Below are 110448 nucleotides of genomic sequence, written 5' to 3'. Positions count from 1 at the left end.
AGTGTGGCCGGTCAGCTTGCGGCGGATCGCGGCGACGGCGGTGGCGCAGGCGCCGGTGCCACAGGCGAGGGTGAGGCCCGCACCGCGCTCCCACACGCGCAGCGCCAGATGATCGGGTCCGACGAGACTGGCGACGTTGACGTTGATCCGATCGGGGAACAGCGGGTCGTTCTCGATCAGCGGGCCGAGACGCTCGAGATCGACTGCGTCGCAATCGGGCACGAAGAAGATCACGTGGGGGTTGCCGACATTGACGCCGACCGGGTTTTCGAGGTCCTCCCAGCCGACCGGCATGTCGAGCGTGTCCATCGCATAGGCCACCGGGATCTCGTCCCAGCGCAGGCGAGGTGCGCCCATGTCGACTGCGATACCCTGTGCCGTGGCTTCGGCACGGATCACCCCACCGAGGGTTTCGATCGACTGCGAACCGCCGAGTAGCAGTCCGACCGCGCGGCTGGCGTTGCCGCAAGCTTCGACTTCGCTTCCGTCGTTATTGAAGATGCGCATGCGCACATCGGCGACCTTGGAGGGTTCAAGCACGATGAGCTGGTCGCAGCCCACGCCGGTGCGGCGGTCGGCCAGCGCCGCCGCGCGGCGCGGCGACATCGCCACCGGCGTCTCGCGGGCGTCTATGACCACGAAATCGTTGCCGAGGCCGTGCATCTTGCGGAACGGTATGCGCATGGCGCGCGACATAGGCACTTGCACGCGGCAAGGCAATGCGAGCGGACGTTAACGCTCAGGCAGTAGCGCTGCGCGGGCCGGTTGTCGCTTCGTCAGCGGGCTGGGCGGCTGCGGGCTGGGCAGGTTCGGGTGCGGCGACGAGCAGCTGGTTGCTCTGTGCCAGCATCTCGCGGACGCTTTGCGCATCGGTGGGTTGGCCATAGAGGAAGCCCTGACCCTTGAACGAGCCGTATTTGCGCAACTCGTCGAGCACTTCGGACGATTCGATGCCCTCGGCGGTGATCGGCAGGTCCATGCCGCGGCCGAGCGTCGTGATCGCCTCGACGATCATCGCGCTGTCCTTGTTCTCGCCAAGGTTCGAGACGAAGTATCGGTCGATCTTGATGCGGTCGAACGGCAGGCTGCGCAGCTGTGCGAGGCTCGAGTAGCCGGTGCCGAAATCGTCGAGGCTGATGCCGATGCCCTGGTTCTTGAGGCTGGTGATCAACGTGCGGACCACACCGATGTTCTCGTGCAGGCAGGACTCGGTGATTTCGATATCGAGACGGCTGGGCGGGAAGTTGGCTTCGACCAGCAGTTTGAGCAGCTTCTGCGCAAACCACGCATCGCGCAGCTGGATCGGCGAGATGTTGACCGACAATGTAAGCGCGGGGTCCCATTCGCGGGCATCGCGCAGAGCCTGACGGATCAGGCTTTCCGACAGGTCGGAGATCAGGCCGATCTCTTCGGCGACCGGGATGAAGATCTCGGGCGAGAGCAGGCCGTGGCGTGGGCTGCGCCAGCGGGCGAGCATTTCGAAGCCGGTCAGCTTGCCGGTGTCGAGATCGATCTGCTTTTCGTAGAACGGGACGAATTCGCCGGCGGGGATGCCCTCGCGGATGCCGCGTTCAAGTTCGCTGCGATAGCGCAACTCGCTCGCCATGTTCTGTTCGAACCAGCAGTAGCGGTTACGGCCTGCTTTCTTGGCCTGATACATCGCAAGGTCGGCGCGGTGGAGCAGGATTGCAGCAAGATCCGACGGCTCGCTCGTCTCGGCAACGCTGGTTGACGCAAGCCCGATCGAGGCAGTCACTTCGAGCGCCAGTCCGTCGATCTCGACCGGATTTGCCACGGCTTCGTTGATGCGCTGGACCAGCCGATCGATCGCCTCGGCATGATCGGGGTCGTAGATCGCGGCACAGGCGAATTCGTCGCCGCCGAGGCGTGCGATTATCGAGTTTTCGGGAAGGGCGCTACGGATGCGCCGCGCTGCTTCGCAGAGCACCGCATCGCCCGCCTGATGACCGTGCGCGTCGTTTGAACGCTTGAAGTTGTCAAGATCGATCATCATCGCGACCACCTCGTGCCCGGTCGAGCGGGCGGTGGCGATAATTTCCTGCAGCGCCTCGCTGACGCTGCGGCGGTTGAGGCAGCCGGTCAGCGGATCGGTGCGCGCAAGCTTGTGCGCCTCCTGCTCGGCCTGGCGGCGCTGGCCGACCTCGTTCGTGAGGTCTGCGTACCGGCGCCATCCGAACAGCAGTAGCGCGATGTTGAGAAGCAGGGCCGTACTGAGCAACTGGTCGCGGGGATGCGCGCCTTTGACGATGCCCCTGACGAAATCGGTCATGACCGAAGAGCCGTTGGCGACGAACAGCAGGATCGTGCCGACGACAACACACAGACCAATTATGTCCCGGTCCGCTTTCGCTTTGGAGCCTTGCCCCTTCGCGTATTCAGTCGGCCTGATTGCCATATGTCCGCCTTCGCAATGCCCCCTGCGATTGCCCTGGGGCAGATCGCCAATGCAAAAACCCTTAGGGCATTGCTCCTGAAATTTTGGTTAAGATCACCTTGCGATCCCGTGGTGAAGTCCCGCAAACGTCGGGCTTCACGGGAGATCCGCGCACGGGCCTTGCCAATTTCGGCACCTGCGGCTATGGGCAGCGTCCTGCAGCCGGTTTTGCGACCAGTCCTGCGGATTCGACAACGGCCCCTGTTCAGGATGCCACACGCTGGTCGGCGAGGTTTCGCCCACCGGCGTTTTTCGCGTTATCGCGAAATGTGGCCGGCGGGCAAGGGCATGCTGATGGGAAGTTTCGCGTGTTCGACAGTCTTTCAGACCGGCTTGGAGGCGTCTTCGATCGCCTGCGTGGCCGCGGCGCGCTGAGCGAGGACGACGTCCGTGGTGCCATGCGCGAAGTGCGCATCGCGCTGCTCGAAGCCGACGTCGCGCTTCCGGTCGTTCGCCGGTTTGTCGATAATGTAACCGAACTTGCCATTGGCCAGTCGGTGCTGCGCTCGGTCACGCCGGGCCAGCAGGTCGTCAAGATCGTCAACGATGCGCTGGTCGAGATGCTCGGCGGCGGGACCGCCGAACTCGATCTGGTGGCCACGCCGCCGGTCGTGATCATGATGGTCGGCCTGCAGGGGTCGGGCAAGACCACCAGCACCGCCAAGATTGCCAAGCTGCTGAAAGAGAAGCACGGCAAGAAGGTCATGATGGCCTCGCTGGACGTCAATCGTCCGGCCGCGCAGGAACAGTTGAAGGTGCTGGGTGAGCAGGTGGGCGTTGCCACCTTGCCAATCATTGTCGGCCAGTTGCCGGTCGAGATTGCCACGCGCGCCCTGAATGCGGCAAAGCTGCAGGCAGTCGACGTGCTGATGCTCGACACGGCGGGCCGCCTGCACGTCGATCAGGCGCTGATGGACGAGATGAAGGCGGTTTCGGCCATCTCGGTCCCGAAGGAAACGCTGCTCGTCGTCGATGCGCTGACGGGCCAGGACGCGGTCAACGTCGCGCAGTCGTTTTCGGGCGAGGTCGATCTGACCGGCATCGTGCTGACCCGCATGGACGGTGATGCGCGCGGCGGTGCGGCGCTGTCGATGCGCGCGGTCACCGGCAAGCCGATCAAGTTTGCGGGCACCGGCGAAAAGCTCGACGCGATCGAGCCGTTCCATCCCGAACGCGTGGCCGGCCGCATCCTCGGCATGGGCGACATCGTCTCGATGGTCGAGAAGGCCGCCGCGACGATCCAGGTCGAAGACGCCGAGAAGCTTGCCGCGCGGATGTCCAAGGGTCAGTTCGATATGAACGACCTGCGCACGCAGTTGCGGCAGATGCAGAACATGGGCGGGCTCGGCGCGCTGGCGGGCATGATGCCCGGCATGAAGAAGGCCAAGGCGGCAATGGCGCAGTCCGGCATGGACGATCGCGTGCTGCTGCGCATGGACGCGATCATCGGTTCGATGACCGTGAAAGAGCGTGAAAAGCCCGAACTGCTCAACGCCAAGCGCAAGATCCGCGTCGCCAAGGGTTCCGGCACGCAAGTGCAGGACGTCAACAAGCTTCTGAAGATGCATCAGGAAATGGCCAAGGCCATGAAGCAGATCAAGAAGATGGGTGGCCTCAAGGGTCTGGGCGCGCTGTTCGGCAAGGGCGGCATGGGTGCCGCTATGCCGGGCCTCGACCAGCAGATGGGGCCGGGCGGTCTTGGTGGAATGGGTGGCGGCGGCTTGCCGGGTCTGGGTTCGGGCGGTCTGCCGTCGAACCTGGGTGACCTGCTCAAGAAACGTTAAATTATCTGAATTTTCGTAAAGTTAGAATTTCGCTGAAAGGTTGATCAAATGTCTGTTTCTCTTCGTCTTTCGCGTGGTGGCTCGAAGAAGCGCCCGTATTACAAGGTCGTCGTCTCCAACAGCCGCGCCCCGCGCGACGGTAAGTACCTGGAGCAGGTCGGCACCTACAATCCGCTGCTCGCCAAGGACGACGAAAACCGCGTCCGTCTGGTCGAAGACCGCGTGAACTACTGGCTTGGCGTTGGCGCCCAGCCGACCGATCGCGTCGCGCGCATGCTCGACAAGGCCGGGATCAAGGAGCGCAAGGCTACCAACAACCCGACTGCTGGCGAACCCGGCAAGAAGGCCAAGGCCCGCGCTGAAGACCGCGCCAAGAAGGAAGCCGAAGCCGCTGAAGCTGCTGCTGCTGCTGCCGCTGCACCGGTTGCCGAAGAAGCTGCCGCTGAAGAAGCGCTTGCTGCTGAAGCCGCTGCTGAAGAGCAGACGGAAGCCTGATCTTGTCGGACAAGCCCGTCACGCTCGCCGCCATCACTGGCGCGCACGGGGTGACGGGGGACGTCCGCCTCAAGCTGTTCGGAGAAGGCGTGGCGTCGCTCAAGCGATACCGCGCCTTCTGCGATTCCACGCTGACCGTGATGAACATGCGCGATGACGGCAAGGGCGGCGCAATCGCGCGCTTTGCCGAAGTCACCGATCGCACTGCGGCCGAAAAGCTGCGCGGGACGGCGCTGACCGTACCGCGTTCGACCCTGCCGCCTTTGGGCGAGGGCGAGTATTATCACGCCGACATCCTTGGGCTTCCTGCTGTCTCGACAACGGGAGAGCCGCTGGGCGAATGCATCGCCATCGACAATTTCGGTGCGGGCGACGTGCTCGAGATCCGCAAGCCCGATGGCAAGCGCTTCATGGTGCCGATGAAGGTGGATGCGGTGCCTGAATGGGATGATGCGCGGCTCGTCATTGAAGCCGCCTACGCCGAGGATTGACGCCTTTAATCCGGAACGCGCGTAGTCTTCGTTGCGCGACTGGCTGCTTACGTCCATGTCTCTGATCGGGACGGATACGGGGGCAACATGGCGGCACGGCTTTCAATCGACAAGGTAACGGTGGCAGGCATCGCTCTGTTGTTGATGCCGCTGCTGACGATGGTTCACGAAATTGGCGGGCATGCCGCGACCTGTCTCGCGACGGGCGGCAAGCTGACCGATCTTGGCGCGTTCTATGTCGAATGCCAAAGCAATGGTGATACGGCGCGGCGGCTGGTGGCTGTGGCAGGCATGGCGGTCGATGCGGTGCTGGGTGGCGTCGCGTTCATGGTCTGGCGCTACATGCTGCGAAGCGACCTTGCCCGGCTGGTCGCTTGGTACGTGTGGATCAGCCTGCTGTTTAGCGCGGCGGGGTATTTCCTGTTTTCGGGCGTGTCGGGAATCGGCGATCTTGGACCGGATGCGGATGGCGGGCTGGGGCCATTGCCCAATCCGCTGGCGTGGCGTGCGGGTTTCGCGCTGTTCGGGCTGGTCGCCTATGTCCACCTGGTGCGGACCGGGATCAAGACGCTCAACAGCATGATCGGGCAGGGGCCGGGCTCTCGCGCCGCGCGCCAGACGATCGCTCACGGCTTTTACATCGTGCTGTGTCTGGCGGCGGTTCTGGCGAGCCTGCCCAATCCGGTCGGCCTGTTCATCACGCTGGCGTCGGCTACCGCGGCAAGCTTCGGCGGCAAGGCCGGCCTGATCTCGATCGGCTTTGCAACGCGCGACGATGGGCGGGCTGGCATGTTCCTGGTGGAGCGCAGTTGGGTGGTGTTTGTAATCGGCTTGGCGGTGAGCTTGGCGTTTGCAGCGGTGCTGGGGCCGACGATCCGGTTTGGATAGGTTGCTGGTTGCGGGTAGGCGCCAAGGAGGTATATACATGACGTATATACGGAGGCCGCGATGGGCGTTGAGCATACTGCCAAGAGCTTCAAGTCAGGAAACTCGGTCGCGATCCGCGTTCCGGCGGCGCTTGGCGTTGAGCCTGATCGCGAATGGGTCATTGAAGAGAAGGACGGCGATCTCATTCTTCGTCCGAAGACTAAGGCGAAGCGAAAGTTCAACATCGATAAGGTTTGGGGTTGTGCAGCCGGTTCGGGTTTGCAGTTCATCAAGCCGGAAGATCGAGTCTTTGAAGAGCGGCCGCTGCTATGGGACGATCCTGAGTGGCGTGCGAAGCACATGCCTGAAGAATGAAATTTATGCTCGACAGCAATGTCGTCATCGCTGTTGCTTTAGCAGCCGGCGAATCTGTGCGTCAGCGCATGGCGGAGCATGACGAGGGTGATTTCGTCATTTCGTCCATCGCTTTTGCAGAGGTCATGCGTGGCTCTGTGCAAGGCAAGCCGCCGACCATCGATAGGCTGCAGGCTTTGATCGAAGAGGTGCCAGTCCTGGCTTTCGATGAGAACGCGGCGCAAGCCTATGCCAAGATCCCGTTCAAGCGCGCAAGCTATGACCGCCTTATCGCGGCTCACGCCTTATCGCTAGGGCTGACGGTGATCACCGGTAACACAAAGGACTTTGCTGATGTGCCGGGGCTGGTGGTTGAGAACTGGACGGTTTGATGTCCCCGGCGCTGGACCGTATAATGGAAATCGTCGCGGAGCAGAGTGGGGTTCGCCGGGGTCAGCTTACAGCGACTTCTGCGATTGATCAGGACATTCGGATTTCTGGTGGTGATGTCCAAGACCTTGTCCAGGCGCTAGCCGATGAGTTCGGCGACCAAGTGTGGCAATGGCCTTGGCAGCGATTTGCTTTGCTTGATGAAGGTCTGTCCCTGCTTTTTCCGTTTCAACTCGTCTGGCAACTTTTGACGTGGCCACTACGAGGCAGTTTTTCCTATCCCAGCCCCTACGAGCGGCTTGAGCTGGCACACATTGCGAAAGTGATCGAAGCGGGCCATTGGCTGGATCCATGACCTTCGCCGCCACCGTTCTCACGCTCTATCCCGAGATGTTCCCTGGCCCTTTGGGTGTCAGCCTTGCGGGGCGGGCGCTGGCTGAGGGCAAGTGGTCGATGGACGCAGTGCAGATTCGGGATTTTGCTGCGGACAAGCACCGGACTGTCGATGATACGCCTGCCGGTGGCGGTGCCGGGATGGTCCTGCGGGTGGACGTGCTGGCGAAGGCTGTGGATTTTGCGCGGGGTACTTCCCCCCTCTCCTTCAGGGGAGGGGCTGGGGTTGGGGGCTCTCCGGATCGTGCCACCGCGCTTCGGGATAGCCCCCACCCCAACCCCTCCCCTGAAGGGGAGGGGCTAGCAACGCCACTCCCCGTCATCGCGCTTACCCCTCGCGGCAAGCCCCTCACACAGGAACGCGTGCGCCAACTCGCCGCAGGCCCCGGCGTCATCCTGCTGTGCGGGCGGTTCGAGGGGTTTGACGAGCGGATCTTCGATGGGCGCGATGTCGAGGAAGTGTCGGTCGGCGACATCGTCCTGTCGGGCGGGGAATGTGCGGCGCTGATGCTGCTGGACGCTTGCATTCGGCTGCTTCCCGGCGTAATGGGCGCGGCCTTGAGTGGGCATGAGGAGTCGTTCGAGAACGGCCTTCTTGAGTACCCTCATTATACCCGACCTGCTGAGTGGGAAGGGCGAGTGATCCCTGAAGTGTTGCGATCGGGGGATCACGCGAAAATCGCAGAGTGGCGGAAACGCCGTTCGGAAGACGATACCCGGCTACGCAGGCCGGACCTTTGGGAGCGTCACATCGGCGCTCGGGTCCAGCCTGCCTCTGGTGCGCAACGTGAAGTGCAGGATTTGAAAAATGAACCTGATTCAGCAGCTTGAAGCTGAAGCCATCGCCGAATACAAGGCGAAGAAGGAAATTCCGGCGTTCCGTGCAGGCGATACCGTGCGTATCGGCGTACGCGTCGTCGAAGGTGAACGCACCCGCGTCCAGGCTTACGAAGGCGTGTGCATCGCGCGTTCGAACCGTGGCCTCGGCTCGAACTTCACCGTTCGCAAGATCTCGTTCGGCGAAGGCGTGGAGCGCGTGTTCCCGCTCTACTCGCCCAACATCGATTCGATTACCGTGGTTCGCCGTGGTGTCGTTCGTCGTGCGAAGCTCTACTATCTTCGCGGCCGGACCGGCAAATCGGCACGTATTGCCGAGCGCAAGGTCACCAAGGTCAGCGCGGACTGAGCAGGGCGGGTTCAAACCCAACGCCACGACACGACAAGTGTTTGAAAAAGGCGTCCTGGCTCACCGGCCAGGGCGCCTTTTCTGCTTTCAAACGCAACCAAATCCGGCCACGAAGGCGTATCGAAACTTGCCCGATCAAACCGGGTCAGAGGATACCGAACTCCATGCGTCATTTCCGCCTGCTTGCCGCCTGCGCGCTTTGTGCCATCTCGTTCGCGCCGCTTGCCCACGCACAACAAGGTCAAGCCATGACCAAGACAACTAATTCTGCCGTCAAGGACCTGACCTTCGAACGCGTGTTCGCCAGCCCGGGCCTAAACGGTCCGGCGCCGCGCGCGGTCAAGCTGTCGCCCGATGGCCGTTACCTGACTTTGCTGCGCAACCGCGCCGACGATCGCGAACGCTACGATCTGTGGGGCTTCGACCGCACGACTTCGAAGTGGACGATGCTGGTGGATTCACTCAAGCTGTCGTCGGGTCGGACTCTGTCGGAAGCCGAGAAGATGCAACGCGAGCGCCAGCGCATCGGCGATCTCAAGGGCATCGTTGCGTACGAATGGGCAGCGGACAGCAAGTCGGTTCTCGTACCCGTCGATGGCGACTTGCTGATCGCGGGCCTCGACGGATCGGTGCGCAAGGTCGAAGGCACGAAGGGTGGCGAACTGACGCCGAAGCTTGGCCCCAAGGGCAAGCATATCGCATTCGTGCGCGACCGGCAGTTGTGGGCCGGGCCTGTGACCGGCGCTGCGGCCGTCGCGATTTCGCCTGCCGAGACGAACGAGAACGTCCACTGGGGCGAGGCCGAATTCGTCGCGCAGGAAGAAATGAACCGCTTCAACGGCTTCTGGTGGTCGCCCGATGAAAGCCGCATCGCGGTCGAACGCTTCGATGAGAGCATGGTCGGCGTGGTCACCCGCGCGGCAATCGGCGCGGAGGGGACCAAGACGTTCGATCAGCGCTATCCGGCAGCGGGCACGCCCAACGCCGAGGTTTCGCTTCACGTCATGGCGCCGGACGGCTCTGGCCGGGTGCAGGTCGATCTTGGCAAGGACAAGGACATCTATCTCGCGCGGGTCGATTGGGCACCCGACGGCAAGACGCTCTACGTGCAGCGGATGGACCGCGAGCAGACACAGCTCGACATGCTCAAGGTCGATCCGATGACCGGCAAGTCGAGCGTGCTGTTCTCGGAAAAGGCAGCGGCGAAGCACTGGATCGATCTGTCGGATAGTTATCGTTTTCTGGACGATGGCAGCTTGGTGTGGTGGTCGCAGCGCGACGGCTTCGGGCACCTGTACCACTATAAGGGTGGCAAGTGGACTCAGCTGACCAAGGGCGAATGGACCGTCACCGGCATGGTCGGCGTCGATGAGAAGCGCGGCAAGGTCTACTTCACCGGCAATCGTGACGACGTGCTGGCGCAACAGGTCTACGCGCTCGATCTGAAGGCTCCTGCCAACTTCACGCGGCTGACCGAGCTGAACTGGGTCAACGGCGCATCAATGGACAAGAGCGGGCAGACGCTGATGATCACGCGCTCGTCGGACACGCAGCCATCGCAGTCGTTTATCGCTGATACCAGCGGCAAGCGGCTGGCGTGGATCGAGGAGAATAAGGTTGGGGGCACGCATCCTTACGCGCCGTACCTTGCCAGCCATCGCCCGGCACAGTTCGGCACGATCCCGGCGGCTGACGGCACGCCGCTGCACTACATGATGATCACGCCGCCGCTGGAGCCCGGCAAGACCTATCCGGTCTTCACCTATCACTATGGCGGCCCGACGGCGCAGGTGGTCACCAAGGGCTTTCAGGGGGCGCTGGCACAGGCGATCGTCGACAAGGGCTACATCTACTTCGCGATCGACAACCGCGGGTCGGAAAATCGTGGCGTGAAGTTCGCCTCGGCGCTGTACCACGCGATGGGCACGGTCGAGGTCGAGGACCAACTGGCGGGCGCGAACTGGCTCAAGAAGCAGCCGTTCGTGGCCGCCGACAAGATCAGCACGTTCGGCTGGTCCTACGGCGGGTACATGTCGATCAAGATGCTTCAGGCTGATCCGGGTGCTTATGCGGCCGGGATCGCGGTGGCTCCGGTGACCAAGTGGCAGATGTACGATACGACTTATACCGAGCGGTATCTGGGCGATCCGAACAAGCTGCCCAAGGTCTATGAGAAGTCGAATGCGCTGGCCGATACGAGCAAGATCAAGGACCCGCTGTTGATCATTCACGGCATGGCCGATGACAACGTGGTGTTCGAAAACGCATCCGCGATCATTGCCAAGATGCAGGGCGAGGCGGTGCCGTTCGAGATGATGCTGTACCCCGGCTACACGCACCGCATCAGCGGGCCGAAGGTCAGCCAGCACTTGTACGAGACGATCTTCCGGTTCCTTGACCGCAACGGAGCGGGCAGCGGGAAGTAGCTTCACCCCCTTCGTCATTGCGAGCGACCGAAGGGAACGCGGCAATCCAGAGTTCACGCGTGACGCTCTGGATTGCTTCGTCGGCTTCGCCTCCTCGCAATGACGAGCGGGCCAAGGTGAAGTGGGGCGCGCAAAAGCGTTTTTAACTTGGCTGGTCGGTACCAGCCGCTAGGGAACGGCCAAGCCGCGCTGAGGGGCGGGCCGCTTGAAGGGAATGCAGATGGGTTACCGGGTTGTAGTTGTCGGCGCGACGGGGAACGTGGGCCGCGAAATGCTCAACATTCTGGCCGAGCGCGAGTTTCCGATCGACGAGATCGCAGCTGTCGCATCGCCGCGCTCGCAGGGGACCGAGATCGATTTCGGCGAGACCGGGCGCAGGCTCAAGGTCAAGAACATCGAGAACTTCGACTTTACCGGATGGGACATCGCGCTGTTTGCCGCAGGATCGGGCCCGACCGCGATCCATGCACCGCGCGCGGCGGCTTCGGGCTGCGTGGTGATCGACAATTCGTCGCTCTACCGCATGGACCCGGACGTGCCGCTGGTCGTGCCCGAGGTGAACCCCGATGCGATCGACGGCTACAAGAACAAAATGATCATCGCCAACCCCAACTGCTCGACCGCGCAGATGGTCGTGGCATTGAAGCCGCTGCACGATGCAGCGCGGATCAAGCGCGTGGTCGTGGCGACGTATCAATCGGTTTCTGGCGCGGGCAAGGACGGCATGGACGAGCTGTTCGAGCAGACGCGTGCGATCTACATGCCGTCGGGCGAGATGTCCGACCCCAAGAAGTTCACCAAGCAGATCGCATTCAATGTGATCCCGCACATCGACGTGTTCCTCGATGATGGTTCCACCAAGGAAGAGTGGAAGATGATCGCGGAGACCAAGAAGATTCTCGATCCCAAGATCAAAATCAGCGCCACGTGCGTGCGCGTGCCGGTGTTCGTCGGCCATTCCGAAGCGCTCAACATCGAGTTCGAGGACGAGATCAGCGCCGAAGAAGCACAGAACATCCTGCGCGAAGCGCCGGGTGTGATGCTGATCGACAAGCGCGAGGACGGTGGATACATCACCCCGATCGAGTGCGTGGGCGACGACGCGACTTACGTCAGCCGCGTGCGCGAAGACCCGACCGTGGACAGCGGCCTGTCGCTGTGGTGCGTCTCTGACAACCTTCGCAAGGGTGCCGCGCTCAACGCCGTCCAGATCGCCGAGCTGCTGGGCCGTCGCCACCTCAAGAAGGGGTGAGCGGTTCCATGACGGATGCAACGACCGAGTTTTTCTCCGGCTTCGGCGGAGCGCAACTCGCGTTGCACCGGATGGGCGCGGGCCGACCGGTAGTTCTGCTGCACGGTCTGTTTTCGTCAGCACACGTCAACTGGATCAAGTTCGGGACTGCTGCCAAGCTGGCCGAGGCGGGCTTCGAATGCCTGATGCCGGACTTGCGCGTGCATGGGCAAAGCGCAGCGCCGCATGATCCGGCGGCTTACCCGCAGGACGTGCTGGTCCGCGACCTTGAGGCGCTGGTGGCGCATCTGAGGCTGGTGGACTTCGATCTGGTCGGGTTCTCGCTCGGTTCGCGCACGTCGGCGCGCGCGGTACTGGCGGGGTTGCGGCCACGGCGCCTGGTGCTATCGGGTATGGGGCTTGAGGGCCTTGCCGGATGGGCGCGACGGCAGGACTTTTTCGTGGACGTGATCGACCGGTTCGGGACGATCGAGCGCGGCGATCCGGCGTTTATGGCGCAGGCATTCCTGAAAACGATGGGCGTGGATCGCGTTGCGGCGCGACTGTTGCTGGGCACGATGGCCGATACCGATCCCGCCGAGCCTGCCGCGATCACCATGCCGACGCTGGTGCTGTGCGGCGAGAACGACGATGATAACGGTTCGGCCGCGCGGCTGGCGCAGGTCCTGCCGGATGCCGAACTCGTGCTGATCCCCGGCACGCACATGAGCAGCGTGACGATGCCCGAACTGGGTGACGAACTGGTGGCGTTCCTGTCGCGATAAAAGGCGCAACTGCCCCCTTGCAGGGCGGCGGGGATCGTGTCAGCTTCCTGTCAATAAATGCGAACGGCCGCCAAGAGCCATCGTGACGGGATTGAGATTGCATGAAAGTTCTTTGGGCAATGGCTGCGCTGGCAGCCAGTTCGATGGCCCCCGGCGCCGCACTGGCTGCCGCGTCGAGCACGACAACGGTGACGGCGGTACGGCCCGACAGCGTGGCGCAGGCGCTTAACAATCTGGGCTATACGGCTGAAATGGCCAAGGATGCCAATGGCGATCCGCTGATCAACGCCGACATCGGCGGCTGGCAGGCAGCGCTGATGTTCTACGAATGCAACGACAAGACGCACGATGGCTGCCAGTCGTTGCAGTTCGTCGCCAACTTCACGCCCGAAAAGACGTTCTCTGCCGAGGACGCGGTCAAGTTCATGCGCAACACGCGCTTTGCCTCGGTCTCGCTCGACAAGGATCAGGCGGTGACGATGACCTGGGACGTGGTGACCGGTAAGGGCATCGATCTGGAAGTGTTCTCGAACTCTGTCGACATGTTCCGCAGCGCGATGGATTCGCTGGGGACCGCGGTGTTCAAGTAGAGTTTCGTCGGCTGCCTGCGGATCGCGGGCGGCATGCAACCTTGGGCAATCCGGAGCGGGGCTAGCCGCGATGGATTGCCTTTTTCTTTGCAGTGTGGAGTGACAAGAGAGGTTGGAGTGACGGGGAATAGCGGGGACATCCGGGGAGATCGGTGAAAATCGGCGGATTTGCGGGGTTTTGTTGGGGCACATTGTGGCTCCGATACGCGAATTGACTGTCTAGCGTGATGGACCATTTAGACACCGGATTGCCAAGACAGGTTGGAGTGGGGGCATTTTGCCTCTCATCTTCTTAAGCCCCGCAAAATGGGCGTTCAGAGGGCAATGAGGGGCTTCTGAGCGTACCTCGAACTGGGCGGAAGTGGGGTTCTAGTTGTCCCAGTTTCTCATTCAGTGCCCCAAATCGCCAAAGCGCCCGGAAAATGGGGCTCTTAGCGCGATGATCTTCCCCGCGAGACGAACGTCTGGAAAAACGGAAGTGGGACACTTTTTTCGTGCTGCGCGCGTAGGTGCGGATCACTTAACAAACGCTTCAGGCATCTTGCCCGTGGCCTTGACCGCCGCATCCGCTCCGCACTGTTCACCGATGGCATCAAGCGAGGCTTTGGCAGCGATCAGATTAAGTTCGCGCAACTCTTCGACTGTTTTTGTGGTCTCTTTGTCATCGAGATAAGCAGCTGCCAAAGCTGTACTTTTCATGCCATCGACCCGATTTAGGAAATCCTCTTCGAGGCCTTGGCAAGTGATGGCATGGTTCATCTGATAACCGGCAGCGCCAAACGCAGCGATGCCCGCCACTGCCAGGACGGTCTTTGCTGGCGTCCACTGCATCAAAGCCTCCTGACGACCGCGATCACGCGGCCAAAGATGTTGAGTTCACCATCATAGGCAGTTTCAGGCGGCACATTAGGATTGTCGGGCATCATTTTGACGCCGCCGTCGGGCATAGGGCGCAAGCGCTTTATGGTGGCGGCATCGCCATAGCTGACGGCCCATATCAGATCGCTATCTAGCAAGCTGCGCTGCCCGCGATCAATCAGGATTACGTCCCCGTCGCCTATCGTTGGATACATCGAGTTACCCCGGCCACTCGCCCAGCAAAGCTGGTTTGGTGGACTGGCCGTAATCAGGCGTAACCATGACTTGGGGAAGTCTAGCGTCTCTGCTTGATCCTCAAAAATCTCGGTGTCCATAATCGCCGAACCCAGCCCAAAGCTTAAATCGATATGGTGGACTGGCACCATCTCGGCGGAGTCGCCAGGACGTGTGTTCACGGCATCCATCGGCAAGGGCTTTGTCCAGCCTGGGAAATCGGGAAAAGCAGCTTGCAGCTTTTGCAGCACTGACCGTCCAAGTCGCGTGGTTGCGGTGCCATTAAAAGGTCGGCTCACTGTCGAGGGAGCAACCCCGGCTCGCTTCGCAAGGGTCGCCGGTGCAAGCCCACTATACTCAACGAGTTCCCGAATGAGCCGCGAATCTTCGGTCAATTCATCCATACGCCAAGCCTTAGCATAATTGCTAATACCCCTTACCTTTGCATTTATGCACATTTGCCATTGCGTGTTTGCATAAATGCACTATGCTTTTTGGCATGGACCAAGAAGCAGTCATCGCAGACATCGAGAACAAGGCGTGGCAAGCGGGTGTTTCCATCCGTCGCGTCTGTGCGCTTGCGGGCGTGCATCCCACAACCTTCAGCCGTTGGAAGAAGTCTGAGCGGAACCCTGATCCCATCGGGGCAAACCTGAAGACAATCCAGCAGCTGTATTCAGCGCTCGACAGCCTGACGACGCCGAAGCGCCGCGCGTCTCGAAAAGCGGTGTCGGCGTGAGTGAGCCGGCATTCTTGTCGCCAGAGAAGGCACGCGAAACCGCGCGGCGTGTTGCCAGTTATCGCGCCTCAATCCGGCTGCAGTCGCAACGCGCCGACCAGATCCCGCAAATGCTGACCAGCGGCGGGCATTCCATCCTCAACAAGCTGATCGGCATGGCCGAGGGCCTGATTGCAGGTTTCCTCGCCCGCAATGGGATTGCGCCGCGCGACAGCGTGCAGGTGCGCAATGACGAGCAGCTCAAGTGCTTCGATCCGGTCGGTGAGGGAAGCGGACATTCGGTGTCTCCTGATCTTGTTTCCTCCCTGAATCCTATCGACGCGGCTGAGGCCGCGCACCGTCTAAGTGAGACTTCCAAATGAACACTCTGCTTTCCAATGCCACGTTGTTTGAGCTTGATCCGCTGCTGGTTGATGAGGGCAAGCGGATCGGCTTTCTGCACGAGGACAAGGCCGCTGCAATCGGTCGCCTTATGAAGATTGACGGGCAGAGAGACCCGATCAAGGTTGTAAAGCAGCCGAAGAATGATGCGCAGCCTTGGCGGCTGGTGACGGGCATGCACCGCCTGATCGGTGCGCGGATGGAAGTGATTCCTGTTTGGGCGATTGAGGTTTCGGGCAAGCCTGAAGACCTTGCCGATCTGGAAGCGTCGGAGAACCTGCACCGTCGTCCGCTTGGGCCGCTGGAGCGTGCCAAGTTTACCGCTGCATTGGTGCAAGCCGCGCGCGACCGGATTGCACGAGTTCATGGCGACATCTCCCATCAACGCCTTGGCATAAAACTGCGCTGGGAGCGCGTGAAGGCGCACGAAATGCGCCCTGACGAGGCATTGACCGAAGAGGTCAACGATACTTGTGCAAAGATTGCACAAGTATACGGCTGGGAGGAATCGGTCGGCGAAGCGCTGGGCATGTCACGCCGTGCGATCCACAATGACCTGAACCTCTTTCGGCTGATAATTGAGCCGTTTCCTGCGATGATTGAGCCGCTGGCCAATCACCCTGTTGTGGGCGGGAATGCCAGCCAGTTGAGGTTGATCGCGCAAGTCCGCGAGGAGGCTGATCGCCGCCGCGTGATTGAGGCGCTGCTGGCCGACACAGAGCTGAGCGCGGACGATGCTCTGATACAGGCGGACCTTGCCAATGCGAAGGGGCGCAAGCCGGACGGGCACGAAAAGGCTCTGGCCGCTGTTGTGGGCAATCTTGGGCGATTGAACGCGACTGAACAAAAGCGGCTCGTGCCGCAGATCGTCGGCCACTTCAAATCTGACGAAGTGAAGCGCCAGTTGCGCGACTTGTTGAACCGCGAATTGAAGGAAGAGGTTGCAGGTTCGGCAACGGCTGCGCTCCAGACAGCCTTCCGCGTGATCACTGCGCTGATCGACGGAGATGAGCAGGTTGATGACGACACCCTGGCTGACACTGCAGGCGCATTACAATCAGCACTGTTCGGCCTTGAACCCAAGGGCAGCAACTGATGCGCGGCGAGGTTTCAACAGGCCGGAAGGCCAAGCGCCACCCTTACGACTGGTATGTCGAATGGGGTTGGGAATGGGAGCAGATCGTAGGCGCGATTGGCCTTGAAGAGGCTGTAACAGGCGCGACGATATGGGACCCTGCAGCAGGCGAAGGGCATAGCGCGGAATGGCTGGAAAGCGCAGGCTTCAAAGGCCAATTCATCCTTTCCGATATCGTCAATCGGATCACGCCTGAGCGGTGGGCGGTTTTCGAACGTCCTGATAACATCAGCTTCGAGAACATCTGCTTCATTGAAGATGACCTAAAACAGCGTGACCGGCATGAGCGCATCTCGATCTGGTCAAACCCGCCGTTCAGCTATCGCAAATACTGGTTGGATGGGCGGCAGGTGATTGTGAGCGAGGCGTTCGTGCGCCGCGCGCTTAGCCTGGCCACAGACCGCGTTGTGATGATCCTCCCTGCCAAGTGGCTGGCGATGGGCAAGCGGCGTTCGCGGCTTGTCCGGATCGACCATCCGCCGCAATTCGTCCTGCACTTCTGTGAGCGTCCTTCGATGCCTCCAGGTGACATGATCGCAGCCATGGGCGGACGCGCATTCCGTGGCGGCATGGTGGATTACTGCGCTGTCGTTTGGGATGTGCGCAAGCCGACTTTGCCAGGTGAAACTCGCACGATCTGGCTGCCGCCCTTGGGCCTGATTGAGGAGGCAAACTGATGTCTCATCTGACACCCAAGGAAGCCGCGATCATGCGCCTGTGGGATACGGGATCGCTACTGGAGGCCATCGCCTGCGCAATGGGCATGCCCAAAGCGAACGTCGAGAAGGTGGTTTTCACCTTCCATGACGGCGGCGACCAACGTCGGCAATCGGCAGTAATGCGCCGTGGGTCAGCCTTTCTGCTGCGCGCAATACAGATTTCAGGAAAGCGCCATCGGAGCGTTCGCTCATGATCGGCCTTACCGCCCGCCAGCTTGAATTGCTCCGCTTTATCCGTGGCTACCAGATCGCCAACGGTGGTGTTTCGCCGACGCTTGTCGAATGCGCGGCGGGCATTGGCATTCAATCCAAAAGCATGATCCACACCATGCTTGCCAGCATGGAAGAGCGCGGTGCGGTGCGCACATTGCGCGGCAAGGTTCGCGCCATCGAAATCATTGAGACGCCTTCAATCCCGTCGATCAGCGGTGTGCCGCTTTACGCCGTGCCGCTGGTTGCAACCCGTTTCGCCACGTTCAGTCAGGAGCGTTTGTGATGGTAGCACTTAGCTTCAAGGGGCAGTTTGCCGCGCCAATTCTGGCGGGCACCAAGCGCCAGACGGTGCGTGTGCAGCGGAAGCGTCCGCCGCGCGCGGGAGAGCCCATCCAGCTTTATGTTGGCATGCGCACGAAGCACTGCCGCAAAATCATGCCCGATCCGATCTGCACCGAAGTGTGCCTGATCATGATCACGGTGGACGCCGATCACCCAGAGCTGATCGCGGGCATCACGTTTGATAACCGGACGCACCTTGGCAACGTAGCAATCGAGCGATTTGCCGTGGCCGATGGCTTTGCCGCCAGTGAAGGGACCAGCGCGCGCCGCGCGATGGGCAATTTCTGGATGCGCCACCATGGTGCCGGTCAATTCATTGGCCATGTTATCCGTTGGGAGCCAAACTGATGGCGCAGTCATTGGCAGAGCGATTCCGCAAAGCACGAGAAGCGTTTGAGGCGGGCCTAGAGATGGGCTGCAGCCCGCGCGATGCCATGGCGCGCAAGCGCTGGCAGGAAAGCGACCGCCGCCTGAAAGCGCGCATGGCGCAAATGGACTGCAGCCCGCGCGAAACTGTGACCCGTGAGGTCGAGCAGCCCGCATTCTGGTTTAAGCAGGGGGACATGGCGTGATGGCTGAATTCTGCCCATCCCAATCACTTTGGCGGGAAGCCAAGGCTATCGTCGACAGTCCTGAAGTGCAGGGAGTTTTCGCCTCCTGCGCGTTCGATGAGCTTAACGGAGACGGAAAGGTCTGGATTTGCGCTATCGTAAATCTGGCAATGGAGCGCGCCCGCAATGCGCCTGCCGATGTCATCAACTTGCCGATTATGCCGGTCAAGTTGGTGAACATGCCACGCCGGTCTGAAGACCCGCGTTTGGCGCGCGGCAATGACAACGGGCCTGACCCTTTGGGGGCACCGCGTGGTTAAGGCTCGCGCCCATCCTGATCAGCTTGGCTTCACCTTTGCAGAGCCGGTGGCCCGTTCTGGTGCTGCCGGATTGGCGGGGCTTGAGGCGCAAATTTGCAGCACGGTTGGCATGATTTTGAACAGCGATTCCCGCCCGCGCGAAATCATCGCGGCGGAAATGAGCATCCTTCTGGGCGACGAAGTGAGCCCGCGCATGCTGGATGCCTATTCCAGCCCTGCGCGCGCCGAACACAAGGTGCCGATGAGCCGGTTCTTTGCCTTGGTACTGGTGACGAAGCGTCATGATCTGTTGGACCCGCTGATGCGCGAGATCGGCGCGGCGCTTCTGATCGGTGCCGAGGTGAAGACCGCGCGGCTGGGCCAGATCGACCGCGAAATGCAGCGCCTAAAAGAAGAACGTCAAAAAGTGGCGATGGATGCGCCGTTAATCCGTGGGGGTCAATTTCAGTGAGCCAAGCAGCGCATCAAATACCAGTGCAGGAAGACGCAAACCGTGAATGGTTTACCGCTGCCGAGCTTGCAGAATTCCGTCTGCCCGGCCTGCCGCACGACAAGCGCGCGATGAACCGCCATGCACGTGACAGCCGCTGGTTGATCAAGTGCGATGCTGCCGGTCTGCCTTTGTCACGGCCGCGCGCCGGTCGCGGCGGTGGCGTAGAATTTCATGTGACCCTGTTGCCGGGTGCCGCACGGATCGAGCTGGGCCGCAAATTGGGCGTGACCACTTTGCTAGAAGCTGAAGACCCTACGGCGGAAGGCTGGCGCTGGTATGATTTGCAGAGCGACAAGGCAAAGTCCGAAGCGCACCGTCGTGTGGCAATCATTGCCGAGATCGAGCTGCTGGAACAATCGGGCCTGACATCGACCATGGCGGTCAATGCAGCTTCAATCGAGCATCAGGTTAGCGCCGCCACGATCTGGGGCTGGCGAGACAAGGTGCGCGGCGTTGCCCGCCAAAATCGGCTGGTTGCCTTGGCACCGCGCCGCAAGGGTGGCGGGCGTGAGGCTGATATTGATGATCAGCTGTGGACGATCTTCCTCTCGGACTATCTGCGCCTCGAGCAGCCCACTCTGACCAGCTGCTATGATCGCACGAAAGATATTGCCGCATCGCGCGGATTGTCGCTGCCGTCGGAACGATCCGTGCGCCGCAAGCTGGAGCGTGAAGTGGACCCGCGCGTTCTGAAGTTGCGCCGTGAGGGTGAGGAATCGCTCCGCCGGTCAATTCCTGCGCAGCGCCGCACCGTTGCCCACCTTCACGCCATGGAGATCGTGAACATCGACGGACATAAGTTCGACGTGTTCGTGAAGACGGGCGAAGGGCAGATCATCCGCCCGATCATGGTGACCATTCAGGACATTTACAGCCGCAAGGTTCTTGCGTGGCGGATCGGCGGCGAGGAAAGCGCAGTGCAAACGCGGCTGTGCTTTGCCGACCTTTTCCAGAACTGGGGTGTGCCCAAAGAATGCGTGCTGGATAACGGGCGCGCATTTGCCAGCAAGTGGATCACAGGCGGCGCTGGCAGCCGTTTCCGGTTCAAGATCAAGCCAGAGGAACCGACCGGCCTGCTGACCGGCCTTGGCATTCAAATCCACTGGGCCACGCCATATCGCGGCCAGTCAAAACCCATTGAACGCGCCTTCCGCGATATGTGCGACCGCATTGCCAAGCACCCTGCGTTTGCCGGTGCCTATGTCGGCAACAACCCGATGGCCAAGCCGGAAAACTATGGCAGCCGCGCGGTGGAATGGGATGCGTTCGTTGCCCAGGTGAACAAAGGTATCGCCGATCATAACGCCCGCCTGAACCGCAGGACCGAGACGGCCAAAGGCCGCAGCTTTGATCAGGCGTTTGCCGATTCCTATGCCGTCGCGCCGATTGGCAAAGCATCGCCCGAAATCATGCGGCTGGCGCTGCTGGCGGGTGAGCAAAAGCGGATCAACAAGGAAACCGGCGAGATCACATTGTTCGGCAATCGGTATTGGTCATCAGAATGCGGGCGTTTGCATGGGCAGACTGTGACGGTTCGGTTCGATCCCGACAACTTGCTCCGCGACATCCATCTTTACGACCAGGCCGGTGCCTATTTGTGCGCAGCCCAGCTGTTCGGTGATGTGCAATTCCTTGACGCTGCAGCGGCCAAAGCCACGGCCAAGATGGTGGCGGAATACCGCAAGCGGATTCGCGATGGTGTTGCCGCTGAAGGGCTTCTTACGGCGGCGCAAGTCGCGGCACTGCAGATCGATGCACCTGAACCTGAAATCACCGAACCGCAGGTTTATCGGCCTGTGCGCCATCGCGGCCAGACAGCAGCAGCATTGAAAGTGGCTGCGCAGGCCGCGCCGCAGATTGCCGAACCGGCACGATCAGAAAACCGAGCTTTTGCCGCGCTGAAACTTGTGAAGCGCGACGATTGAAGTGGTGCGCGGGACCGCCTGAGAAACTTTCCCGCGCACCTGTCCCACCTAAGAGACAGGAGTTCTCTACATGAATGACCCGACAAACGCACCCATCGACATCGAAGAGATGCGCCAATGGCTGATCGACCATCGCGCCAGCTCTCAGCAGAGCTGGTCGGAGATGGCCAAGCGCATTGATATTCCGTCAGGCACGTTGAGCCAGTTCGGCAGCATCAAAGGTTATGCCGGGGATGAGCGCAAACTGGCCGAGAAGGTTTACCGCTATCGCCAGCTACTGAGCGAACAGGCAAAAATTGATATCGAAGCGCCGGAACTGCCCGAATACTTTGCCACCCCGACGAGCGACCAGATCACAAGCCTGCTGACATGGGCACAGCGTGGCCGGATTGTGGTTATCGCCACCGGTGCCGGCCTTGGTAAAACCAAAACCGCTGAGGCGTACAAGGCCTGCTTCCCCAACGTGTTCATGGCGACAATGAGCCCATCGACGGCTGGCGTGAACAACATGCAGATCGAAGTTCTGGAGGCCATGGGCGAGCGCGATGCGGTGGGAACGCCGCAGAAGCTTTCGCGCCGAATCCGCGACCGCGTGAAGAACATGTCAAAGCCGCTGATCGTGATCGATGAAGCGCAGCACGTTTCGGAAAAGGCAATTGAAGAAATCCGCAGCTGGCACGACGCCACCGGCGTGGGCATTGCGTTGCTGGGCAACATCAAGGTGATGCAGCAGCTTGAAGGCGGCAGCCGCAGCGCGGCCTTTGCCCAGCTTTACAGCCGCGTTTCCATGCGCCTGATCCGCCCGTTGCCATTGCAGGCAGATGCCGATGCGTTGGCCGAAGCATGGAAAGTGGAAGACGATGCCGCGCAGGCCTATCTGCGCAAGATCGTGATGATGCCAGGAGGCCTTCGCGGCGGCACGATGGCGCTGGAACTGGCGTGGATGATCGCCGCGTCCGAGCGGCAGCCATTGGCAAAAGAACACTTGCAGGATGCATGGGCGCAATTGTCCCAGCGGGCGGTGGCAGCATGATCAAGGAAATGAAGAAGGCCGCTGAAATTGCGGCAGCCGCTGGCGACATGTTCAACCAGGTCCAGATCAGCGTTTGGCCCGGTGGGTTCGTGGTGTCGGCACATCTGCAGGCGCATCACGGGAACACCACATTGACCGAGACGGTGTTCTGGCATGACATCGTGACGGATCCGGAAGCCTTGATCGCCAAGGTGACGCATGTCGCTGGAGTGGTGAACCGTTGGTGTGCTGAGAAGCGCGTTATCAGGCCCGAAGTGGTTAGGGAGAAGCCACGGCTGGCTTTGATCGAGCGGGCTGATCTGCCGGTTATCAGCATGGCGCTTGTAGTGCTGGCGTTTTGTGTGCCGCTTGCTGGCGGGTGGTTCCTATGATCGGCGGGCAACCCTTCTGGCGCGACATCGATGTCGCGCCCGTGCCTCGTGCGCCGGTGCGGGAAGAGCCTGTCGATCCTGATTATGTGGCCGCTGCGACTGCGATCTGGTTTGTGTGCGCACTTTGGGATGTAGACCAAAACGCCCTGTTCTCACGCAGGCGGGCGGACCGCCTCGTGCAAGCACGGGCCTTGGTGACATGGATTCTGCGCACCGATCCGGCAGGCGCGATCAGCTATCCCAAAATCGGCCGAGCGCTGGGTGGGCGCGACCATACCGCCATCATGAATCTTCACCGCATGGCGATCCGGCTCCGGCTGGAAGACGGTGAATTTGCCCGCACCTGTACCGCAATCAACATGGAACGTGGTTCTTCAAAGGAGACGCATCATGGCAACTAATGCAGCGCTTGCGCGGCCTGCGCAGTTCGACCGCGCATCACAGCATCGCCGCGCGATGATCGCCAAAGTGCAGATCGCCCGTCAGCAGCTAGGAATGGTGGAAGACGACTATCGTCAAATCCTTATGGATCAGACTGGCAAGCTGAGCCTGAAGGATTGCAGTGATCCGCAAATTGCGCGGGTGCTCGACGTGATGAAGTCCAAAGGCTTCAAAGCCCTGCCTGGCAAAAAGGTAGCAAGCCATCCTATGGCGCTTAAGGCGCGCGCGCTTTGGATTTCGCTTTACCATTTGGGCGCAGTCCACAACTCCAGCGAGCATGCCTTGGAAGCTTTCGCCAAACGCCAGCTTGGCTGCGACAAACTACAATGGGCGCGGCAGTCTGATGCCTTCCGGTTGATCGAGGCGCTGAAGAGCATGGCCACACGTGGCGGGTGGCAGCAACATTGCCGCGTGACTGGCAAGCCGTTCAACCCAACTGAACTGCAGGCCTCGCTTTGCGCGGCAATCCTGATCAAGCTGAAGGACGCCCATGTGGTGCCTTCCGATTGGGCGCTGCACGATGCCGCATGGAAGTTGTGCGGGATCGAGAACGTGAAGACGTCGCCATGGACTGCCAGCGACTACGAACTGCTGGCCAAGGCGCTGGGCGACAAGTTGCGCGCTCATGGCAAAGATAATGGAGGGCGCAATGGCTAAGGCTGTTCCAGCGTACATCGACAATCAGGGCGCATTGCATTCCTCACCTGAACAAGCTGCGCTTGCTGACCTTACAAGGGTGCTGGGTCGGATTGGTGCCGAAGGCGGGATCACATGGGTTCTTGCCAAGTGCATCATTGAAAAGCGGTCCGAGATTGAGGCGATATTCACAGATATGGATGCCATGGCAAAATCTCATGGGACTGGCGCCAACCGTCATGGGTAAGCGCAAGCAACGGTCTGTTCACAAGCCTGTTGAGGTATCGAACCACGCCTTGTTCCGCTGGCTAGAGCGGACGGGCGTGGTCGATGTTGAGGCACTGCGGGCAGCGCTTTCGTTGGCGCTGGACCGCGCCGTTGCAGCCAGTGCTGCAATGGGAGCAGAAGAATTCCTGATCTTGTCCAATGGGCTTGCCTATGTGGTCAAGAATGGTGTGGTGGTGACCGTTCTGGAGCAGGACGGTCGCTATAAACATGTGCGGCCCATGCTGGACCGCGATAACCAAAGCGATGATCGCACCAACCCTGACTTTTACGGCAGCGATGCCTGATGAACGAAGGCCATCTCACCATTCAACTGCAAGCAATTCTGGGCGTCGAAGGATGCGTCCGGTTCTGTCAGGCGCTGGGCGGTACGCGGGTTTATGTCTCGCACCGCTTCAGCGATGACCATGCAGCAGTTGAGGCAGTGGGACGTGATCTGGCTGACAAGTTAAGCCGTGCGTGGGCACCGGCGACAATCCGCGTTCCACTTGCCCGCCGCGAGCGGGCGCTGTTCTATCGGCAGCAGGGCCTATCAGACGCCAAGATTGCGCTGCTGTTAGGCATCACGGAAAATGGTGTCGGCAAGCTCTTCAAACGAGAGGCAGACTTGCCAGATCGGCCCGGATCGGCCAAGAGCGGTGCGCAGCTAAATCTGTTTTGACTGCCTCATAGATTTCCAGCCCGCTTCGGCGGGCATTCTTTTGCCCAGCATAAACCCGCAAAACCAAGCCTGCAGCAGCGGGCAAATGCATCGACGTGATCGGTGTTTGCCCGCCAGAATTTTAGGCAGGGTCGACGGTCATGACTGCGAAAGTCTCACAATTGATTGACCGCGTGATCGGGGTGGAAGGCGGATACGTCAACCACCCCGCTGATCGTGGTGGGGAAACCATCTGGGGCGTTACCGTGCAGGTCGCCCGCGCCTATGGCTACACCGGCCCGATGCGCACCATGCCGCGCCCCATCGCGGTCGAGATTTATCGCAAACGCTATTGGGAAGAGCCGGGCCTTGCCCGCATTGCCGACCTTGCGCCCACCCTTGCTGCAGAGCTGTTCGACACCGGCGTGAACATGGGCACCAGCGTACCAGGGCAATTCCTGCAGCGCGTGCTGAACGTGATGAACCGGCAGGCCCGTGATTATCCCGACGTCGCTGTTGATGGTCGCATTGGCACAATGACAATTGCGTCCCTGCGCGCCTTTTTGAGTGTGCGTGGAAAGCCCGGTGAGGAAGTTCTCATCAAGGCCTGTGAAGCGCTGCAAGGCGCGCGTTACATCGGCATCGCCGAAGACCGGCCCAGCCAGGAGGCCTTTGTTTACGGCTGGGTCGCGCACCGTGTGGGCAATACCATGGCAGGTGCAAAATGAGCTTCTGGGATTGGCTCTATAAAGCAGGCCCCGGCTGGCCTTCGCAGCGCGGCTGGTACGCCTTGGCGCTGTGCCTGCAAACGACCGGCATTTTTGCGCTGCTGATCTTGTGGCCGCATTTGACCAACGACGAATTCTTCAAGGTGCTGGCCAACGCTGTCGTCATTACGGGCTGGGTCGGCTTTGCCGTCGCGGGCCGCGATAGCACCGTCGACCGCGAACAGGTGGGCAAGGCGCAGGATATTACCCAGCAAGTCCTGCGGCAGGCATCGCGCCGGGATGGCGGAGTCGAGCAATGATCGCCCGTCTGTTAGGTCTCTCGCCGGGGGCAACGCTGCGTTGGTGGCCAGTGGCGCTGGCAATTGCTGCGCAGGCTCTGGCAATCTGGATCATCACCGGCCAGCGCAATGATCTGCGCGATTGGCAGGCAGACGTTGTGCAAGCCACCCGCTTTGCCGCTGATCACCCCAAATTGGCGACCCGCGCTGTACCGCAGCAAATCCGAAATCTTGGCACTGGCATGGACCGCATTCGCACAGCCATGGCGCAAGCCAAGGCCAACGCACTGGCAGCAAAGATCAAGGCGGAAGCCGCCGACGAAAGCCGCAGAAAGGACGCCGACAATGAAATGGCTCCCACGTTGGGGAAGGCTCTTGCTTCCACCGACGCTTATGCTCGCGATCAGCGGCTGCAATGCCGGATCGAAAGAACGCCCGCCTATCGAAGTGGCGACGCCCGCGCCGATCTGCCCGGCACCACCGCGCCCGCCCCGGTCATTGACCGATCCGGTGCCGGACCTGCCATGGTACTCATCCCCCGCGCGGCTCTTGACGCCTGCACCACGCTGAAAGTGCGCCTCGACAATGCCCATGGCTGGGCTGTGGGAGGCGAGCGGTGAGGGGCGCGCGATACACCCACAACATTGGCAACGATCCTTTTGGCAATACGCTGTTCTTCGTTCGCCAAGATAGCCGCTGGATGCTGCAAAAAGCGGGCGGCGAGCCCATCCACCTGAGCGACGAACAAATCCGTATGATGGCTGACCTTGCTGGCGTTGCGAAGGCATCGGGCAAATGAGGGTCAGCGAACGCATGATCGAGGCTGCGGCTGAGATGGTGGAGAAGGAGCGCGATGACGAGGTCGCGCGCATCCAAGCGGCGCTTGCCGAAGAAGGCGAAGATTACTGCATCGAATGTGACGATCCGATCAGTGCAGCCCGCAAGGCTGCGCTGCCATCGGCAGAGCGGTGCATCCACTGCCAAGAGCAATATGAAAGGAATGCGCGTGCAGCTCACAGCGCTTAGTCAATGGGTTTCGATTGTGGCGCTGCTGCTGAGCGTTGCCAACCTGCTTTGGGCATGGATCAGCCGCCCGGCGCGCGATGTGGGCGCGCGGGTAGACGATGTGAACGACCGGATCGATGAAGCAATGGACGGCCTGAAAGGCCACGACCGGCGCATCCAGAGAGTTGAGGACGACATGCGCCACCTGCCCACCAAAAAAGACCTGCACGAGGTCGAGATCAAGATCACGTCGATCAAAACCGAGCTTGATGTGGTGGCCAAAGTGGTGAGCCGGATTGACGATTTTTTGCGGAGCAACAAGCCGTGAGCAGCTATGAACAGCGGTGCCAGGAAGACGCGCGTCTGGCGATATTGGCCGAGCTTGCGCAGCAGCGCGATGCCACGTTGAACAGCCGGTCATTGACCACGCTGATCGAACAAGTTGTGCCGCGCCGCACCCGCGAATGGATCGAGACGCAACTCGACTGGCTCGACACCATGGGCGCTATTCGGGTGACCAGATCAGAGCTGCCGGGCCTTGGCCCGGTGTCATTGGCGACGATCACGCGCGCTGGCCGTGATCATGTGGAGCGGCGCATTGTGATCCACGGGATCACTTTGCCTGCTGACGCGGAGTGACCATGGGCCAGCCAGAATCAGCAGCCGAACGGGAAAGCCGCCGCGAGGGACGCGGACGGCTTTCTTCTATCGAAATGCTGCCCGAGGAATGCGACGAGGACATTGCCTGGGCGAATGCCGAGCTGCGTGAAAAGAAAATGCCGCAGACCGAAATCTTGCGGCAGTTCAACGGGCGGCTGGCAGATCGTGGTCTGAAGGGCATCAGCAAGGGCGCATTCAGCCGTTGGTCTGTGCGGGTGGCGATTGAAGTGCGCAAGCTCGACGCCAGTCGCAAGCTGATGAACGAGGTGCTTGCGCAGCTTCAGCCGGGTGAACGCAGCGACAGCATGATCGCGGCAACCGAACTGCTGAAATACCGCATTCTTGAGCAGGTCATGTCCGAGGATGAACCGGACCCCAAGCTGCTGCTGAACGCCACGCTGGCGCTGCAGCGTCTGTCCAGCACCGCCGCGCGTGAATCTGCCGTGCAGCGCCGTGACAAGCTTGACCAGGCTGCGGATGCAACACGCGCCGCTGAACAGCAAAAGCAGGCGCAAGCCGAAGCCGACGCCGCCGCGCGTGTCGAGAAGATCGCCGGGGAGGCTGGCCTCAATGCCGACCGCATCGCCGCGATCCGTAAGGGCGTACTGGGGCTGGCAGCGTGAGACGGCCATCGCGAAAATTGACACGGGTAGTCTTAGATTGCGCGGCGCTTGCCCCGCTGTTTGCACAACTCGTACCTTTGGAACCGGATGCGGAACTGATCGAATGCACCGGCTGGCGGGACCGCACCGGCATACTGCGCCGTGCCCGCGCTCTTTATGCCGACGGCCTGCAAGTTGATGTGTTTCTCACGCTGGCCACCGGCAAGGCACAAATCAGCAGCTACAAAATGACGTGGCGCGGTACCATTTCAGGGAAATCGACATGATCGAATTATTGGGAAGCGTTTATCTTCTGGGCCTGGTTGTCTGCCTCGTGACCGCAGGGCGAATGGCTGCACATGAACCGACCTCGCATGGGCAGAGCATCATCATTCCGTTGGGCTGCGCGTTCGCATTCTTTTGGCCGATAGCGTTGGTCTACTTTGCATTGGTGGGGTTGGTGTTGGGTATAAGGAAGCTGTTCCGATGAGTGCGGAACCTTCTGATGCTCACATCATTGCTGACGCACCCAGCTGCTCCGACTGCGCGCATTGTTCCAACGGATGGTGCAGGCGTTCGGTGGGCAAGCACTTTGACGTTGGCAGCAACGGATATCGCAGCCGGTTGGATGTAAGCTGCGCGAATGAACGCGGCAGTGACCGCACGTTGACCAGGCGTTGGCGTTGCGGACCGGTGGGCCGTTACTTTGAGCCAAAGGAAATGGCGCTGCCGATGGTTGCGCCACGCGACACGGTGGCGGACAGCGACGGAGATGATGGCGCATGACCGGCGCTTTCAAAAAGGCCGTAGCGGCAGGCGCAGCGATGGCCACGGTGCTGGCGTCCAGCGCGCAGGGCGTGGAGCCGGTGCTGGCGCGCAACCCGGCTGCGTTGCCGCTGGAATTGCCACGCGGCGCAGAGATACCGCAGGACCTCGACCCTCTGGCCGACGGCGTGCTGATGAAACATCAGCGCGAGTGGCTGGATGATCACAGCGACCTGAAGATTGCCAAGAAGGGCCGCCGCACTGGCGTGACCTTCGCCGAGGCGCTGGACGATACGCTGATTGCCGCCGCAGCGCGGTCTGCCGGTGGCGACAATGTTTTTTACATCGGCGACACCAAGGACAAAGGCCGGGAGTTCATCGGCTATGTCGCGCACTTTGCCAAAACGGTGGCGCGCGAACTGGCCGAGGTCGAAGAGTTCGTCTTTGCCGATGAGCGAGAAGACGGCACCACCAAGGATATTTCTGCGTTCCGCGTCCGCTTTGCCAGCGGGTTCCGCGTAGAGGCGCTCTCAAGTCGGCCGGAAAACATCCGTGGTCTGCAAGGCGTTGTCGTGATCGACGAGGCCGCGTTCCACAACGATGTTCGCGCCGTGATCGACGCAGTGAACGCACTGCTGATCTGGGGCGGCAAGATCCGCGTGATCAGTTCGCCCAACGGCCAGCTAAACCCGTTCGAAGAACTGTGCAGCGAAGCGCTGGCAGGCAAGAACGGCTTCAAGGTCCACTTCATCCCCTTCTCAGCGGCGGTTGAGAACGGTCTTTATCGCCGCGTATGCCTGATGAAAGGCTGGACGTGGACGCCTGAAGCCGAGGCCGCGTGGGAAGGCAAGATACGCGGCGCTTACGGCACACGCACCGCGCAGATGCATCAGGAACTGGATGCCATCCCGTCTGATGCCGTGGGCGCAGCCATGCCCCGCGTCGTGATTGAACGCGCGGCAAAGGCCGGGCCAATCGTCTTGCGGTACTTCCTGCCCGATAGCTTCAAGATGGCAGAGAAGGCCCAGCGCAAGGCGTTGGTGGAAGAGTGGCTGAAGGCCGAAGTTGCCCCGCGCCTTGCCGCCCTGGACAAGCGCCGCCGCCATGACTTCGGGCTGGACTTTGCGCGCAGTGGTGACGGTTCCGACCTGATCATCCAGGAGCTTGGGCAAGATCTGACCCGGCGCTGGAAACTGGTTTTCGAAATGCGCAACGTGCCGTTCGAGACCCAAAAGCAAATCCTGTTCTTTGTCGTCTCACGCCTGCCGCGCTTCGGGCATGGCGCGCTCGATGCCACCGGCAACGGCGCGTATCTGGCAGAAGTGGCGGCGCAGAAGTTTGGCGCACGGATCAGCGAGATCAAACTTAGCCAGGAATGGTACCGCGAAAACGGCACACCGTATGTCGACGCGTTTGGCGACGAGACTATCGAGATTGCGACCGATGACGATGTGATCCGCGATCAGCAGGCGCTGCAGTACGTCAATGGCGTGATCAAGGTTCCCGATGATCTACGCTATCCGGGCAGCGACGGGCACATGCGCCACGGTGATACCGGCATTGCCGGAATGCTCGCGTGGTTCGCATCGCGGCAGGGCGCGGTCATTTATGGCTACGAGCCGGTCGGCAGGCGCGAGAACGACGCTTTCAACGAACCCGACGACGACGATGAAAACCGGCGCGATCCATGGCGGCAGCCGCTTGGCGTTCGCATGAGTGGCCAGGGGCTTGTTTGATGAGCGGTTTGATAAGGATTAAGACATGACGGGCCTGGTCGATCAATATGGGCAACCCCTTCGCCGGGAGCTGCTGACCCGCGAGATCGGCGGCGCGACGGTAGGCGGTGTGCGTTCGCCCATCGCGGGCTATCCCGCCAACGGGCTTAACCCAACGCGGCTGGCCGAGCTGCTGCGCGCCGCCGATTACGGCGAGCCGCTGGAATACTTCGAGCTGGCCGAACTGATCGAAGAGCGCGACCTGCACTATGCGGGCGTATTGGGCACCCGCAAACGCAGCGTCAGCCAGATCGACATCACGGTGGAAGCCGCCAGCGACGATGCTGAAGACGTGCGCCGTGCCGACATGGTGCGCGAATGGCTCAAGCGTGACGAGCTGGCCGACGAGTTGTTCGACATCCTTGACGCCATCGGCAAAGGCGTGAGCTTTACCGAAATCGTCTGGGATACTTCCGAAGGGCAGCTATGGCCCAAGCGCCTTGAATGGCGCGACTCACGCTGGTTTACGTTTGACCGCACGACAATGCGCCAGCCGATGTTGCGCGGCGGGATTGACGGTAACTCGGTGGCCGAGCCGCTGCCTGCGTTCCGGTTCATCTATACGCAGATCAAAGCCAAGTCTGGCCTGCCCGTCCGTTCAGGCATTGCGCGCATTGCGGCTTGGGCGTGGATGTTCAAGGCGTTCACCCAGCGCGACTGGGCAATCTTTGTGCAGACCTATGGCCAGCCCGTCCGCATCGGCAAATTCCACGAAGGCGCGACAAAGGAAGACAAGTCGACGCTATTTCGTGCGGTTGCCAACATCGCTGGCGATTGTGCGGCGATCATCCCGGAATCGATGTCGATCGACTTCATCGAATCGAAGAACGTCACTGCAGGATCAGACCTGTATGAGCGGCGGGCCGACTGGCTTGACCGGCAAATCTCGAAAGCGGTTGTCGGCCAGACCGGCACGACGGACAGCAAGCAAGGCGGGCTTGGGGACGGCGGCAACCAAGTGCACGAAGGCGTGCGCGAGGATATCGAGACAGCCGATTGCAAAACGCTTTCAGCCGTTCTCAACCGTGACCTGATCCGGCCATGGATGGATATCGAGTTCGGTCCATCCAAGAAATACCCGCGACTGGTCATTGCCCGCCCGAAGGCGGAAGACATCAAGCAGCTGACCGAGAGCCTGAAGGTATTCGTACCAATGGGCCTGCGCGTGCAGTCATCGGAGATCCGTGACAAGCTGGGCCTGTCTGATCCGGACAAAGGTTCGGAAGTGCTGCGCGCGCCTTCGGAAAGCGTTGTGCCGGCATCAATGGCAGGCGTTGATCCGGCTTTGCAAAAGCCGCCCGTTGCCCAACCACCGCTTCCAGCGCCCGCGCTGCAAAGCCAGCAAGAGGCCGCGCCAGCGCATAGTGCGGTACAGATAGCCGATGCGATTGCAGGCCGTGGCGATAGCGCCGTTGCAGGACTGGTCGACACGATTGAAACGATGTTGACCAAGGCAACCGACCTTGGCGAATTCCGGCTGATGCTGGCCAGTGCGTTCCCGCAGCTTGATGCGTCGAACCTTGCCGAAACGCTGGCGCAGGGCATCGCCACCGCGCACCTTGCAGGGCGTTCTGATCTGGTTGAGGAAAGCCAGTGAAGCAACCTCCCGATTTTTGCCCTGTAAGGCCTGTGGGGCGCACAAGCGCGGCGCTTCCCCGCAAAATCGTCGCAACCGCCTTCTTAGACCTTCTTAAACCCGTTTATGGGGCCATTGGGGGCCTGCTGTGAGCAGCCCGTCGGCAATATCCGGTGTGTTCGGAAAGCCGTTTGCCGAACAGGTTGCGTTCTTCAGGAACAAGCTGGGCAACCTTGTGCCCACGACAGCCTGGGACGACATCGAAGGCGCGGCGCATGATACCGGCTTCATGGTGGCAGGGGCCGTCAAGGCGGATTTGCTGAGTGATCTTGCGGCTGCCACCGATAAGGCAATCACCGAAGGCCGGGGGATCGAAGAGTTCCGCCGCGACTTCAAGTCGATTGTGGCCAAGAACGGATGGACTGGGTGGACGGGCGAAGGATCAGTCAAAGGCGAGGCTTGGCGCGTTGGCGTGATTTATCGCACCAACATGTACACCAGCTATTCCGCAGGGCGCTTTGCCCAACTGACGGCAGGCAACTTTGCCTATTGGGTTTATCGCCACGGCGGCAGTCGCGATCCGCGCCCGGAGCATCTGTCATGGAACGGCATGGCGCTGGAACCCGCACATGTGTTCTGGTCAACGCATTACCCGCCAAGCGACTGGGGCTGTTCTTGCTATGTGGTTGGAGCGCGGACAGCGGCGGCGGTGGGTCGCCTTGGTGGCGATCTGGCGAAAAAGCTGCCCGCCAACTGGCAAGCGCGTGATCCGAAGACAGGCGCACCTGTCGGCATTGGCAAAGGCTGGGGCTATGCGCCGGGGGCAAGCGTTGCTGACATTATCCAGAAGCTCGCGCCAAAGATTGGGAACTGGGATCATCAGATTGCCAAGGCATTTCTGAATTCCCTGCCCGATGAAAGCGCCGACGCCATTTCTAGAGCTTATCGCGCGTTGCCGTCCACGCAGGACGACGCCCGTCGATATGCCCAGCGGGTTTTCGCCGGGACGGAAGGTGGCACGGCAGATATGCGACCGCTACCACCTGTGCGCACGATGGGTTTGGTACCGTCTGATGACGCGCCCCGCATCCAAGAGCTTACCAAAACTGAAGTAGCTGGCTTTGACTACGTGTTCGACACCGATGGTGTGAAGCACGTGTTGCGACGGCATACCGATCAAGCGGTTGAAGCTGCAAGCGGACAGCGGGCCGTTACAGCGTCAGACTTTGTGCTGCTGCCGCGCGTCCTGTCCGATCCCGACGCCATCACGCGTTCATCCGATACGGGTTCTGCTGAAGCAGCCGTTGTTTATGAAAAAGTGATCAGTGGCGAAAAGTACGTCGTCGTGATGGCTGCGCGCGGCCAGAAGCGAAAGCAGCTCGCGCTAAAGACGATGTATATCAAGGCTCGGTGGAAGTGACGCGCCCCCATGCGGAACGTCCAGAACGTTCCCGGTTATTGGCCGGGCGCCATGATGCGCGCGTCTGGGAGGCCGTGTAATGCCATCTTCAGTAGAATTCAATGCCAGCAAAGCCCAAGCCGCAGTACGCGAAGCGATGCAGCGGCTGGAGGATGCAACACCACTGTTCCAGGACATCGTGGAATACATGCTCCAGGCCACCCGCGAGCGCTTTGTCACAGGCGTGGGGCCAGACGGCAAAGCATGGGCTCCGAAAAAGCAAAGCACGCTGGATCGGTACAAAAGGCTTGGTTACGGCAATTTGAACAAGGCGCTGATCGGACCAGGCCGCGCACTATCGCGGCAGGTTGTGGGTGCGGCCAATGCCAAAGGCGCGGCTATCGGTTCGGCATTGATCTATTCGCGGGTGATGCAAGAAGGTGCCGAGAAAGGCGCGTTTGGCACGGACCGGCGCGGGCGTTCGCTGCCTTGGGGCAAGATACCGGCGCGGATGTGGCTGGGCATTTCTGCGGCTGACGAACAAGCAATCATCGAAACCGCAGACGACTATTTGAGGCCGGTGTTGGACAACGAGGCGTGACGACAACACTTTGACGGCTTGACCTTCGCCGATCTGCGCGCCATTTAGCCTCAAAGCCCGCAAAACCGGGTGTTTCAAGCCCGCTTCGGCGGGCATATTTTTTGCGCATCGCGTGGGGCACACCCTTTCCGATGAAGCGCAAACCCTCACTTGTTCAAGCACTTTGCTCGGCTGTTGCAATGCCGCAGGTCGAAGGTGTGCCCGATTGGGTCCACCTGCTTCCGGCTGGTGCTGTGCGCACCATGGACGGGCGCGGACCATATGCCGTCAAATCATTGCAGGCCGTCGCCGCTGCTTCGTTGCCAGCGGGCGGAAAGCTGCCGATTGACGAATGTCATGCCATCGACCGCGCGCAACCTCTGGGCATGTCTGCCCCTGCGCGCGGCTGGATTGTAGAGCTGCAGGCACGCGAAGACGGGCTTTGGGGCCGCGTCGAATGGACGCCCACAGGCCGCCAGCTGATGGAAGACAAGGCTTATGTCGGGATCAGTCCCGCCATCCTGCACACCCAGCAAGGCCAAGTTCTGCAGGTGCTGCGCGCCAGCCTTACCAACACGCCAAACCTTCAGGGCCTTACGTCCCTGCATTCGGAGAATACCACTATGGATTGGAGGACGAAGCTTATCGAGCTGCTCGGGCTTGATAGCGAAGCCGACGATGCAGCCATCCAGGCGGCACTGTCAGCAAAGATGGGTGCCGTTCAAACGGAGCATTCGCAGAACCTGTTGCAGCACCCGGCAGTTCTGGCGCTGCAGTCGCAGGTCGTTGATCTGACCGGCCAGCTCCAAGGCTTGCAGGAAGACGGAAAGCGGACTGCCGCAACTGCGTTCGTAGACGCTGCGATTGCCGCTGGCCGGGTGGGCGTGAAGCCACTGCGTGATGATTACATCGCACTCCACATGGAGAACGCAGACCGCGCCCAGAAGCTGATCAACGCGCAGCCTGCGGTGATCGGCGCAGGCTTGGCCGACGCCGTGCCTGACCAGGGCGCGAAGCCCGGTGATCTCACTGCCACCGACAGCATGATCATGTCGCTCTTCGGGGTGGACGAAGAAGAATACCGGAAGGGCCTTGCGGCATCCGGCCAGCAGAAGGGGAACTTGTAAATGGTCGCTCTCGTCGGTCCGCGTAGCACGCCCGAAAAGGTCGGGTCAGAGCGCGCCATCCCGCTCACAGCCAACGCCAAGGTCTTCCAAGGCGCGATGGTACAGGTTTCCGCAGCCGGGTTCGGCGTTGCGGCCACTGCAACGGCTGCCAACATCGCCGCAGGCGTGGCCCGCGAAACGGTGGATAATGCCGGGGGGGCGAACGGCGCTGTCGCGGTCAAGACCCGTCGCGGGATCTTCCGCTTCGCCAACTCTGCAGCCGGTGACCTGATCACACGGAGCGAGATCGGCAAACAGGTCTTCGTCGTGGACGATCAGACCGTCGCCAAGACCAACAACGCTGGTGCCCGCCCTGTCGCTGGTACCTGCTTCGACGTGGACGCCCAGGGCGTCTGGGTCGAGTTCCTCTAAGGAAGCCCTGACATGCTGATCAATTCCGAAAATCTGAACAAGCTGCGCGTCGGCTTCAACGCCGCCTACCGCCGCATTCTTGGCCAAGCGACGGCCATGTCGCCCATGGTGTCGACACGCGTCCCTTCAACGCAAAAGAGCCAGACATATGGCTGGCTGGGCAAAATCCCGAACGTGCGTGAATGGATCGGTGCCCGTGTCGTCCAGAACATCTCCGAAGGTGATTACACCATCAAGGAGAAGCCCTGGGAACTGACCATTGGCGTTGATCGTGATGATATTGAGACCGACAACCTCGGCCAATACAATCCGCTCTTTGAAGAAATGGGCAATTCGACCGGCGGCCATGTCGAGATGCTTGTGTTCGCCATGCTGGCGGCGGGCTTCACGACCAACTGCTATGACGGGCAGTTCTACTTCGACACCGACCACCCGATTTTGGACAAGGATGGCAATCCAACCACGTTCGCCAATACCGATGGCGGCGCGGGCACTCCTTGGTTCCTGATTGACGTGAGCCGTTCGATCAAGCCCATCATCTTGCAGGTGCGCAAGGACTTTGGCGACATCGTTGCCAAGGACAAGGTCACCGACGAGAACGTCTTCGACCTCAACGAATTCCGCTATGGCGTGGATGCCCGCATGAACGTGGGCTACAGCTTCCCGCAACTCGCGTGGGGCTCGAAGCAGCCTCTTACCCCGGCCAACTTTGCAATCGCCAAAGCTGCGCTCGGCAACATGAAGGGCGATTACGGTCGTCCGCTCGGCCTTGGGCAGAAGCTCTTGCTGGTCGTTCCGCCAACCTTTGAAGGCGCTGGCCGCACGATCATCAAGTCGCAGCTGGTCAACGGCGGCGAAAGCAACCCATGGGCAGGCGCGGCTGAACTAGCCGTCGTGCCCTGGCTGAGCTGAGAGGGCTGAGCGATGGCAACCAAACGTAAGGGGGCTGCCGGTGTAAAACCGGCAGCTGCCATCACAGCGGAAACGCCGGTCGATCAAGCGGCACTCGCCAACGTTGGCGCGGCTGTCGAAGCGGCTAAGGCAAATGATGCGCAGGTTATCTTTGCGCAGCAGCCGGGGCAGACGGCCCAAGCGCTTTTAGCACCTGAGATCAGCGGCGGCGCTCCTGAGGGCGGTGTGACCAGCAAAAAGGCTCCGCGCGAAAAGTCGATCAGCGTTTCTGCTCAGCCGGGAAAGACACGCTGGCGGATCGGCAGACAGTTCAGCCCTGAAGCAACGGTGATCGCTCTTTCCACGCTGAGCGATGATGAGCTGGAGCGACTGAAGTCTGATCCGCAGTTGACCATCAAACCAATCGAAGACTGAGAGCGAACAGCCAGTGCCATATGCCTCTCAGCAGTTGCTGGTCGACCGGTACGGGGAGCGCCTGCTTTTGCAGGTTGCCGACCGGTCCGACCCGCCTGCAGGAACAATTGACGCAAGTGTGGTGGCGCGTGCGCTGTCAGATACCGACGCGATGATTGATGGCTATCTTGCTGGCCGTTACGTTTTGCCACTGGAAACCACGCCGCCCCTGCTGATCGACCTGGCTGCGCAGATTGCGATCTACAAGCTGCACATTTACGCGCCCGACCAGAAGATCGCAGACGATTACAAGGATGCGGTTTCGGCCCTGACCAAGATTGCAAACGGCGTCGTTCGGTTGCCGGTGGCAGGCGTTGAACCTGCCGGTGCCGGTAGCGCAGGCGTCGTGACGATTGATCGTGAGCGCGACTTCACGCCCGAAAACCTGAAGGGCTGGATATGATCCGGATCGATGACGTCCGGGCGCGGATCGAGGCGCGGGTTCCTGCGCTGGCGGGCAAAATGGGCAACGCCGGGCAGTTTGCCCAACTGGTCGAGCGCAACCAGATGCCGCAGCACACCTGCGCGGGCTTTGTCCTGCCGGGCGGGCTGCAAGGCGGCACGACGAATGCGATTAGCGGCCTGTTCACGCAAAGCTTTGTTGAAACGGCCATCGTCGTTTTGGCCGCCCGCGTTGCGAATGACCCGACCGGGGAGCGCGCCACCGATGAACTGACACCGTTGGTTCGTGAAGTGATCGAGGCGGTGTGCGGCTGGGGACCGGACGATGCACCGGGCATATTCATTCTGAGTTCGGGCGAACTGGTCGGCACGCAGGCCGGGACGCTGGTTTACCAGATCGACTTCCAACTTTCCGATCAATTGAGGATCACGCCATGACGAAGATTAAGGCTGGTGCGCCCGCACCTGAAGCGGAAACGCCCGTTGCAGTTGCGCCCGTCGCGCCCGCCCAACCCGAAGAGCAACCCAGCGAAGGCGGATCATACATCCGCAATCCGGACGGTTCTCTGACCCGCGAAGAGGAGGCCTGAGATGCCTAAGTTCTGGCGATCAAAGACGATCCTTGTGAAAACCGAAACGCCGTATGGCACAGACAGTGTGCCAACAGGCGCGGCCAACGCGATGCTTGTTTCGGACGTGACTTATGCGCCGATGGAAGGCGAAGACGTTTCGCGCAATCTTGAACGGACATTCTTTGGCGCGCAGCCATCGGTGCCGGTGGGCCTGCGTTGCGTTCTCAGCTTTTCCGTCGAGGCGGTCGGCTCCGGCACTGCTGGTACAGCTCCGGCTTGGTCTGTCTTGATGCGGGCCTGCGGCGCTGCCCAGGTCATCACTGCCGCAACTCGAGTAGAATACACGCCAATCACGGATAACCCGGAATCGGCCACGCTCTATTTCGACGTGGATGGCACACGCCATGTGATGCTCGGCTCACGGGGAACGTGGGTTTACCGGTTGAACGCGCAAGGCATCCCCGTCTTTGCATTCACCTTTACCGGGCTGTTTGCGCTGCCGAGCGAACAGACAAAACCGGTTCCAGTCTACACCGGGTTCCTAGCGCCACAGGTGGCAACAACGGCAAACACGCCGGTCTTTACGGTTGGCGGTACCACACTCAAGCTGCGCACGTTCGAGCTGAACCTGGGCAACGTGGTGACACCCCGCTTGCTGATCGGCGGGCAAAGCATCCTGATCACGGATCGCAACGAGACGATGACCGCGCAGGTCGAAGCCGAAGCTTTGACCGTCTACAATCCGTTCCAGCAGGCGCAAAACGCAGCGACGGTGGCACTTGCGCTGGAACATGGCACGGTCGCAGGGCGCAGGGTCAAACTCGCAATCCCTGCCGCGCAGCAGCAGCGCTTGACCGGTTACGAGAACCAGGACGGCATTCTTGAATGGCCGCTGTCGTTCTCGCCGCAGCCGGTCGTTGGCAACGATCAATGGAAGATCACGCTCGATTAACACCGGCATGAGGCGGCTCTGAGAGCCGCTTCACCGGCCTCTTACGCTACAGGAAATGCCCATGTTCAAAGTTGTCGCTGTACCCAAGTTCACCCGCCCTGTTCAGGTTCTTGTGCCGACCGATGGCGGCCATATCGAGCAATCGTTCAAGGCCACGTTCATCGTGGAAGATGTCGAAAAGCTGTCCGAGATACAGGATGAAGGCGGGCAAAAGGCAGTGCTGCAGCGCGTAGTTTGTCACATGGACGATCTGGTTGGCGATGATGACCAGGCACTGCCGTATTCTGATACCTTGCGCGACCAGCTGATCGGCATTCCTTATGTCCGGATCGCGCTGTTCCAAACGTATCTGACGGCGGTGACCAAGGCCAAGACGGGAAACTGAAGGCCGCTGCGCGCCACTGGGCGCGCGGCGGCAAGCCGGACCTGGCCGACGCCATGCGCGAGGCCCGAGAGTTTGGCATTCCCGAGGAGCACATCGCGCAGATCGAGCAAAGTCGCGAAGGCGCTGAATTTGAAGTTTGGGCTGACAACTGGCCAACAGTTGAAGCGTTCTTGTTCGTCTCAACCCAATGGAATGTGGCGCAGCAAGGCGGCGGACTGGCACCGGGCCACATGCTCTACATCGGCTTGGATTATGCCTGCGTTGCAGCCGGGCTTTGCGGGGCCGGCATTGAAGCCAGCCCAGAGATTTGGCGGGGCCTGCGCATAATGGAAGCGGCGGCCCGCAACACCCTCAACGGGATTGTGGAAACCGACTGATGACACTGAAAACATCCCTGGTCATTGCTGGCGACACATCGGGCGCAGTCAGCGCGCTGGGCAGCCTGGACAAGAGCCTTGCGGGCGCGGCGGCAGAAGCCAAGCGCATGGAACAGGCATTTGCCGCAGCCGACAAACAGATCGAGGCGCTGGCAGCAGCTCAGGCGCGGGCAGCGCAGGAAACGTTGAAGGCTAAGACTGCGTTCAATGCCGGTGACATAAGCCTTCAGCAATACAACGCGCGACTGCTGGAAACGAAGACCGGCCTGTCAGTGTTCGAGGCTGGCCACCGGAATGCCGTGACGGCATTGAAACAGGCGCAGGCTTCATTGGCCGGTGCCAAGGTGTCTACCGGCCAAGCAGCGGCAGGATACCAGAACTTTGGCCGCCAGGTGCAGGACGTGGCCGTGCAGATCCAAGGTGGCGCGAACATTGGCACGATCATCTCCCAGCAAGGCGGGCAGATCGCTGATGCCGTCGCACAGATGGGCGGGCGCTTTGCTGGGCTCGCCTCATTCCTTGCAGGGCCTTGGGGCGCGGCCCTGATCGTCGGAACCGGGCTGCTCGTGAACCTTGGGATCGAGCTCTACAATTCGGCGGATGCAGCAGACGCAAATGCAAAGTCACTGACTGACGTGAAGCTTGCCACAAATGGCTTGTCCGATGCGCAGTCGGTTCTGGGTAGCATGTTTGATCTCGCAACAGGCAAGATCAAAGCTCAGAACGAAATGCTGCGACTCAATGTCACGCTCACCGCAATTAAGCTTCGTGCGGAGGCCAGCGCGGAGCGGGCTAACTCAGAACGGACCACCAATAAGTTCTCGCAGGGCAACTTGGGCCTTTCCCTCGGTCAAAAAGCTGCGGGTGCGCTTGGCATTCCTGTTGGTGGGGCGGTCGGACGCGAATCACAAGTCCGGGAACTTGTTTCTGATTTCCGGTCTGGGAAGGTGGATTCGATTGGCGCGGCGAAACGTGCCGCAGGCTTGGATTTTACAGGCCTTTCGGTCTCTAAGTCAGAGTTCCTGCAAGCGATCAGCGATGGCGTGTCGGGACCAGGCAAAGAGAAAATTGCCAATCTGATCGAGAAGTCACTCGAGAAAGGCCAGCTTGACCCAACATTCCGGGAGGAAAAGAACGGTCGGAACAAGCGTAACAACTCGGCAGAGCGTGAGAGGAAAGCGGCTCTTGCGCGTGAAGAATATGGCGAAGGCACTGCCAAAAAGATTGCCGATATCCGCGACCAGTTCTCAGACCTGCCTACTGCTGTTGGCCGAGCCAACAATGCAATGCGGGATCTCGACAAGATATCTGGCGACCTCGCGCGCAGGCCGTTGACGCCGAATGTTAAGGCGTTGGTCGATGAAATTGGCCGCGCGAAAGCTGCGATCAACGAAAGCCTGAACCGCCCGTTCAACGACTTTCTAGAGCAGGCGCGCGAAGGCGCTGAGATCGACAAGCTGTTGCTGGCTGGCCGTGACGATGAAGCACGGGCGTTGCAGATTGTGTTGGGCCTTCAGGAAAAGCAGGGGCCGCTCCAGCAAGAGCAGCTGGACGCGGTACTGGCGACAGTACGTGGCGAGCGTGAACGCTCGGCGGTGCTGCGCGATCAGCGCGCGTTGATCTCGGCCAATGTTGCGGCGGTGCAGGATTTCCGTGGAGCGCTGGAAGGGACGGTAGCCGATGCGCTGCGGGGCCGGTTCTCGATTGAGCGGGTGCTTTCATCCATCGGCAACAGCTTCATCACGATCACGTCGAAGAAGCTGGTTGAGAACATGTTCGGCGATACGCTGCGCCAGCTGGAGGCGCAGGCCACCGGCGCGGATAAAGTGGACGCGGCGGGCACGCGCATCGCGTCATCGCTTGATGATGGGGCAAAGGCGGTCAAATCCTTTGCCGACGTGGTCAACACTGCCATCGCAGCAATCCGGGGCAGCAATGGTTCGTCCAGCGCGACAGCAAGCCTTGCCTCTGTTGCCGGTGGCGCTGCCGGTTCAGTGAGCGACCTGTTTGGCAAGCTGACTTCGGGCGTGGCGGAAAAGATTGCCCAGAACGCTGGCGCGATGGGAAGCGGCGGCGTCCCTGAGACGAGCGGCGACGAAATTGTCGTGACGGCCAACAAAAGCCGCAAGGTCGATCTATCGGGAACGAACGGGCTGCTGATCGACATGGTAGACCGGACCCTGCAACAAATCGGCGTCCGCATTCCCACCGTTGTAACGGCGGGCATCAAGGGCGCGTTGGCCAAGCTCGAACAATCATTACCGCAAGCGCTGCAAGGGGCATTCACCGGCACGGCAGCGTCGCGCATCTTCCTTGGCGACAAAGGCACGACCGGAATGATCGGCAGCGCCATTGGCGGCGCGCTGGGCGGGAAGCTGGGCGAGCAGGTTTTGACCAAAGGCTTGACCGCTGTCGGCGGAAAGGCGTTGGGCAGCTTGGCCGGGCCTCTCGGTTCAGCCCTTGGCGGCGTGCTGGGCGGGCTGATCGGCGGGGCGTTCAAGAAGACCACATCGGGCGGCGCTTCGATTGGCTTGAACGCACAAGGCAATGCGGGCGTTACCGGCACGGCGGGCAACAGTGCGGACCTGAAGAAAACGGCGTCGGGCTTTGGCGGGACGGTGGTTTCGGCGTTGGACCAGATCGCGCAGGCGCTGGGCGCTGACCTTGGCGCGTTCAACGTGGCCATTGGCAAGCGGTCATCGGGTTACATCAAGGTTTCGGCCAGCGGGAATGCTGCTGCCACCACCGGCAAGAAAGTGACCTCTGACATCATCTACAACGGCAAAGATGAAGGCGAGGCGATCATGGCCGCGCTGGCCAATGCCATTGGTGACGGGGCAATCAAGGGCGTTTCAGCAGCGGTGCAACGCGCTCTCAAATCATCGACCGATGTCGACAAGGCCGTGAAGGAAGCGTTGAAGGTTCAGCAGGTGGAGCTGGCGATTGGCGGCATTGGTGCCGAAATGGCCAAAGCCTTCAGCGACTTTGAGCGGCAGGCCGCCGAGCGTCTGAAGATTGCGCGGCAATACGGCTTTGACGTGGCCAAGCTTGAACAGGTCAACGCCAAGGATCGCCTGAAGCTGAATGAGAAACTGCTGAAAGAGCAGGTTGGCAGCTTGCAGGATTTGATCGCGGAAATGACCTCGGGTTCATTGTTCGAAGGATCATCGGTGGACCAGCGGGCCAAGCTGCTCGATCAGATTTCGGCAACGCGGGCGCAGGCAGCAGCTGGGGAAGAAGGCGCGGCAGACAAGCTGGCGCAGCTGCTGCAGCAACTCAATTCCGTGTCGCGCGATGCCTTTGGCACCACGGGCGGATTTGCGGCTGACCGGTCCACCATCCTTGATGTGGCCCGCGAGACCGTGGCGGCAGCAAACCAGCGGATCGCCGATGCCCAGAAGGCAACCGACCCGGCGCTGGCAGAAACCAACGGGCAGCTCGATGAGGCAAACGACCAGCTTTCACGGTTGGCGGCGCTGACGGGCGAGAGCGTGGAATATCTGCGGGCGATGTCAAACAACCTGTTCTTTACCGGGTTTGGCAATCTTGCTGCCACAGCCGGGTTCCGTTGATGCCGTCCAAGGTTATCCTGATCGACGCATCGCCGCGCCGCGCAAATGATGGCGTTGCAGAGGCGGTGCGGCTTGCCGGTGGCGGCGGGCAGTTCCCGTACTACTATAACGGGCAGCACTATCGTGCAGGCGTGGTGCAGCTGCCGACTATTGTTACGGCGATTACGTTTGACGGCGGTGACTTTGGCGCGGGCGGTGTTCCGCAGGCGGCGGAATTGCAGTGGGCGGCATCGCGCAAGGCAGACCTTGCCGCGATTGCCAATTACTTCTGGATCGATGCGCCAATCACCGTGCGGATTGGTGATGAGAATTCAGTGGGCACGCTGCCTGCGGTGACGATTACCGGCAAGGTGTTGAGCGCGGCCGTTGATGGCGGCGTGGTGAAGCTGCAGCTGAGTGACCCGGCAGCGGACCTTAAGAAGCCGCTTTTGACATCGCGGTTCGGCGGCACTGGCGGCGTTGACGGGCCGGTTGAATGGGATGGCCGGATCAAGCCCCGTGTTTGGGGCCGCGTGTGGAACCTTGAGGGTGAGCGGATTGATCCAGCCAATAACGTCTATTGCTTTGCCGATCCTGCGCGCCAGATCCAGTCGTTCGATGCCCTGCGCGATAAGGGTGCGCCAGCGGCGGCCATCAACGTGCTGGCATGGCAAGGATCGGTGGCGGCAACCTTTACGGCGTTGCAGGCAGCCGTTGCGCCACAGGGCGGCGGCGTGGCCTGTCCGTCCATCGCCTGCGTCAAGTGGTGGACCCAGCCTGCGGGCGCGCTGACAGCGGACCTGAAAGGCGAGATTGGCGCAGGGTACGTCGAGACCACGGCGCAGATCGTGCAGCGGCTTGTCCAGGCGGGACCGAACACACCATTTGCGGCCGGAACAATTGCGGCAGCACAAGCCGCGCGGCCTGCGCCGGTGGGCTGGGTTGCCCAGGATGACAGCACCGGCACCGCCAGCATGATCGAGGAGCTGCTCGGCAATTCATCATTGCTGTGGCTGCTCAACGCCAGCGGCGAGATTGTGATCCGTGAATGGGCATGGGGCGCAGGCGTTGCATCTGGCGTGAGCCAATCGGTAAAGCGGACATCAGTGATCGCGCCGGTGGGTACGCGGAAGCTGGGTTTCAAGCGCAATGAAACACAGATGGCGCGTGGCGATCTGGCAGCCGTCGTGCTGGTCGATGACGTTGTTTATGGCGACGGCACACCGGTGTCGCAGGCCGTGGAAGATGCCTACGCACTGGCCGCTGCGCGCGGCAAGGTGTGGACGACGTCAACGATTCCAAGCGTTGCGCAAAGCAATGTGGGCGACACATGGATTGCGCCGGATGGCACGTTCTATGAGCGCGTCAACGATGGCGGCATTCTGCTGGGCGGCTTTGCGATCAGATTGGCTGGCTTCCGCCCGCGTATTGCCTGGACGCTGGCTGCCAATCAGGTTTTGCGCGATACGCTGGCCCAAGCCGATGCCGCGTACACAAGCGCCAACGATGCGATTGACCAGTTGATTGATCTGGCGAGCGACGGCGTTTTGAGCCGCAACGAGAAGATCACCAAGTTGGTGCCCGAGAGCGCGCGGCTTGCCGATAAGTGGGCTTCGCTATCAGCCATTGCCACATCGTTGGCCGTAAGCACGGCAACCGCCAGCGGCGCGCGGACGGCGTGGCTGACATATCTGGCTGCGCTGGTTCCGGCTTGGAACGATACGGCGCAAGATACGACCGTATCACGCGCGGCATTCGACGCGGCGCGCGACGCTTATGATACGGCGCTTTATGAGTTGGACCGGGCTATCAAGGCCAAGGCCGCTACGGTTGCGACATGGGCTGGCCTAACCGGGACAGGTGGCCAACCGACCGGCAATGATGTGGCCGCGACGATCAGTCCGGGCGGTGGGATAGCTGCCAATCAGGTTAACACCCAGTCGGTTGTGAGTGGCGCGCTTTCAGGGACGACTATCGTTTCAGGTTCGGGAAGTAGCTCACCTTTCGCGGCGGTGCGCGAATTGGCCTATGTGACCATTCCGACATTGGACGCTGGAACTGTTGGCATCCGGCTTGGGCTTTATGGGCAGATCAAGGATGTGGGCAGCGGCTACACGCCCGGTTACCCGATGCTGCGGCTGTATCGCGTTTCGGCTGCCAATGCGGCTGCATACCTCGCGAGCAGTCCGCGCAATCCATCGGTGCAGGGTGTGCCGATGAACCGCAATATCACTCTGCCGAACTGGTCGAACATCGATATGGGCGGGACGCTTCTGTTCAACACCACGACACCCGCAGCGGGCGACCTTTACGTTCTGGGCATCGACGTAGCTACAAATCCACCAAGCGCGGGATCGTGGGCTTGGAATTGGCGCGCGGACATCGCGCTCGACATCGTGAAGAGGTGAGCATGACAATTTGGGCCATTGGGCGCGTTGGGCAGCGCCATCGTTGCACCGTTGAAACCACCGATCCGGCACATGTTCTAGTGCAAATGGAGCCGGGCGAGGTTTGCGCTCCAATCAGTCGCGGGCAAGCTGATAGCGAGGCCGGAGTGCGGTTGCTGGGGAGCATGGAAAGTGAAGACATCATTGCGGAGAGTGGCGATGCGTAAGGCGCTAATCCTGCTCGCCCTTCTGGGCGCGTGCCGTTCGGAAACGGCGCAAACTCCAGCGCCGATGCCAATCAGTGGTGTGACGTCCGTAGCCGAAGCCTTCACGCCATCTGATGCGAATACGTTGCGGGTGACGGTTACGGTTGGCTCAAGCGATCCGGCAATCGTCCGCCTTTATGGCTGGACGCCAGAGCAGGCCAATCAAGTCCGCGCATACGCGGCTGACAACGGCGGCGCGCTTGGCCGTTGGGCATTGGGGCCGATTGCATCGAAGCCGATTATGGCCGGGCCGCCGGGCGTGGTGGAACTTGCTGCGCCAGCGCGCGCCGGATGGTTTTACGCGGCGGCTATCGAGCCGCTTTCGGCGCAGAACGGCGGCACGTTTGATGTGCCCCGTGTTTCGATGTCATTCGGGAGGGATTGATTATGGCTATTGAACAAGATTGGGAAGCATATGCCAATCAAGGCACTTTGGGCGCAACTGATACGATCCTTGCTCGGACAGCTGCCGGGGCTGGTGTTGAAGTTCCGGGGAGCGCACTGGCGCGTGTAGACGCTTTATATGGAGTGCCAGCTTTGGGCGCTGTAGGTGGTGGGGTGTCAGCCAACACTGATGGAGCCGCTTATTTTGGTGGCTGTGCGTTTTATGCAGGAAATTTTCGGAATACCATAAGTGGCCAAGGTGGTTGGGCGGCCCGCAATTCCGGCGGTGTGTTTACGGTTTTCACAGGCAACAATCCCGGACCTGCTGGATCAATAATTGGAATGAGCGAGCGGATGCGCATCGACGGATCCGGCGTATTCCATTTTTGCACCGCTTCAGCGTCTGGGCTTTACAACGGTTCGTCGAATAACCCGGGAGTGGTCATCGAGCCATCAGGGACGCTCTTAATTCAGCGTAACTCTGGCACGAATTGCTGGATGTCAAAAGCAGCCGGATATTCAGATGGCGGTTATGTAGCCTTTGCAGTCAATGGCGTTGGCGTTGGAGGTATCTCTACCAATGGATCATCCACCTCTTACAGCACCTCATCAGATTATCGACTGAAGGATGATCTGAAGCCTTTGACTGGCGCGCTAGACCGCATTCTAAGCCTGCCGGTTTACGACTTTCGTTGGAAAACCACTGGAGAGCGTGCGCATGGGTTTATGGCCCATGAGTATGGTGAAGTGATCCGAGGTGGCGCTACCGGCAAGAAGGACGGAATGCGCGAGGAAATCGTCATCGTGGAGCCGGCTGTTGAGCCTGTTTTCGATGAAGCAGGTGGACTTGTGACTCCAGGCGTCGAAGCGGTGACGCGCACAGAATTGGTGCCTGATTATCAGGGAATCGATCAAAGCAAGGTGACCCCTGATCTGGTTGGGGCAGTGCAGGAAATGGCTGGGATTATAGAGGAATTGCGCGCGCGGGTGGCAGCGCTGGAGGCGATGTGACCGCTGTTGATCCGATCTATGCCCAATGGTTGATGGCGCAGGCGCTGTGGCAGGTATCTGCCGACGCCACGCTGAATGCCCGCTGGGGCGCGACCGCACAAACCACCGAGCGGGTGACCACGATTGCGATTGAGGCCGATGCCACGGCAGAGGCCGCGCGGCAGATCGCGTTCCTTGGCGGCAATGGCCCGCTGGCGATTGAAGAGCATGAGCTGGTTGGCGAATGGGCGCAGTACCTTGGCCGGATCATCACCTTGACGATTGACCGGCTCGGCTATGACGCGGGCCTCAATGTTTTTGTGATCGGCGCGCAGGACAATCGCGGCGCTGGCACTTCCATCCTTACCGTGATCCGGAGGCTGTAATGGGCAACGTATTGATCCTTTCGCCCACGCCGATTGCAGCGATTGCGACATCGCGTGGAAGCGGCGTTGCAAACCTGTTGACGCCTTCGCCAAAGGAAGTGTGGATCGACATAGCGGTGGGATCGGTTGCGAACATCGACATCGATTTTGGCGCGGTGGTGCCGGTTGATACTGTGTTCTTGGGCCATGTGTTTCCACCTGCTGCAGGGGCGGCGTGGACGATCACGGGCGGCACGGCTGCCTATACCACCACGACGCTCAAAGCATCGGGAGCGTTGCGCGCCGTTGATACGGCATCGCGCAGCCCGCAGCAGACGCATGCCTTCTGGACCGGGGCCGTGGCCAACATCCGCTATCTGCGACTGGCCGTGCAGCAGCCAGCCGGAAGCCCGGTATTGCGCGCGGGCGTGGTGATGGCGGGTAAGGATTGGCAGCCCCAGTTCAACATGGAATTCGGCAGCGGGCGGCGCGTGATCGACACCGGCACCGTGGCCAGCCTGCCCGATGGCGGCTTTGCCACGATGACCGGCGCGCGCAAGCGGGCGTTCAGCTGGACGTTGGGCGATTTGAGCGTTGCCGAGACCGACGCGCTCGAAGAGCTGTTGCTCGATCATGGCGAGACGGTGCCGCTGCTGGTGGTGAGCGATCCTGATGCCACAACCGGCCAGCGCAGCCGCATTCACTATGGCCTGTTCACGGGGCTTAAGGCTTACGAGCGGCGCAACGCCGCCCAGACCCGCTTCGACTTCCAGTTTGAAGAGTGGATTTGAGCCAGTTCTGAGAGCCTGTTTATTGCCCGCTTAGGGGGGCATATTTTTCTTGCATCAGGTGGGTGAAACATCGGTCGATCAGGGGTGTCACTCGGCACCCGCCTGGAGACCCTTTCAATGGCAGACCCCCAATTTTCCGTAGCCGTTCGCAACGCCATCCTTGACATCATTGAGGCGACAATCGGCGCCAACCCCATCATGCGCATCCGGACCGGCGCTGCGCCAGCCAACACGGCGGCGGCCCGTACAGGAACGGTCCTAGCCACGATCAACCTCCCATCCGATTGGATGCTGGCAGCGGCTGGCGGCAGCAAGAGCAAATCAGGCACTTGGGAAGACATCAGCGCCGACGCGGCGGGCAACGCTGCGCACTTCGAAATCATGGATAGCACTGGCGCGACTTGCCACATGCAGGGCGATATTAGCGCGACTGGCGGCGGCGGGTTCCTTCAGGTTGATAACGTGGTGTTCGCTGCCGCTCAGCAGTTCACGGTGTCTGTCTTCACGCTCAACGCCCCAGGCAGTTAATCCGTGACGATAGGGGCTAGTCCAACCCAGTGTGGCAATGCCCCTAGCGCTGCCAGCAGCTCCAGTTGGACACTAGCGACAACCGCAACGCTCGATCCGGGCGAAGTTGGCGTCCTGCGTATTGCGCTGGACAACATCACCACGACCGACGGCGACAACAACGAAGTCACGTCGGTCACTGGTGGTGACGGTACCTGGGAAAAGCTGGGCGAATACACCAACAGCCAAGGGGCTGGCGCGGCGGGCGTAACCGTCGCGACGTGGCTGTTTACGCCGTCATCCAGCAACGCATCTGGCACGGTCATCACGATCACGCTGGCCAGCTCACGCACGCAAAAGATCGCGGCGCTGGAGAAGTGGAACGTTGGCGTTGGTAGCAGCCTGCGCCAGACTACTGGGGCGGCACCTGTCGTATCGCAGGTGGACGCAGGCGGCGGATTTGGGTCATCGTCCTTTTCCGGCCTGACGGACGGCGAAAGGCTTTATCTTCGCGTCCTGGGCGCGGAGATGAGCACCACAGCGTCAGTCTCTGCCACCGCAGGTTTCACGGCGCTTTCCACGTTCCGCTCCTCTACATCCAGCCCGATATCCTTGCTGGGCGAGTTTCGGGTCAACACTTCGACCGGCGAGACCAGCAACCCTGCTTTCACGCCTACAGCGGACAAAGCGGGCATTTTCTTTGCGCTGGAAGAGTACAGCGTTGGCGGCGGCGGATCGCCCATAGCTGGCAGCGCCAGTGGCAACATCGGCGCGATCACGGGAAGCGCCTCGGCCAACCTGCTGATCAGTGCGACCGCCAGCGGCAACATTGGGGCCATCACAGGGGGCGCTACGGCGGCCCTTTCGATCCGTGGCAGCGCCAACGGAAGCATTGGCGCGATTACCGGGGCCGCATCCGGGCGTGTTGCCATCAAAGGCAGTGCCAGCGGCAATATCGGCGCAATTACGGGCGGTGGAACGTCCCGGCTGTCAGCCAGAGCCAGCGCAAGCGGCAGCATTGGGGCGATCACCGGCTCGGCCACCGCGCGCCTGACAGTTCGGGCCAGCGCTAACGGAAGCATCGGTGCAATTACCGGTGCCTCATCGGGTAGCAGCAGTAGCGCGCCGCAGACGGTTGGAGCGGCCAACGGTAGCATTGGCAGGATCACCGGCAGCGCCAGCGCCCGCTTGGCGATCAAGGCGATTGCAACTGCCAGTATCGGCGCGATCACCGGCCTTAGCACTGCCCGCCTTACCAGCCGTGGCAGCGTTGCGGGCAGTATCGGCAGGATCACCGGTAGCGCATCAGCGCGGCTTACGATCCGTGCCAGTGCCAGTGGTAGCATCGGCGCGGTCACCGGCAATGCGGGCGGCAGCAGCGGCGCGGCTCCGCAGATCATCGGTGCGGGCGTTGGGAGCATTGGCAGGATCATCGGCGGTGCCGTTGCCCGCTTATCGATCACGGCCAGCGGCTTTGGCAGCATCGGCGCGATCACGGGAATTGCGCGGGCTGGAAGCGGCGGCACTGCCCCTGTCCGGTTCATCTCATTTGCGGTTGAAGCCAAGCCGTTGACGTTTGTGGCCGAGCAGAAAACCTTGGCCTTTGTAGTTGATGAAGATGGAGATCGGCGCGTGAGAAACATGCCAAACAAGATCGTCAGCGAGGTCTGGAAGTGCGGCCTCGACCTTACACCGTGGCTGGCTGGAGGCCGCACAGTTACTGTCCTGCGGCACGAGAATGTGACGGGCGGTGTCCAGGTTGATCAGGTGAGCCTCGACGGTGCTGACACCGGCACGTTCCGGCTGTCTGGCGGCAACCGCAAAGGTACGGCCCAGTTCGACATCGTGGGCGACCTGTCAGACGGAAACACCTTTGGCCAACGCTTTCAGGTCACCTGCATTTAGAAGAATACCGCCCTTACGGGGGCGGCTGAGGTGTTACGAGCACCTCAAACCGCGAGCACGAACTCGCACCTAGAGCTGGCATGCTCAGCTCATCAGCGCCCCCGGCCGTGACGGCGAGGGCATCGATAGGTGCAAAAGAATGAAGGAGTCGTTTCGTTGCGGCGCTTGTAATGCGTTGCTGTTCCGAGCAGAGAATGGGGCGTTGGCGGGCCTTGTCGAAATCAAATGTCGACGCTGCCGCCAGATCAACCAATTGAGGCCAGTGAGCCCGACCCGGAGCGCCAACAGAGCCGCCACCGGAGAATGACATGGGACGCATCAAAGAGGAGGCTGCGCCTACCAGTTCCGGGGCCGCAAGCCCCGGACGGAAGCCACCCGCCCGCAACGGCTACAAGTATCGCCCGCAGTACGGATTGATCGTCCAGTGCCGCGACGAGGCCGACCAGCGGCGGGTCTTCGACCGGCTGAGCAAGCAGGGCTATTTGCCCAAGGTGGTGTGCGTATGAAAGTGGCCGCACACCACCGTTGCGACGATGTGGCGACATATCGTGCAGCCCGCGTGAAATCGCTTTTCAACGTCGACGATCAGGCCACGCGGTTTGACATCGAGGCCGACCTTCCGGGCATGGATGAGGACTGGCAGATCGGCGTGATCGTGGGGCCGTCCGGGTCGGGAAAGACGAGCCTTGGCCGCGCAACCGGGCCGATCTACGAGCCATGCTGGCCGCAATCCTCACCCATCATTGACGCGATTGGGCCTGACCTTCCGTTTGACGATGTTACCGGCGCGCTGTCTGCGGTCGGCCTTGGTAGTGTGCCGACTTGGCTTAGGCCCTTTGGGGTTCTTTCCAACGGGGAGCAGTTCCGGGCGATGCTGGCGCGGCTTGTTTGTGAGGCACCGCCGCTGGCTGTGGTTGATGAGTTCTCGTCGGTAGTTGACCGGCAGATCGCATGCGTTGGCGCGGCGGCATTTGCCAAAGCGTGGCGGCGCGGCACCGGGCGGGCCGTGCTGCTGTCATGCCATTACGATATCCTTGATTGGCTGCAGCCCGACTGGGTTTATGACACGGCGACGGGAACGCTAGAACGGGGGTGTCTTCGACGAAGACCATCGTTTGAACTGGAGATCAGGGAAAGCAACTGGCAGCACTGGCCCCTGTTTGAGCCGCATCACTATCTGAAGCTGCCGCACATGATCGCAGCCCGTTGCTATGTCGGATTCGTTGATGGCCAGCCGGTCGCGCATCTGGGCGTTTCTACGCGGCCTGGACTGATCGAGGCGCGCGCCTGCCGGTTGGTTATCATGCCTGAATGGCAGGGCATCGGCGTTGGGATGCGCTTTCTCAACACCGTGTGCGAGGCATGGGCAGATGGTCAAAACCGGTACGGCAGACGCATGCCGACTCTGTTCCATACCAGCCATCCCGGGCTTGCCGCTGCGCTGCGCCGGGCGAAGGGATGGACGCAGGTGTCGGGCAGGCTACATGGCGAACTGAAGGCGCGAAGCCTTGAAACGCTGCAGCGATCATACGAGCGTGGAAAGATGACCGCTCATAGCCACGGCAGCGGCTTTGGCGGGCACTTCCGCGCCGTACAAGGCTTCCGGTATTTGCTGCCGGAGGACAGGGCGTGAAGCTGTTTATCGTTGGCCAGAAATGGCTTGCCGCGCAGTTTCTGAAGCAATGCCTGGCTGAAGGATTTGAAGTGACCGGCGTGGCCGCGCCCACAGCGGATGATGCGCTGGCGGTCGAGGCCGGGAAGCGTGGACTTTCCGCCCAGGTTGCCGACCGGGTGCTTTCGGCAGGATCGATTCCAGACGAGGTTGATCTGATCTGCGCCGCCCATGCCCATTGCTTCATTCCTGCCGCGACGAGGGCACGGGCAAGGCTTGGCGCGCTCGGCTATCACCCGTCGCTCTTGCCGCGCCATCGTGGGCGGGACGCTATCCGCTGGGCCATTCACATGCGGGAGCAAATGACCGGAGGCACGATCTACTGGATGGATGATGGAGCCGACACTGGGCCTGTCGCGCTTCAGGATTGGTGCCACATCAAACCGGGTGATGACGCGGCCACATTGTGGCGGCGCGATCTGGCACCCATGGGGCTGCGGCTCTATTCCGAAGCGCTGCGCATGGCGGTAATAGGGGCGCTGCCAGCCGTGCCACAAAACGATGAGCTGGCGACGTGGGAGCCAGCGATGCGAGGCGGGCTTCTTAGCCGTTCGTGAGAGCGCCGAAAGAACCCTCTGTCAGCCCAATGAGAAACCCGCTATGCGCCCGGTCATGCCGCAGCGGAGTGCTCTAGTTTGTCTTGTCAAAGACTCCAGAACGTCTCGCCGCGCTACATGCAGTAAGGGTGCCCACCCCCGACCCCTCCCGCAAGCGGGAGGGGGGAAGAAGTGGTGCCTGTTTTTGCCCCCCTCCCGCATGCGGGAGGGGTTGGGGGTGGGCGCTTTTACCGGAATGGTGGCTCGTTGAAGGCGCGGAGTTTGCGACTGTGCAGCCTCGGCCCTTCCTTGCGCAGAAGGGCGCAGGCGGTGGTTCCGATCGCGAGGTGGGCGGCGATGGCTTCCTCGTAGAAGCGGTTGGCCTGGCCGGGTAGCTTGATCTCGCCATGGAGCGGTTTGTCCGAGACGCACAGCAGCGTGCCGTAGGGTACGCGGAAGCGGTAGCCCTGTGCGGCGATCGTGGCGCTTTCCATGTCGATCCCGACCGCGCGGCTGAGCGACAGGCGGCGGGCGGAATGGGTATAGCGTAGTTCCCAGTTGCGATCATCGGTGGTGACGATCGTGCCAGTGCGCATGCGCTTCTTGAGGTCGGTGCCATTGGCGCCGCTGACCATCTCCGCCGCCTGCTGAAGCGCGACCTGCACCTCGGCAATCGCCGGGATCGGGATTTCGGGAGGCAAAACGGGATCGAGCACGTGATCGTCGCGCAAGTAGGCGTGAGCGAGGACGTAGTCGCCGATCTTCTGGGTCGGGCGAAGGCCGCCGCAATGGCCGATCATCAGCCACGCCTCGGGTCGCAGTACCGCGAGATGATCGCAGATGGTTTTGGCATTGGACGGGCCGACGCCGATATTGACCAGCGTGATGCCCGACTTGTCGGGCGCGACGAGGTGGTATGCCGGCATCTGGTGTCGCCGCCATGCCGTATCGGACAGGCGTGCGCGCGCGTTGTCGGTCGCGGCATCGAGGAACAGGCCGCCCGCGCCAGTCAGCGCGATATAGTTCGTGCCGTCAACCTGCTGCGCGGCCCAATCGACGAATTCATCGACATAGCGGTGGTAGTTGGTGAACAGGATGTAGCGCTGGAAATCTTCGGTGCTGGTGCCAGTGTAATGGGCAAGGCGTGCGAGGCTGAAGTCGGTGCGCAGTCCGTCGAACAGCGCAAGCGGGAATGGGCCGTCACCGATCAGATATTCCCCATCCGCAATCTCGTCGCCGATATGGGCAAGATCGGTCGTCGGAAAATGCTTGGCGAGTTCTGGCGGGCTGACACTGCCGATCTGCGCGCCGTACGCACCGTCGAGTACGTAGGGGAACGGCATTTCCTGGTGCGAGCGCTCGACCGTGATTTCGACGTCGAACCCGGAGCGGATCACATCGATCTGTTCGGCCAGGTAATCGTCGAACAGGGCGGGGCGCGTGACGGTGCAGGCGTAAGTGCCGCGCTGGGTCAGCCGTCCGAATGCCCGTCCGGTCGCCTCGTGCGCCGGATCGCCGCGAAAGGTGATAACCAATTGCGGATAGCAGTAGCTGCCGTCGAGGCGGCGTTCAGGCGGGGGCAGCGTGCCGTCGTTGGCATAAGCGGCTATGTCGGCCCTGAGCAGCGCGACGGCCTGATCGTAGATGCGGGAGAGGTCGGCGATTATCGTTTCAGTTGAATCCATCGCCCATGCTCTAGCCGACCATTGCTACTCTGCAAAGTCATGGCACCCAACGAAAAAGGGGCGCCCGGTTGGGGCGCCCCTTGATCTTGTAGCCGCTGCGGAAGCGAAGCCTCAGGCTTCGGTTTCCTCAGCAGGCTCGTCCAGCATGTCGGACGAGATTTCGCCCGGCTCTGCGTTCGGATCGTAGGCTTCGGTGAAGCCGCCGACATCGGTGTCGAACATGGCGGCCATAACGTCCACGCCCTGCGACTGCAGCGCGGCTTCGTCGGCCGAACGTGCGACGTTGACCTTGACGGTCACCGACACTTCGGGGTGAAGCGCGACCTTGACGTCGTAGACGCCGAGGGTCTTGATCGGGCGTTCGAGCACGACCATCGACTTGTTCACCTTGGCGCCCAGTTCGTTGAGGCCGTCGGCGATGTCGCGGACCGAAACCGAGCCGTAGAGCTGACCGGCGTTCGACGACGCACGGATCAGCACGACTTCCTTGCCCTCGACGTTGGACGACTCGCCCTTCGCGTCTTCACGACGCGCTGCGTTATCGGCCTCGATGCGGGCACGGTTGGATTCGAACACCTTGCGGTTGGCGTCGTTGGCGCGAAGCGCCTTCTTGTTGGGCAGCAGGAAGTTGCGGGCATAACCGTCCTTGACGGTCACTTCGTCGCCGATGGCGCCCAGCTTCTCGATGCGCTCGAGCAGGATGATCTGCATGGTGTGCGCTCCTTACTTGACGATGTACGGCAGCAGGCCGATGTGCCGGGCGCGCTTGATCGCCTGGCTCAGCTCGCGCTGCTTCTTTGCCGAAACGGCGGTGATGCGCGAAGGCACGATCTTGCCACGCTCGGACATGAAGCCCTGCAGCAGACGCACATCCTTGTAGTCGATCTTCGGAGCGTTCTTGCCCGAGAACGGGCAGCTCTTGCGACGGCGGAAAAACGGACGGGCCATCTCTTATTCCCCTTCGCGTTCGCGACGGCGAGTACGCTCGCGGTCGTTCTTGCGCATCATTACCGAAGGACCACCTTCGTGCTCTTCGACACGGACGGTCATGAAGCGGATGATGTCTTCGTTGATCGCGGTCTGACGCTCGAGCTCGAGGATGGCAGCACCCGACGATTCGATGTTCAGCAGCACGAAGTGCGCCTTGCGGTTCTTCTGGATCTTGTAGGCCAGCGAACGGAGACCCCAGGTCTCGGTCTTGACGACCTTGCCCTGGTTGGCTTCGACGATTTCGGTGGCTGTGGCTGCCAGCACATCGACCTGAGCCTGGCTCAAGTCTTGGCGCGCCAGAAACACATGCTCGTAAAGCGGCATGCTTTTGCGTCCTTATCTATTCAACCGATCGCTGGCTGATCCGCGGGATTGCGGGGCCCCTCCGGCTTTCTGCTTGGGGTATCACCAGGAATGCCCGGCGAAGGGGTGGCCCTTAGCGAGTTGACGCTGGAATGCAAGCGTTCAGTGGACGGGCTGCACGGCGGCGGAGGCGGGGAGCGCCATGGGGCGGGCAGGAGCGCCGCAAAACAGCATCGCGGTGAGGCTGGTCGAGCGCACGGCGAGGAAGCTGGCGACCGACAGGACGAGCACTGCGGCGGTGGCGAGCAGCCATTGCAGCTCTGCCGCGACCGGCAGGGCGCGCGCGTGCGGGAGGATCAGCATCGCCCAGACGAGGTGGAACAGGTAGATCGCCAGCGCGCCGTCCACGAAGAAGGTGATCGTGCGACTGGGACCCCGGATCAGCGCGGCGAGCAGGCGGAACAGTGCGAGCGACAGCAGGTAGGCAAGCGGCAATTCTATCGCGCGCATGACCAGCATTCCGCCGAGGCTGGGGTAAATTTCGAGGCCAAGCGCCGGGCGGATCAGCGGGTCGAGCGGGATGTAGATCGCCAGAAGCAGTGCTGCTGCGGGCAGGACGGAGCGGTTGCGCAAGGCGAACAGCTGTTCTCCCAAGCGGCCATGCCACGCCAGCACCCCGAGCGTGAACCCGGCGGAGTGGAACACGAACTGCTGCCACAGCAGCGTTTCACTGGGCGCATCTGGGATCGGCGGGAGCAGGAGTTCGGTGGCGACCCTGACCAAGCCCCAGACCGCCAGCGCGAACAGCAGCGCGATACCGCCGAGGCCCTGCAACTGCAGCGCCTTGACCAGGCGGGGGCTTGGCGTGATCCGCGAAAGCGGGATCGCGATATAGGTGAGGCAAAATCCGAGCAGGACGAACAGGAACCACAAGTGATCGAGCGCCACCGGAAGCCCGAGGAAGTGCGGCGACGGCTTGTGCAGGAGCGAATCCTGAAGCTGGAACTGGATCAGGCCCAAGGTCGCCAGGCTCGCCAGCAAGGGCAGGCCGAGACGACGCATGCGCTCGGCAATCCACGCTCCCGCGCCTTTGCGTTCGCGCATCATCGCGGCGAAGTATCCCGCCAGCATGAAGAACGCGAACATGCGGAAAGCGTGCGTGATCGAGGCGTAGGCGCCGATGCCGAGCGATGTCTGGAAGGCGGTCGCGGCGGGCTCGCTCTCGAAGATCGCCTTGGTCGCGACGTGGAACGGCAACCCGAGCAGCAGCAGCAGCGCGCGGGCAGCGTCGAGGTGATGCAGGCGTTTTACCGGCTGTGTCATGGGCGCGCCCATAGCGACTCGAGCGGCAGAATGCGAACGGTTCGTTTGCTGAGTATGCGTCGCAGAGCGCGGGTCACCGTCAATTAGGGACGCGGTAACGAACAAAAGTTATAGCGTGAGTTCAGATCGAGTATCGAACCAGGCGAAATCAGGGAATGCCGGTCAGGGGAATCATCAAACGGTTGTCGCGCGGGCAGCCGGATACCGAGGGCACGGTGGCGCCGTCTCCGGCGCGGGTCCGGTATGCGGACACTGCGGATGCCCGCCTCATGATGCTGGATGAGTTCGAACAGGCTGGACTGGCGTGGCTGTGGGCGACCGACGCAGGCGGGAAGCTCTCGTACTTGTCCGCGACGGCCTGCGTCGATGCGAGCGGTTTGTACGGCGTGCCGCTGACCGCGGTGGTGGAAACCGACATTGAGGATCCCGAGGCGAGTGCGGCCAGGCCATTGAGCTTTCTGCTGTCGACCCATGCCCGCATCGCCGATCTGATCGTGCGGTTTTCAGGCGCAGCGGGCCAGGATGGCCGGTGGTGGGCGTTGTCGGGACATCCGCTCAAGCAATCCGACGGCACGTTTGCCGGGTATCGCGGTTTCGCCCGGGACGTGACCCGCGAATATCGCCGCAAGCGTGATGACAGCAAGGCGGCGGAGTTCGATTCGCTGACCGGGCTGTTCAATCGCTATCGCATGACGCGCAGGATTGACGGAATGCTGGCAGCGTTCCGTCCGGTTGGACGGTGTTGCGGGCTGATGATGCTCGACCTCGATCGGTTCAAGCACGTCAATGATACCATGGGCCATCCCGCAGGGGACGAATTGCTGCGACAGGTTGCCGAACGCTTGCGCAAGGTCGTCGGCGATCGCGGCGAGGTCGGGCGGCTGGGCGGTGACGAATTCCAGATCGTGCTGCCCGACCACGACGATCGCGGACGACTGGGCGAAATTGCTGCGCGCGTGATCCAGATGCTCTCGCAGCCCTATGTCATCGAAGGCAAGCGCGCGGTGATCGGCGCTTCGGTCGGGGTGGCGGTCGCCCCGCATGACGGCGATGACCGCGAAACGCTTGTCGCATCGGCCGATCTTGCGCTCTACGCCGCCAAGAACGGCGGGCGCGGCCAGTTCCGCTTCTTTGGCGCCGAACTCAAGGACGAGGCGCTGGAGCGCACGACGCTGAGCGAGGACTTGCGCGAGGCGCTAGGCAGCGACGAGATCGACCTGCATTACCAGCCGGTGGTGCGGATCGAGGATAACATGGTCGTCGGCTTCGAGGCGCTGATGCGCTGGAACCATCCCGAGCGCGGCGCCATCCCGCCGGCGGTGTTCATCCCGGTAGCCGAGGAGACCAATCTGATCGTCCCGCTGGGCGACTGGGCATTGCGCCAGGCTTGTGCCGATGCCGCGGACTGGCCAGCCAGCGTGCGCGTGGCGGTCAACGTATCGGCGGTGCAATTTGCGGTGCCGGGGTTCGTAACGAGCGTGGCTTCGGCGCTGGCGGCCAGCGGGATCGACCCCGACCGGCTTGAACTCGAACTGACCGAGACCGTGTTCATGCGCGACAGCGAAGCGGTGGACGAGGTGTTCGCTGCGCTCAAGGGGCTTGGCGTTCGGCTGGCGCTCGATGATTTCGGCACCGGCTACTCGTCGCTTAGCTATCTGCGTTCCGCGCCCTTCGACAAGCTGAAGGTCGATCGTAGTTTCGTGGAGGCGTGCGCGTCTCGCGACCAGAACAGTGCCAAGATCATCGCGGCGATCCTCGGATTGGCCGACGCGCTGGACATGGAAACGACGGTCGAAGGCGTCGAAGCCTTCGACCAGCTTGAGGTCGTGCGCGAGCGAGGGGCCAAGCTGGTGCAGGGGCACATTTTTGCGCGCGCCATGCCACTCGAAGAGGTCAACGAGCGGGTAGCATCGGGCGATCTCAAGATCGAACCGGACGGACCGAAGCGGCACCGGCCCGAGCGTCGTTCGGTGTTCCGCAGGGTCGGCGTGATCCACGAAAACTGTCGTTATGAGGCTTTGATGCGCGATCTTTCGCGCACGGGTGCCCGGGTCGACGGGCTCTTGGGCGTGCCGGTCGGAACAGGGTTGGTGCTCGATCTGGGCGGCGGGCAGCTGGTCGTATCGAATGTTGTGCGATCGGAGGGAGCCGTGGTCGGCGTCGAGTTCGAAACGCCGCTGACCAGCGACGGGTCCGGGGGGCTGTGCACCCGCCATCGCGTGCCACCCAGCGTTCTGGCTGCAGCTGCCGATCCAGGCGGCGCGAAGGCCAAGCCGCATTTCGTGCAGGTGGCGGTACCGGGGTCGCGGGTCTGACTGGGGTAGTGCGGACCCTTGCGCTTGTTCGGGCGTTCCCTCACACATCAACGCCTCAACCGCCAAAGGATAGATCCACCTCATGCCAACCGGCCTGGTCGCCCTGCTCGACGACATCTCCGTTATCGCTCGTGCCGCGGCCTCATCGCTCGACGATGTCAGCGCTGCCGCCGCCAAGGCCGGGTCGAAGGCGGCCGGCGTGGTGATCGACGATGCCGCAGTGACGCCGTCCTATGTCACGGAATTCACCCCCGATCGCGAGTTGCCGGTCATCGCCCGAATCGCCAAGGGCAGCCTGTTCAACAAGCTGGTGATCCTGCTGCCGATCGCTTTGCTGCTGAGCGCGCTGCTGCCGGTGGCGATCACGCCGCTGCTGATGATGGGTGGGTTGTACTTGTGTTTCGAAGGCGCGGAGAAAGTGCTGGAGAAGCTGGGCGGGGCGAAGCACGGCGAAACGCTGGAGGACAAGCCGACCGACGTGACGGCGTTCGAGAACGAGCGCGTTTCGGGCGCGATCCGCACCGATCTGATCCTATCGGCCGAAATCATGGCGATCGCGCTGGCCGAAGTGTCGGGCGAAGGCATCGTGCAGCAGGGAATCATTCTTGCCGTGGTCGGCATCGCCATCACGGTCGCGGTTTATGGGGCGGTCGGGCTGATCGTGAAGATGGACGATATCGGGCTGCACCTGTCGAAGAAGCCATCCGCTCTGGCGCGGAGCTTCGGGCATTTTCTGCTGCGCGCGATGCCGGTTCTGCTCGTGCTGCTGGCAACGGTCGGCACGGCCGCGATGCTGTGGGTCGGCGGAGGCATCATTCTTCACGGGCTGGAGGAACTGGGCGTCCATGGCCCGGCAGGGCTGGCGCATGCGGCACAGCACGCGGTCGAAGTTGCAACCGGCCCGGTCGGCGGTGTGCTTGGCTGGCTGACCTATGCCGTGGCCTCGGCTATCGTCGGGCTGGTGCTGGGCTCGATCGTTGCGGTCGGCGTGCACCTTGTTGCCAAGGCGCGCGGCAAGCTCTGAGGCCGCTCAGGCGGCGTGACGGACCGGCGCTTGCTTGGGCGGATTGCCCTCGCGGTAGTGCTTGATCGCGAACTCGCTCACGATCAGCTGGAACACATCGTCGTGCAGGGGATGTTCGAATTCGATGCCGCTGACCTTGTCGCGCGACCAAACCACGAAGGCCATCTTGGCCTGAAGGCCAGGGAGCAGGATCTGCAGCGGCTCGTCCAGCCGCAGCTTTTCCAGACCTTCGATCCGGGCGCCGTACTGGTTGAGATCCTTAAGGATAACCGTTGACCGTGTAGCACCGTGCTTGCAGCGCACCGGAAGCTCGATTCCGACGCGCGGCGCGCGACGGTGGGCGACGAATTCGTCGCTGTCAGTATCGAGCCACATCGCTTTTCCTCCGCTTGCGTTAACTACACTCCTTAGTACGGCCGGGATCCTAAGATTTTCAGTGCAGGGGTATGATCGTTTTGTGCATCTGCCGGTGCGAAGTTCGCAAATGCTTTGATGTCAAATGTTTGCGCTGGATCAATAGTTACGCGCGCCAACGCTTTAACAGGCGGCGGACACCTTGTGATCCCGAAGGAGCGCACAAATGACCATCCCGAAAGCCGCCGTTGCGGCCGCGATCGCCCAACTTTTCACGCGTGACGGCGTCATGCTGGACGTACGGCAAGCATCAACGGACGATGAGGCGCTGCTCGAAGCGTTCTTCGATGACGTCAGTGCCGAGGACCGCCGTTTCCGCTTTCTGGCGGCAAGCACGCACATCGGCCATGGCCAACTCGTGCCGCTGACCGACGTCGATCACTGGCGCACCGAAAGCTATCTGGCGTTCGAGCAACAGCACGGCACGCTTGTCGCATCGGCGATGCTGGCTTGCGATGCGCGTATGGATACAGGCGAGATCGCCGTGTCGGTCCGCACTGCCTATCGTGGTCGTGGCGTGGGCTGGGCCATGCTCGACCTGCTGGCGCAAGAGGCGGAAAAGCGCGGGTTGAAGCGCGTCATCTCGATCGAGGATCGCGACAACCATGCGGCCATCGAACTGGAGCGCGAGAAGGGCTTTGTTGCGCACGGCATGGAAGACGATCCCCATCTGGTGATGCTGGAAAAGCGCTTCGATTGAACGGCTTGAGCCCTCGGGTCGCTTCGAGGGGCGAGGGCCGCTCGCGTGAGCGCGATCGGCTCCTTGCCGTCGGACGTTCCTAGCGAAGGCTCGAAATGATGTCCTTTGCAAACAATGACAGCGTGTCGTCGCGCGCGCCCATGATGACGATGCGGTCGGCAGGTTGCGCGAGCTGGACGATGCGTGTGGCGCAGTCAGCGCGGGCGGGGATGTATTCGGCATTGCCGCCGAGATGGCGGATCAGATCGGTGATTCGCTCCGATCCCGCCGAGCGATCGACCGTGCCGCCGAAATAGACCGGGTCGCACAGGATCGTGGTGTCGTTGGGGCCAAGCGCGGTGGCGAGGACTTCGGCGAGCTCTGCGCCCATCTGGCGCAACGGGCCGTAACCATGGGGCTGGAAGAACGCGATGATCCGGCCTGGGTGGGCACGCAGCGTGGCGAGTGTGGCCGCGACCTTCTCCGGGTTGTGGCCGAAGTCGTCGATAACGGTGATGCCAGAGGCGGTGGTGCCGACGATGTCGAAGCGGCGCGCGAGGCCTGTGAAGCTGGCGACATGGTGGACGGCATCGGCGACGGGCACCCCGGCGGCACTGGCAGCAGCGATCGCGGCGAGCGCGTTGGCGAGGTTGTGGCGCCCGGGCACACGCAGGTTCAGCGCATGGCGCTTGCCCTCGCGTGCGTCGACGACCGTCGCGGTGATTGAGGTGGGCCCTTCGACGATCGAGGCTTCGGCGACCGCAATGTCGGCAGCCGCGCGCAAGCCGAACGTGATTGTCGCATGGGCGCATCCGGTCAGCGCGAGGCTTTCGGCATCGTCGGCGTTGATGACGGCGATTTCGGCTCGGGTCAGGAAGTCGCCGAACAATTCGCGCAGTTCCTCGAGGCTCTTGTGGTCGAGGCTGACGTTGTTGAGCACCGCGACAGTCGGGCGGTAGAGCGCGATCGAGCCGTCGCTTTCATCCACCTCGGATACGAACACGCCGCCCGATCCGACCCGTGCCGACGCGAAGGGCGTGCCTGGAGCGACGAAGTTCTTCATCACTGCGCCGTTCATGATCGTGGGGTCGCACGCCGCCTGCGTCAGGATCCAGCCGATCATGCCGGTGACGGTGGATTTGCCGCTGGTCCCGCCCACCGCGATGCGCTGCGGGCTGGCATTGAACAGCGCCGAGAGCAGTTCGGCGCGGCTCATCCGCGCGCAGCCAAGATCCCTGGCCCGGATCATTTCCGGGACGGTATCCTCGACTGCCGCCGAAGCCACAAGCACCTGTCCAGGCGATGTCACCCCAGATCCGTCCTGCGGAAACAGCGCGAAGCCGAGGCTTTCAAGCCATGCGAACTTCTCCGGCGTGCGCCCTTGGTCGCGGCTGCGGTCCGATCCTGCGACGCGCGCGCCAAGTCCCTTGAGGATCAGCGCCAGCGGCAGCATCCCCGATCCGCCGATACCGCAAAAGAACCAGTCGCGGTCGGTGAGGCTGTCGGAGGGGCTGTCGGCAAGGTTCGTCATGGGCTAGCGGTATTCGCGAGCGCGCCCGGTGACAACCTCCCGATTGCGGCTTTCGTCGTGCCCGGTAACCGGGCTAGGATGCCTGCGTGAACCGACGTATCGCCATCTGCGCTCCATCGACCCCTTTTACGCGCGACGATGCGGCGCAGGTGCTCGCGCTTGCGCAAGCCGAATTCCCCGCGCTGGACCTGGTGTTCCACGATCAGTGCTTTGCCAGCGCAGGGCACTTTGCAGGGACCGATGGCGAGCGTCTGGCCGCATTCGTCGCCTGCGCCAGCGATCCTGCCTTCGATGCCGTGTGGTTCGTGCGCGGCGGCTATGGTGCCAACCGGATCGCGCAGGACGCGCTGTCCTTGCTCGGCCCGGCGGCCCACACCAAGCAATACCTCGGCTACTCCGACGGTGGCACCTTGCTTGGCTTGCTCTACCGCGAGCGCATCGGCCGACAGGTTCATGCTCCGATGCCGACCGACATCAGGCGGGCAGGGGGCGAGGCGGCAGTTCGGCGCACGCTCGGCTGGCTGAACGGATCGCGCGACGGGCTGGAACCCTCGCTGGACGGAACGACGCCTGCCGTCGCCTTCAACCTTATGACGCTCGCCATGTTGTGCGGAACACCGCTGATGCCCGATCTTTCCGGGCATGTCGTGATGGTCGAGGAAGTTGCCGAATATCACTACGCGGTCGACCGCTTGCTGTTCAACGTGACGGCCTGCCTCGCCTCGGCAAACGTCGCGGGCCTGCGGCTTGGCCGGGTCAGCGATGTTCCCGAAAACGACCGTCCGTTCGGGTGTGGGGTCGAGGAAATGGCGCGCCACTGGTGCGACAGAACGGGCGTCGCGTTTCTCGGCCGTGCCGACATCGGGCATGATATCGACAACAGGATCGTGCCGTTCGGTCTTGCCTGACTGCCGAGCGCGGCATAGGGCGCGGCCCCGTCAGCGGGCATGAAAGTGGAGAGTGAGATGCGAGCATTCGTTTTTCCGGGGCAGGGCAGCCAGAAGGTCGGCATGGGTCTCGAACTGGCGCAGTCCAGTGCGGCGGCCCGCGAAGTCTTTGAAGAAGTCGACGAGGCGCTCGGGCAGAAGCTGTTCAAGATCATGAGCGAAGGGCCGGACGACGCCCTGCTGCTGACCGAGAACGCCCAGCCTGCGATCATGGCCAACGCCATCGCGGTGCTGCGCGTGCTCGAGCGCGAGGGCGGCATTTCCCTGGCGGACAAGGCTGACTTTGTCGCGGGCCACAGCCTTGGCGAGTACACTGCGCTGTGCGCTGCGGGTGCGTTCAGTCTGGCCGATACGGCGCGGCTGTTGAAGTTGCGCGGGCAATCGATGCAGGCGGCGGTGCCGGTGGGTATCGGCGCGATGTGCGCGCTGCTGGGCGCCGATATCGAGAAAGCGACCGCGCTGGCCGAGGCTGCGGCAGAAGGCGAAGTATGCACCGTCGCCAACGACAATGATCCCACACAGGTCGTGTTGTCGGGCCACAAGGCCGCGATCGAGCGCGCGATCACAATGGTCAAGGATCATGGAATCAAACGCGGCGTGCTGCTGCCGGTCTCCGCGCCGTTCCACTGCCCGCTGATGCAGCCCGCCGCTGATGCGATGGCCGAGGCGTTCGAGAAGACCCCACCGGGGCCGTTGCGTGTGGCGCTGTTTGCCAATGTGACCGCAGCAGTGGTCACCGATCCCGCCGACGTGAAGCGCCTGCTGGTCGAACAAGTCACCGGCCGCGTCCGCTGGCGCGAAAGCGCGATCGCGATGAAGGACGCGGGCGTTGAGCAGTTCGTGGAACTGGGCGGCAAGGTCCTCGGCCCGATGATCACGCGCTCTGCGGGTGATGTGGCGGTCACCAGTGTCGTGGGGATGGGCGATATCGAGGCGCTGTTGGCGGGGTTGTAAGCGGATAATTCGCGCAGAGACCGCAAAGCACGCAGAGAGGACGCGAATCATTGATATCGACGCGATCAGCTCGGAAGTAGTCGGCGAGGCTATAAAAATCCATCGCCAGCTTGGTCCAGGTCTGCTGGAGAGCGTATATGAGACGGTTCTAGCGGCTTCATTGTCGAGGCGCGGGTTTATGGTGGCTCGGCAAGTGCCAATCGCTATTGAGTACGACGGATTAACGATCGACGCAGCTTTTCGGGTTGATCTCCTCATCGAGGCCAGATTGGTTGTTGAAATCAAGGCGGTCGAGCAGATCCAGAAAGTTCATGCCAAGCAGCTTCTGACGTACCTTCGACTCATGAAACAGCCCGTCGGATTGCTCCTGAACTTCTCGGGCCTTACCATGAAGGAAGGCATCCGCCGATTGGTCAATAACTATCAGCCAATCGATTAATCTCTGCGTTCTCTGCGCGAAAAACAACTTCGGAGCTTGAAATGGAAAACCGTCTTTTCGATCTTACTAGCATGACTGCGCTGGTTACCGGGGCTGCTGGCGGCATCGGGTCGGCTATCTGTCATGCACTCGCGCAGCAAGGCGCGCGGTTGGCGCTTTCGGGGACCAATCCTGGCAAGCTGCGGGCGTTCCGGGAAGAGTTGAACGAGCTTTACGGGCGCGATTGCGTGGAGATCACGTGCGATCTTTCGAACACGGAACAGGTCGAGCATCTCGTGCCTGCCGCGCTCGACACCATGGGCAAGCTCGATATCCTGGTGAACAACGCGGGGATCACGCGCGACAATCTGGCGATGCGGATGAAGGACGAGGAGTGGGACGCGGTGATCCGGGTCAATCTCGAGGCCGCGTTCCGGTTGATGCGGGCGGCGACCAAGCCGATGATGAAGGCGCGGTTCGGGCGGATCGTGACGATCACCAGCGTCGTCGGCGCGACCGGAAATCCGGGGCAGATCAACTATGCTGCGGCGAAGGCCGGACTTGTCGGCATGTCCAAATCGCTGGGTCAGGAATTGGCCAGTCGCAATGTGACGGTCAACTGCGTGGCGCCGGGGTTCATCCGCACCGCGATGACCGAAGTGCTGCCTGACGCGCAGAAGGACGCGCTCAACGCGCGCATCCCGATGGGCCGGATGGGCGAGGGGAGCGACGTCGGTGCGGCAGTTGCATACCTTGCATCGCGTGAGGCGGGCTACGTTACCGGGCAGACGGTCCACGTGAATGGCGGCATGGCCATGATTTCCTGACCGGAATCGTTGGGGTATCAGCGGTTTTATCCCCAGCTTAGACCGGTCGGGCGAGGGCGGCGCTTGCCGAGTCCGGCCCTCGCGCTAAGACAGATGGTCCGAACCGTATGCCGGGGACGCGATTCCTCGGCTCTGTCAACGCACGGGGACGGGCCTTGCCCGCACCTGGGGGGATCGAGACGAAATGAAGGCGACGATTGAACGCGCGACGCTGCTGCGCTGCTTGTCCCACGTCCAGTCGGTGGTCGAACGCCGCAACACCATTCCGATCCTGTCGAACGTGCTGATCGAGGCATCGCCCGACAACCGGGTGCGTCTGATGGCGACCGATTTGGACCTGCAGATCATCGAAAGCATGGCGGCGGTCTCGGTCGAAACGGCCGGGGCGATCACGGTTTCGGCGCACCTGCTGTTCGACATCGCGCGCAAGCTGCCCGATGGCAGCCAGGTTTCGATCGAGACGGCGGACAACCGCATGGTGGTCAAGGCTGGGCGAACGCGCTTTCAGCTGCCCACGCTGCCGCGCGACGATTTCCCGGTTATCGTCGAGGGCGACCTGCCGCACAGCTTCGAAATTCCCGCGCGCACGCTGGCCGAACTGGTCGATCGCACGCGCTTTGCAATCTCGACCGAGGAAACACGTTACTACCTCAATGGCATCTTCCTGCACGTATCGGACGACCAGCAGCCGGTGCTGAAGGCAGCGGCGACCGACGGTCACCGGCTTGCCCGTTTCACCATCGCCCGCCCCGAAGGCGCCGAGGGCATGCCCGACGTGATCGTGCCGCGCAAATGCGTGGCCGAACTGCGCAAGCTGCTCGAGGAGGTGCTCGACACCGCCGTGTTGATCGACCTTTCCGCGAGCAAGGTGCGCTTCACGCTGGGTGGCGAAAACGGTGTTGTGCTGACCAGCAAGCTGATCGACGGGACGTTCCCCGATTACAGCCGCGTGATCCCGACCGGGAACGACAAGCTGCTCAAGCTCGATCCGCGCGCGTTCTTTGAAGGTGTGGACCGCGTGGCGACGATTGCGACGGAAAAGACGCGCGCGGTCAAGATGGCGCTCGACAACGATCGCGTGACGCTGTCGGTGACCAGCCCGGACAACGGCACGGCAGCAGAAGAGATTGCCGCCGATTATTCGGCTGCAGGATTCGAGATCGGTTTCAACGCCAATTATCTTAAGGACATCCTCAGCCAGATCGACGGTGATACGGTCGAACTGCATCTGGCCGATGCCGGTGCGCCGACGCTGATTCGCAAGGACGACAAGTCAGCCGCGCTTTACGTTCTGATGCCGATGCGCGTCTGATTTGATTGAATTGATTAACATTTTGCGCCGATCGGCCAAGTAACGGTCCCTTGGCCCCGGACGTTATTTGTTGACTGTAATGTGCGACATATCCTTGATCAGGAGTGTCCACATGACCGTAAAAGTTGAAAAAGCGCAAATTGCCAAGAAACTGAGTTTTTTCAGGATTGGCCGCGATGACTTCGCGCGTTTTCCCGGCATTGCCAAAGCGCTTGAAAAGCACGCGCCACCCGCACTTGACACATTGTACGATCAAATAGCGGCAACCCCTGAGACCGCGAAGTTCTTCAAGTCCCGCCAAGGCATGCAGCACGCTCGCAACAAACAGATTGAGCACTGGGCCGGGATGTTCAAGGGCGAGGCTGACCAAGCCTATTTTCGCAGCGCAGAAGTTATCGGCAATGTTCACGCCCGGATCGGTCTTGAGCCCGGTTGGTACATCGGCGCCTATGCCGCCGTACTTGAGCGAGTCATTACCGGCATGTTCTCGGGTGTGACCAGCATTTTTGGTGCCAAGCGTCGAGCCCGTTTGGTCGGGACGATGATCAAAATGGCGTTGCTGGACATGGAAGTGGCGATTTCGGCATACTTCAAAGCCGAGGACGCCGCACGGATCGCGGTTATCGACCAGGTCAGCGCCACGCTTCGGGCAATGTCGGACGGAGATTTTGCGACACACGTTCCCGATCTGCCAGCGGCATTTGCGGAGCTTCAGCGGAATCTCGATGAGATGCGGCAACAGGTTTCCAACGCCTTGGGTGACGTGGCCAGCAGTTCAATGACGGTGGGCGTCGGTGCCAAAGAAATCCGGCAGGCTTCGGACGATCTGGCGCGGCGGACCGAGCAGCAGGCGGCCAGTCTGGAAGAGGCGTCGGCGGCGATGACCACGCTGGCATTAACCGTGCGCAGTTCTGCCGACGATGCGGCGCATATGCACGGTTCGGTACAGGAGGCGCACGGCGAGGCGATGAAGGGGGGGGCGGTCGTCGGCGAGGCCGTCGCGGCAATGAACGACATTCATGATTCGGCACAGGAGATCGGCAAGATCATCTCGGTGATCGACGGGATTGCGTTTCAGACCAACCTGCTTGCGCTCAATGCTGGCGTCGAGGCGGCGCGCGCGGGCGAAGCGGGGCGCGGCTTTGCCGTCGTTGCAACTGAGGTGCGCGCACTGGCAGCACGGACGGCAGATGCCGCGCGCGACATCAAAGTGCTGATCAGCGCCAGTTCGACTCAGGTCGAACGCGGGGTCAACCTCGTGGGACAGACCGGAAACACCTTCGCGCTGATCGTCGAACAGGTGGGGCATGTCGCGGAACTCGCCAGCAACATTGCGAGCATGTCGAGCGAACAGGCGGTGAGCATCGGCCAGGTGCGCGAGACGGTGCGCGAGATGGACACGATGACGCAGCAGAACGCGGCGATGGTCGAAGAGGCGACAGCCGCCGCGCGCAGTCTTGCCAGCGAATCCCAGCAGCTTGCGACGCTTGTCGAGCGCTTCCGGTTGGAGGAACAGGGCAGCGAACCACTACGGCGCGCGGCCTGAGTTTCAGATATCAACCACGATCTTGCCGAAGTGCGCGCCGCTGGGATTGCACCGGGGTAGCGATCGCTGAAGTCGGGAAACCGGTCAGCATGTTACGCATCGAGCAATGCCGACGCGCAAACGCGGATGGCCTTGATCGTCATTATTCGGCAGCCTCCTGCAGGTCGGCGCGTTGCGGGCCCCGGATCAGGCCACCGGGGGTTTCGCCGGTCCATGTGCCCATGCGGAAAGTCACCTTGCCGCCCTTGATTGTCAGGTCGTAGCCTTCGGCCTTCTGCAATAGGCGCTTGCCGCCTGCTGGCAGGTCGAACGCCAGCCATGGCTTCAGCAGGCGCACGTTGTCGAAGTCGATCACGTTGAGATCGGCGAGGTAGCCCGGCGCGATCACGCCGCGATCGTCGAGGCCGTAGAGCCGCGCCGTATCGTGCGCCTGCCGCTTCACCGCCTGCTCGAGGCTGATGCGGCCCCCGCGACGGCGGTCGCGGACCCAGTGTTCGAGCATGAAGGTGGGACTGGCGGCATCGCAGATCGTGCCGCAATGCGCGCCGCCATCGGACAGCGAATTGACCGTGTCGTCGGCACCCTGCAACGCCTCGAGAAAATCGAGATTGCCATCGGCGTAGTTGAGGATCGGCAGATAGAGGAACCCATCGCCGTCATTTTCCATCAGCTTGTCATAGGCATAGGCATCGGGAGCGACGCCAGCTGCCTTTGCCCGGGCAAGGATGCTGGCTTGCGGCTGCGGTTCGTAATCGAAGTCATCGTCCATCACGAACTGATTGTGCCAGCCCTGTCCGATCATCATTAACAGCCCGATGATGTCGCTTTCAGGATAGGCGTTGGTTTCGGCCAAGATGCTGGCACGGACGGCGGGGTCTTTAAGCCGGGCGAGCTGTTCGTCCCATGGCAGATCGGCAATCGCGACATAGCTCGGGCGAAAGCGGAAGGGGTGGATCGTGCCGCGCCATGCCATGATCACGCCGTTGCCGCGCAGCGCGATCTGCGCGACGATGTTGGCCCCTTGCGCGTTCTGGCGGCGCATTTCGGAGATCTGTTCGTCGAGCGGGAGCTCCTTGGCGATCGACTGGAGCGCGGCAAAGGTTACGGGAAGGCCGGTTTCGCGGCTCAACGCGCCCATCCAGCCGAATTCGTTCCATTCGCGCTTCATGTCTGACGCAATCTCGAACACGCCATGACCGACGCGGCCCATCGCGCGGCCGATCTCGATCAGTTCTTCAGGCGTTGCCGATGTGCCGGGGACGACTTCGCCGTCGACCGATTTGTGGATGACGGTACGACTGGTCGAGAACCCAAGTGCGCCCGCACGTACCCCCTCCTCGACGATGTCGGCCATCTTGCGGATGTCGTCGGTAGTCGGCAACGCGCCCGGCTTCTCACGCTCGCCCAAGACATAGGCGCGGACGGCGCCGTGGGGCACGTGCGTGCCGACATCGACCGTGCGCGGCATCTTTTCGAGCGCGTCGAGATATTGGGGGAAGGTTTCCCAGTCCCACGTCATGCCTTCGGCCAGCGCGGTGCCGGGGATATCCTCGACGCCTTCCATCAGGCCGATCAGCCAGTCATGACGGTTGGGCGCGGCGGGCGCGAAGCCGACGCCGCAGTTGCCCATGACCACGGTGGTTACGCCATGCCATGCCGACGGGGCCATTTCCGGGTCCCATGTCGCCTGACCATCGTAATGCGTGTGGATGTCGACCCAGCCGGGCGCGACGATCCTGCCAGTCGCGTCGATCTCGTCGGTGGCGTCACCGCGCACCGTGCCGACGGCGGCAATCAATCCGTTCCTCACGGCGATATCGCCGACGAAGCGTGGTGCTCCGGTTCCGTCGACGATCGTGCCGTTGCGAATGATCAGGTCGTAGGCTGGCATCGGGCGCTCCTTCTCCTCGCGCGGATCGACTCAGCGGGCCGTCCGTCGTGTTAATCGTGCGATTAAGTCAGAGCGCTGCCGCGCGGTCAATCGCTTGTGATGCTAATCGCGCGCGCGGATCATTTCGGCGATATCGACGAATTTCTCGCGTGGCGCGCCATCGCGGGCGCGGGCGGCCTCGGCTTCCTCAATCCGCTTCCAGTCGCGGAAGGTGACGACGTTGAGCGAGCGTTGCTGTGCCAGCGCATCGAACCCGGCGCGGCCCTGTTTGCCCGCGCCACCGCCAACGTCTTTGGCAATCGTCTCGACGATCGCGAAGCCATCGGGGCGGTTGGTGCCGATTGTGCCCGAAGGTCCGCGCCGCGCCCAGCCGACGCAGTAGAGGCCCGGCAGGATCCGGCCGGCGTCGTTGGCGAAGCGGCCAGCTCGCTCGTCGAACGGGACGCCCGGGATCGGCGTGGTCTGATAGCCGATGCAGGAGACGACAAGGCTGGCGGGGATCTCGTAGAATTCGCCCGTACCGACGGCGCGGCCCGCTTCGATGCGGGTGCGCTCGACCTCGATCGCCTCGACCTTGCCTTCGCCGAGAAGCGCGCGAGGGCTGGCGAAGAAGTCGAACTCTACCTCGAGCGGAAGATCGGCGCGGTGGCTTTCGGGGATGGCGGCGAACGAGCGCAAGTGCGTGACCGACTTGCGGATTCCGGGTTCGAGGAGGGCATCCTCGCCCAGTTCAGGCAGGTCGCGCGGATCGACCCATGGCGCAGCGCGCTGGAGATGGCCGAGTTCGCCCAGTTCCTTGGGTGTCATCATGATCTGGTGCGGTCCGCGGCGACCGAGCACGATGATGCGGCGGATTTTCGAGGCCATCAGCCGTTCGAGCGCGTGGCCGACGATGTCGCTGCCGGCAAATTCCTCGCGCGTTTTCGACAGGATGCGGGTGACGTCGAGCGCGACGTTGCCCATGCCGATGACGACTGCGGTGTGACCGGACAGGTCAGGATCGAGCACAGCGAATTCGGGATGGCCATTGTACCAGCCGACGAACGCTGCACTACCCTGCACATTGCCAAGGTGATCGCCGGGGATGCCGAGCGGACGGTCGCGTGGGGCGCCGGTCGCCAGCACGACAGCGTCATAGAGGTCCTGCAGTTCCTCGACCGAGACGTCCTGCCCGATCTTGACGTTGCCGACGAAGCGTACGTTTTCGGACAGGGCTGTCTGTTCGTAGCGGCGCGAGACGCCCTTGATTGACTGGTGATCGGGCGCGACGCCGGTGCGGATCAGGCCATAAGGCACCGGCAGCATGTCGAAAATATCGACCCGAACATCATCGCCCCACAGCTTTTGGGCGGCTTCGGCGGTATAGTATCCAGCCGGACCCGAACCGATGATCGCGATGTGCCGCATTCTCTCTCCCGCCGCCGCTTTATGGACCGAATCTTGAGTGTGATGCTATCGCAAGCCGGTCAAAAGGAAAGCGCGGAAACCGCGGAGGACTCAAGCGCCGGACGCATCCTCGTCGAGGAACGCGCGCAGCTTGTCGATGAAGCGGTCCTTCTGCGAAAACATGAACAAGTGCCCGCCGCCATGGAACATTTCCAGCCGGCTGCCAGGGATCGCGTTGTGCAGGAACTGTGCGTTCGACGGTGGGATCATCTGGTCCTCATCATCGGCCATGACCAGCACCGGCATTGAGAGCAACGGGAGAAACGGCAGGCTGGTCCAGGTCGTGAACGCGGCGAGCTGATAGGTAAAACCGAGCGGTGAGGGCGCGGTGGCGGCGTTGAGCGAAACCCGGTCACTGCCACCGCCATTGTAGATCGACGCCAGGTTGCGCCTGAAGCTGCGCTCCACCGTGTATTCGCGCGGATCGGCCAGATGGGCCAGCATGGAAGCGTCGCCGGGCATCATCGCGGTGCCGGCCGTGGTCGAGGCCAGCACCAGCCGCCCGGTGCGGGCCTTGTGCTGGAAGGCAAACTGCTGGGCAAGCGCACCGCCCCAACTGATACCCAGGATATCGACCTGATCGATCTCCAGCTTGTCGAGCAGCGTGGCCATGGTCAGTGCCATGGATGAGATCGTGTAAGGCACGATCGGATCGGGCGAGCGGCCGATGCCAGGCATGTCGAAACAGATGACCTCACGATCGGACAGCGCGCGCGCAATCGGCGCGAGCAGCTCGAGATTGAGGCCGATGCCATTAAGCATCACCAGCGGTCGCCGGGCTGAAGCGCCTCTGTTCCAGCGGGCTACATGCAGCCGCCGTCCTGCGACGCCGATCGTCTGCTGTTCTGCCGTCGAGGTCACTGCGTTTGTGTATCCATGCCCGACGGCCTACCACCTTCGCACCCGCAGCAAAAGCACCTGATTGGATGCTTGATTAACGCTTTTTCAAAGTCCGCGGGTGCAAGACGCTGACATGTCTCCAGACCTACCGTCACTGCAAGCAAGTACCGGAAAAACCGGGGGCGATTACGCGCGCACCCGGCGGCGCGACAAGACAGCGGCGCCGGTCACGCCGGAAGCAGGCGCGAGTTTTCTGTTCGGGGGTGATCCCGCCAACTGCCTGATCGCTCCAGAATGGCCGAAAATCGCCATTGTCATGGCAGTGACCGCGATCCTGCCGGGCATTCTCAATCTGGCATTACCGCCGCTTCTGCCAACCCTGTTGGGCTTGATAGCGGCAGGTGGCGCGCACCTGTCGAGCCACGCGCTACGCTACGAGCGTGCGCATAGCCTAGATACCGGCAAGCGCATGGCGCTGATGGGCTTTTCGGTGGCAATGCCGATGTTCCTGTTCGGATCGGCCATCGGTTTCTTCGGCGAATCGGGCGCGATCGGCTGGTTCGTCTGCATCGCAGTCGTCGCGACGATTTCCTTGCTCGCGACGGTCATCCAGTCCGGACGGCTGATCGGCGTCCTGGCTGCGCAAGTGTCGGTATGGGCAGGCATTACCTGCGTGACCAGCCAGATGGGCGGGTATGTTGCGCTACTGCTCGGGGCTGTCATCGCGCTCGCTGCCTATTTGCGCCAGAGGCGGATCGATCTGTTTGTGCGCGAAAAGGCGCAGATCGACCAGCGCGCGCAGACCCGTGCGCAGGAGATCCTGTCTGACTATGAAGAGACCGGGCAGGGCTGGTTCTGGGAAACCGACCGCCGTGGCCAGCTGACGTACCTTTCGCGACCTGTGGCAGAAACCATCGGCCGCAAGGTCGAGGAACTGATCGGGCGGCCGTTCTCCGAACTGTTCAACCTGTCCGAGCAGGCCGGCGAAGGCGAGCGGACTCTGGCTTTCCATTTGTCGGCGCGATCGAGTTTCGGCGAGCTCGCGGTACGCGCGGCCGCCAGCGACGAGGAACGCTGGTGGTCGATCACCGGCCGCCCGACTTACGATACCTTCAACAACTTCACCGGATTTCGCGGCTCGGGCACCGACCTTACCGAGAAGCGCCGCTCGCAGGAGCATGCCTCGCGGTTGGCGCATTTCGATTCGCTGACCGGTCTGTCCAACCGCTTCCGCATGTCGCAGACGCTGGAGAAGATCCTGCTGGCGCCGCAAGTGCACCATCGCGCCTGCGCGGTATTTCTGCTCGATCTCGACCGCTTCAAGCAGGTCAACGATACGCTCGGCCACCCTGCGGGCGACGCGCTGCTCAAGCACGTGGCGCAGCGGCTGGAGCGCGTGGTCGGCAAGATGGGCCGCGTCGGGCGTCTGGGAGGCGATGAATTCCAGATGATCCTGCCCGGCAAGATCGAGCGTGAGCAGCTTGGCCACCTTGCCGCACGCGTGATCGAGAGCCTGTCGCAGCCGTACTCGATAGAAGGCAGCCGGGTGATGATCGGTGCCTCGATCGGCATCGCGATCGCGCCTGACGACGGCATGACCAGCGAAGCTCTGATCCGCAACGCCGACCTTGCACTTTACGCAGCCAAGGACGGCGGGCGCGGGCGCTATCATTTCTATGCTGCCGATCTCCACAGCGATGCCGAAGAGCGCCGCAAGATGGAGGAAGACCTGCGCGATGCCGTGACCAATGGCGGGCTCGAGCTCTATTACCAGCCGGTCGTGCAGACCTCGACCGAGAAGATCACCGGGTTCGAAGCGCTGCTGCGCTGGAACCACCCGGAACAGGGCTGGATCAGCCCGTCACGGTTCATTCCGGTTGCCGAGGATACCGGGTTGATCGCGCCAATCGGTGAATGGGCGCTGCGGACCGCGTGTCAGGACCTGGCACGCTGGCCTGAGAATGTGCGTGTCGCGGTCAACGTATCGCCGCTGCAGTTCGCCAACCCGTCACTGCCCGCTATCGTCACCAGCGCGCTGGCGAGTGCGCAAGTTGCGGCGGAGCGGCTGGAACTTGAGATTACCGAAAGCGTGTTCCTCAACGACGATGAGGGCACCGACCAGATGTTCAAGTCGCTCAAGGCCATCGGGGTCAGGCTGGCGCTGGACGATTTCGGCACTGGCTATTCCTCGCTCGGCTATTTGCGGACCGCGCCGTTCGACAAGATCAAGATCGACCAGTCGTTCGTCCGCGGGGCGACCCAGCCCGGCAGCCGCAACGGCGCGATCATCGCCTCGATCGTCAGTCTTGCCGAAGCGCTGGGCATGGAGACGACCGCAGAAGGCGTCGAAACGCTAGACGAGCTTGACCTTGTACGGATGCTCGGGTGCAGCCACGTTCAGGGTTATATCTACGAACGGCCGCTGTCGTCGATGAATGCCAGCGCGCGGCTTTCGACGGGGCTCATGGCAATTGCACAAGGCCCACGTTCGTCGCGCGCGGCGCGCCAGTCGATGCTGCGCAAGGTCCTGCTTGACCACGGCGGACACAACTACAACGCGATGATCCGCAACATCAGCCAGACCGGCGCGCTGATCGAGGGGCTGTGGAACGTGCCCGCAGGTACGATCTTCCGTGTGCAGCTGGCCGACACACTGGTGGTGACGGCGACCTGCCGTTGGTCGAACGACGACCGCATGGGCGTTGAATTCTCGCTGCCGCTGCGGCTTGACGAAGGTGGCCGGATAGCGGCAGTGACGAGTCGTCAGCCTTCGAGCGACAATGACATGATCGTCCAGCGCAAGGTTGGCTGATCAGCCCAGCGCGGCCTGCTTTTCTTCGGCCAGACGGTCGAGTTCGGCGCGCGATTTCTTCTCGGCGGATGTCTTCAACTGACCGCAAGCCGCGTCGATATCGCGACCGCGCGGGGTGCGGACGGGAGCTGAGATACCTGCGGCAAATACGATCTCGGCAAAGCGCTTGATCCGTTCCGGCGTCGAGCATTCGTAAGCCGCACCCTCCCACGGATTGAACGGGATCAGGTTGACCTTGGCCGGAAGCTTGTACTGCTTGATCAGGCGGATCAGCTCGCGCGCGTCGGCGTCACTGTCGTTCTTGTCCTTGAGCATGACATATTCGAAGGTGATGCGCCGCGCGTTGGACGCGCCGGGATAGTCTGCACAGGCCTGGAGCAATTCCTCGATGCCGTATTTGCGGTTGATCGGCACGATCTCGTCGCGCACTTCCTTGGTCACCGCGTGAAGCGAGACGGCCAGGTTCACACCGATTTCCGCGCCCGCGCGGGCCATCATCGGCACTACGCCGCTGGTCGACAACGTGATCCGCCGCTTGGACAGAGCGAGACCATCGCCGTCCATCACCAGCTTGAGCGCATCGCGCACGTTATCGAAATTGTACAACGGCTCGCCCATGCCCATCATCACGATGTTGGTCAGCAGCCGCCCGTCGGGGGTGTAGAGGCCGTCGTCATCGTCGCCATCATCCCACTGCTCCCCCGCGGAGGCGGGGGCCTCAGGAGAACCGCGCAATGGCCCGAGGTCCCCGCCTTCGCGGGGAAGGAGGGCGTTGTTGGTGCCAGCGGCCTTGGGCCACTCGCCCAGATCGTCGCGCGCGAGCATGACCTGGCCGACGATCTCGCCCGGCGTCAGGTTTCGCACCAGCCGCATCGTGCCGGTGTGGCAGAACCGGCAGTTCAGCGTGCAGCCGACCTGGCTCGACACGCACAGCGTGCCGCGGTCCGCATCGGGGATGAACACCATCTCGAAATCGTGGCCGTCTGCCGTGCGCAGCAGCCACTTGCGCGTACCGTCGGTCGAAACCTGTGCTTCGACGATCTCTGGCCGCCCTATGACAAAGCGTTCCGCAAGCCACGGGCGCATGGTTTTGGCGATGTCGGTCATCGCGTCGAAGTCGGTAAGGCCGCGATGATAGACCCAGTGATAGACCTGCTTGGCGCGCAGCTTGGCGGCCTTGGCATCGAGGCCTGCGTCCGCCAGGATATCTGCGATCTGTTTGCGCGGCAGCCCGGTCAGATCGATCCGGCCGTCAGCCCGCGGCGTGATTTCGCGGGGAACGGGAACAGGATCTACAAGGCCCGGAATGGCCATAGGCGTGATGTCGGTGACTGGGTGCATGGGCCGCCATATAGTCCTTTGACGTCCTGTGCGCAAATGCGGGAGGAATCCCCCGCTTCGCATTCGTCTGTCGTCGCCCCTGTTCAATGGGCGCCCCGCACGTGATCAAGCGTGTGGCAGATTTATCACGGTTTTTTGTTGTCTGAGGTTCATGAAACCGGACCGCTGTTCACTCATTTGGAGAACCACTGCCGGGTTGCATCGCACAAGACGAAGGCAGCTTACGACTGAATGGAGTTTGACATGAAAAAGATTTGCGCAATTCTCGCCGCCGGTACCGCGCTGACCGCAGTCCCTGCCTTCGCGCAGGACGCCACCCCGGCAGAAGCCTTCGGCGGCTTCCATGCTGAGGCGCTGGTGGGCTATGACCACATCCGCTCGGGCAGCAGCGAAGACGTCGACAACAGCCGTGACCTGAAGCAGTCGATCGACGGTGTCGAATTCGGCGGTGCGGTTGGCTATGACGTTCCACTCGGCACGAACCTGGTTGTCGGCGCAGAAGCCGAAATCACCGACAGCAGCGCCAAGCGCGACTACAACAACGACCAGCCGACCGTGTTCAACCTTGGTCGCGTCGATGCCGGTCGCCAGTACTACTTCGGTGGCCGCGTCGGCTACGCGATGTCGCCTGCCACGATGGTCTACGTGAAGGGTGGCTACAGCAACGCCCGCTTCAACCTGCAGGGCACTGACGGCACGACCAACTTGCGCCAGCGTCTCGACACCGACGGCTACCGCGTTGGTGCCGGCGTCGAGCAGAAGATGGGTTCGAACGCGTTCGTGAAGCTCGAGTACAAGTACACGAACCTGAGCGATGCCGAATTCGACTTCAACGGCAGCACGCCGGATTCAAGCCGCTTCAGCATCGACACCGATCGTCACTCGGTGATGGCTGGCGTCGGCGTCCGCTTCTGATCTTTCGGAAAGCGTTGATTAAAGGAGGGGCGGGCCGCGAGGCTCGCCCCTTTTTTGTGTTCGACTGGCTTCCGGTCCACCCCCGGCCCCTTCTGCATGCGGAAGGGGCTGCCTTTGATAACGTGGGGACGCGAACTACCGCCGCGCGCAGCCCAGCGCCGCAGCGTCCATCGCCGAAGCCGCGCCGCCCAGTTCATAGCGGTCGCGGAAGCTGCGGCCATCGGCGCCGCGTGCGATCACCACCATCGAGCGCGCGCTGCGCAATTGCGCGACGATACCTGCATTGGTCGTCTGATCCGCAGGCCACGCGTCGGCCTGTCCCGTTTGCAGCGAGAAATTGGCCTCGGGGAAGGAAACGATGACTTTCGAACCAGCCGCCAGCCGCCGCGCAAGGCGGACGTGCACCGCACCCCGAATACTGCGTGAAGGCCAGTAACCCACCGTGAAATAAGGCTGGAACTCCTGCGCGCGGCCTGCGACTTTTCCGGCCATGGCGATGGCGTAGCAGCGCGGCACTGCTGGGTCGCGAAACGAACCCCACGCATTGAACACGCCGAGACTGTCTCGCGGGAATGCGGTTCCGGTCATGGCGAGCGCCAGTATCGCAGTCGACGCCAGCCGCTTCATGGCTCGTCCCTGCGTGCGCCGTCGAGAAGGCGGGCTGCGCGGTCGCCGTCCGACTTGTCGCGCATCTTTTCGGCCTTCGTCCGACCGAACTTGGCGCGATTGGCCTGCGCCTGCGTCTCGCGATCCTCGCGCGCTTTGGCCTTGCGTGCCTTGCCCAAGCTGACGACTTCGCCCATCAGGCGTGTTCGGTTCCGCGCTCAGATCCGAAGAGCGTGCGCTCGGCGCCGCCCTCGACCAGAGAAATCGACCCCTGCACCAGCGATGGCGCGATCGGCGCGCCATGGAGCGGGTGGATGGGATAGCTGCCCATGATCCCGCGCAGCACGCGGCTGGAAATGCCGTGCATGACAACGATGTGATCGCCACCCGGATCGCCGAGTTCCTCGAGCCAGCGATTGAGGCGCGCCGCGATCATCGGGTAGTCCTCGCCATCGGGGGCGGGGCGGAGCAGATGGTCCTCGATCACGATCGGGCCGACTTCGCCTTCGACCTCGTCGTAGGAGCGACCGCACCACGATCCCATGTCGATTTCCTTGAGATCCATCGTGCGGCGCGATGCGAACCAGTCGATGCCCAGTTCCTCGGCGATCAACGCGGCGGTTTGCAGCGCGCGTCCGGTGTCGGAGATGTGCAGCGTTACCTGCGGGCGTTCACCGAGTTCGGCGCGCAAGGCGCAGCCCATCGCGACTGCCTGATCGAAGCCCTGGCGGGTCAGCGGGGTGTGCATGTGGTTCGCCTGAAGGCGGCGGGTGGCGTTGTACACCGTCTCGCCGTGGCGCATGATGAAGAAGCGGCCCATTTTCATTCGGGTTTTCATGGGGCCGGTCATAGCGTCAGGAATCGGGATAGGAAACGGCCATGATTTCCCACTCCTTCTCGCCCGAAGGCAGCCGCACCGTGCGCAAATCGCCCACGCGAGCCCCGCGCAGGGCCTTGGCAATGGGCGCGCTCCATCCGATCTGGTTGTTGGTCGCGTCCTGCTCGTCATCGCCGACGATGGTGAGGATGCGGCGGTTGTCGTCCTCGTCAGCGATCTCGACCCTTGCGCCGAACAGCACCCGGCTGCGGTCTCCCATCAGCGAAGGATCGACCACGCGCGACGCCTTCATCCGCCGCGCCAGAAACGCCAACTCCCGATCAATCTCCCGCATCCGCTTGCGGCCATAGAGATAGTCGCCGTTTTCGCTGCGGTCGCCATTACCAGCCGCCCAACTGACGATCTCGACGATCGCAGGCCGCTCGGTTCCGAGCAGCAGATCGTAACGCGCGCGCAAGGCGGCGAACCCTGCGGGGGTAATGGGATGGCCGTCGGGCTTCATGGGGTGACTTTACAAGGTGAGGGGAGGCTGGGACAATAGCGACAGCAATAAATCCTATCGCACATTCACGTCTTCCCGGGCTTGACCCGGGATGAGGCTGTTCCTTTTTGCGGTCGGGCAAGATAGCCTCATCCCGGATCAAGTCCGGGAAGACGAATGATTAGAAGGCGGCTACCCCGGCTCCCGCTTCCCGATATAGTAACTCATCGGGTTGCTCCCGCGATACCTTGCGAACTGGGGGTTCATCGCTTCGTAGACCACCGCGTTTTCCAGCACGCGCTGAACGTAGTTGCGGGTTTCGGACAGCGGGATCTTTTCGATCCAGTCTACCCAGTCGATGCCGCCGTTGCGCGGATCGCCGTTGGCGCGCAGGAACTTGTTCACATTACCCGGGCCGGCGTTGTAGGCTGCCACTGCCAGCGGCCACGATCCGCCGTAGTAGTCGAGCATCCGCTGGAAATAACCCGAACCCAGCATGATGTTGTAGTTCGGGTCTCCGATCAGCGACGAAGCATTGTACGACATGCCAAGCTTGCCCGCCTGTTCGTTGGCGGTGCCCGGCATCAGCTGCATTAGCCCGCGCGCGCCAGCGTGGCTGACAGCGTTCTGCGCGAATTGGCTTTCTTGACGGCTGATCGCGTGGATCGCGGTCCATTTGCTTTCATGCCCCATCGGCACCGGGATTAGCGGGAAGGCGATGTGCTGGAAGTCGAGGAACCCGCGCGCTGCGGCGGCCTGTCCGACGATCACGCCCAAATCGCGCCGCCCGAGATCGCGGGCGAGCCCTGCGACCATCATGTGCTGCGCCTCGGTCTGCTGCTGTTCGGCGATTTCCTTGAAGAAGCGGACGGTGGTTTTCCAGTCGCCGCTGCGCGCAACCTCGCGCACCGCCAGCGTCAGCGGCTGCGCGTAGAATCGGCTGCGTTCGTCAGGTGAGATTTGCGCGTTGGAGTCGACCGCGAAGGTCGGCACCGGACGGCCGAGGCGCTCGAGTGCGAGCAACCCGTAATATTGATCGGCGTATTGCGCGGCCATCTGAAAGTAGCGTTGCGCGTCGGCCTGTTTGCCAGCGCGGGCCGAAGCCTTGCCTGCCCAATAAAAGCCCTTCGAGCGGGTGCCTGGCGTGCGCGCCGCTGCACCATAGCGGTAGAACAGTGGTGCCGCGCTCGCGCCATCGCCGAGGTTCGAGAGGGCCTGTGTTCCGCCGAGCCACATCAGCGATGTGTAATCGTCACGCAGGCCGAATTCTGCCTGGCTGATGTCTTCACCGGGACTGAAAGCGTCGTCGATTCCGCCTGCGATCCGCATTGCACTGCGGGCGTCGCCGGCATTGGCAGCGGCGCGGGCGTTGACCAGCAGTTCCTCAACCCACTTTTCAGCATCAAGCGGACGCCGGGCGAGCAGCGGGCGATTGGCGAGAAAATCTCGCGCAGCAGCGCCTTGGCCCGATTTGCGCAACTGGCGCACGCGCTGAAAAATGAAGCCCGGATCAGCGGTCGGGGTAACCGCTGATTGGCTGGCCAGCACCGCATAGGGATCGCCGCCCTGCATCGCGGCAAGGCGGGCACCATCGACCGCCTTGCGCGCGGGGCTGACCCAGACAAGCTGGCGCGCGGCCTGATCGGTAGCGCCCGACCACAGCAGCGCATCCATCCGTGCGTCATGATCGTCGAGCGTGAAGGTGGAGCCATAAGCCGAGAGCAACGCGGTTTCGGCAGCGTCGCTCATCACGCCACCGCGCCACGCCGCGCGCGCGACATCGCGCGCTTCGGTGCGGCCGAGCGACATCAGTGCCAGCGCGTATTGTGCGCGGCCCAGGTTGGTCAGCGGTGGCTTGCGGTCGAAATAGGCAACCAGACGCGGTGCATCGGCGAATTCGCGTTCCAGCGAAAGTTCGGCATAGCGGCGCAGCTTGTCTTCATCCGGGAAGCCAGGATACGACAGCACGAAATTTGAATAGTCCGAAAAGCCGAAGCGGTTGGACGAGGTCAGCAGTTTCCACCGATCGACCGCCGCCGTCATCGGGCCGCCTTGGCTGGCGACCAGATTCGCACGCGCACGATCCCATTCCGCGCCGTTGGTCCCGTCGGAGCCACTGGCATGCACCGCGCTCGACGCGGCAACGGTCTGGAGAAGCACGCCTGCAACCCCCCAGCGCAATATCAAGGCTTTCACGTCCATGCCGGACATACTATGGAGCGGCTCCTTATCGGGCGCTGAACAGACCCCCTGTGGGTTTGACATCGCAAATTCCGTTCGCGATCATGCGACAAACTATGGGGTAATGTCCATGTTTTCCGGTTCCATTCCGGCCCTTGTGACTCCTTTTCGCGACGGAGCGTTTGACGAGAAAAGCTTCCGTCGCCTGGTCGACTGGCAGATTGAGAACGGCTCGTCCGCGCTGGTCCCCTGTGGCACCACAGGCGAGGCATCCACGCTGTCCAATGCCGAACATCATCGCGTGATCGAAGTCTGCGTCGAACAGGTCGCGGGGCGCGTGCCGGTGATCGCAGGCTGCGGCAGCAACGATACGATGAACGCACTGCTCCACATGAATTTCGCCCGAAAGTGCGGAGCCCAGGCCGCGCTCTGTGTTGCGCCGTACTATAATCGGCCAAGCCAGGCCGGGATCATCGCGCACTTCAGCTATCTGGCCGAACATAACGACCTGCCGATCGTGCTCTACAATGTGCCCGGCCGCACGGTGACCGACATCCTGCCTGAAACCGTATGCGAACTGGCCCTGCGGTATCCCGACAAGATCGTTGCCATTAAGGATGCCAGCGGCGACCTGTCGCGCGTCACCGATCACCGCATGGGCATCGGCAAGCACTTCTGCCAGATGTCGGGCGACGATGAACTGGCGCTGCCGGCCAATGCGGCGGGCGCAGTCGGCTGCATTTCGGTGACGGCAAACGTCGCGCCGAAGCTTTGCGCGGATTTTCAGGCGGCATGTGCTGCAAACGACTTCGAAAAGGCGCGCGAGCTCAACGACAAGCTTTACCCGCTGCACTACGCGATGTTCGAAGATGCATCGCCGGGGCCGGTCAAGTACGCGCTCAGCCGCATCTTCCCCGACATTTCCGATGAACTGCGCCTGCCGATGGTTGCTTGCAACGCCGAAGCACGCGCTGCGGTGGACGCCGCGCTGGAGCACGCCGGTCTGGTTTGATGCTATGGCTCGACAAAGTGTGAAGTCCCACTTCCGCTTTGCCGGGCCAGCGCCTACATGGGCTCCATCATGGCCCGTCCCGTAAATCCCGAGTTCGAGAAAACCAAAGTCGTCGCCGAAAACCGGCGCGCACGGTTCGAGTATTTCATCGAAGACAGGTACGAGGCGGGCATCTGCCTGACCGGTACCGAGGTCAAATCGCTGCGCTTCGGCGAAGGTTCGATCGCCGAATCCTATGCCGAGGTGAAGAACGGCGAGGTGTGGCTGATCAATTCCAACGTCCCCGAATTCAGCCACGGCAACCGCAACAACCACGTCCCCAAGCGGCCGCGCAAGCTGCTGCTGAAGGAACGCCAGATTGCCAAGTTTCACGGGGCGGTCGAGCGCAAGGGCATGACGCTGGTGCCGCTGTCGATCTACTTCAACAGCCGTGGCCGCGCGAAAGTGGAGCTGGCGCTGGCCAAGGGCAAGAACAACGCCGACAAGCGCGGCGTGATGAAGGATCGCGACTGGAAGCGCGACAAGGCCCGGATCATGAAGGAAAACGGGTGACGGCGTGATGCACTTCACCGTCCGGTAAGGCGCCTTCGTCTAATTGCGATCATCGTCCCGTGGCGGGGCGAACGGGAAACGGGTAAACGACAAGCGAAATGTTCGACAAGATCGTTACCTGGGCCAAGCGCAACATGCCGACGCGTGAGCAGCTGGAACACAATCGTTTCGCACGCCCGCTGACCGTGCGCCACGAACTGTGGCGCTTTACGCGGCGCTCCGTCCCGCGTGGCGTCGCTGCCGGACTGTTCATCGGCATCTTCGCGCTTATTCCGGGCGTCCAGATCGTCGGCGCCGCGCTGATGTGCGTGCCGGTTCGCGGCAATATCCCGCTGGCCGTGCTGATGACCTTCATATCGATCCCCCCCACCACGCTGTTCGTATTTCTGCCGGGAGCGATCTGGGTGGGCAACAGCTTCGGCTATCACGCCGACTTTTCGACGGTGCGCGAATTGACTACGCGCGGGGCCAGCGTGGGGGATTGGCTCGCTTGGCTCGGATCTGACGCTGCGCCATCGCTAATCATCGGCCTGTTCCTGATCGCGGTGGTCTCGGCGGTAGTGGGATATCTTCTGTCCGCAATCGGCTGGCGCTGGTGGACCGCGCACAAGCGCAAGGTTCGCCTGATGCGATCTGCCGCCCGCGATTTTCCCGACTGATGCCGTCGACCGTGGCACAGACCGAGGCGCGCGAGAACGCTTCCGTGCATTTGCGGGATTGGGCCATGCTCGCCGGTGCGGTGATCGCCAGCGCAGGACTTTTGTGGGGCGTATCGGGACAGCCGCTTGTCGCCGCTGGATTCGTCGGCGGCGTGGCTGCGATCGGCGCAGCGCTGAAGCTTGTGCTGCGCCCGGCACGGGCTGAGCCAGCCGGTGATTTCGCCGTGCCCGACTGGTCGGTGACCAACGCTGCGATAGATCGGCCCGATGCTGCGATCGCGATCACCGACCGCGCCGGACGCCTGGTCTGCGGCAACGCTTTGATGGCGCAGTGGTTCGGCCTGTCGAGCGCGCCCCCGGGCCTGCCGCTCGAGCGCGCCTCTGTCGACCGTCTTGAAGATGCGACGCGCGCGGCATGGCGCGATGGCACGGCAAGCGTCGATGCGCTGGTTGGCGAGGGCGGCTCTTGGCGCGCACAGATCGATCGGGCAGGGCGAGGTGAGGACTTCCTCGTCTGGCGGTTCATGCCGGTCACCAGTCACGATCTTGTTGCGGAAATGGCGGCGCACATCGGTGGTAAGCTGGGCCGGGCGCTGGCTCGCGAAGGCATTCAATCAGCGGTGGTCACGCCCGAAGGGGCAATCCTCTCGGCCAACGAAGCCTTCGCTGTACGCGCGACGGGGGAGCCTGCCACCCAGCTTGCGGGCGCAGATTTCGTTTCGTTCCTGGCGAGCGACGAAGCCGACCGCATCTTCTATACGCGTGAGGGGACCAAGCGCACGCCGGTGCGACTGGTCCACCTGCCGATTGCCGATCCTGATGGCTTTGCCAATATCGACCCGGCGCGCACGGCGTCGTTGTTCCTGCTGATCGACAACCAGGGCGGCGTCGGGGAAGTGCGCGCCGGGCTTCCACAGATAGAAGCGCTGCTCTCGCGTCTGCCGCTTGGCTTGGCGATGACCGACCGGGATGGCCGGATGCTGTTTGCGAATGCAGCCTTCCTGCGCGCCGCCGGACATGAAGATACGATCCCGCCGCCGTATCCTGCCGATCTGGTGATCAAGGAAGACAAGGGCGCGCTGGCCGATGCAATCCGGCGCTACGGGCAGGGCACGCCGATGTCGGGCGATGTCGCGGTACGCCTGCGCGCGTCGCCCGAAGAACCCGTGTCGCTCAGCCTGGCGGGCGTACGCGGGCTGGGTGAGGGTGCGGTGCTGCTCAGCCTCAAGGATTCCTCGGAAGAAACCCGGCTCAAGCGCGAAATCGCGCAGGCCACCAAGATGCAGGCAGTCGGCCAGCTTGCGGGCGGGGTGGCGCATGATTTCAACAACGTGCTCACCGCGATCATCGGCTATTGCGACCTGATGCTGATGCGGCACACGCCGGGCGACAGCGATTACGACGATATCCAGCAGGTCAAGGCCAACTCCAATCGCGCCGCGTCGCTGACCCGGCAGCTGCTCGCTTTTTCGCGCCAGCAGACGCTGCGTCCGCAAGTGCTGCAACTGCCCGATGTCGTTGCCGAAGTATCGGCGCTGCTCAAGCGGCTGATCGGCGAGAAAATCGTGCTTGAGGTGACGCACGACCGCGATCTCGGCTTCGTGCGCGCCGATCCGACGCAGTTGGAGCAGGTTCTGCTCAATCTTGCCGTGAACGCGCGTGATGCGATCACCGACAAGCTTTCCGCGACCGGAGCGAAGGGCGGGGGCGTGCTCAAGCTGATCACGCGGCGCGTCACAGCGTCCGATGTCCGCGCGATGAAGAGCGAAATATTGCCGATCGGCGATTATACCGCGCTGGTTGTCGAGGATAACGGACACGGCATCAAACCTGCCCAGATTGGTAAAATCTTCGAGCCATTTTTCACCACTAAGGAGAAGGGCAAGGGCACCGGGCTGGGGCTTTCGACCGTATACGGCATCGTCAAACAGTCAGGCGGTTTCATCTTCGCTGAGAGCGAGGTGGGCAGATTCACCCGCTTCACAATCTATTTGCCCGTGCATACGCCCGACGCTGCGGAAACCGCCGAGGCGGCGCGCCCACGTGTTGAGGCAAAGCGCGAATGGACCGGCGGCGGGCGCATCCTGCTGGTCGAGGATGAGGACACCGTCCGCGCCGTGGCCGAACGTGCGCTGGTGCGTCAGGGCTATGAAGTGACCACTGCCGCCGACGGTGAGGAGGGCCTCGAAGCCATCGGACGCGGCGAATTCGACCTGGTGGTGTCCGACGTGGTCATGCCATCGATGGACGGCCCGGCGATGGCCCGCGAGATCCGCGCGTTGAAGCCCGACCTGCCGTTCCTGTTCATGTCTGGCTATGCCGAGGAGCATCTACGGCGGGAAATCGACATCCCCAACATGCACTTCCTCGCCAAGCCGTTCTCGGTCCAGCAGATCGCCGACGCGGTGGAAATGGTGCTGCGCGGGGGGTGAATGGCCGACCGTAACGAACGGGTGTCGGTATGAGCTTGCTTGCGATCAGTTAAAACATCAGTTCGATTGTGAACGGCTCGCCTTCGACCAGTCCCTCGGCCTTGCGCACTGCTGCCTTGATCGGAACCATCCAGCCTTGCGCCTTGCTCGGGAACGCCGATGTCCGCCATTGCGTCTCGCCCACGCTCACCGAGACCTTGACCGATCCCCATCCGGCGCGGCGACCCGTTTCCAGCCGGTGCATCAACGCGGTCGCAGACAACGCTTCGCCGACTTCGCCATCGATCGGGGCGAAAAACCAGTCGCCCCCGTTAGCGCCGCCGGACCAACGCCAGAGCGTGGTTGTCAGTTCATAGGCAGCGTCGCTCACTTCTTGCGTCGCACCGGAACCTTGAGGTTGCAGATGTCGATCCCACCCGCAGGCTGGACGTAGAATGGCTCGCGATGATTGGCGCTGGCCTCGGCATAACGATCGAATGAGCCGCTGGTTGTCGAAAGATATTCGTAGCGCGGCAGATCGGGCACTTCGGTTGCCGGATGGAGCGCCACAATCGGCGTACGCTCCTCAACATTGGCATAGACCCCCATCGGCGCAGGCCCGCGCGGCAGGGACGAAAGGTGCTGCATGCCCTCGATCACCCGCCCAACGACCGCAAGATTCCGGTCCAGCTGGCGCGGCGCGTGGCCGATCACCGCATAAAGCTCGGCTCCGGTACCGCTATCGGGCGGATTGTCGCGGGCGACACCGATGCTGCCGTAGCAATGCACCGGCCAGCTCGACTTGGTCGAGTAGGCGATGGGCCAGCCTTCAAAGTAACCCGTAGACGGCGCATAAGCATCGCGCGAGGGCTGGCTCTGGCTGCTCATCACCCGCGCCGGCGAAACGTATTGTTCCTGCGGTACTTTGGCCAACCCGGCGGGTAGCGGCTTTGCCTTGGACTTGTCCTCGCCCTCTCCATCGCCCCACTGCGAAACCCAGTTGTCCTGCACCCGGTAGACCGAAAGGCCATCCCACCAGTGCGCGCCTGCCAGCTTGCGGATGTTCCCGACCCACCCTTGCGAGAACGGTGGCGGCATCAGTTGGATCACCACGCGGCGCGGGCGGCCCGCAGCATCGGACGCGAGGTCCATGACCAGCAGATCCTGCGGCGCGATCGTCTGCCAATCAGCGGCAGGCGAAGCCGCAACGATCTCTCCAGCGGAGGGCACCGGTTTGGCTACGGGCGAGGCCGCAGCAGCGGCGAGCATGAAGAACAATGACATTTGTCCATCATTGCAGGAACCGACGCCTTGCGGAAGCCGCCGCGTATCGCTAGGGCGCGCCTTCCAGAGCGTTTGGGTTGATTACCTGATTCATGGTTCGTGCAACACCACGGACGATCAGGCTCATGCGGAGCGGTGGCCGAGTGGTCGAAGGCGCACGCCTGGAAAGTGTGTATGGGTCAAAAGCTCATCGTGGGTTCGAATCCCACCCGCTCCGCCAGATACCCCTCCGCAGAGGGTCGCAGACGTCCACTCGGATTGACGTTTTTCCTTTGAAAACTGACACTTGACGGTCTGGCTGGCCATATTCGTCCACACGCGTCCCATTCATCGTGTGGTCTGATTCGTGGTCTCGGCATTGGAAAAACGTGGTCTCGGAGATGGCGATGTTGAACGATGCAAAAATCCGCGCGGTCAAGCCGCGCGACAAGGCTTTCAAGCTGACGGACAGCAACAGGCTCTATTTGCTTGTGCCTCCCAGCGGATCAAAACTCTGGAAGTGGAGCTATGTTTACGACGGCAAGCAAAAGACCCTGGCTCTCGGCAGCTATCCGCTGATCAGTCTCGTCCAGGCTCGCACACTTCGCGATGAGGCTCGGTCGCAACTTGCGGAAGGACGAGACCCATCGGTTATCAGGAAACTGAAGATTGAGGCCAATCTCGAAGCCGGCCGCAACACGTTCGAGCGCGTTGCACGCAAGTGGCACGAGAATGCCAGGAGCCAGTGGGCCAGAATACATGCGGACGACGTCATCAGAATTCTCGAGCGGGACGTGTTTCCGATCATCGGCGCGCTGCCCTTAACAGACCTGACGCCGCCGAAAGTTCTTGAAGTGCTCAAAATCGTAGAGGATCGGGGGGCGGTGGAGACTGCCAAGCGGTTGCGTCAACGCATCTCGGCCGTCAGGCATGCCTGACCCCATTGCAAAAATCGTTTCCGCGTAGCTGGCCGGGGTCTGGTATCCGATCGAGGAGTGCGGGCGGCAGGTGTTGTAGTCCGCCGCCCACTCCCGGATCACGGCACGGGCATGGTCGAGGCCGTGGAACAGGGTCTCGTTCAACAGCTCGTCCCGCATCCGCCCGTTGAAGGATTCCACATAGCCATTCTGCATTGGCTTGCCCGGTGCGATGTAGTGCCACTCGATCTCGTTATCCTTGCACCAGGACAAGATTTGCGTTGGCGGTCAACTCGGTCCCGTTATCACTGACGATCAGCCCGGGTTTGCCGCGCCATGCGATGATATCAGCCAGTTCGCGCGCTACTCGACGCCCTGAGATCGACGTGTCGGGGATCGCGGCGAGGCACTCTCTGGTCACGTCATCGACGATGTTGAGCACGCGGAACCGCCGGCCGCAGGCGAACTGGTCGTGGACAAAGTCCAGGCTCCAGCGGGCATTGGGCCGAGCTGCCACGAGGATCGGAGCCCGTGTGCCGACTGCCCTGCGCCGGGCCCGACGCTTGCGAACGCCAAGACCTTCTTCCCGATAGAGCCGGTAGACACGGTTGATCCCCGATGGCTCTCCTTCCCGACGCAGCAGGATGTGCAGCCGACGGTAGCCGAACCGACGCCGTTCATTGGCAAGCTCGCGCAAACGCTCGCGTAACTCCGTCTCCGGCGGCCGCCGGGACTGGTAGCGAACGCTCTTGCGATCGGCATTTATCACGCGGCACGCCCGCCGCTCGCTCATCCCGTGATGATCCCGGAGATGAGCAACCGCTTCCCGCTGTGCGACGGGCGTCACCATTTTTTTGTGAGAAGGTCCTTCAACGCCGCATTGTCCAGCATGGCATCCGCCAGAAGGCGCTTCAGCTTCGCGTTCTCGTCCTCAAACGAGCGCAGCCTCTTTGCCTCGGACACTTCCATGCCGCCGTACTTGGCCTTCCAGTTGTAGATCGTCGCCTCGGATATGCCATGCCGACGGGCCAGATCGCCAGTCTTCACGCCAGCCTCTGCCTCCTTCAGCACACCGATGATCTGCTCTTCGGTAAACCTCTTGCGCTTCATCTCGTCCGTCCTCGTCTGGGCCGGACTCTCATCACAACTGGAGGAAATTACCCGTGGCAGGTCAGTGGCGTTCTAATTTGTAACAAAAACGGCTTGCAACGTTTTCGCCGCACCGACTGACCCAGTGCACCACTGCAATGCCACACGCCCTCCACCTGCTCTGCGCGTGAACAGGACAGTGCTTTCATTCGGGTGCATCGCTCGCTATTTGACGCTCTCCCGCTTATTGCTACCGGTGCGAAGTTGTCGACTGAACCCTCTCTTGCCGGGCTTGAAGCGGTGTTTCTCGAGAACCGTGAAAAGCTGCTGCGCTTTCTTCGCAGTCGCGGGGCGGGAGACGCTGCCGAAGATCTCGTGCAGGAAATCTGGCTTCGTATTTCCGCCGCTGCGCCAGGTCCGATATCCTCGCCGTTGTCCTATCTTTTCCGCACCGCCGACATGCTGATGATCGACCGCTATCGCTCGGTGCGTCAGGCCGAAAAGCGGGACCGCGACTGGAGCGAACTGCATGCAGCTGGTGACGGAGAAGCATCCGACCAGCCCTCGGCCGAACGGCACCTCGTGGCACGGCAGGACGCAGCGCAAGTCATGGCGGCGCTCGAAAGCCTCGGGCCGCGCGTGGCGGGCGTGTTCAGGCGGCACCGGGTCGATGGCGTCCCCCAGCGGCAGATCGCCGAAGAATTCGGGATCAGCCTCAGCACGCTGGAAAGCGACATGCGGACCGCCTACCGGGCGCTCAGGGAATGGAAGGAGCGCCGCGATGAGGCCTGAGCCCGATGTCTCCGTCTTGCTTGCAGGAGACCGACGCGATGCTGCATGACGAGACGATTAGGGAGCGCGCGCTCGAATGGGCGGTACGCACGGGTGACCCCGAATTCACCGACTGGGACGCGTTCACCGATTGGCTGGACGAAGACCCGGCCCATGGCGCAGCCTATGACGTGGTCGCAGCCGCCGTCGCGGACGCGACCGATGTCTTTGTGACAGCCCCGGTGCCCGCGAACGACGATGTCCTGGTTCCGGCGCCCCAAGTCCGTCGCCGGTGGCTTCCGGGCGCGCTGGCGGCCTCGCTCGTGCTCGCGGTCGGGTTCGGGCTGTGGCAGGGCGGGGATAACCGCTACGCAGTCCAGACCGCACCCGGCGAGGTTCGCACGGTCACGCTCGCCGATGGCGGCAGCGTCGTGCTGTCGGGCGGCACCCGCATCGAACTAGATCGCAAGGACGCCCGCTACGCCCGGCTCGAAAACGGGCAGGCGCTGTTCAGCATCCGCCACGACGCGCGTAATCCCTTTGCCGTCGAAGTGGGTGAGGACAGGCTGGTCGACGCGGGGACGGTGTTCGACGTCGAACTCGACGATGGACGCATGCGTGTCGCGGTGTCCGAAGGGCTCGTGCTGTTCAATCCCGGCAAGGAAGACGTGAAAGTCGCGCCCGGCCATATGCTGGCCCGGCAAGGCGACAGTTACGCGCTCTCTAACGTGTCTCCCGAACAAGTCGGAGAATGGCGCTCTGGCCGCGTGACGTTCGACAACGCGCCGCTCGACATCGTGGCCGCGCGGCTTTCGCGCATGACCGGCGTGGCCTTCGCTGCGGAAGACCGCGGAGGCGCGTTCTCGGGTAGCATCCTGATCGCACCGCTACGCAAGGACCCGCAATCCTTGGCCGCGTTGCTCGGCACCACGATCCGCCGCGATGGCGAGCGCTGGATCATCGTTGCCGAATAATATGCGCCTGCTCCACCTCTCGTTGACTGCAGCGGTTGTCGTCGCTTCTCCGGCGCATGCCAGGGACGCGACGGTCGATACCACAGCGGGCCGCGCCGGGACGGTCGCAGTCACGCTGGCACGGCAGACGGGCACCAGCATCATCGTCGTCGATCGCGTCATCGCCGACCGGATGGTCCCGCCGATCAGGGGCCGCATATCAGCCGAGCGCGCCGTGCGCCAACTGGCACGCGCGGCGGGCGGCCAGGCCGTGCCTGCCGGTCCTTTGGCTTGGCGCATCATCGCTGCACCAGCGGCCAAACCCGCGGCGAGGGTCACGCGAGCGGACATTCCGCCGCGTCCGGTCACCGCCACTGCGCCCCTAGAAGGCCCACCGCCCGTCCCGATCCTTGTGGTCGGCTCGAAGCGCGGGCTGACGCTCGGCCAGTTTCCGGGACGGGTGACGATCATCGACGGCCGGGACCTTGCTGCAGGCGGCATTGGCGGCACCGAAAAGATCATCCAGCGCATCGCGACCGTGACCTCGACGCACCTCGGTAGCGGCCGCGACAAGCTGTTCATCCGCGGCATCGCCGATTCCAGTTTCAGCGGCTCGACCCAGGCCACTGTCGGGCAATATCTGGGCGACCTGCGCCTGTCGTACAATTCGCCCGATCCGGACCTGCGGCTGTCCGATGTCGACAAGGTCGAAGTGCTCGAAGGGCCGCAAGGCGCGCTCTACGGCTCGGGCTCGCTCGGCGGGATCGTGCGGATCGTGCCGCGCATGCCGGTACAGGGCAGCGCATCGGCATCGGCCCAGATCGGCGGCGCGCTGACGCAGCACGGCGGCATCGGCGGCGACGCCAGCGCCACGCTTAACCTGCCGATCGCAGGAGAGGTTGCCGCCCTGCGCCTGACCGCAGACGCCGCGCACGAGGGCGGTTACATCGACAAGCCCTTCGTCGGCAAACGCGATGTCAACGGTACGCGCATTCTTGGCGGGCGGGCGATCCTGCGGATCGAGCCCATGCCCGACCTCACTCTGGACCTGATCGGCTTCGGCCAGTCGACCCGCGCCGAAGACAGCCAGTACGCGGACCGCAATGGGCCCCCACTGGTCAGCTCGGCGCGCGTCGGCGAAGGCGCGCGTGCCGATTACGTGCAGGGACAGGTAGTGATCTCCACCCGGCTCGGCGCGGTACAGCTGCGCTCGAGTACGGGCGTCACGCAGCAGAAGCTCAACGAGCGCTACGATGCGACCGCGACGACCGGCGCGCCACGTGTCTTCGACCAGACCAACGACACCCGCATGATCGCGCACGAAACCCGGGTGTGGAGCACCACTGCGGACGGTACGGGCTGGCTAGCGGGCGTCAGCTACACGCACAACGACGCCCGGCTTGTCCGCCGCTTCATCGACGATGGCGTGGTGAACACGGCTACCGGCGTGCGCAACAGCGTCGATGAAATCACGCTTTACGGCGAAGCGAGCTTGCCGCTGCTGCCCGGTCTCACCGCAACCGGGGGCGGTCGTTATACGCATTCGCGATTGGGCGGTGCAGGTCTTGACGTCTCGGCGTTCCTTGCGCGGGCCATGTCCGAGGTGACGGCCAACCGCACGGAAGCGCGGTTCCTGCCGTCGGCCTCGTTGCTCGCTAGACTGGGACCCGAGACCGAGCTCTACTTGCGCTACCAGCAGGGCTTTCGCCCCGGCGGCCTTGCGGTGGAGAACGATTTCGTCCGTCGTTTCCGCAATGATCACACCGCGACATTCGAGTTCGGGGGCCGGTTTGGACGTCCGGACAGCGGCCCGTTCGATGTGGCCTTCAGCCTCTCCTACACCCGCTGGTCTGACATCCAGGCAGACTTCATCGATGCCGCCGGCTTACCGAGTTCGGCGAATATCGGCGATGGCCGGGTGTGGTCAGCAAGCCTTTCCGGCGGGGTCGCGCTGGCGCCCGGACTCAGGCTGGATGGCGGGGTCACGATAAATCACAGCCGCGTCGACGAGCCGGGACCTGCAGCATTGTTCACGCTTGCTGCCAACCTCGGGTATCGCGAACAGATTGCAGCGTTTTATGGCCGGACAACGCAGATCCCCAATATCGCGCGTTTCTCGGGCCGGGTCGGGATCGCGTGGAACCGGGACATCGGCCGCGACCTCGCGCTCGATCTGCGCGGATGGGCCAGCTACGTCGGTCGCTCACGGCTCGGTATCGGTCCCGAGTTGGGCGAGCCGCAGGGCGACTACCTCGACAGCGGTGCCATGGTGCGCATCGGGCGAGATGGCACGGGGGTCACGCTGGGGGTGACCAATATCGCCAATGCACGCGGCAACCGCTTTTCGCTGGGCACGCCTTTCAGTGTCGGTCGCGAACAAGTCACGCCGCTGCGGCCACGCACCGTCCGCCTGGGGTTCGACGCCAGCTTCTGAAAATAATTCCGGGGCCTGCCAAGGCTGCCCGCGCAGGTCTCCGTCTGCAGGTTCGAGAGACCTGATCAGAGGAAGCCCATGCGCCGTTACCTGCTTGCCACCACCGCCCTTGCTGCCGTTGCAGCTTCGCCCGTCGGCGCCGAGACGATCAGCACCAAGAAGACAGCACCGGTCCAGACCTCGACGATCAAGGCGGGTGCACCCGACGCGATCAGCATTACCGCCGAAGGTTCGGTCGAAATCATCGGCGGCAATGCCGTGACGATGGACAGCAACAACGCCGTCACCAACGCGGGCAAGATCGTTGTCAGCAACGGCGCCAATGCCAATGGCGGCGCGGGCATCGTCGCCAACGCCGGGACCAGCGGCGACATCGCCAATGCGGGGACGATAACGGTCGATGAGCCCTATGCCGCAACCGATGCAGACAAAGACGGCGACCTTGACGGTCCGTTCGCGGTCGGTTCGGGCCGCTATGGCATCCGTACCTTGGGTGATCACACCGGCAAGATCACCAACACCGGGACCATCACGGTGGAAGGCAACGATTCGGCAGGCATTGCGCTTGGCGGGAAGCTGACCGGCGCGTTCACTCATGATGGCAAGACGAGCGTCGTCGGCGACCGCGCGGTCGGCGTCGATGCGCGCCAGATCGACGGCAACGTGCGGCTTGCAGGCACGGTGACCGCGCAGGGCAAGGACGCCATCGGCGCGCGCTTCGGCGGCGACGTCAACGGTGCGATGGTCGTCCAGGGTGTCGTCAGCGCGACCGGCTACCGCTACCCCACCGCCCCGACCGATGCCACAAAGCTTGATGCCGATGATCTGCTCCAGGGCGGACCGACCCTGCTGATCGAAGGCAACGTGACCGGCGGCGTCGTGCTGGCCGTATCACCCAAAGACACTGACCCCGCCAAGCCAGACGAGGACGCTGACGGGATCGAGGACAGCAAGGAGGGATCGGCCAAGGTAGTATCCTACGGTTCGTCCGCAGCCATGGTCGTCGGCGCAACCGACCGCGCGATCACGCTTGGCCCGGTCGCTGGTACCGCCAGCGGCTACGGGCTGCAGATCGAAGGTTCGATCGAAGGCCTTGGCGTTTATGCCAATGTCGATGCCAATGGCCTCGTCCTCGGCGGGCGCGGCGGCACGGTAACCGTCGCCAACGGGATCGGCATCTCGGGCAACGTCAGTGCCGCTTCCAACGGCGCCAACGCAACTGCGCTGCGCATCGCGGGCGGCGCATCGACGCCCGAGCTGCGCAACTCGGGCACGATTTCGGCCACCGGCGCGAGTGCCGCGGGCAAGCTGGCCCAGGCCGTCGTGGTCGAAACCGGCGCAAGCCTTGGCACCATCCGCAACAGCGGCTCGATCAAGGCCGTCGCGGGCGAAAGCGGCGCTGCCGCAGCCATCGTCGATCGTTCGGGCGGGCTGAAGCTGGTCGAGAACAGCGGCACGATTTCGGCCACCGGTGCCAAGGCCGACAGCGGCCGCAACATCGCCGTCGATCTGTCCGCCAACACCACCGGCGCGACCATCCGGCAGACCGCAGTCGCATCGGGCGTGACCGCGCCAACGATCGTCGGCGACGTGCTGCTGGGCAGCGGTAACGACACGGTCGACCTTGCCGATGGCACGCTCGCCGGCGCGATCCGCTTCGGCGCGGGCAACAACGCGTTCACCGTCTCAGGCGATGCCGTCCAGACCGGCAACGTCACTTTCGGCGGTGGCAGCGATGCCATGAGCCTTGCTGGAACCTCGCAATTCGCAGGCGTGGCGGATTTCGGCGGCGGGGCTGACGCGCTGACGCTGTCGGGCACGTCGATCTTCGCAGGCTCGCTGGTCAACGCATCAGGTCTCAACGTCACGCTGAACGGCGGCACGCTGAACGTGGCCAAGCCCGCCGCAATCAACTCGCTGGCCGTGGGCACCGGCAGCGTGCTGGTCGTCACGCTCGACAAGGCGGCAGGGCTGGGCACGTCCTACACGGTCGCAGGAACGGCATCCTTTGCGAAGGACTCGAAGCTCGCGCTGCGGTTGGCAGACGTAGCCACCGCAGTGGGGCGCTATACCGTGCTGAGCGCGGGGACGCTGCAAGGCGCATCGAACCTCAGCGCCGACACCACGCTGGTGCCGTTCATGTTCAAGGCCAGCATTGCCAGCGACAGTGGCCCGAATGCCATTGCAGTCGACGTTTCCCGCCGTACCGTGACCGAACTGGGCCTTAACGGTTCTGAGGGTCGCGCATACGACGCGGTCTTTGCCGCACTTTCGAAAGATCAGGCGATCGAGGGCGTGTTCCTCGGCATCACCAATGGCGATGCGTTCCGCGATGCGGTGGCCAGGATGCTGCCCGATCACGCGGGCGGCGCTTTTGAGGGCGTCAGCACCGGCATCCGCAGCCTGACCCGGCAGATGCTCGATCCGCGCGGGTCGCTCGTCTACACCGGAAATGTCAGCATGTATGCGAACGCCGCGTTCTGGGGCGGTGACAAGAAGCGCGGCGATACGGCGGCGTTCAGCCTGAACGGATATTCCTGGTCCCTGATGGGTGAATATCAGACCGGGATCGGCGCATTCAGCGTGTCGGCGGCGTGGCTTTGGAATGAACATACGCGTTCGAGGGCCTCGACCGTCCGGTCGGATTCTTATGAGCTTGCGGGTGGTTGGCGCGGTAAAGTGGGGCCCATCAGCGCGTTCGGGCGCGCGTCGATCGGCACCAGCAAGTTTTCCAGCAAACGCACATTTGCAGGCGGCACCACCGCCTCGCCGATCGACAAGACGATCCGCGGCAAATGGAACGGATCGTTCGTCAGCCTGGCAGCGGGCATTTCGGGCGAAGGCGGCGGCTCGGTGTTCTTCTTCCGCCCTGCGGTCTCGATCGACTACGTGCGGTTGAAGGAGAACGCCTACAGTGAGAAGGATGGCGGCGCGGCGCTCGACCTGATCGTCGATGGCCGCAAGAGCGACGAAACTGGCGTCAATGCTGGCCTGACCCTGGGCGTCGACTTCTACGGCAACCGCAAGAACGACGACAACTGGCTGCGTCTCGAAACCGAAGGCGGTCGGCGCGAGATCGTTTCCGGAGGCCTGGGTGATACCACCGCGCGCTTCAAGGATGGTACGCCGTTCACGCTGAGCGGCGAAGGCTCGACCGATGGCTGGTTCGGCCGGGTGCGCATGTTCGGCGGCACCACCGGCTTCACGCTTGGCGGAGAACTGGGGGCCGAGCAAAGACACAAGGATGTCGCGCTCACCCTGCGCGGATCAATGCGTATCGGATTCTGACAAATGCCCTCGTCAGAATCTTGACCCAAGCGCATGAGCAGCGGTTCACCCCCCACCCTCCTCAAGAACGCGCTAAGGTCATCCCTCCCGCACCGATGGTAATAGCCACGATGCGGGGGGATTTTTCATGGTGCTCATAACGATTTGAAGCGGCGTTTCCCCGGATTATGATGTTCTGATGGCAGGCATTCCAACCGAACCGTCAAGGATCAAGAGGGAAGGGTGCTCCTCAGGCTGCGAGATCGGCAGATCGTGTCGCTGATCTCGTCAGGAGGTCCTTGTGTCTTTGTCGCGGTGGATACTGGGCACATGCGCCATGTCGAACGGCAGTTCTTGTCCGAACCGGATGTTCAGCGCTTCCCCGCCCGGCTCGCGAAGGGATAAAAATAGGTCAGTCGAAAGAGCGAGCAGCGCACTAACGAAAAGTTATTCAGCTATGAAGGCAATCAGGTTCTACGAATATGGTGGCCCGGAGGTGCTGCGCTACGAGCAGGATGTGCCCGAGCCGTTGCTTGTGCGCGATGCGGTGCTGATCGAAGCAGATGCAACGAGTGCAAATCCGCACGCGTGGGAAAGCGCGCCGGATCGGCCATAAGGGCTTCGATTCTTGCCTGCGCGGCGCGGCTTTCCGGGCTGTCGCCATATTCGGTTTGGGGATAGGGGATGCACCGTCCCCGTTGGACTGCAGGCCGGGCGCCGACACGATCGAACCAGGCCGACAGATGGGGATAGTCAGCCATGTCCTGCCCTTGCCACCCGTGATATTCGATCCAGGGGAAAAAGGAGATGTCGGCGATGCTATAGTCCGCCCCGGCGAAGTAAGGGCGTGTCGCCAGTTCCTCATCGAGCAGCGTGTAGATGCGGCGTGCCTCCCCGATGAAGCGATTGATCGAATAGGGCTCCGCCTCGGGCGATAGCAGCCGATACCAGTGGGCACTGCCGAGATAGGGCGCGTGCGTTGCCTGAAAGCTCGCCCATTTGAGCACATGATAGCGTTGCGCGCCCGATGCCGGAAGGAACAGACCGGTCTTTTCGGCGAGATAGATCAGCATCGTTGCCGATTCCTACAGCAGCAGCGGGCCGTCCGGCGCATCGTGATCGATCATCGCGGGGAGGAGGCCATTGGGACTTTTCGCCAGGAAGGCTGGCTGCTTATGCTCGCCAGCATAGGCGTTCACCCAGTGCCATTCATAGGGCAGGCCGACCTCTTCCAGCATGATTGAGACCTTGCCAGGGCTGGGCGCGCCCATGGTGAAAAGCTCTATCATCGCTCACTCTCCCTAGTTGGCATTAAGGTTTTGAAAACTAAAGGATAATAGAAGGGTCCATCGACGAGAAAGGTAACCTATGTGCTTCAGTCGTCTGGTGATCCACCGAGTTTTCGTCGTCAGTTTCAGCGTCAGATCCTGACGCCGATCAGCATTGTCATTTTTGCCATTGTACTGGTCGCAGCATTCGGCCTGTACTGGGCTGCCAGTACGAGCAACGCGGTATCCTTGGAGCGGCAGGCGGACATTACGCGACGGGGGCTTATCAGCAGCGCCGATCAGCTTAGCTATGAGCAGCAAGTGATAGGGAGGTGGGACGAACTTTCCCAACGTCTTTCTGCCGTCCCATTCGATACAAAATGGCTGGATGCTCATGTCGGTGCCTCGGCAATCGGGATGTTCCGGCACGACATTATCTTCATTGTCGATCACACGGGTCGACCAGTCTACGGCTACGACAGCGGTCAGTCCCTATCGCGGGAACGGTTTGCGGTATTTGCCGCCGACCTGAAACCAATGGTTGACGCAGTACGGGCACAAGCAGCGGTCGGACGAAGGCCCGATGCTGACAATGCGTCTCCGGCTGCTCGTCGATCAACGGAACTTACCCAGGCGGATACGATCTACGCCTCTTATACGACGCAAGTCGATGGCCGGCCTGCCGCAGCGGGCGCCATGCTGATCACATCGGGTGCCCGTGGGAATGCCAGCAATGCTCCGATTCTCGTCAGCGTCCGGTTCCTTGATGGCACCTTTCTTCGTGAACTCTCCGCCTGGAGCCTGATCGACAGCCCCCGATATTCCCGCTCACCCGTTGCGCGGCCCGGCGAGGCGACGGTGCCGTTCCTCAACGAGCGGGGTAAGCCGGTTGGCTATATTTTCTGGAAGCCCGAACTTCCCGGCAGCCGCATCCTCGGTGTACTAGGGCCGCTGGTTGCCACCCTCATACTCGTCATGATCAGCTTGATGGGTCTGTTGGTTCGTTCGCTCTGGAGGTCCGGCCACACGTTGGCTGGGCTCGTAGTTGATCTCCGAGCCAGCGAGGCTCAGGCCCAGCATCTTGCGTTCCATGATGTTCTGACCGGCCTTCCCAACCGCGCCTTGTTCGAGGGTCGGCTAGAGCAGGCTTTGGCACGCGCCCGGCGCGGCGAGTCATGCACGATCCTCGCGCTTGATCTTGATCGGTTCAAGCAAGTCAACGATACACTGGGACATTCGGCGGGCGATACGCTTATCAGGGAATTCGCAGCCCGCCTGAGCCGTATCGTGCGCGCCATGGATACGGTCGCGCGCATCGGCGGCGACGAATTTACCATCCTTCTGTGCGACACAAGCCGCGTTGAAGATATCGATCTGGTCTGTGAGCGAATCCTTGCGGCTGTGCGCCAGCCGTTTGAGCTGCTCGGCAGCGCAGTCTATGTCGGCGTAAGTATCGGCGTGGTGCTGGTGCCCGATGTCGGCACCGATCGCGGCGATCTCATGCGCAAGGCTGATATCGCGCTGTACCGGGCAAAGAGCGAAGGTAGGGATTGCTACCGGACGTTCACGCCTTCGATGGACGAGACGATCAAGCTGCGCAGTGAGATTGAGGAGGATTTGCGTCGCGCCCTTGCCAATGGGAACGAGCTCGAGGTTCACTATCAAGCCGAAGTCGATGCAGCGACAGGCACCATCGTCGGACTCGAAGCCTTGGTGCGCTGGCTGCATCCCACGCGTGGGCTTATGCTTCCAGAGCAGTTCATTCCGATTGCCGAGGAGACCGGCCTGATTTCCGTCCTGGGTGAAGGTGTGCTGGCGGAAGCCTGCCGTGTCGCCCGCAATTGCCCTGGGTTGTTCATTGCCGTAAACCTGTCCGCCATACAGTTCCGTTCCTCCGACCTTGCGGTACGGCTGATCGCCATCGCCCGAAACGCCGGTTGCGATCCCCGCCAGATCGAGCTCGAATTGACCGAGAGCGTCCTGCTGGACGAAGACGACACCGCGCGAACAACCCTCATCGCATTACGCGAAGCGGGTTTCCGGATCGCGCTCGACGATTTCGGTACTGGTTATTCGAGCCTCTCCTATCTGCGGGAATTCAAGGTCGACAAGATCAAGATCGATCGATCATTCACTCAGAACCTGGGACATGATGCCGAAGCAGCTGCCATCGTCACATCGGTCGTGACGCTCGGACACGCGATGGGCCTTACCGTGACCGCCGAAGGCGTGGAGAGCCGCGCACAGATGCAGCTTTTGGCCGCCGCAGGCTGCAACGAACTGCAGGGCTTTCTATTCTCGCGAGCGCTCCCGGAAAATGCCATTGCAGCGCTTCTCGCCAGCAACGCCAAGCTCAGAGATGTGGCTTAGCACGGGTGGACATCCGCCGTAACCACACCATTCCCGACGTCGCATCCAAGAAATCCTAACGGCGATGCCAAGCATCGGCCAAGATGTACTTTCCGATGTGGCATAATAATGCAGTGATTATTGGACTATTCTGCAGCAAGTCGATGGTGTCGCCTTGAAAGCAGTTGTTCAGCGGCAGGTACGGGCCCGTCGACAGCCACCATTCGAATTTCACGGCCTGCTTGGCCCAGCGTTACGGAGCAACAAGCTTCCGGTGCCGGCCGGGGGGTGTTGACCGGCACCGGGCGCTGGCTCACTTGGAAGGAAGCTTCGCCAGCGCATTCCTGTAAGCTTCGTAGTGTGCGCCTTCATCGACGGCGATTTGCCGGAACATAGCCGCGACTTTCAGATCGCCAGCAGCTTCGGCCTGCTTGGCAAAGGTCACGTACATCGTGATGTTCTCGTAATGCTCGCCCGCCATTGCATCTTCCAGGTTGGCGCTGTCCGTGCTGCCCAACTGCAAGGCAAATGCCTCGCGGTCGAAATGCTCATTGGCTTCGATATTGGCAGATTCGCGAAAGAGCCTGGCCAGCTCCGGGTGACCGGCGGCCTCGGCTTGATCGGCATAGCGCAGATATTTGAGGTTCGCATAAGCCTCGCCGTGCATGGCGGTTTCGAGGTTTGCACGGGTTTGTTCAGACAAAGGCGTTGCGGCAGGCGCTGCAGCCATCGCGTGGCTGGACAGAAGCGTTCCGATGCAAGCGGTGGCAGCAAGAAGGGTGCGGTTCATGTTGGAATCTCCGGTGCGCGCCTGAAGAGCGCTGCCCCGGCGATGTCGGCCAGACTCCTGACGCGTTCCTGACTTCTCGCTGAAATTCATCCATCCGGCTTGTCAGCTTTTCGTCAGTGCTCCGGTGCAGATCGATCGGTGCCGGACTTCTCTGCGTCCGCCATATCCGAGGATCTGCACAATGAACCGTTCCACGCTTCTGAAACTCGTTTTGACCGCATCGGCCCTTTCGGTGTCGACCATGGCAGTTGCGGCCCCTGTCTGTACCAAGGTGCCACAGGCCAAATGGCTTACCCCGGCCCAGATGAAGGCACGGATTGCCAAGATGGGCTACCGCACCATCAAGGTGTTTCAGGTCTCGGGCAGTTGCTACGAAATCTATGCGCTCACCAAGGATGGCAAGCGCGCCGAAGTTTATTTCAACCCGGCGACCGGTGCGGTTGTCCAGAACAACGTGGACTGATCATGGCGCTTGCTGACCTTGCGCCGCTCCCCGCGCAACCGGGCGCGGGCATGTCCCGGGTCAAGGTCTGGGATCCATTGGTCCGCATCTTTCACTGGACGGTTGCGGGTGGGGTCATCGCCAACCTGACGTTTCTGCGCCATGCTGACGACCCCCACATTTACGTGGGATACATGGTCGTCGCAGCGCTAAGCGTCAGGCTGGTGTGGGGCTTTGTGGCGCGGGGTCATGCGCGCTTCACCAGCTTTGTGCCCGGACCACGGGGATTGATTGCGTATCTGGCGGCCATGGCCCGGCGGCGCGAGCCTCGCCATATCGGCCACAACCCCGCCGGTGCCGCAATGATCGTAGTGCTCATGGTTCTGCTTGCTGCGGTGGGTGTGACAGGCTGGATGATGGGGCTCGATGCCTACTGGGGTGTGCCCTGGGTTGAAGGCGTTCACGAGTTGAGCGCCAATTTGCTGATCGGTGCGGTATCGTTGCATGTGATCGGAGCCATTGCCGAAAGTATTCGCCATCGTGAAAATCTGCCGCTGGCCATGATAACCGGATACAAACGGTCAGCAGAGGGAACGGATGTCGATAATGCGCCTGTTGCTCGTTGAAGATAATGCCCGATTGGCCAGCCTGATCCGCGAAGGTCTCGATCGCCAGGGCTTTGCTGTCGACTGGTGTGAGAGCGTGGCTGGCGCCGAACACGCTCTCAAGATCAACGCCTATGACCTCATGCTGCTCGATCTCGGATTGCCCGATGGCGAAGGGCTCGATCTTGTACGAAAGCTGCGGCGAGCAAAGCTTATGCTGCCGATCCTGATCCTGACCGCGCGGGGCGGGCTGGATGACCGGGTGCTGGGCCTTGACGCTGGCGCCGATGATTATCTGATCAAGCCGTTCCAGATTCCTGAACTGGCGGCGCGATGCAGGGCGCTGCTGCGACGTCCCGGAGCGTCGCTGGGCACCACGCTGATCGTGGGCAATATCAGTCTCGACACGGCCGAGCGCACAGTGATGGTGGGCGGGCACACGATCGAGGCAACGCCACGCGAAGTCAGCCTGCTGGAACGCCTGTTGCGGCGCGCAGGCCATGTGGTGGCCAAGCCAGCACTGGAAGGCGCGCTCTATTCGATGGACGCAGAAGTTACGCCCAACGCGCTGGAGGCTTGCATGTCACGGTTGCGCAAGCGGCTGAATGCCGCTGCTGCCGATGTCCAGATCCGCACTGTTCACGGGGTAGGCTATGCCCTGTTCGCGCCTGTATCGACAGATGGATAAAGCCGGCAATCGCAAGACCGGGCCGACCGGACCAACGCTCTTTCGCCAGATCGCCTTGCGCCTTTCTGGCTTCACGCTGCTGTTTGCCGCAATGGATGTCGCCATCGTGGTTGTGACATACAGCAGCCAGCCTGAATCGCTGGCACAGGAACTGCTGTCGCTCGAAGCCGAAAGGGTGCAGTCGGCCACAGACACCGACCCGGACTATCTGGCCGGCCCTCCGGGTGCGGATCGCTGGTCCGCACGATACATCGACGACCTCGGCGAGATCGCGGGAGCCAGCGTCGGCAGCGCCAATGGCGGCAGGTTGATGGATTGGACGCGGCGCGAGCGCATCGCTGGCGGCTATCGGATAACCGGTGTCCGCTCGGTCGTTCGCCATGGCAAGCAGCATTGGCTGCTCATGCAGTTCGAAGGCGATGGGATCAGGCCCTATGCTCCTGTAATCCTGGACGAGATCGTTCAACATGTCGCCGTGCCGCTGATCCCGCTATCGACACTCTTGCTGATCTTCAACATTGTGGCCGTACGGCGCGTGCTGAAGCCGCTGCGGCAGGCCGAGGCGGAGGTCGACGCGCTGGACCCCGACAACGGCTTCCATCGCTTGTCCGAAGTGACCGAGCCGCGCGAGGTCAACACGCTGGTCCGGGCGGTCAACCGGGCCTTGATGCGCCTGGACGAGGCGATGGCCATGTTGCGCAGCTTTACCGCCAACGCTGCGCATGAATTGCGCACGCCCTTGTCGATCATGCAGCTGTCGCTGGATCGACTGCCCCCCGGCGAGGTGCGCGATGAATTGCAGGCCGACACCCAGCATATGACGCGTCTGGTGGAGCAGATGCTGGATCTGGCTCAGGCTGACGCGCTTGCGCCCGAGTTGCTGGAGCAGGTTGATCTGGCGGACATCGGACGTGAAGTGGTTGCGGCAATGGCCCCCAAGGCCTTTGCCGACCACCGCGACCTGCAGTTCGCATGTCATGGTAACACGATTGTGCTTGGTCATGCCGAGGCGATCACCCGCATCTATCGCAACCTCATCGACAATGCCTTGAAGCACGCGCCAGGCCAAACCGCGATCGATGTCATTGCAGGCCCCGGCCCCCAACTGAGCGTGCGCGATCATGGCGCTGGAATTGCTGACGAAGATTTGCCGCGTTTATTCGACCGCTTCTGGCGCAAGGATCGGCGCAAGACCGACGGCGCAGGTCTCGGCCTTGGCATCGTTCAGAAGCTGGCCCAAGTCCATGGCGGAACCGCGATGGTCGAAAATGCGGCCGATGGCGGGGCCGTTTTCCGCGTCACGTTCCTCGCCGCCGAGCCAGCCAAACCTGCCTGACCGGTCAGGACTTCGTCAGCTTTCACGCGCACCGTCGCACAATGTTCAACCGCACCGAAAGTTTGGGTCAGTCAATGTTGTCGCAAGGCCAATGACACGCCTTCATCTTACGCCCGAACGTCATCTTGTCTCGCGGATTGGTTGGCTTCGCGCTGCGGTTCTCGGCGCTAACGACGGCATCGTTTCAACAGCCAGCCTGATCATCGGCGTTGCTGCAGCGGCAGCCAAGCCCGCAGATATCCTGATTGCCGGCGCTGCCGGGCTGGTGGCGGGCGCGATGTCGATGGCTGCTGGCGAATATGTCTCGGTCAGCTCGCAGTCCGACACCGAGCAAGCCGATCTGGCGCGTGAACGCAGCGAGCTGGCAGGCGACCTCGATGCAGAAGTGCAGGAACTTGCCGAGATATACATCAAGCGCGGGGTTGAAGGTGCCACTGCCTTGACCGTGGCCAGGCAGTTGATGGCCAAGGACGCTCTGGCCGCTCATGCTCATGACGAACTCGGGATATCCGAAGTTACCACTGCACGACCGATACAGGCGGCGCTGACCTCTGCGGCGACCTTCACCGTGGGTGCGGCACTGCCCCTGACGATTGTATTCCTCGCACCGCCAGCCTTGCTGATCCCGCTTGTGGCAATCGCATCATTACTGTTCCTCGCCCTGTTGGGTGGCGTTGGCGCACGCGCTGGCGGTGCGCCGATCGTGGCAGCGACCACGCGGGTCACGTTCTGGGGCGCGTTGGCCATGGCGTTGACGGCTGGCATCGGGCTGATTGTCGGCACCGGGATATGATGACCCGGTTGCCAGCAACGTGACCGCTCTGCGCTCGAGCATGGTGAGCCGGGAGGTTGTCCCGTTCTACCTCTCGCTCGCATTGCTTGGCGGGCTGGCGCTGGGGCTCGATGCGCTCCTCCACATATCCGGGCAGGTCTGGAAGAAGGCATCAGGAACGTCGCCAACTGCACTCGCTGCCGAAGCCATTGCTGCTTTGTGCAAACTGGAAGCGGCAGCCCTTGCCAACCTGAATGCCGCCGTCGATGCAATGGCGGTGCGCGGCGTCCGCGTTCTGGCCGTAGCGACTGCGGCACCTTCGGACCGAAACTGGCCGGAAACCCAATCGGGCTGCCGTTCCAGAGGACGAGGCGCCTAGGTTGGAGCGGCCGACAAAGCGCACATTAGGACAGCAGATATCGAGACTATCAAGTCGGTCGGATCCACGGTAACTGCCGGGCTAGAAAGCTTTGGTTATGCCGATCTCGGCGGCCAGTCGACGATACTCGAACAGTGCAACTGTCGATGAGTTGCGCTCCGCGATAAGCCTGACCACGGGTGCAAAACCAGCGATCGTCGCCTGCCTGAAAGTTCCGCCGACAACACCGCGCACCAGCCATTCGCGCCGCGGTTCGACAAAGAGGAAGAAGGGTGCGTCCGCGCTCAGCCGCCGCGCAGTCAGCGATGTGAACAGGGTTGTGCGCGGCAAGAAGGACGCCAGCGTGGGCAGGCCGAACGCATGTGTAGAGGTAACGCGCGCGCTGCCCGCCGCTGTCGGTACGAAATCACGGACGGCAAGGCTCGCATAGGATAGCGCGAGTTCAGTGTTGCCGGAGCCGGCGCGATAGACACGGACCGTATCGACGCTTGAACTGTTCGACCTGCGAAATGTCGTGAAGCGCGCATCGGACTCGGCCGGAACTGCCTCGGCGGGCGCGAAATTACCGTCGATGTTGAACCGATCGTATCCAGCGCCCACGTCGACTCCGCTAAGCTCAATCGGAGTCCCAGCGGAGGTGGTCTGACTGGGCATTGGAATGCTGAGCGACGTCCTGATGCTTCCTAGCGACACATCGCTAAGCAAGCTGGTCAGCGTTTCGAAGGCCGGAGCCGTGGTGGCGCGCGTCCCGGTAATCACGCCGACGCCTGAGCGGATGGGCGTGCCGCTCGTCAGGCTGTAGGATAGGCCGATCTCGCCTGCGCCGGGTCCGTAAAACATACCGTTGGCGGGGCCCGAAGGGCCGCTGCCGACAGCATCCTTGATCGTCAGAACGCCGCTCAATTGGCCGTTTGCAATGCTACCGGTGTAGTCGAAGCTGCCCGGCGCGGGCATTGTCGGACTGAAGGCGCTCCGAAGGTAGACCGCCCCGTTTCCACTAACGGTTGCTCTCGCCCAATCTACCGAAAACAGTCCGCTGCCGTTCACCTGAGATAGATGGGGCGGCGGTGATGTCTCACTGATCGGCTGCACCCCGTTCAGCACGACGCCGAAGCTCGCCGTACCAGTCGTTGGGATATCCGAGATGGTGGTCGGGATGCCGAAGACGAAGCTTCGCATCAGCACACTGAGAACACCACCTGCCTTCGCGTCGCGCGACCAGATGCCGCCAGCCACGTAGCGCGTGCCGATAGCGCCCCGTGCGCCGGTCGGGGTCAGCTGTACGGTATCGTTGCCGCTGCTCCCGCTAGTCCGGAAAGTGTCGGCAAGTCGGTTGCTGGCAACCTTGTCACCAGGCGCAAACGTTGTGGAAGCGCCGCCTTCCATCACCGTGTAGCTTTGCGTCGCGGCATCATAGCGGACAGTAAGCGGCATGGTTTTCGGGGATGCAGGCGAAGTACCGTTGCCCGGATAGACCGCCGATGCGCTCTGGACTGTGGCCGCAAACGTGTCGCTTCGGGTCAGCGGATCAAATGACGTATTGGCAAGTGGCGTCGGCGCAGGCGGCGATGGTGGTGCCGGGGTGCTGTCGACGGCCCCGCGCTTGGCCACGATCACGCCCTGTCCAAGCAGTGTGACGCCCGATCCCGGTGTGACCAGCCGAACGGTCGCACCCAACTCCTGCACGGCCGGTCCAAAGAAGGCGCCTGAAACCGAGCCGATCGTTCCCGGCGTGCCGCTGATGTCGGCGCTGAAAAGATTATCGGGCCGGCCGTTCGGGGTGTTTGGGCTGTATTGACCGATACGGCCATTTGCCAAAGTGAATCGCCCAAGGTCGGTGGTCGTGCCCTGAAAGGTCGCCGCAGCCGTAAACGATCCGCCGATGGTCAACGCGCCAAAGTCTGCCGTCAGCGTGGCAAGCCCACGAAGTCCATAGCGATTGGCCGACCCTGCGCTGAGCGCGTCACCGTAGAACACGCCGTCGAAAGTGGCTCGCCCCGCAACCGGAATGAACAACGGGCTGCTTCGCAAGCCGAAAGGAATTACACTCAACCCGAAGCGATCGGTGAGCGCGAAGCTCACAAAGTCGAGCGGCAGCTCGGTGTTGCCCGATCCTTGATTGTACATACGGTATGTGATGGGCGTCGATACATTGGTTCGCCTGTAGACACTGAAGCGTCCGTCGGATTCGGCGGTTACCAGCTCGGATGGGCCATGCGCATAACCATTTTCGAAATCGAACGTCTGCGCCGCGGGATCAAGCGTGACCCGCGACTCGATACCGCCATTGAACTCGACACTGACCGGAAGACCTATCCCTTGCCCGCTGGTGTCGACCCGCAACGAGAATTGCTCATAGCGCAGCGAACCTGTGCTGATCAGGCTCGAAAGGGTCTCGACCACAGGGGCGGTCGTGCCGCGTCGCCCGATCAGAGTACCAACCGTAAAGTTATCCGAACCTCGGGAACTGCCAAACGCAGCGCCGACTTCGGCAGCGCCCGGGCCAAAGAAGCGCCCTGATACGACATTGCTGCCGATCGGGCTGGAAAGGCTGACATTCACGCTGCCGACCAGACTGCGGCCCGCGCCCGAGATGGTGCCGCTCCCCGAAAATGGATCATACACTATGGCTGGTACTGATCCCGGGGTCGCCGTGCGCGACGTGGCGGTGCCCAAAACCATCCACCGACCCGTGCCAAAATCAGCGCTCAACAATCCCGATCCGGTATAATCGGTAATCAAGGAACCGCTGCTGCCTTGATTGCGAACCGGCGAACAGGTCCCCGAAGACTTCGGGAAGTTGCGCGAATCCGGTGCGCACGTCCTCTCTATGAGTTATTTTTCCTTCCTTCTCCCACTCGCGGAGCTGCATAACGGCCGCCGCAGCCTCGTCAGCGTAATTGCCCTGAAGGAAACCCTGGATCGTGATGCCGCCGTAGATGATCCGCATCATGTTGGAAGGGCCGGGCGCCGGTTCAGCGTCAGTGTAGCTCGCGATCTGACCGCACAGGACAATCCGCCCCAAGCTGGCCATGTTATCAACCGCCGCCTGCAGAATATCGCCGCCCACGTTGTCAAAGAAGACATCGATACCGTTTGGGCAAAGGTCAGCGAGCTTCTCCGCCACGCGTCCTTGCCGATAGTCAATCGCCGCATCCAGCCCGCAGCTCTCGGTCAGCCACGCGCATTTCTCGGACCCGCCGGCGATGCCGATCACCCGACAGCCGACGATCTTGCCAATTCGCGCCGCCATCGACCCTGTCGAGCCGACCGCACCCGAAACCACGAGCGTCTCACCGGTCGGTACGCACAAGAACACCCGGTTGCGCACCAGCAGTTCGCCCGGCTGCAGTGATGCCGGGTCTGGAACAGAACCCTCCCGGTACTCGAAATCGGCAAGCGGAGCGTTGCCCTGCGGCCGGCGAGCGAGCAACCACTGGCGATTGATCCCGGATTTCATGGTCGACTCCTGAAGTCTGGGCGAAGTGCACCTAGCGCGATCGAACTGCCCCGGAGCACATCATGTCTTGACCTCCATCCAACCGTCATGCGGAAAGGTGAAGCGCCATCAAGCAGACTCTCTTCTTCAAGGTCGGAAGCTGACGCGATTATCGGGTCTACTTGAGTGTTTCCTGTCGGTATTTTCTTGGAGTGACTCCAAGAGCGCCCTTGAAGTGCCGCGTGAATGCCTCAGGTGTTGCGAAACCCGACAAGGAAGAGATTTCGCCGACGCTGACGCGAATATACCGCTGATCGGCTAATAGTCGCTTGGCGCTCGCCAATCGCAATTGCAGCA

122 protein-coding genes, 1 tRNA gene and 1 pseudogene (2 of these 124 running past the window's edge) are annotated in these 110448 nt (G+C 62.1%); 95 read left to right on the top strand and 29 right to left on the bottom strand.

The window, feature by feature from the left end:
* Positions 1-684 carry the 5' portion of a diaminopimelate epimerase gene (gene dapF / locus GGQ88_RS00845; protein WP_183611139.1) on the bottom strand. It extends 126 nt beyond the left edge of the window, so only the first 684 of its 810 coding nucleotides appear in the window; the start codon lies at positions 682-684; its stop codon lies beyond the left edge, outside the window.
* A 55-nt stretch (positions 685-739) separates the two neighbouring features.
* Positions 740-2416, bottom strand: coding sequence for a putative bifunctional diguanylate cyclase/phosphodiesterase (locus GGQ88_RS00840; RefSeq protein ID WP_183611138.1), 1677 nt, complete (start codon positions 2414-2416; stop codon positions 740-742).
* A gap of 347 nt (positions 2417-2763) precedes the next feature.
* Here GGQ88_RS00840 and ffh point away from each other — a divergent pair, with 347 nt between their 5' ends.
* The 13 genes from ffh (at position 2764) to GGQ88_RS00775 (ending at position 13447) form a co-directional block, all read left to right on the top strand.
* Positions 2764-4239 (top strand): signal recognition particle protein, encoded by a 1476-nt coding sequence (gene ffh, locus GGQ88_RS00835; RefSeq protein ID WP_183611137.1) that lies wholly within the window; start codon positions 2764-2766, stop codon positions 4237-4239.
* Positions 4240-4287: 48 nt separating this feature from the next.
* Positions 4288-4734 (top strand): 30S ribosomal protein S16, encoded by a 447-nt coding sequence (gene rpsP, locus GGQ88_RS00830; RefSeq protein WP_183611136.1) that lies wholly within the window; start codon positions 4288-4290, stop codon positions 4732-4734.
* On the top strand, positions 4734-5225 hold the full coding sequence (rimM, locus tag GGQ88_RS00825; RefSeq protein WP_183611903.1) for a ribosome maturation factor RimM: 492 nt from the start codon (positions 4734-4736) through the stop codon (positions 5223-5225). Before rpsP ends, rimM begins: the two co-directional genes overlap by 1 nt.
* Positions 5226-5312: 87 nt before the next feature.
* Entirely contained in the window at positions 5313-6113 is an 801-nt protein-coding gene (locus tag GGQ88_RS00820; RefSeq protein ID WP_183611135.1) for a hypothetical protein, read from the top strand.
* A 60-nt stretch (positions 6114-6173) separates the two neighbouring features.
* Positions 6174-6467, top strand: a complete 294-nt coding sequence (locus GGQ88_RS00815; RefSeq protein WP_183611134.1) for an AbrB/MazE/SpoVT family DNA-binding domain-containing protein — start codon at positions 6174-6176, stop codon at positions 6465-6467.
* Positions 6464-6838 (top strand): type II toxin-antitoxin system VapC family toxin, encoded by a 375-nt coding sequence (locus GGQ88_RS00810; protein WP_183611133.1) that lies wholly within the window; start codon positions 6464-6466, stop codon positions 6836-6838. The genes GGQ88_RS00815 and GGQ88_RS00810 overlap by 4 nt, the downstream gene beginning before the upstream one ends.
* Positions 6839-6861: 23 nt before the next feature.
* Positions 6862-7191, top strand: coding sequence for an acyl carrier protein (locus GGQ88_RS00805; protein ID WP_183611132.1), 330 nt, complete (start codon positions 6862-6864; stop codon positions 7189-7191).
* Positions 7188-8060, top strand: a complete 873-nt coding sequence (gene trmD, locus GGQ88_RS00800) for a tRNA (guanosine(37)-N1)-methyltransferase TrmD (RefSeq protein ID WP_183611131.1) — start codon at positions 7188-7190, stop codon at positions 8058-8060. The genes GGQ88_RS00805 and trmD overlap by 4 nt, the downstream gene beginning before the upstream one ends.
* Positions 8038-8415 (top strand): 50S ribosomal protein L19, encoded by a 378-nt coding sequence (gene rplS / locus GGQ88_RS00795; protein WP_183611130.1) that lies wholly within the window; start codon positions 8038-8040, stop codon positions 8413-8415. The genes trmD and rplS overlap by 23 nt, the downstream gene beginning before the upstream one ends.
* A gap of 164 nt (positions 8416-8579) precedes the next feature.
* Positions 8580-10841 carry a S9 family peptidase gene (locus GGQ88_RS00790; RefSeq protein WP_183611129.1) on the top strand — a complete coding sequence of 754 codons (2262 nt, stop codon included), beginning with the start codon at positions 8580-8582 and terminating at the stop codon, positions 10839-10841.
* 220 nt (positions 10842-11061) lie between these two features.
* Positions 11062-12093: an aspartate-semialdehyde dehydrogenase gene (locus GGQ88_RS00785; RefSeq protein ID WP_183611128.1), complete on the top strand. Its 1032-nt coding sequence runs from the start codon at positions 11062-11064 to the stop codon at positions 12091-12093.
* A gap of 8 nt (positions 12094-12101) precedes the next feature.
* Positions 12102-12857: an alpha/beta fold hydrolase gene (locus GGQ88_RS00780; protein ID WP_183611127.1), complete on the top strand. Its 756-nt coding sequence runs from the start codon at positions 12102-12104 to the stop codon at positions 12855-12857.
* Positions 12858-12958: 101 nt separating this feature from the next.
* A complete protein-coding gene (locus GGQ88_RS00775) occupies positions 12959-13447 on the top strand; it encodes a YbjN domain-containing protein (RefSeq protein ID WP_183611126.1) in 489 nt (162 codons plus the stop codon).
* A gap of 516 nt (positions 13448-13963) precedes the next feature.
* Here the strand turns inward: GGQ88_RS00775 and GGQ88_RS00770 are convergent.
* The gene (locus GGQ88_RS00770) at positions 13964-14278 is read right to left on the bottom strand and encodes a hypothetical protein (protein WP_183611125.1); all 315 of its coding nucleotides are present in this window, start codon (positions 14276-14278) and stop codon (positions 13964-13966) included.
* Complete coding sequence (locus tag GGQ88_RS00765; protein WP_183611124.1) at positions 14278-14943, bottom strand: LexA family transcriptional regulator; 666 nt, start codon at positions 14941-14943, stop codon at positions 14278-14280. Before GGQ88_RS00765 ends, GGQ88_RS00770 begins: the two co-directional genes overlap by 1 nt.
* A 95-nt stretch (positions 14944-15038) precedes the next feature.
* Here GGQ88_RS00765 and GGQ88_RS00760 point away from each other — a divergent pair, with 95 nt between their 5' ends.
* The 54 genes from GGQ88_RS00760 to GGQ88_RS00495 all read left to right on the top strand — a co-directional run bounded on the left by GGQ88_RS00760 (position 15039) and on the right by GGQ88_RS00495 (position 53097).
* Positions 15039-15278 carry a helix-turn-helix domain-containing protein gene (locus GGQ88_RS00760; RefSeq protein ID WP_183611123.1) on the top strand — a complete coding sequence of 80 codons (240 nt, stop codon included), beginning with the start codon at positions 15039-15041 and terminating at the stop codon, positions 15276-15278.
* A gap of 110 nt (positions 15279-15388) precedes the next feature.
* The gene (locus GGQ88_RS21060) at positions 15389-15640 is read left to right on the top strand and encodes a hypothetical protein (RefSeq protein ID WP_221214446.1); all 252 of its coding nucleotides are present in this window, start codon (positions 15389-15391) and stop codon (positions 15638-15640) included.
* The gene (locus GGQ88_RS00750; RefSeq protein WP_183611121.1) at positions 15637-16755 is read left to right on the top strand and encodes a hypothetical protein; all 1119 of its coding nucleotides are present in this window, start codon (positions 15637-15639) and stop codon (positions 16753-16755) included. The genes GGQ88_RS21060 and GGQ88_RS00750 overlap by 4 nt, the downstream gene beginning before the upstream one ends.
* Positions 16755-17471: a hypothetical protein gene (locus tag GGQ88_RS00745; RefSeq protein ID WP_183611120.1), complete on the top strand. Its 717-nt coding sequence runs from the start codon at positions 16755-16757 to the stop codon at positions 17469-17471. Before GGQ88_RS00750 ends, GGQ88_RS00745 begins: the two co-directional genes overlap by 1 nt.
* Positions 17471-17707: a hypothetical protein gene (locus GGQ88_RS00740; protein ID WP_183611119.1), complete on the top strand. Its 237-nt coding sequence runs from the start codon at positions 17471-17473 to the stop codon at positions 17705-17707. The genes GGQ88_RS00745 and GGQ88_RS00740 overlap by 1 nt, the downstream gene beginning before the upstream one ends.
* Positions 17704-18009: a LexA family protein gene (locus tag GGQ88_RS00735; RefSeq protein ID WP_183611118.1), complete on the top strand. Its 306-nt coding sequence runs from the start codon at positions 17704-17706 to the stop codon at positions 18007-18009. The genes GGQ88_RS00740 and GGQ88_RS00735 overlap by 4 nt, the downstream gene beginning before the upstream one ends.
* A complete protein-coding gene (locus tag GGQ88_RS00730) occupies positions 18009-18416 on the top strand; it encodes an ASCH domain-containing protein (protein ID WP_183611117.1) in 408 nt (135 codons plus the stop codon). The genes GGQ88_RS00735 and GGQ88_RS00730 overlap by 1 nt, the downstream gene beginning before the upstream one ends.
* Positions 18416-18640 carry a hypothetical protein gene (locus GGQ88_RS00725; RefSeq protein ID WP_183611116.1) on the top strand — a complete coding sequence of 75 codons (225 nt, stop codon included), beginning with the start codon at positions 18416-18418 and terminating at the stop codon, positions 18638-18640. Before GGQ88_RS00730 ends, GGQ88_RS00725 begins: the two co-directional genes overlap by 1 nt.
* Positions 18637-18939: a hypothetical protein gene (locus tag GGQ88_RS00720; RefSeq protein WP_183611115.1), complete on the top strand. Its 303-nt coding sequence runs from the start codon at positions 18637-18639 to the stop codon at positions 18937-18939. Before GGQ88_RS00725 ends, GGQ88_RS00720 begins: the two co-directional genes overlap by 4 nt.
* Positions 18932-19390 carry a hypothetical protein gene (locus tag GGQ88_RS00715; protein WP_183611114.1) on the top strand — a complete coding sequence of 153 codons (459 nt, stop codon included), beginning with the start codon at positions 18932-18934 and terminating at the stop codon, positions 19388-19390. The genes GGQ88_RS00720 and GGQ88_RS00715 overlap by 8 nt, the downstream gene beginning before the upstream one ends.
* 23 nt (positions 19391-19413) lie before the next feature.
* Positions 19414-21357, top strand: coding sequence for a transposase domain-containing protein (locus GGQ88_RS00710; RefSeq protein WP_183611113.1), 1944 nt, complete (start codon positions 19414-19416; stop codon positions 21355-21357).
* Between the two features lie 70 nt (positions 21358-21427).
* Positions 21428-22390, top strand: a complete 963-nt coding sequence (locus tag GGQ88_RS00705; protein ID WP_183611112.1) for an AAA family ATPase — start codon at positions 21428-21430, stop codon at positions 22388-22390.
* Positions 22387-22761: a hypothetical protein gene (locus GGQ88_RS00700; RefSeq protein WP_183611111.1), complete on the top strand. Its 375-nt coding sequence runs from the start codon at positions 22387-22389 to the stop codon at positions 22759-22761. The genes GGQ88_RS00705 and GGQ88_RS00700 overlap by 4 nt, the downstream gene beginning before the upstream one ends.
* Entirely contained in the window at positions 22758-23162 is a 405-nt protein-coding gene (locus GGQ88_RS00695; RefSeq protein ID WP_183611110.1) for a helix-turn-helix domain-containing protein, read from the top strand. The genes GGQ88_RS00700 and GGQ88_RS00695 overlap by 4 nt, the downstream gene beginning before the upstream one ends.
* Before the next feature lie 55 nt (positions 23163-23217).
* Positions 23218-23859 carry a gp16 family protein gene (locus tag GGQ88_RS00690; protein WP_183611109.1) on the top strand — a complete coding sequence of 214 codons (642 nt, stop codon included), beginning with the start codon at positions 23218-23220 and terminating at the stop codon, positions 23857-23859.
* Positions 23852-24085 (top strand): hypothetical protein, encoded by a 234-nt coding sequence (locus GGQ88_RS00685; protein ID WP_183611108.1) that lies wholly within the window; start codon positions 23852-23854, stop codon positions 24083-24085. The genes GGQ88_RS00690 and GGQ88_RS00685 overlap by 8 nt, the downstream gene beginning before the upstream one ends.
* A complete protein-coding gene (locus tag GGQ88_RS00680) occupies positions 24078-24410 on the top strand; it encodes a hypothetical protein (RefSeq protein WP_183611107.1) in 333 nt (110 codons plus the stop codon). The genes GGQ88_RS00685 and GGQ88_RS00680 overlap by 8 nt, the downstream gene beginning before the upstream one ends.
* Positions 24410-24784, top strand: a complete 375-nt coding sequence (locus GGQ88_RS00675) for a hypothetical protein (protein WP_183611106.1) — start codon at positions 24410-24412, stop codon at positions 24782-24784. The genes GGQ88_RS00680 and GGQ88_RS00675 overlap by 1 nt, the downstream gene beginning before the upstream one ends.
* Before the next feature lie 140 nt (positions 24785-24924).
* Entirely contained in the window at positions 24925-25491 is a 567-nt protein-coding gene (locus tag GGQ88_RS00670; RefSeq protein ID WP_183611105.1) for a glycoside hydrolase family 108 protein, read from the top strand.
* On the top strand, positions 25488-25790 hold the full coding sequence (locus GGQ88_RS00665) for a hypothetical protein (RefSeq protein WP_183611104.1): 303 nt from the start codon (positions 25488-25490) through the stop codon (positions 25788-25790). The genes GGQ88_RS00670 and GGQ88_RS00665 overlap by 4 nt, the downstream gene beginning before the upstream one ends.
* The gene (locus GGQ88_RS00660; RefSeq protein ID WP_183611103.1) at positions 25787-26389 is read left to right on the top strand and encodes a hypothetical protein; all 603 of its coding nucleotides are present in this window, start codon (positions 25787-25789) and stop codon (positions 26387-26389) included. Before GGQ88_RS00665 ends, GGQ88_RS00660 begins: the two co-directional genes overlap by 4 nt.
* The gene (locus GGQ88_RS00655; RefSeq protein ID WP_183611102.1) at positions 26386-26568 is read left to right on the top strand and encodes a hypothetical protein; all 183 of its coding nucleotides are present in this window, start codon (positions 26386-26388) and stop codon (positions 26566-26568) included. The genes GGQ88_RS00660 and GGQ88_RS00655 overlap by 4 nt, the downstream gene beginning before the upstream one ends.
* Positions 26565-26795: a TraR/DksA C4-type zinc finger protein gene (locus GGQ88_RS00650; RefSeq protein WP_183611101.1), complete on the top strand. Its 231-nt coding sequence runs from the start codon at positions 26565-26567 to the stop codon at positions 26793-26795. Before GGQ88_RS00655 ends, GGQ88_RS00650 begins: the two co-directional genes overlap by 4 nt.
* On the top strand, positions 26776-27102 hold the full coding sequence (locus GGQ88_RS00645; protein WP_183611100.1) for a DUF2730 family protein: 327 nt from the start codon (positions 26776-26778) through the stop codon (positions 27100-27102). Before GGQ88_RS00650 ends, GGQ88_RS00645 begins: the two co-directional genes overlap by 20 nt.
* A complete protein-coding gene (locus GGQ88_RS00640; protein WP_183611099.1) occupies positions 27099-27413 on the top strand; it encodes a VpaChn25_0724 family phage protein in 315 nt (104 codons plus the stop codon). The genes GGQ88_RS00645 and GGQ88_RS00640 overlap by 4 nt, the downstream gene beginning before the upstream one ends.
* 2 nt (positions 27414-27415) lie before the next feature.
* Positions 27416-28057 carry a phage protein Gp27 family protein gene (locus GGQ88_RS00635; protein WP_183611098.1) on the top strand — a complete coding sequence of 214 codons (642 nt, stop codon included), beginning with the start codon at positions 27416-27418 and terminating at the stop codon, positions 28055-28057.
* Between the two features lie 77 nt (positions 28058-28134).
* Positions 28135-28323 (top strand): hypothetical protein, encoded by a 189-nt coding sequence (locus tag GGQ88_RS00630; RefSeq protein WP_183611097.1) that lies wholly within the window; start codon positions 28135-28137, stop codon positions 28321-28323.
* A complete protein-coding gene (locus tag GGQ88_RS00625; protein ID WP_183611096.1) occupies positions 28320-28526 on the top strand; it encodes a hypothetical protein in 207 nt (68 codons plus the stop codon). Before GGQ88_RS00630 ends, GGQ88_RS00625 begins: the two co-directional genes overlap by 4 nt.
* Before the next feature lie 292 nt (positions 28527-28818).
* Complete coding sequence (locus GGQ88_RS00620; RefSeq protein ID WP_221214445.1) at positions 28819-30537, top strand: hypothetical protein; 1719 nt, start codon at positions 28819-28821, stop codon at positions 30535-30537.
* Positions 30538-30562: 25 nt separating this feature from the next.
* Positions 30563-32173 (top strand): DUF935 domain-containing protein, encoded by a 1611-nt coding sequence (locus GGQ88_RS00615; RefSeq protein ID WP_183611095.1) that lies wholly within the window; start codon positions 30563-30565, stop codon positions 32171-32173.
* 268 nt (positions 32174-32441) lie between these two features.
* Positions 32442-33572 carry a PBECR3 domain-containing polyvalent protein gene (locus GGQ88_RS00610; RefSeq protein WP_246385374.1) on the top strand — a complete coding sequence of 377 codons (1131 nt, stop codon included), beginning with the start codon at positions 32442-32444 and terminating at the stop codon, positions 33570-33572.
* 79 nt (positions 33573-33651) lie between these two features.
* On the top strand, positions 33652-34152 hold the full coding sequence (locus GGQ88_RS00605) for a phage virion morphogenesis protein (protein WP_183611093.1): 501 nt from the start codon (positions 33652-33654) through the stop codon (positions 34150-34152).
* A 179-nt stretch (positions 34153-34331) separates the two neighbouring features.
* Positions 34332-35258 carry a phage protease gene (locus GGQ88_RS00600; protein WP_183611092.1) on the top strand — a complete coding sequence of 309 codons (927 nt, stop codon included), beginning with the start codon at positions 34332-34334 and terminating at the stop codon, positions 35256-35258.
* Positions 35259-35669 carry a hypothetical protein gene (locus GGQ88_RS00595; protein WP_183611091.1) on the top strand — a complete coding sequence of 137 codons (411 nt, stop codon included), beginning with the start codon at positions 35259-35261 and terminating at the stop codon, positions 35667-35669. It abuts the gene before it with no gap.
* 12 nt (positions 35670-35681) lie between these two features.
* Complete coding sequence (locus GGQ88_RS00590; protein WP_183611090.1) at positions 35682-36581, top strand: Mu-like prophage major head subunit gpT family protein; 900 nt, start codon at positions 35682-35684, stop codon at positions 36579-36581.
* A gap of 12 nt (positions 36582-36593) precedes the next feature.
* A complete protein-coding gene (locus GGQ88_RS00585) occupies positions 36594-36995 on the top strand; it encodes a hypothetical protein (protein WP_183611089.1) in 402 nt (133 codons plus the stop codon).
* 13 nt (positions 36996-37008) lie between these two features.
* Entirely contained in the window at positions 37009-37437 is a 429-nt protein-coding gene (locus GGQ88_RS00580) for a phage protein Gp36 family protein (RefSeq protein WP_183611088.1), read from the top strand.
* Positions 37434-37874: a phage tail terminator protein gene (locus tag GGQ88_RS00575; RefSeq protein ID WP_183611087.1), complete on the top strand. Its 441-nt coding sequence runs from the start codon at positions 37434-37436 to the stop codon at positions 37872-37874. The genes GGQ88_RS00580 and GGQ88_RS00575 overlap by 4 nt, the downstream gene beginning before the upstream one ends.
* Positions 37871-38026 (top strand): hypothetical protein, encoded by a 156-nt coding sequence (locus tag GGQ88_RS00570; protein WP_183611086.1) that lies wholly within the window; start codon positions 37871-37873, stop codon positions 38024-38026. The genes GGQ88_RS00575 and GGQ88_RS00570 overlap by 4 nt, the downstream gene beginning before the upstream one ends.
* A 1-nt stretch (position 38027) precedes the next feature.
* Positions 38028-38960, top strand: a complete 933-nt coding sequence (locus GGQ88_RS00565; protein WP_183611085.1) for a phage tail tube protein — start codon at positions 38028-38030, stop codon at positions 38958-38960.
* Positions 38961-39021: 61 nt separating this feature from the next.
* On the top strand, positions 39022-39345 hold the full coding sequence (locus tag GGQ88_RS00560; protein WP_183611084.1) for a hypothetical protein: 324 nt from the start codon (positions 39022-39024) through the stop codon (positions 39343-39345).
* A 53-nt stretch (positions 39346-39398) separates the two neighbouring features.
* Positions 39399-39722 (top strand): DUF1799 domain-containing protein, encoded by a 324-nt coding sequence (locus GGQ88_RS00555; protein ID WP_183611083.1) that lies wholly within the window; start codon positions 39399-39401, stop codon positions 39720-39722.
* Positions 39722-43294, top strand: coding sequence for a phage tail length tape measure family protein (locus GGQ88_RS00550; protein ID WP_183611082.1), 3573 nt, complete (start codon positions 39722-39724; stop codon positions 43292-43294). The genes GGQ88_RS00555 and GGQ88_RS00550 overlap by 1 nt, the downstream gene beginning before the upstream one ends.
* Complete coding sequence (locus GGQ88_RS00545) at positions 43294-45681, top strand: hypothetical protein (RefSeq protein ID WP_183611081.1); 2388 nt, start codon at positions 43294-43296, stop codon at positions 45679-45681. Before GGQ88_RS00550 ends, GGQ88_RS00545 begins: the two co-directional genes overlap by 1 nt.
* A gap of 198 nt (positions 45682-45879) precedes the next feature.
* Entirely contained in the window at positions 45880-46311 is a 432-nt protein-coding gene (locus GGQ88_RS00540; protein ID WP_183611080.1) for a hypothetical protein, read from the top strand.
* Positions 46312-46313: 2 nt separating this feature from the next.
* Positions 46314-47321, top strand: a complete 1008-nt coding sequence (locus GGQ88_RS00535; protein ID WP_183611079.1) for a tail fiber domain-containing protein — start codon at positions 46314-46316, stop codon at positions 47319-47321.
* Complete coding sequence (locus GGQ88_RS00530) at positions 47318-47686, top strand: hypothetical protein (RefSeq protein ID WP_183611078.1); 369 nt, start codon at positions 47318-47320, stop codon at positions 47684-47686. Before GGQ88_RS00535 ends, GGQ88_RS00530 begins: the two co-directional genes overlap by 4 nt.
* Complete coding sequence (locus GGQ88_RS00525) at positions 47686-48456, top strand: hypothetical protein (protein WP_183611077.1); 771 nt, start codon at positions 47686-47688, stop codon at positions 48454-48456. The genes GGQ88_RS00530 and GGQ88_RS00525 overlap by 1 nt, the downstream gene beginning before the upstream one ends.
* A 117-nt stretch (positions 48457-48573) precedes the next feature.
* Positions 48574-48984, top strand: coding sequence for a hypothetical protein (locus tag GGQ88_RS00520; protein WP_183611076.1), 411 nt, complete (start codon positions 48574-48576; stop codon positions 48982-48984).
* A 3-nt stretch (positions 48985-48987) separates the two neighbouring features.
* On the top strand, positions 48988-50868 hold the full coding sequence (locus GGQ88_RS00515) for a hypothetical protein (protein ID WP_183611075.1): 1881 nt from the start codon (positions 48988-48990) through the stop codon (positions 50866-50868).
* Between the two features lie 139 nt (positions 50869-51007).
* On the top strand, positions 51008-51175 hold the full coding sequence (locus GGQ88_RS21730) for a Com family DNA-binding transcriptional regulator (RefSeq protein WP_183611074.1): 168 nt from the start codon (positions 51008-51010) through the stop codon (positions 51173-51175).
* Position 51176: 1 nt separating this feature from the next.
* Positions 51177-51374, top strand: coding sequence for a hypothetical protein (locus GGQ88_RS00505; protein WP_183611073.1), 198 nt, complete (start codon positions 51177-51179; stop codon positions 51372-51374).
* A 119-nt stretch (positions 51375-51493) separates the two neighbouring features.
* Positions 51494-52501 carry a GNAT family N-acetyltransferase gene (locus GGQ88_RS00500; protein ID WP_221214444.1) on the top strand — a complete coding sequence of 336 codons (1008 nt, stop codon included), beginning with the start codon at positions 51494-51496 and terminating at the stop codon, positions 52499-52501.
* The gene (locus tag GGQ88_RS00495; protein ID WP_183611071.1) at positions 52498-53097 is read left to right on the top strand and encodes a formyltransferase family protein; all 600 of its coding nucleotides are present in this window, start codon (positions 52498-52500) and stop codon (positions 53095-53097) included. The genes GGQ88_RS00500 and GGQ88_RS00495 overlap by 4 nt, the downstream gene beginning before the upstream one ends.
* Before the next feature lie 227 nt (positions 53098-53324).
* Here the strand turns inward: GGQ88_RS00495 and GGQ88_RS00490 are convergent, their stop codons facing one another.
* From GGQ88_RS00490 to GGQ88_RS00470, 5 genes are all read right to left on the bottom strand, one after another.
* The gene (locus GGQ88_RS00490) at positions 53325-54761 is read right to left on the bottom strand and encodes an AMP nucleosidase (protein WP_183611070.1); all 1437 of its coding nucleotides are present in this window, start codon (positions 54759-54761) and stop codon (positions 53325-53327) included.
* Between the two features lie 111 nt (positions 54762-54872).
* Positions 54873-55472, bottom strand: a complete 600-nt coding sequence (gene rplI, locus GGQ88_RS00485) for a 50S ribosomal protein L9 (protein ID WP_183611069.1) — start codon at positions 55470-55472, stop codon at positions 54873-54875.
* Positions 55473-55484: 12 nt separating this feature from the next.
* Positions 55485-55709, bottom strand: coding sequence for a 30S ribosomal protein S18 (rpsR, locus tag GGQ88_RS00480; RefSeq protein ID WP_011445073.1), 225 nt, complete (start codon positions 55707-55709; stop codon positions 55485-55487).
* A 3-nt stretch (positions 55710-55712) separates the two neighbouring features.
* Complete coding sequence (rpsF, locus tag GGQ88_RS00475; RefSeq protein ID WP_183611068.1) at positions 55713-56075, bottom strand: 30S ribosomal protein S6; 363 nt, start codon at positions 56073-56075, stop codon at positions 55713-55715.
* A gap of 141 nt (positions 56076-56216) precedes the next feature.
* On the bottom strand, positions 56217-57377 hold the full coding sequence (locus tag GGQ88_RS00470; protein WP_183611067.1) for an acyltransferase family protein: 1161 nt from the start codon (positions 57375-57377) through the stop codon (positions 56217-56219).
* A gap of 155 nt (positions 57378-57532) precedes the next feature.
* Between GGQ88_RS00470 and GGQ88_RS00465 the strand changes: the two genes are divergently transcribed.
* Positions 57533-59692 carry a putative bifunctional diguanylate cyclase/phosphodiesterase gene (locus tag GGQ88_RS00465; RefSeq protein ID WP_183611066.1) on the top strand — a complete coding sequence of 720 codons (2160 nt, stop codon included), beginning with the start codon at positions 57533-57535 and terminating at the stop codon, positions 59690-59692.
* Between the two features lie 82 nt (positions 59693-59774).
* Positions 59775-60716: a DUF808 domain-containing protein gene (locus GGQ88_RS00460; RefSeq protein ID WP_183611065.1), complete on the top strand. Its 942-nt coding sequence runs from the start codon at positions 59775-59777 to the stop codon at positions 60714-60716.
* A 6-nt stretch (positions 60717-60722) separates the two neighbouring features.
* Here the strand turns inward: GGQ88_RS00460 and GGQ88_RS00455 are convergent, their stop codons facing one another.
* Positions 60723-61091, bottom strand: coding sequence for a PilZ domain-containing protein (locus GGQ88_RS00455; RefSeq protein ID WP_183611064.1), 369 nt, complete (start codon positions 61089-61091; stop codon positions 60723-60725).
* Between the two features lie 205 nt (positions 61092-61296).
* On the opposite strand from GGQ88_RS00455, the gene GGQ88_RS00450 reads away from it, so the two are divergent.
* Entirely contained in the window at positions 61297-61830 is a 534-nt protein-coding gene (locus GGQ88_RS00450) for a GNAT family N-acetyltransferase (RefSeq protein WP_183611063.1), read from the top strand.
* A gap of 79 nt (positions 61831-61909) precedes the next feature.
* On the opposite strand, the gene GGQ88_RS00445 is transcribed toward GGQ88_RS00450, so the two are convergent.
* Positions 61910-63340: a Mur ligase family protein gene (locus tag GGQ88_RS00445; protein ID WP_183611062.1), complete on the bottom strand. Its 1431-nt coding sequence runs from the start codon at positions 63338-63340 to the stop codon at positions 61910-61912.
* A gap of 86 nt (positions 63341-63426) precedes the next feature.
* Here GGQ88_RS00445 and GGQ88_RS00440 point away from each other — a divergent pair, with 86 nt between their 5' ends.
* The 6 genes from GGQ88_RS00440 to GGQ88_RS00415 all read left to right on the top strand — a co-directional run bounded on the left by GGQ88_RS00440 (position 63427) and on the right by GGQ88_RS00415 (position 69344).
* Positions 63427-64248 carry an LD-carboxypeptidase gene (locus GGQ88_RS00440; RefSeq protein ID WP_183611061.1) on the top strand — a complete coding sequence of 274 codons (822 nt, stop codon included), beginning with the start codon at positions 63427-63429 and terminating at the stop codon, positions 64246-64248.
* A 57-nt stretch (positions 64249-64305) separates the two neighbouring features.
* Positions 64306-65241, top strand: a complete 936-nt coding sequence (gene fabD, locus GGQ88_RS00435) for an ACP S-malonyltransferase (protein ID WP_183611060.1) — start codon at positions 64306-64308, stop codon at positions 65239-65241.
* Positions 65180-65680 (top strand): GxxExxY protein, encoded by a 501-nt coding sequence (locus GGQ88_RS21165; protein WP_183611059.1) that lies wholly within the window; start codon positions 65180-65182, stop codon positions 65678-65680. The genes fabD and GGQ88_RS21165 overlap by 62 nt, the downstream gene beginning before the upstream one ends.
* A gap of 41 nt (positions 65681-65721) precedes the next feature.
* Entirely contained in the window at positions 65722-66486 is a 765-nt protein-coding gene (fabG, locus tag GGQ88_RS00425; RefSeq protein WP_183611058.1) for a 3-oxoacyl-[acyl-carrier-protein] reductase, read from the top strand.
* Positions 66487-66670: 184 nt separating this feature from the next.
* Complete coding sequence (dnaN, locus tag GGQ88_RS00420; RefSeq protein WP_183611057.1) at positions 66671-67798, top strand: DNA polymerase III subunit beta; 1128 nt, start codon at positions 66671-66673, stop codon at positions 67796-67798.
* 112 nt (positions 67799-67910) lie between these two features.
* Positions 67911-69344, top strand: a complete 1434-nt coding sequence (locus GGQ88_RS00415; RefSeq protein ID WP_183611056.1) for a globin-coupled sensor protein — start codon at positions 67911-67913, stop codon at positions 69342-69344.
* Positions 69345-69486: 142 nt separating this feature from the next.
* On the opposite strand, the gene GGQ88_RS00410 is transcribed toward GGQ88_RS00415, so the two are convergent.
* The 3 genes from GGQ88_RS00410 to GGQ88_RS00400 all read right to left on the bottom strand — a co-directional run bounded on the left by GGQ88_RS00410 (position 69487) and on the right by GGQ88_RS00400 (position 73542).
* Positions 69487-71235 carry an N-acyl-D-amino-acid deacylase family protein gene (locus tag GGQ88_RS00410; RefSeq protein WP_183611055.1) on the bottom strand — a complete coding sequence of 583 codons (1749 nt, stop codon included), beginning with the start codon at positions 71233-71235 and terminating at the stop codon, positions 69487-69489.
* A 102-nt stretch (positions 71236-71337) separates the two neighbouring features.
* Positions 71338-72642, bottom strand: a complete 1305-nt coding sequence (locus GGQ88_RS00405; protein ID WP_183611054.1) for an FAD-dependent oxidoreductase — start codon at positions 72640-72642, stop codon at positions 71338-71340.
* Positions 72643-72732: 90 nt separating this feature from the next.
* Complete coding sequence (locus GGQ88_RS00400; RefSeq protein WP_183611053.1) at positions 72733-73542, bottom strand: alpha/beta fold hydrolase; 810 nt, start codon at positions 73540-73542, stop codon at positions 72733-72735.
* 112 nt (positions 73543-73654) lie between these two features.
* On the opposite strand from GGQ88_RS00400, the gene GGQ88_RS00395 reads away from it, so the two are divergent.
* A complete protein-coding gene (locus GGQ88_RS00395; protein WP_183611052.1) occupies positions 73655-76333 on the top strand; it encodes an EAL domain-containing protein in 2679 nt (892 codons plus the stop codon).
* On the opposite strand, the gene rlmN is transcribed toward GGQ88_RS00395, so the two are convergent.
* Positions 76334-77674, bottom strand: coding sequence for a 23S rRNA (adenine(2503)-C(2))-methyltransferase RlmN (gene rlmN, locus GGQ88_RS00390; protein WP_183611051.1), 1341 nt, complete (start codon positions 77672-77674; stop codon positions 76334-76336).
* 243 nt (positions 77675-77917) lie between these two features.
* Here rlmN and GGQ88_RS00385 point away from each other — a divergent pair, with 243 nt between their 5' ends.
* Positions 77918-78589, top strand: coding sequence for an outer membrane protein (locus tag GGQ88_RS00385; protein ID WP_183611050.1), 672 nt, complete (start codon positions 77918-77920; stop codon positions 78587-78589).
* A gap of 135 nt (positions 78590-78724) precedes the next feature.
* Here the strand turns inward: GGQ88_RS00385 and GGQ88_RS00380 are convergent, their stop codons facing one another.
* From GGQ88_RS00380 to GGQ88_RS00360, 5 genes are all read right to left on the bottom strand, one after another.
* Positions 78725-79216, bottom strand: a complete 492-nt coding sequence (locus GGQ88_RS00380; RefSeq protein WP_183611049.1) for a hypothetical protein — start codon at positions 79214-79216, stop codon at positions 78725-78727.
* Positions 79213-79392, bottom strand: a complete 180-nt coding sequence (locus GGQ88_RS00375) for a DUF4169 family protein (protein ID WP_183611048.1) — start codon at positions 79390-79392, stop codon at positions 79213-79215. The genes GGQ88_RS00380 and GGQ88_RS00375 overlap by 4 nt, the downstream gene beginning before the upstream one ends.
* Complete coding sequence (locus GGQ88_RS00370; protein WP_183611901.1) at positions 79392-80021, bottom strand: histidine phosphatase family protein; 630 nt, start codon at positions 80019-80021, stop codon at positions 79392-79394. The genes GGQ88_RS00375 and GGQ88_RS00370 overlap by 1 nt, the downstream gene beginning before the upstream one ends.
* A 28-nt stretch (positions 80022-80049) precedes the next feature.
* Positions 80050-80535: a transcription elongation factor GreB gene (gene greB / locus GGQ88_RS00365; protein WP_183611047.1), complete on the bottom strand. Its 486-nt coding sequence runs from the start codon at positions 80533-80535 to the stop codon at positions 80050-80052.
* A gap of 171 nt (positions 80536-80706) precedes the next feature.
* The gene (locus GGQ88_RS00360; RefSeq protein WP_183611046.1) at positions 80707-82725 is read right to left on the bottom strand and encodes a lytic transglycosylase domain-containing protein; all 2019 of its coding nucleotides are present in this window, start codon (positions 82723-82725) and stop codon (positions 80707-80709) included.
* Between the two features lie 100 nt (positions 82726-82825).
* Here GGQ88_RS00360 and dapA point away from each other — a divergent pair, with 100 nt between their 5' ends.
* The 4 genes from dapA (at position 82826) to GGQ88_RS00340 (ending at position 87350) form a co-directional block, all read left to right on the top strand.
* Positions 82826-83707, top strand: a complete 882-nt coding sequence (gene dapA, locus GGQ88_RS00355; RefSeq protein ID WP_183611900.1) for a 4-hydroxy-tetrahydrodipicolinate synthase — start codon at positions 82826-82828, stop codon at positions 83705-83707.
* 69 nt (positions 83708-83776) lie between these two features.
* Complete coding sequence (smpB, locus tag GGQ88_RS00350) at positions 83777-84259, top strand: SsrA-binding protein SmpB (RefSeq protein WP_183611045.1); 483 nt, start codon at positions 83777-83779, stop codon at positions 84257-84259.
* Positions 84260-84357: 98 nt separating this feature from the next.
* A complete protein-coding gene (locus tag GGQ88_RS00345) occupies positions 84358-84918 on the top strand; it encodes a DUF2062 domain-containing protein (RefSeq protein WP_183611044.1) in 561 nt (186 codons plus the stop codon).
* Complete coding sequence (locus GGQ88_RS00340) at positions 84918-87350, top strand: response regulator (protein ID WP_183611043.1); 2433 nt, start codon at positions 84918-84920, stop codon at positions 87348-87350. The genes GGQ88_RS00345 and GGQ88_RS00340 overlap by 1 nt, the downstream gene beginning before the upstream one ends.
* 49 nt (positions 87351-87399) lie before the next feature.
* On the opposite strand, the gene GGQ88_RS00335 is transcribed toward GGQ88_RS00340, so the two are convergent.
* Together GGQ88_RS00335 and GGQ88_RS00330 are read right to left on the bottom strand one after the other, a co-directional pair.
* Complete coding sequence (locus tag GGQ88_RS00335) at positions 87400-87720, bottom strand: DUF1905 domain-containing protein (RefSeq protein WP_183611042.1); 321 nt, start codon at positions 87718-87720, stop codon at positions 87400-87402.
* A complete protein-coding gene (locus tag GGQ88_RS00330) occupies positions 87717-88613 on the bottom strand; it encodes a peptidylprolyl isomerase (RefSeq protein WP_183611041.1) in 897 nt (298 codons plus the stop codon). The genes GGQ88_RS00335 and GGQ88_RS00330 overlap by 4 nt, the downstream gene beginning before the upstream one ends.
* Positions 88614-88742: 129 nt before the next feature.
* Here GGQ88_RS00330 and GGQ88_RS00325 point away from each other — a divergent pair.
* Both GGQ88_RS00325 and GGQ88_RS00320 read left to right on the top strand, forming a co-directional pair.
* Positions 88743-88833 (top strand) — tRNA-Ser (locus GGQ88_RS00325).
* 166 nt (positions 88834-88999) lie between these two features.
* Positions 89000-89530, top strand: coding sequence for a tyrosine-type recombinase/integrase (locus tag GGQ88_RS00320; protein ID WP_183611040.1), 531 nt, complete (start codon positions 89000-89002; stop codon positions 89528-89530).
* Here GGQ88_RS00320 and GGQ88_RS00315 read toward each other — a convergent pair.
* Positions 89414-90619, bottom strand: a pseudogene (locus tag GGQ88_RS00315) (IS3 family transposase). The gene GGQ88_RS00320 and the pseudogene GGQ88_RS00315 sit on opposite strands and share 117 nt — an antisense overlap.
* Before the next feature lie 243 nt (positions 90620-90862).
* On the opposite strand from GGQ88_RS00315, the gene GGQ88_RS00310 reads away from it, so the two are divergent.
* The 4 genes from GGQ88_RS00310 (at position 90863) to GGQ88_RS00295 (ending at position 98044) form a co-directional block, all read left to right on the top strand.
* Positions 90863-91390, top strand: a complete 528-nt coding sequence (locus tag GGQ88_RS00310; RefSeq protein ID WP_183611039.1) for an RNA polymerase sigma factor — start codon at positions 90863-90865, stop codon at positions 91388-91390.
* A gap of 38 nt (positions 91391-91428) precedes the next feature.
* Positions 91429-92343 (top strand): FecR family protein, encoded by a 915-nt coding sequence (locus tag GGQ88_RS00305; protein ID WP_183611038.1) that lies wholly within the window; start codon positions 91429-91431, stop codon positions 92341-92343.
* Position 92344: 1 nt separating this feature from the next.
* Positions 92345-94756, top strand: coding sequence for a TonB-dependent receptor (locus GGQ88_RS00300; RefSeq protein ID WP_183611037.1), 2412 nt, complete (start codon positions 92345-92347; stop codon positions 94754-94756).
* A 78-nt stretch (positions 94757-94834) separates the two neighbouring features.
* Positions 94835-98044 carry an autotransporter domain-containing protein gene (locus GGQ88_RS00295; RefSeq protein WP_183611036.1) on the top strand — a complete coding sequence of 1070 codons (3210 nt, stop codon included), beginning with the start codon at positions 94835-94837 and terminating at the stop codon, positions 98042-98044.
* A gap of 446 nt (positions 98045-98490) precedes the next feature.
* On the opposite strand, the gene GGQ88_RS00290 is transcribed toward GGQ88_RS00295, so the two are convergent.
* Both GGQ88_RS00290 and GGQ88_RS21055 read right to left on the bottom strand, forming a co-directional pair.
* Entirely contained in the window at positions 98491-99096 is a 606-nt protein-coding gene (locus GGQ88_RS00290; protein ID WP_221214443.1) for a glutathione binding-like protein, read from the bottom strand.
* Positions 99097-99108: 12 nt separating this feature from the next.
* Positions 99109-99312 (bottom strand): glutathione S-transferase N-terminal domain-containing protein, encoded by a 204-nt coding sequence (locus GGQ88_RS21055; protein WP_221214442.1) that lies wholly within the window; start codon positions 99310-99312, stop codon positions 99109-99111.
* 81 nt (positions 99313-99393) lie between these two features.
* Here GGQ88_RS21055 and GGQ88_RS00285 point away from each other — a divergent pair, with 81 nt between their 5' ends.
* Positions 99394-101661, top strand: coding sequence for an EAL domain-containing protein (locus GGQ88_RS00285; RefSeq protein ID WP_183611035.1), 2268 nt, complete (start codon positions 99394-99396; stop codon positions 101659-101661).
* 292 nt (positions 101662-101953) lie between these two features.
* On the opposite strand, the gene GGQ88_RS21160 is transcribed toward GGQ88_RS00285, so the two are convergent.
* Complete coding sequence (locus GGQ88_RS21160; protein WP_246385371.1) at positions 101954-102520, bottom strand: rubrerythrin family protein; 567 nt, start codon at positions 102518-102520, stop codon at positions 101954-101956.
* A 91-nt stretch (positions 102521-102611) separates the two neighbouring features.
* Between GGQ88_RS21160 and GGQ88_RS00275 the strand changes: the two genes are divergently transcribed.
* The 6 genes from GGQ88_RS00275 to GGQ88_RS00250 all read left to right on the top strand — a co-directional run bounded on the left by GGQ88_RS00275 (position 102612) and on the right by GGQ88_RS00250 (position 106652).
* Positions 102612-102893, top strand: a complete 282-nt coding sequence (locus GGQ88_RS00275) for a PepSY domain-containing protein (protein ID WP_183611033.1) — start codon at positions 102612-102614, stop codon at positions 102891-102893.
* A gap of 2 nt (positions 102894-102895) precedes the next feature.
* Positions 102896-103498: a cytochrome b/b6 domain-containing protein gene (locus GGQ88_RS00270; RefSeq protein WP_183611032.1), complete on the top strand. Its 603-nt coding sequence runs from the start codon at positions 102896-102898 to the stop codon at positions 103496-103498.
* Positions 103479-104165, top strand: coding sequence for a response regulator (locus tag GGQ88_RS00265; RefSeq protein ID WP_183611031.1), 687 nt, complete (start codon positions 103479-103481; stop codon positions 104163-104165). The genes GGQ88_RS00270 and GGQ88_RS00265 overlap by 20 nt, the downstream gene beginning before the upstream one ends.
* Positions 104158-105501 carry a sensor histidine kinase gene (locus tag GGQ88_RS00260; protein ID WP_183611030.1) on the top strand — a complete coding sequence of 448 codons (1344 nt, stop codon included), beginning with the start codon at positions 104158-104160 and terminating at the stop codon, positions 105499-105501. The genes GGQ88_RS00265 and GGQ88_RS00260 overlap by 8 nt, the downstream gene beginning before the upstream one ends.
* Before the next feature lie 91 nt (positions 105502-105592).
* Positions 105593-106294 (top strand): VIT1/CCC1 transporter family protein, encoded by a 702-nt coding sequence (locus tag GGQ88_RS00255; RefSeq protein WP_183611029.1) that lies wholly within the window; start codon positions 105593-105595, stop codon positions 106292-106294.
* A gap of 19 nt (positions 106295-106313) precedes the next feature.
* A complete protein-coding gene (locus GGQ88_RS00250; RefSeq protein ID WP_221214441.1) occupies positions 106314-106652 on the top strand; it encodes a hypothetical protein in 339 nt (112 codons plus the stop codon).
* 81 nt (positions 106653-106733) lie between these two features.
* On the opposite strand, the gene GGQ88_RS00245 is transcribed toward GGQ88_RS00250, so the two are convergent.
* The 3 genes from GGQ88_RS00245 to GGQ88_RS00235 all read right to left on the bottom strand — a co-directional run.
* Positions 106734-109277 (bottom strand): HupA family protein, encoded by a 2544-nt coding sequence (locus tag GGQ88_RS00245; protein ID WP_183611027.1) that lies wholly within the window; start codon positions 109275-109277, stop codon positions 106734-106736.
* Between the two features lie 76 nt (positions 109278-109353).
* The gene (locus tag GGQ88_RS00240; RefSeq protein WP_183611026.1) at positions 109354-110112 is read right to left on the bottom strand and encodes an MDR family NADP-dependent oxidoreductase; all 759 of its coding nucleotides are present in this window, start codon (positions 110110-110112) and stop codon (positions 109354-109356) included.
* Positions 110113-110269: 157 nt separating this feature from the next.
* A protein-coding gene (locus tag GGQ88_RS00235) for an AraC family transcriptional regulator (protein ID WP_183611025.1) crosses the window boundary here: on the bottom strand, positions 110270-110448 show its 3' end. 760 nt of this gene lie beyond the right edge of the window; 179 of the gene's 939 nt are visible here — the last part of the coding sequence; its start codon lies beyond the right edge, outside the window; its stop codon occupies positions 110270-110272.

It is taken from the genome of Novosphingobium hassiacum (assembly GCF_014196055.1).
GTDB classification, from domain to species: Bacteria; Pseudomonadota; Alphaproteobacteria; order Sphingomonadales; family Sphingomonadaceae; genus Novosphingobium; species Novosphingobium hassiacum.
Note: the sequence above shows the minus strand (reverse complement) of the source record. Positions and strands in the feature narration are given on the sequence as shown.

Excerpts from the sequence above, each read along its gene's own strand:
- GGQ88_RS00840 (WP_183611138.1), bottom strand. The coding sequence starts at position 2,416 with ATGGCAATCAGGCCGACTGAATACGCGAAGGGGCAAGGCTCCAAAGCG.
- rpsP (WP_183611136.1), top strand. The coding sequence starts at position 4,288 with ATGTCTGTTTCTCTTCGTCTTTCGCGTGGTGGCTCGAAGAAGCGCCCG.
- GGQ88_RS00820 (WP_183611135.1), top strand. The coding sequence starts at position 5,313 with ATGGCGGCACGGCTTTCAATCGACAAGGTAACGGTGGCAGGCATCGCT.
- GGQ88_RS00815 (WP_183611134.1), top strand. The coding sequence starts at position 6,174 with ATGGGCGTTGAGCATACTGCCAAGAGCTTCAAGTCAGGAAACTCGGTC.
- GGQ88_RS00810 (WP_183611133.1), top strand. The coding sequence starts at position 6,464 with ATGAAATTTATGCTCGACAGCAATGTCGTCATCGCTGTTGCTTTAGCA.
- GGQ88_RS00805 (WP_183611132.1), top strand. The coding sequence starts at position 6,862 with ATGGAAATCGTCGCGGAGCAGAGTGGGGTTCGCCGGGGTCAGCTTACA.
- trmD (WP_183611131.1), top strand. The coding sequence starts at position 7,188 with ATGACCTTCGCCGCCACCGTTCTCACGCTCTATCCCGAGATGTTCCCT.
- rplS (WP_183611130.1), top strand. The coding sequence starts at position 8,038 with ATGAACCTGATTCAGCAGCTTGAAGCTGAAGCCATCGCCGAATACAAG.
- GGQ88_RS00790 (WP_183611129.1), top strand. The coding sequence starts at position 8,580 with ATGCGTCATTTCCGCCTGCTTGCCGCCTGCGCGCTTTGTGCCATCTCG.
- GGQ88_RS00785 (WP_183611128.1), top strand. The coding sequence starts at position 11,062 with ATGGGTTACCGGGTTGTAGTTGTCGGCGCGACGGGGAACGTGGGCCGC.
- GGQ88_RS00780 (WP_183611127.1), top strand. The coding sequence starts at position 12,102 with ATGACGGATGCAACGACCGAGTTTTTCTCCGGCTTCGGCGGAGCGCAA.
- GGQ88_RS00775 (WP_183611126.1), top strand. The coding sequence starts at position 12,959 with ATGAAAGTTCTTTGGGCAATGGCTGCGCTGGCAGCCAGTTCGATGGCC.
- GGQ88_RS00770 (WP_183611125.1), bottom strand. The coding sequence starts at position 14,278 with ATGCAGTGGACGCCAGCAAAGACCGTCCTGGCAGTGGCGGGCATCGCT.
- GGQ88_RS00765 (WP_183611124.1), bottom strand. The coding sequence starts at position 14,943 with ATGGATGAATTGACCGAAGATTCGCGGCTCATTCGGGAACTCGTTGAG.
- GGQ88_RS00760 (WP_183611123.1), top strand. The coding sequence starts at position 15,039 with ATGGACCAAGAAGCAGTCATCGCAGACATCGAGAACAAGGCGTGGCAA.
- GGQ88_RS21060 (WP_221214446.1), top strand. The coding sequence starts at position 15,389 with ATGCTGACCAGCGGCGGGCATTCCATCCTCAACAAGCTGATCGGCATG.
- GGQ88_RS00750 (WP_183611121.1), top strand. The coding sequence starts at position 15,637 with ATGAACACTCTGCTTTCCAATGCCACGTTGTTTGAGCTTGATCCGCTG.
- GGQ88_RS00745 (WP_183611120.1), top strand. The coding sequence starts at position 16,755 with ATGCGCGGCGAGGTTTCAACAGGCCGGAAGGCCAAGCGCCACCCTTAC.
- GGQ88_RS00740 (WP_183611119.1), top strand. The coding sequence starts at position 17,471 with ATGTCTCATCTGACACCCAAGGAAGCCGCGATCATGCGCCTGTGGGAT.
- GGQ88_RS00735 (WP_183611118.1), top strand. The coding sequence starts at position 17,704 with ATGATCGGCCTTACCGCCCGCCAGCTTGAATTGCTCCGCTTTATCCGT.
- GGQ88_RS00730 (WP_183611117.1), top strand. The coding sequence starts at position 18,009 with ATGGTAGCACTTAGCTTCAAGGGGCAGTTTGCCGCGCCAATTCTGGCG.
- GGQ88_RS00725 (WP_183611116.1), top strand. The coding sequence starts at position 18,416 with ATGGCGCAGTCATTGGCAGAGCGATTCCGCAAAGCACGAGAAGCGTTT.
- GGQ88_RS00705 (WP_183611112.1), top strand. The coding sequence starts at position 21,428 with ATGAATGACCCGACAAACGCACCCATCGACATCGAAGAGATGCGCCAA.
- GGQ88_RS00700 (WP_183611111.1), top strand. The coding sequence starts at position 22,387 with ATGATCAAGGAAATGAAGAAGGCCGCTGAAATTGCGGCAGCCGCTGGC.
- GGQ88_RS00695 (WP_183611110.1), top strand. The coding sequence starts at position 22,758 with ATGATCGGCGGGCAACCCTTCTGGCGCGACATCGATGTCGCGCCCGTG.
- GGQ88_RS00690 (WP_183611109.1), top strand. The coding sequence starts at position 23,218 with ATGATCGCCAAAGTGCAGATCGCCCGTCAGCAGCTAGGAATGGTGGAA.
- GGQ88_RS00685 (WP_183611108.1), top strand. The coding sequence starts at position 23,852 with ATGGCTAAGGCTGTTCCAGCGTACATCGACAATCAGGGCGCATTGCAT.
- GGQ88_RS00680 (WP_183611107.1), top strand. The coding sequence starts at position 24,078 with ATGGGTAAGCGCAAGCAACGGTCTGTTCACAAGCCTGTTGAGGTATCG.
- GGQ88_RS00675 (WP_183611106.1), top strand. The coding sequence starts at position 24,410 with ATGAACGAAGGCCATCTCACCATTCAACTGCAAGCAATTCTGGGCGTC.
- GGQ88_RS00670 (WP_183611105.1), top strand. The coding sequence starts at position 24,925 with ATGACTGCGAAAGTCTCACAATTGATTGACCGCGTGATCGGGGTGGAA.
- GGQ88_RS00665 (WP_183611104.1), top strand. The coding sequence starts at position 25,488 with ATGAGCTTCTGGGATTGGCTCTATAAAGCAGGCCCCGGCTGGCCTTCG.
- GGQ88_RS00660 (WP_183611103.1), top strand. The coding sequence starts at position 25,787 with ATGATCGCCCGTCTGTTAGGTCTCTCGCCGGGGGCAACGCTGCGTTGG.
- GGQ88_RS00650 (WP_183611101.1), top strand. The coding sequence starts at position 26,565 with ATGAGGGTCAGCGAACGCATGATCGAGGCTGCGGCTGAGATGGTGGAG.
- GGQ88_RS00635 (WP_183611098.1), top strand. The coding sequence starts at position 27,416 with ATGGGCCAGCCAGAATCAGCAGCCGAACGGGAAAGCCGCCGCGAGGGA.
- GGQ88_RS00625 (WP_183611096.1), top strand. The coding sequence starts at position 28,320 with ATGATCGAATTATTGGGAAGCGTTTATCTTCTGGGCCTGGTTGTCTGC.
- GGQ88_RS00620 (WP_221214445.1), top strand. The coding sequence starts at position 28,819 with ATGACCGGCGCTTTCAAAAAGGCCGTAGCGGCAGGCGCAGCGATGGCC.
- GGQ88_RS00615 (WP_183611095.1), top strand. The coding sequence starts at position 30,563 with ATGACGGGCCTGGTCGATCAATATGGGCAACCCCTTCGCCGGGAGCTG.
- GGQ88_RS00610 (WP_246385374.1), top strand. The coding sequence starts at position 32,442 with ATGGTGGCAGGGGCCGTCAAGGCGGATTTGCTGAGTGATCTTGCGGCT.
- GGQ88_RS00605 (WP_183611093.1), top strand. The coding sequence starts at position 33,652 with ATGCCATCTTCAGTAGAATTCAATGCCAGCAAAGCCCAAGCCGCAGTA.
- GGQ88_RS00600 (WP_183611092.1), top strand. The coding sequence starts at position 34,332 with ATGCCGCAGGTCGAAGGTGTGCCCGATTGGGTCCACCTGCTTCCGGCT.
- GGQ88_RS00595 (WP_183611091.1), top strand. The coding sequence starts at position 35,259 with ATGGTCGCTCTCGTCGGTCCGCGTAGCACGCCCGAAAAGGTCGGGTCA.
- GGQ88_RS00590 (WP_183611090.1), top strand. The coding sequence starts at position 35,682 with ATGCTGATCAATTCCGAAAATCTGAACAAGCTGCGCGTCGGCTTCAAC.
- GGQ88_RS00585 (WP_183611089.1), top strand. The coding sequence starts at position 36,594 with ATGGCAACCAAACGTAAGGGGGCTGCCGGTGTAAAACCGGCAGCTGCC.
- GGQ88_RS00575 (WP_183611087.1), top strand. The coding sequence starts at position 37,434 with ATGATCCGGATCGATGACGTCCGGGCGCGGATCGAGGCGCGGGTTCCT.
- GGQ88_RS00570 (WP_183611086.1), top strand. The coding sequence starts at position 37,871 with ATGACGAAGATTAAGGCTGGTGCGCCCGCACCTGAAGCGGAAACGCCC.
- GGQ88_RS00565 (WP_183611085.1), top strand. The coding sequence starts at position 38,028 with ATGCCTAAGTTCTGGCGATCAAAGACGATCCTTGTGAAAACCGAAACG.
- GGQ88_RS00560 (WP_183611084.1), top strand. The coding sequence starts at position 39,022 with ATGTTCAAAGTTGTCGCTGTACCCAAGTTCACCCGCCCTGTTCAGGTT.
- GGQ88_RS00555 (WP_183611083.1), top strand. The coding sequence starts at position 39,399 with ATGCGCGAGGCCCGAGAGTTTGGCATTCCCGAGGAGCACATCGCGCAG.
- GGQ88_RS00550 (WP_183611082.1), top strand. The coding sequence starts at position 39,722 with ATGACACTGAAAACATCCCTGGTCATTGCTGGCGACACATCGGGCGCA.
- GGQ88_RS00545 (WP_183611081.1), top strand. The coding sequence starts at position 43,294 with ATGCCGTCCAAGGTTATCCTGATCGACGCATCGCCGCGCCGCGCAAAT.
- GGQ88_RS00540 (WP_183611080.1), top strand. The coding sequence starts at position 45,880 with ATGCGTAAGGCGCTAATCCTGCTCGCCCTTCTGGGCGCGTGCCGTTCG.
- GGQ88_RS00535 (WP_183611079.1), top strand. The coding sequence starts at position 46,314 with ATGGCTATTGAACAAGATTGGGAAGCATATGCCAATCAAGGCACTTTG.
- GGQ88_RS00525 (WP_183611077.1), top strand. The coding sequence starts at position 47,686 with ATGGGCAACGTATTGATCCTTTCGCCCACGCCGATTGCAGCGATTGCG.
- GGQ88_RS00520 (WP_183611076.1), top strand. The coding sequence starts at position 48,574 with ATGGCAGACCCCCAATTTTCCGTAGCCGTTCGCAACGCCATCCTTGAC.
- GGQ88_RS21730 (WP_183611074.1), top strand. The coding sequence starts at position 51,008 with ATGAAGGAGTCGTTTCGTTGCGGCGCTTGTAATGCGTTGCTGTTCCGA.
- GGQ88_RS00505 (WP_183611073.1), top strand. The coding sequence starts at position 51,177 with ATGGGACGCATCAAAGAGGAGGCTGCGCCTACCAGTTCCGGGGCCGCA.
- GGQ88_RS00500 (WP_221214444.1), top strand. The coding sequence starts at position 51,494 with ATGGATGAGGACTGGCAGATCGGCGTGATCGTGGGGCCGTCCGGGTCG.
- GGQ88_RS00490 (WP_183611070.1), bottom strand. The coding sequence starts at position 54,761 with ATGGATTCAACTGAAACGATAATCGCCGACCTCTCCCGCATCTACGAT.
- rplI (WP_183611069.1), bottom strand. The coding sequence starts at position 55,472 with ATGCAGATCATCCTGCTCGAGCGCATCGAGAAGCTGGGCGCCATCGGC.
- rpsR (WP_011445073.1), bottom strand. The coding sequence starts at position 55,709 with ATGGCCCGTCCGTTTTTCCGCCGTCGCAAGAGCTGCCCGTTCTCGGGC.
- rpsF (WP_183611068.1), bottom strand. The coding sequence starts at position 56,075 with ATGCCGCTTTACGAGCATGTGTTTCTGGCGCGCCAAGACTTGAGCCAG.
- GGQ88_RS00470 (WP_183611067.1), bottom strand. The coding sequence starts at position 57,377 with ATGACACAGCCGGTAAAACGCCTGCATCACCTCGACGCTGCCCGCGCG.
- GGQ88_RS00465 (WP_183611066.1), top strand. The coding sequence starts at position 57,533 with ATGCCGGTCAGGGGAATCATCAAACGGTTGTCGCGCGGGCAGCCGGAT.
- GGQ88_RS00460 (WP_183611065.1), top strand. The coding sequence starts at position 59,775 with ATGCCAACCGGCCTGGTCGCCCTGCTCGACGACATCTCCGTTATCGCT.
- GGQ88_RS00455 (WP_183611064.1), bottom strand. The coding sequence starts at position 61,091 with ATGTGGCTCGATACTGACAGCGACGAATTCGTCGCCCACCGTCGCGCG.
- GGQ88_RS00450 (WP_183611063.1), top strand. The coding sequence starts at position 61,297 with ATGACCATCCCGAAAGCCGCCGTTGCGGCCGCGATCGCCCAACTTTTC.
- GGQ88_RS00445 (WP_183611062.1), bottom strand. The coding sequence starts at position 63,340 with ATGACGAACCTTGCCGACAGCCCCTCCGACAGCCTCACCGACCGCGAC.
- fabD (WP_183611060.1), top strand. The coding sequence starts at position 64,306 with ATGCGAGCATTCGTTTTTCCGGGGCAGGGCAGCCAGAAGGTCGGCATG.
- GGQ88_RS21165 (WP_183611059.1), top strand. The coding sequence starts at position 65,180 with ATGTGGCGGTCACCAGTGTCGTGGGGATGGGCGATATCGAGGCGCTGT.
- fabG (WP_183611058.1), top strand. The coding sequence starts at position 65,722 with ATGGAAAACCGTCTTTTCGATCTTACTAGCATGACTGCGCTGGTTACC.
- dnaN (WP_183611057.1), top strand. The coding sequence starts at position 66,671 with ATGAAGGCGACGATTGAACGCGCGACGCTGCTGCGCTGCTTGTCCCAC.
- GGQ88_RS00415 (WP_183611056.1), top strand. The coding sequence starts at position 67,911 with ATGACCGTAAAAGTTGAAAAAGCGCAAATTGCCAAGAAACTGAGTTTT.
- GGQ88_RS00410 (WP_183611055.1), bottom strand. The coding sequence starts at position 71,235 with ATGCCAGCCTACGACCTGATCATTCGCAACGGCACGATCGTCGACGGA.
- GGQ88_RS00405 (WP_183611054.1), bottom strand. The coding sequence starts at position 72,642 with ATGCGGCACATCGCGATCATCGGTTCGGGTCCGGCTGGATACTATACC.
- GGQ88_RS00395 (WP_183611052.1), top strand. The coding sequence starts at position 73,655 with ATGTCTCCAGACCTACCGTCACTGCAAGCAAGTACCGGAAAAACCGGG.
- rlmN (WP_183611051.1), bottom strand. The coding sequence starts at position 77,674 with ATGCACCCAGTCACCGACATCACGCCTATGGCCATTCCGGGCCTTGTA.
- GGQ88_RS00385 (WP_183611050.1), top strand. The coding sequence starts at position 77,918 with ATGAAAAAGATTTGCGCAATTCTCGCCGCCGGTACCGCGCTGACCGCA.
- GGQ88_RS00380 (WP_183611049.1), bottom strand. The coding sequence starts at position 79,216 with ATGAAGCGGCTGGCGTCGACTGCGATACTGGCGCTCGCCATGACCGGA.
- GGQ88_RS00375 (WP_183611048.1), bottom strand. The coding sequence starts at position 79,392 with ATGGGCGAAGTCGTCAGCTTGGGCAAGGCACGCAAGGCCAAAGCGCGC.
- GGQ88_RS00370 (WP_183611901.1), bottom strand. The coding sequence starts at position 80,021 with ATGAAAATGGGCCGCTTCTTCATCATGCGCCACGGCGAGACGGTGTAC.
- greB (WP_183611047.1), bottom strand. The coding sequence starts at position 80,535 with ATGAAGCCCGACGGCCATCCCATTACCCCCGCAGGGTTCGCCGCCTTG.
- GGQ88_RS00360 (WP_183611046.1), bottom strand. The coding sequence starts at position 82,725 with ATGTCCGGCATGGACGTGAAAGCCTTGATATTGCGCTGGGGGGTTGCA.
- dapA (WP_183611900.1), top strand. The coding sequence starts at position 82,826 with ATGTTTTCCGGTTCCATTCCGGCCCTTGTGACTCCTTTTCGCGACGGA.
- smpB (WP_183611045.1), top strand. The coding sequence starts at position 83,777 with ATGGCCCGTCCCGTAAATCCCGAGTTCGAGAAAACCAAAGTCGTCGCC.
- GGQ88_RS00345 (WP_183611044.1), top strand. The coding sequence starts at position 84,358 with ATGTTCGACAAGATCGTTACCTGGGCCAAGCGCAACATGCCGACGCGT.
- GGQ88_RS00340 (WP_183611043.1), top strand. The coding sequence starts at position 84,918 with ATGCCGTCGACCGTGGCACAGACCGAGGCGCGCGAGAACGCTTCCGTG.
- GGQ88_RS00330 (WP_183611041.1), bottom strand. The coding sequence starts at position 88,613 with ATGTCATTGTTCTTCATGCTCGCCGCTGCTGCGGCCTCGCCCGTAGCC.
- GGQ88_RS00320 (WP_183611040.1), top strand. The coding sequence starts at position 89,000 with ATGTTGAACGATGCAAAAATCCGCGCGGTCAAGCCGCGCGACAAGGCT.
- GGQ88_RS00305 (WP_183611038.1), top strand. The coding sequence starts at position 91,429 with ATGCTGCATGACGAGACGATTAGGGAGCGCGCGCTCGAATGGGCGGTA.
- GGQ88_RS00300 (WP_183611037.1), top strand. The coding sequence starts at position 92,345 with ATGCGCCTGCTCCACCTCTCGTTGACTGCAGCGGTTGTCGTCGCTTCT.
- GGQ88_RS00295 (WP_183611036.1), top strand. The coding sequence starts at position 94,835 with ATGCGCCGTTACCTGCTTGCCACCACCGCCCTTGCTGCCGTTGCAGCT.
- GGQ88_RS00290 (WP_221214443.1), bottom strand. The coding sequence starts at position 99,096 with ATGCTGATCTATCTCGCCGAAAAGACCGGTCTGTTCCTTCCGGCATCG.
- GGQ88_RS21055 (WP_221214442.1), bottom strand. The coding sequence starts at position 99,312 with ATGATAGAGCTTTTCACCATGGGCGCGCCCAGCCCTGGCAAGGTCTCA.
- GGQ88_RS21160 (WP_246385371.1), bottom strand. The coding sequence starts at position 102,520 with ATGAATTTCAGCGAGAAGTCAGGAACGCGTCAGGAGTCTGGCCGACAT.
- GGQ88_RS00275 (WP_183611033.1), top strand. The coding sequence starts at position 102,612 with ATGAACCGTTCCACGCTTCTGAAACTCGTTTTGACCGCATCGGCCCTT.
- GGQ88_RS00270 (WP_183611032.1), top strand. The coding sequence starts at position 102,896 with ATGGCGCTTGCTGACCTTGCGCCGCTCCCCGCGCAACCGGGCGCGGGC.
- GGQ88_RS00265 (WP_183611031.1), top strand. The coding sequence starts at position 103,479 with ATGCGCCTGTTGCTCGTTGAAGATAATGCCCGATTGGCCAGCCTGATC.
- GGQ88_RS00260 (WP_183611030.1), top strand. The coding sequence starts at position 104,158 with ATGGATAAAGCCGGCAATCGCAAGACCGGGCCGACCGGACCAACGCTC.
- GGQ88_RS00255 (WP_183611029.1), top strand. The coding sequence starts at position 105,593 with ATGACACGCCTTCATCTTACGCCCGAACGTCATCTTGTCTCGCGGATT.
- GGQ88_RS00240 (WP_183611026.1), bottom strand. The coding sequence starts at position 110,112 with ATGAAATCCGGGATCAATCGCCAGTGGTTGCTCGCTCGCCGGCCGCAG.